Here is a 111,785-nt window from a genome sequence, read left to right as displayed (position 1 = left end):
CATCGGTGCGGTGACCCCGGTCCGGGCCCGCGACGTGCACTCGGTGCCGATCCCGCGCCTGGGTGGGGTGGGGATGTTCCTCGGCTTCGCCGCCGCCGTGGTCGTGGGCAGTCAGCTGCCCTTTCTCTCAGGCCTGTTCGCGAGCAAGGAGCTGCTCGGCGTGCTGGTCGGGGCAGCGATCATCACGCTGCTCGGGGCGATCGACGACGTCCGTGACCTGGACTGGCTGACCAAGCTGGCCGGGCAAGTGCTGGCCGGGGGGGTGATGGCCTTCTTCGGGGTGCAGCTGCTCTCGATCCCCGTTTTCGGGGTGACGGTCCTGCCCGAGCCGATCCTGGTCACGCTGACCATCCTGATCGTGGTGGTCTCCACCAACGCGGTGAACTTCGTGGATGGCCTGGACGGACTGGCCGCCGGGGTGGTCTTCATCTCCGCCGGGGCGTTCTTTGCGTGGAGCTATCTTGTCAGCCACGACTTCGACCCACCCAATGTGTTCTCGACCGCCACCTTCATCACGGCGGCGCTGATGGGGTGCTGTCTGGGCTTCCTGCCGCACAACTTCCATCCCGCCAGGCTGTTCATGGGCGACGCGGGGGCGCTGCTGCTGGGGCTGCTGCTGTCGGCGGCGACGATCTCGATGACCGGCAGCGTCGATCCGAGCTCGAGTGTCGCCGCCACCTCGGCTGCCACCGCCTTCCTGCTGCCGCTATTCCTGCCGATCGCGATCATGGCCCTGCCGATCCTGGACATGCTCCTGGCGGTGGTGCGTCGCACCCGGCGTGGTGAGCTGCCCTGGAAGCCCGATGCCCACCATCTGCACCACCAGCTGCTCAAGATCGGGCACAGCCACCGGAGGGCCGTGGGCCTGATGTACTTGTGGGCCGCACTGCTTGCCGTCGGCGCTGTGTCCTTCGCCTTCTTCCCCCCGCTGATCACCGCCACCGTGCTCGTGCTGCTCCTGGTCGTGGCCGCGGTCCTGACGTGGCAGCCGAACCGTCGTGTGGCGCCGTGAAAACTGGCGGCAATTGGGTCCTCGGCCGCGCTTGTGATAACTTTCACAAGCGCAGTTCACGTGATGCGCCCACCCGACCTCCCCGCTCGCCGTAGTTAGGAAGCCGATGCCCGCCAGCCGCACCGCCCAGCCGCGTCCGCGGCGTGCGCCCGGCTCCGTGCGGCAGCGCATGATCGGCTTCGCGCTGGTGCCCGGACTGCTGGCCGCGCTGGTGGCCGGGGTGGTCGCCTGGGCGGTCCGCGACGAGTGGGCCGGGATCTCCGCCCTGCTGGGCGGGACCATCGGAGTCGGCATCTTCCTGGCCGGTCTGGTGGGCATCACGGCGGTCGTGGCGGGACCCGCCTACGCGAGTATGGCCGGGGCCTTCGCGCTGCTAGGACTGCAGATCATCGTAGGTTTCGCAGTGCTCTACCTGCTGTCCCGGGTCAGCTGGGTGCAGATGCTGCCCCTGGGCCTGGGCTTCCTGGCCGCCGGCCTGGTCTTTCAGATCGGCACCGTCGTCGGCTATGCCGGGGCGCGACAGCTTGTTTTCGGCGCCGAGGATGCTTCGAGCCCGGGCGGGGTGCGATGATGTCGCGAGCCAACACTGGGAGCGCACCGATGACACAGGAGCCCGAGCGCTCGACCGAGCCTGAGCACACCCCGAACTACGCCGGCCAGACGCACCTGGCGACCGACGTGATCGCCTACCTGCTGGCTGGCCCGCTGCTCTTTGGTGGGGCCGGATACCTGCTCGATCACGTGCTGGACATCACACTGTTTGTCGTCATCGGCCTGCTGCTGGGGATGGCATTGGCGATGTACGTCATCTGGCTCCGGTACGGTACGTCATGACATCCCCTGCGCACCCCCTGTGGTCCTCGCGGCCGGGGACTGCCCAGAACTGCACCCGCACGACCATTGGCCCGAGCACGAACACCCGCACGAGCACGACTGAGGAGAATCTGTGAGCCCGACCGCAGCTGCGCCGCTGCCCATGGCTGAGGGGAGCCACTTCCCGCCGGACCCCTCGCTGTTCTGGCAGCCGCTGGTGAAGTTCGGCACTGTCGACCTGTTCGGCTCCGAGATGACGCTGGCGATCACCCGGCCCATGGTCATCGTGGCGCTCTCGGTCGGACTGCTCTCCTGGTGGCTGATCGCGACGACCAGGAAGGCCGCGATCGTCCCGAGCAGGGGCCAGGCCGGCACCGAGGCCGTCTACAACTTCGTGCGCAACGGTGTGGCCCGCGACATGATCGGCAGCAGGGACTTCCTGCCCTTCGTCCCCTTCCTGTTCACGATGTTCGTGCTGATCCTGTTCAACAACTGGATGGGCATCATCCCGCCGGTGCAGATGCCGGCCATGGGTCGCATCGGCTTCCCGATCGCGCTGACCCTGCTGGTCTACGTGGTCTACCACTGGATCGGCGTCAAGAAGCACGGTCTCGTCGGCTACTTCAAGTTCATGATCCCGGCCGGGCTGCCCGGCTGGATCAAGCCAGCCATCCTCCTGCTGGAGATGCTGACCTTCTTCGTGACCCGCCCGCTCACGCTGGCCCTGCGACTCTTCGGCAACATGTTTGCCGGCCACCTGCTGCTCGTGGTCTTCATCATCGGCGGCTGGGAGCTCTTCCAGCAGGGCGGGTTCCTGACCGTCGTCTCGATCCCGGCCTGGATCATGGCCTTCGCGATGACTGTCTTCGAGGCCCTGGTGCAGTTCCTGCAGGCTTACGTCTTCGTCCTCCTGGCCGCCTCCTACATCGGTGGCGCCCTGGTCGACGAGCACTGACCAACAACTGAATAGCCCTTTGCCACCGGGCGGCTGCCAGCCGCGCGGGACAACACACAGAAAGAGAATGACGTGACTGGTGACATCACTCTGCTCGGCTACGGCCTTGCTGCCATCGGCCCGGCCATCGGCGTGGGTCTGATCTTCGCGGCCTACATCAACGGCGTGGCCCGCCAGCCGGAGGCCCAGAAGATCCTCCAGCCGATCGCCATCCTGGGCTTCGCGCTCGCTGAGGCGCTCGCGATCTTCGCCCTGGTGCTCTTCTTCATCCGGCTTTGACGCTGGTTCCTCCCGCATCCACCAGACCGATCTTGGCGTTGCCTCGTTGAGGTGACTCCGTCCCAGAGGAGACCATCGTGCAGCTGACCGCTAGCACCCTGACTGCCGTTCCGGCGGTCGCGGCCGCCGGGTCCGACGACCCCGAGGCCACGGCCCTGCCGATCCTGCCCTACCTGCCCGAGCTCATCTTCGGTCTGGTCGCCTTCGGCATCCTGTATTGGGTCGTTGCGAAGTTTGTCGTGCCCAACCTGGAGAAGGCGTATGCGGATCGCACCGCTGCGATCGAGGGTGGCATGCAGCAGGCCGAGAAGGCACAGGAGGAGGCCGAGGCCGCCCTCCGTGAGTACAAGGCCCAGCTGGCCGAGGCTCGTGACGAGGCTGCTCGCATCCGTGAGGACGCCAAGCAGCAGGGCGCCACGATCATCGCGGAGCTGCGCGAGCAGGCCCAGACCGAGGCGAACCGCATCACCGAGACCGCGACCAAGCAGATTGAGGCCGAGCGCCAGCAGGCGATGGTCTCCCTCCGCGGTGACGTCGGCCGGCTCTCGACCGACCTGGCTGGTCGGATCGTCGGGGAGTCGCTGGAGGACGAGGCCCGGCAGAGCGGCATCGTCGACCGGTTCCTGGCCGAGCTCGAGGCGGGCAACATCCGTCCCGAGGTCGTGGGATCGCCGGTCGCGGGCTCCGAGGCCGGCACTGAGGGGCAGGGGTCCTGATGCAGGGCGCGTCCCGATCGGCCCTCGCCGAGTCCCGCGAGGTCCTCTCGCAGGCTCTTGGTCAGGACACCGACCGTGGCCGCCTGGGCGAGGAGCTGCTCCAGGTCGCAGGTGTCGTGTCCGGCAACGCCGTGCTGCGACGCTCGCTGGCCGACCCCTCCCGTGAGGCTCAGCCGAAGGCCGACCTGGTCACCAGGCTGTTCGCTGGCCGGGTCAGCGACGAGGCCATGCATGTCGCCTCGACCGTCGCCTCCCGGCGCTGGGCGGACGAGGGTGACCTCACGGCCACCCTGGAGTCCTTCGGTGTCGAGGCGATCCTGGCTCAGGCCGAGTCGGAGGGTCGACTGTCACAGGTGGAGGACGAGCTCTTCCGCTTTGGGCGCATCGTGGACGGCAGCGCGGAGCTGCGCTCTGCGCTCACCAACCGCCAGGCACCGGCGGCGGCCAAGACCAAGGTTGTGCGCACTCTGCTGGCGGAGCGCAGCGCCCCGGAGACGGTGCGCCTGGCCGAGCTGGCAGCCACCCACCGCAGCACCCGCTTCGACCACGCTCTCGATGGCTACCTGGCCATCGCGGCGCGGAGGCAGGAGCAGCTCACCGCGACGGTGACGACCGCCACCCCGCTGTCCGAGCAGCAGATCGGGCGGCTCACGGCAGCGCTCGGCTCGCACTACGGCCGCGCGATCCGCACCAACGTAGTCGTCGACCCACAGGTGGTCGGTGGCATCCGTGTCGACATCGGTGACGAGGTCATCGACGGCACGATCCTGAGCCGCCTCGATGAGGTGCGCCGCAGGATGACCAGCTAATCCACCAACAGACCACCGCAGACCCCACCGCACGGGCCCGGACCGGGCCGCATACGAGGAGAAGATGATGACGGAGCTGACGATCCGTCCGGACGAGATCCGGGACGCGCTGGACACTTTCGTCCAGTCCTACCAGCCCACTGCCGCCTCCACCGAGGAGATCGGTCGTGTGAGCGACGCCGGCGACGGCATCGCACACGTGGAGGGCCTGCCCTCCGCCATGACCAACGAGCTGCTCGAGTTCGAGGACGGCACGCTCGGCCTGGCGCTGAACCTCGATGTCCACAACATCGGTGTCGTGGTGCTGGGCGAGTTCGCCGGCATCGACGAGGGTCAGGAGGTCAAGCGGACCGGGGAGGTGCTCTCGGTGCCGGTCGGTGACGGCTACCTCGGACGCGTCGTGGACCCGCTGGGCAACCCGATCGACGGTCTGGGTGAGATCGCCTCCGAGGAGCGTCGCGTCCTGGAGCTGCAGGCTCCCGGCGTGATGGCCCGCAAGTCGGTGCACGAGCCCCTGCAGACCGGCATCAAGGCGATCGACGCCATGATCCCGGTCGGCCGCGGCCAGCGCCAGCTGATCATCGGTGACCGCCAGACCGGCAAGACTACGGTCGCGATCGACACCATCCTCAACCAGAAGGCCAACTGGGAGTCCGGTGACCCGGACAAGCAGGTGCTCTGCATCTATGTCGCGATCGGTCAGAAGGGCTCGACCATCGCCTCTGTGCGCAGCACCCTCGAGGAGGGCGGCGCGATGGACTACACCACCATCGTCGCGGCCCCGGCCTCCGACCCTGCCGGCTTCAAGTACCTCGCCCCCTACACCGGCTCGGCCATCGGCCAGCACTGGATGTACCAGGGCAAGCACGTCCTCATCGTCTTCGACGACCTGTCCAAGCAGGCAGAAGCCTACCGCGCCGTGTCGCTGCTGCTGCGCCGCCCGCCGGGTCGTGAGGCCTACCCGGGCGACGTCTTCTACCTGCACAGCCGGTTGCTGGAGCGTTGCGCCAAGCTCTCCGACGAGCTGGGCGCCGGCTCGATGACCGGACTGCCGATCATCGAGACCAAGGCAGGTGACGTCTCGGCATACATCCCCACCAACGTCATCTCGATCACCGACGGTCAGATCTACCTGCAGGCGGACCTGTTCAACTCCGACGTCCGCCCGGCGATCGACGTGGGTGTCTCGGTGTCCCGCGTCGGTGGTGCGGCTCAGGTCAAGGCCATGAAGTCGGTCTCCGGTCGGCTCAAGGTCGACCTGGCCCAGTTCCGCGAGATGGAGGCGTTCGCCATGTTCGCCTCTGACCTGGACGCCGCGTCGCGCGCCCAGCTGGAGCGCGGTGCCCGCATGGTCGAGCTGCTCAAGCAGCCGCAGTCCAGCCCGATCGCGATGGAGGAGCAGGTCGCCATCATCTGGGCCGGCACCACCGGTGAGCTGGACAGCGTCGCGGTCGCGGACGTGCGCCGCTTCGAGAGCGAGTTCATCGACTACCTGCGTCGGGAGAACGGCGACCTGCTCGCCGGGATCCGTGAGACGGGCAAGCTCGGCGACGACACCGAGGCATCCCTCAACGAGTCCATGAAGGCGTTCAAGGAGCAGTTCGTCGCTTCCGGTGAGGGCGGCATCCAGCCCGGCAGCGCTGAGGATGACGACAACCGCGACGCCCTCGAGGTCGAGGACGTCAACCAGGAGCAGATCAAGCGCCAGAAGCGCTGACGGTGCGCCGCGCGGCCACCCGGCCGCGCGGCATACCACCACCGACCACACCCCACCCACGGCGATAGAGAGAGGCGAGATATGGGAGCGCAGCAGCGGATCTACCGCCAGCGCAGCCGGTCCGTCCAGTCGACCAAGAAGATCACCAGGGCGATGGAGCTCATCGCCGCCTCCCGCGTCGTCAAGGCCCGCGAGCGGGTCGCGCAGACCACCCCGTATGCCCGTGCGATCACCCGCGCGGTGTCGGCCGTGGCGACGTTCTCCACAGACGTCGACCACCCCCTGACCCTGGAGCGGCAGAACCCCACGAAGGCCGGGGTGCTGATCGTCACCAGCGACCGCGGGTTGGCCGGTGCCTACTCCGCCAACGCGCTGAAGAACTACGAGGCACTGCGTGAGCTGCTCGAGGGTGAGGGCCGAGAGGTCGTCCCCTTCCTTGCCGGTCGCAAGGCCGAGGGCTACTTCCGGTTCCGGCAGCGGGACTTTGAGGAGTCGTGGACCGGGTTCTCCGACAAGCCGACCTACGAGGTTGCCAAGGAGATCGGGGACCGCCTGACGGCCGACTTCATCAAGGGTGCGGACAACGGTGGGGTCGATGAGATCCACGTCATCTACACCCAGTTCAAGTCCATGGTCACCCAGGAGGTGCAGGTCGTGCGCCTGCTGCCGCTGGAGGTCGTGGAGGAGGAGGAGCGCGCCAGCGAGGAGGAGCTCTACCCGCTCTACGACTTCGAGCCCAATGGGCCTGAGGTGCTGGATGCGCTGCTCCCGCAGTATGTCAACTCGCGGATCTACAACGCACTGCTCCAGTCGGCTGCCTCTGAGCTGGCCGCCCGGCAGGCCGCGATGAAGTCCGCGACGGATAACGCCGAGGAGCTCCTGAAGACCTACACCCGGTTGGCCAACCAGGCACGCCAGGCCGAGATCACCCAAGAGATCAGCGAAATCGTGAGTGGCGCCAGCGCCCTCGCCGACGCCAAGTGAGAAGGAAACACCCCACCATGACTGCAACCGTGAACGAGACGGACACCCAGCAGGGTCAGGGCGGCGTCGGTCGTCTTGCCCGCATCATCGGCCCCGTGGTCGACATCGAGTTCCCCCCGGGTCAGATCCCCTCGATGTACAACCTGCTCACCACCCAGGTCGAGCTCAACGGCGAGACCAAGACGCTGAACCTCGAGGTCGCCCTCGACATCGGCGACAGCATGGTCCGCGCCATCTCGCTGCAGCCGACCGACGGTCTGGTCCGCGGCGCGCAGGTGCAGGACACCGGCGGCCCGATCACCGTGCCCGTCGGCGACGTCACCCTGGGTCACGTCTTCAACGCGACCGGTGACGTGCTCGACCTCCCCGAGGGCGAGACGCTGGAGATCACCGAGCGCTGGGGCATCCACCGCAAGGCTCCGGCCTTCGACCAGCTGGAGTCCAAGACCCAGATGTTCGAGACCGGCATCAAGGTCATCGACCTGCTGACCCCCTATGTCCAGGGTGGCAAGATCGGTCTGTTCGGTGGTGCCGGTGTCGGCAAGACCGTCCTGATCCAGGAGATGATCGCCCGTGTCGCCCGCGACCACGGTGGTGTGTCGGTCTTCGCCGGTGTCGGTGAGCGCACCCGTGAGGGCAACGACCTGATCGTCGAGATGGAGGAGGCCGGCGTTCTCGGCCAGACCGCGCTCGTCTTCGGTCAGATGGACGAGCCGCCGGGCACCCGCCTGCGGGTGGCCCTGTCCGCGCTGACGATGGCGGAGTACTTCCGCGACGTGCAGAAGCAGGACGTGCTGCTGTTCATCGACAACATCTTCCGCTTCACGCAGGCCGGGTCCGAGGTCTCCACGCTGCTGGGCCGCATGCCCTCGGCCGTGGGTTACCAGCCGACGCTGGCTGACGAGATGGGTGTGCTGCAGGAGCGGATCACCTCGACGCGTGGTCACTCGATCACCTCGATGCAGGCGATCTACGTCCCCGCCGACGACTACACCGACCCGGCTCCGGCGACCACCTTCGCCCACCTGGACGCGACCACCGAGCTGTCCCGTCCGATCGCGTCGATGGGTATCTACCCGGCCGTGGACCCGCTGACCTCGACCAGCCGGATCCTGGACCGTCGTTACATCACCCCCGAGCACTACGACACCGCGGTCCGCGTTAAGTCGATCCTGCAGCGCTACAAGGAGCTCCAGGACATCATCGCCATCCTCGGCATCGACGAGCTCTCCGAGGAGGACAAGATCCTCGTCGGCCGCGCGCGCCGCATCCAGCGCTTCCTGTCCCAGAACACCTACGTCGCCAAGCAGTTCACCGGCATCGAGGGTTCGACGGTGCCGCTGGCCGACACCATCGAGGCGTTCACCAAGGTCGCCGACGGCGACTACGACCACCTCCCGGAGCAGGCCTTCTTCATGTGTGGTGGGCTGGACGACGTCGAGCGCCAGGCCGCCGAGCTCGAGAAGAACAGCTGACCGAGCTCACCCGGAGCAGCTGACCCGGTCACCGGGCAGTTCACCGGGTAGCTCACTGGGCAGCTCACCGAACACCAGACCCGCTTGCGGGTCACCGGTCCCAGGGCGGGCGGCGGCATCACGTCGCCGCCCGCCCTCGGGACTAGACTGATAACACACAGCCACGGAGAGGACACCGCACGTGAGTGCACTGCAGGTTGAGCTTGTCGCCGCCGACCGGATGGTCTGGAAGGGCGAAGCCAGTTTTGTGCGCGCTCGCAGCATCGATGGTGAGCTCGGCATCCTGCCGGACCACACGCCGCTGCTGGGCGTCCTGGTCGAGGGTGAGGTCATGATCGAGACCGGAGGGGCGCGGGAGACCGTGACCATCGACTCCGGTTTCCTGTCGGTGGACCACAACCGGGTCACCATCGTGGCGGCCCAGGTGGACGCCTCCGGACTCAGCGCGTGAGCTGACCATGGATGCCGGCGTCCTCGTGCTCATCGCGCTCGCGGTGCTCTCGGCTGCGCTGGTCATGGGCATCGGCCTGCTGGCCTTCCACCACTTCGCTGGCAGTGCCCGTTCCTTCCCCTGTGCCTACCGCTCTGGCGAGCACGAGGACTGGAGCCGCGGGCTGCTTCACTACGACACGGGCCGTCTCGACCATTATGGTCGCGGCGGCCCCTTTCGTCAGCCGCTGCACAAGTGGCAACGCTCCGCCCTGGACCTGGGCATCGCCCGCGAGGAGAACCCCGCCGCCTTCCCGTGGCTGAATGCTCCGGTGATCGCTGTGCCCTGCGAGTATGCCGACACGCGCTTTGAGCTGGCTCTCGGGCTGGAGCACTACACCGGTCTGCGTTCCTGGCTGGAGTCCGTGCCTCCGGGCTGGAACGCCAACGTCGCCTAGACCGGGTCTCTGGCTGGATTGTTGTCTGAGATAACAAATTGGTCATATTGCTTGCGCTGCAGCGATGCATGGGGCAGGCTCCACCCAGCGCCCCCGGGGGGTCAGAGGCGTCATCCCTGTGTGAAAGGACAACGATGTCGCATGCGTAGATCTCCCACACCCCATAGGTCGAGCTTTCTCAGAAGGCTCGTCATGGTGGCGGCGACCGTCAGCCTGGCGTTGACTCCGGTCGCTGCGGCCGCCTGCACCGACCACTACAAGGAAGAGTTGGAGATGGCGGCCGCCCGTCAGGCGGCGTCAGACGGCACGACCGTCGAGGCTGCCGACGCAGGCAAGGGCAATGGCAAGGGGAACGGCAAGGGCAAGGGCCACGGCAACGCCCAGACTGGCCCGAGCACCCTGGTCACCACGCCGCCGACCGGCGCTTCGAAGGACGTCGAGTTCATCGGTCAGCTGCCCGAGGCCGTCGGTGCGACCGCGATCAACTTCATCGACTACCCGGGCAAGCAGAAGGTCATGTTCGTCACCGGACGCTTCGGCCTGAAGTCCTACGACATCAGTGACCCCGAGCACCCGCTCCCGCTCGACTCCATCGACATGCCGGGCTTCTGGCAGAACGAGGACATGGATGTCGACCCCAAGCGCAAGCTGGTCTTCATGGCTCGCGACCCCCGTGCTTTCGGTCAGAACCAGGCCACCGGGGAGTCCGGTGTTTACATCGTTGACGCCAAGTTCCCGCACGACCTGAAGGTCCTGAGCTACACCGAGGTGCCTGCGGGGCACACCACGACCTGCGTCAACGACTGCCAGTTCCTCTGGTCTGGTGGGCCGCGTCCCGCCGACTGGCAGCCCGAGGACTGGGACGGCCGCCCGATCTTCGCGGTCGATATCCGCAACCCCAAGAAGCCCAAGGTCCACGAGTATGCAATCGACCTGGGACGCAATGACGGCGTGACCGACTACTCGCACGACGTGCAGGTTGACGAGGCCGGTGTTGCGTGGGTCTCGGGCGCTGGTGGCATCCGCGGCTACTGGACCAAGGGCCGACAGTGGGACCCGGTGGAGAACCGCTACCGCGTGGCCTCCGCCACGGACCCCGTGCCCTACGCCGGTGGCAAGTTCTACCAGTCCAACCAGGAGACCTGGGGTGGCTCGCTCGCGCACAACCTGGTGCGTCCGCTCGAGTCGCTGGGCGACTACGACGCCGGCAAGGTGGCGCTCGTGACCATCGAGAACTTCACCTCGTCCTGCGAGACGGACGGTCGTCTGCTCATTGTCGACCTGGCCGACAGCGAGCAGGGTCAGGCGTGGGGCTCGACCGAGGCGGACCCGTACCGCCTGCCGGTGATCTCCGAGTGGAGCCCCTACGGCAAGCCGGGCAGCCTGCCCGGTGCCGGGTGCTCGGCGCACTACTTCCAGTTGCGTGATGGGGTGCTCGCCCAGTCCTACTACGGCCAGGGCACGCACTTCATCGACGTCAGTGACCCCGCGAACCCGACGCAGATCGCCTACTACCGGGCGGACGGCGGGTCGCACTGGGCGCCCTACTGGGTCGGTGACGTGATGTACATCGCCGATGGTTCGCGTGGGGTGGACATCGTCCGTCCCACCTACGCCCAGAACGGCTGATCCATGACCCGAGCCGGAAGCTCCGTCAGGGCCTCGGCCCGGGTCGTCAGCCTTGTGCTCGCGGTGGGGGTGTCGGTGTCAGCGTGCACCGGCACCCCCACCGGGGCTGGGCCCGACGCCGGACAGCACTCCGAGGAGCACGACTCCGTGGCGGACACCGGGGGTCCCGCCGGGCACGCTGAGGACCACGGCGTCCATCACGACGAGAGCAGCGTGACCCCAGACGACCATGCCCACCATGACGAGAGCAGCGGCACGGCTGATGCTGGTGCTCACCACCATGGGGACGAGCCAGCCGACGACGCCGTGGTGACCGCAGGTCCGCCCCGCCCTGCTGACCCCTTAGTCGAGTGCGGCACGACGGTGACTGACGTCGGTGAACAGGTTGTCCGCTACTGCGACGAGGGCCAGGCCAGGTTCGTCGTCGGCGACGACAAGGACACCGAGGTCGAGGGCGCCACCTGCGAGGACCGTGGGGCGCTGTTCCTTGCGCACTTCGGCACCAACTACTCCGACGACGCGGCGGCACAGGGGGACTATCTCGGCCTGGCGCTGGAGGAGATGCCCGAGACCGACGGCCAGGCGCCGATCTACGCGCTCGAGCTGACCCTCGATGGCTACCGGCTACCGCTGACCGACGCGGTCGTCGACGTCGAGCGCGACGACCACACGCTCGGGCTCACGCTGACCGGGGAACTGTCGGACGGCCGCCCACTGCGGGTTGAGGCCAGCTGCCACGTGCACCACGACTGATCCACCGCCCAGCGACGTCTGGCCTGCGCAACAGGCCGCTCGTGCGTGACCGCTCCCGGACCCGGGAGCGGTCACGCACGCGGTCGTAGAGGAGAGATCACCAGCGGTGCGCTCGGTGGGACTCAGACGCACCAGACCTTGTGTCCGATCACAGACGGTGTCCGGTCAGGACGTGGTGGCGGAGCGGCCTCGGTCCTTCGCCGGCTGCTCGGCTCGGCCGCCCCCAGGCTGCCAGAGCACGTCCCCGCCCGCCTCGAGATTGGCGACCCTGGCCAGGATGAACAGCAGGTCGGAGAGCCGGTTGAGATACTTCGCAGTCAGCGGGTTGACGCCGCCGGTGCCCCGCTCGGCGTCGGCAGCTGCCGGCTCGGTGCCATACGCCTCCAGCGCCGCCCACGAGGACCGCTCCGCGCGTCGGGCGACGGTCCGGGCCACGTGCAGGTGGGCCGAGCCGGGGGATCCGCCGGGCAGGATGAAGGAGCGCAGCGTGCCCAGCTCGTCGTTGTAGCGGTCACAGTCCGCTTCAAGTTCATCGATCCAGACCGCCTGCACGCGCAGCGGTGGGTGCTCGTAACTCTTCCGCAGCGGTGCGCAGAGGTCGGCCCCGACATCGAACAGGTCGTTCTGGATCCGCACCAGGGTGGCGCTCACGTCCTCACGCAGGCTGCCCGTGGCGACAGCCACGCCGATCGCCGAGTTCGTCTCGTCGGTGTCGGCATAGGCCACCAGCCGCGGATCGTTCTTGCCGGTGCGACTGAAGTCGCCCAGGGAGGTGGTGCCGTCGTCGCCGGTGCGGGTGTAGATCCGGTTGAGGATGACCATGCCTGCATCATCGCATCGCGCAAAATCGTTCGTCCCGGTGGCCTGCTCCGCGTAGCGTGTGACGGACAGCATGGACGCGCCGCGGCCCGTGCCCCGGAACTCATTCTCCAGGGGGACGCGGGGAGGCGAGACCGTTGAGATCATTTTACGAAATCGTGACCGACCTGGGTGCAACCAAAGGTGGATCCACGACGTTCTAGGAATAAGACTGTGTGGCAGCGCGACAGGCGTGTGCCAAGCGCAGTGTTTCATTCGGGTGGAGGATGGCATGACCGCAGTGGTGTGGGCAGGGCCGGGTATTGAGCTGTCGATCGACTCACCGGGGCGTGAGGCGACGATCAGGGGGCAGCTGGGCGTCCGCACGGTTCCCGAGCTGCGTGCCCACCTGCAGCGACTTCTTGCGGCCGGCGAGGGTGACCTGATCCTCCACCTCAGGGAGGCCGAGGTCGCCGACGCCACCGGGCTCGGCGTCCTGGTGGGACTCCACCAACGAGCCCGCCGACAAAACCGTCGGCTGGTTATTGCCGAGGCCTCCGAGCGGCTCGAGCGACTGATGCGCATCACCCGGCTGCACCTGGTCCTGGCCCGGGTGGACACCATGCACATGGGCGGCGCGATGCCGCACCTGCCACCGATGCCACCCCTGCCGCCGCGCTGACCAGCTAGCCGACCCCCCGCTGACCAGCTAGCTGACCGCAGAGCCGACCAGCTAGCCGACCGCCGTGGCGGCGTCCCGCCTGGGGTCCGCCGCCGCGGTGAGCTCCCCCTCCGGGGTGCGTAGGGCCGCTCCCACCCCACCAAAGAACATTGCGTGCCGGGCGTGCGCGTGCAAGGGCACCAGCTCACCGGTCGACCGACCGACGATGCCGGTGAGCGCCTCCTGCAGCTCGTCCGACTCCTCATAGTCGATCCGCACCCCACCGTCCTCCAGGTGACGCACGTGCAGCCGAGGTGCGTCAACGGCATACTGCAGCGTCTCTCCATGGAGACAGAAGTGGACCAGCACCTGCAGCAGAGCCGTGGTGATGCGATCCGCCCCGGGGGTGCCGATCGACAGGACCGTGCCGTCCCGGTGCCGGGCCGTCGTCGGTGCCATGTTGGAGGCCAGGCGTGTGCCCGGGACCAGCGCGTGCAGGCCGCGGCGGTTGAGCTCCGGCTCACCGAGGGCGTTGTTGCCAAGCATGCCGGTGCCCCCGACATACATCCCTGAGCCATAACCCGAGGACGCCGTGATGGCACAGGCATTGCCGTCGTCATCGACCACCGAGACGTGCGCGGTGTCCTGGGAGGTCGGCAGCCCGACCGCACCCAGCTCGGCGATCGTCTCGAGCAGCTCGTGCCCCGCGACCTCCAGGTCGTCGGCGACATCGACCCGGTGCAGCCGCAGGTCCAGGACGTCCTTCATCACCCGCGCGGCGTGCGCCGGGGAGACCCGCTCACTGACATCGCCCAGCAGCCTCATCATCGCGGTCAACACCGCGCCACCGATCGCCGGCGGCGAGTTCGCGGCCAGGTCCCAGGCGCCGAGCGTGGTGCGCAGCGGGGTGCGCACCATGGGGCGGTACTCGGCCAGGTCCCGTGCCGTGATCAGCCCGCCCCGCTCGTCCATGTCGGCCACGATCCGCGCCGCGATGTCGCCCGAGTAGACACTGGCCGCACCCTCCTCGCCGATCTGCCGCAGCGTCGCCACCAGGTTGTCGTCGCGCAGCAGTTGGCCGGGCGCCCAGGCGCTCGCGTCGTTGGTGTAGATGCCCCGGGTGGTCGGGTCCCAGGCAAAGATGGTGTGGGCGACCAGCTCGAAGTAGCTCGCCGCGGTGTGGCTCATCTGGAAGCCGTCGGCGGTGATGGTGGCCGCCACCCCCAACAGCTCGCTCCACGGCGCGGCGCCGAAGCGCTCGTGCGCCAGCCCCATCCCGGCAAACATGCCCGGGGTCGCGACCGCGCCCGGCCCGGCATAGGTGGTCAGCCCCCCGCCGTATGTCGTCACGCACTCGATCAGGCCGCTGCCGAACCGCGCGGGGTCGGCGCCGCGACCGGGCATCTCGACGTTTCCGTCGATCACCACCGGGTCGCCATCGGTCGGCCAGACGTTGATGAACGCCCCGGCCAACGGGCTGACGATGCCCGGCTCGGTGGCCGTCGCGGTGGTCATGGCGGCGATGGCGGCGTCCACCGCGTTGCCTCCGGCCCCGAGGGCGTGAAGTCCGGCCGAGGTCGCGGCGGGATTGGGTGCGGCGATGGCGGCGCGGCGGGTCATGGGCTGATTCTGCCCCCGCTGCCCGGCGCGCGCACCCGGCGCCCCGCGGTGGTCGGCGCTCAGTCCAGGCAGAACTCGTTGCCCTCAGGGTCCTGCATCACGATGAAGCCGCCGCTGACATAGGGCTCCGGCTCGAAGCGTTGGACGCGGGTGGCGCCGAGCGCCACCAATCGCTCACACTCCGCCTCGAGTGCGGCCAGCCGTGCCTCGCCCTGGAGCCCGGGGGCTGCCCGCACGTCCAGGTGCAGGCGGTTTTTCACCTGCTTGCTCTCGGGCACGCGCTGGAAGAACAGCCGCGGACGCCGACCCTCCGGGTCCTCCAGCGCCGAGCGGTCGTTGCGCTGACCCTCGGGCACCTGGAGTCCGTCGAGGAACTCCTCCCAGGCAGCCAGTGGGTCCTCGCCGGGTGCGAACTGGACCCCCGGCGGAGGTGGGTGCACGTAGCCGAGGGCGTCGCGCCAGAACAGTGACAGGCGCTGTGGATCGGCGCAGTCGAAGGTCACCTGGAATTCGGTGCTCATGGGCAGAATCTAGGGTGCGCCGCCGCCGAGCGCCAGAGGCCCGTGCGTCCGGTCGGGACGAGGCGGAACCTCAGAACAACCGGGACTCGGCGTTGTCCATGCCGCGTAGGGCCTCGTAGTCCAGTGTCACGCAGCGGATCCCGCGGTCGGTGGCCAGCACCCGCGCCTGCGGCTTGATGACCTGCGCGGCAAAGACGCCCTGCACCGGCGCCAGGTGCGGGTCGCGGTTGAGCAGCTCCAGATAGCGGGTCAGCTGCTCCACCCCGTCGATGTCTCCGCGGCGCTTGATCTCCACCGCGACGGTGGCCCCGGAGCTGTCCTTGCACAGGATGTCCACCGGGCCGATCGCGGTCCCGAACTCCCGGCGCAGCAGCGTGTAGCCCTCGCCCAGCGTCGAGATGTGCTCGGCCAGCAGCGCCTGCAGCTGAGCCTCCACCCCGTCCTTGACCAGGCCAGGGTCCACCCCGAGGTCGTGGGAGGTGTCCGAGAGGACCTCGTGCAGCCGGATCCGCAGGGTGTCCTCCCGCTTGCCGTGGCGCACCAGCCACACCGACTCGACCCCCTGCTCGGTCTCCTCCTCGTCCGGGGTGAGTTCCGTCATACGGCACGGGGGTGCCATCCAGTTGAGCGGCTTGTAGGAGCCGCCGTCGGAGTGGATCAGGACCGAACCATCGGCCTTGACCATCAGCAGACGGGTGGCCAGGGGAAGGTGGGCCTGCAGGGCCCCCTCATAGTCCACGCTGCACCGGGCAATCACGACACGCACGTCCAACACTGTAGATGCGGGGTGAGAGGATCGGCGCATGCCACGTGAGATCTCAACTGTTGGAGTCGTCGGACTGGGCACCATGGGTGCTGGCATCGTGGAGGTGTTTGCCCGGGGCGGGCTCACCGTGATCGGGGTGGAGAGCAGCCAGGAGTATGCCGAGCGCGGCCGGTCCATCCTGCAGGCCTCCACCGACCGGGCCGTCGCCAAGGGCAAGCTGGACGAGGCGGGCCAGGCCGAGATCCTGGACCGGATCACGATCACCACGGACTATGCCGAGCTGGCGCCGGCCGACCTGGTGGTCGAGGCCGTGCCGGAGATCATGGCCCTCAAGCACGAGGTGATCGGCAAGCTCGAGGACGTGCTCGGTGACGGCGCGATCGTGGCGACCAACACCTCCAGCCTGTCGATCACCGAGATCGCCGCTCCCGCACAGGTGCCGGGTCGCATCATCGGCCTGCACTTCTTCAACCCTGCGCCGATCCTCAAGCTCGTCGAGGTCATCACCACGCCGCTGACCGACCCCGAGGTCACCGAGACGCTGCGGAGCCTGTCCGAGAGCCTGGGCAAGAAGCCGATCGTGATCGGCGACAGGGCCGGCTTCGTGGCCAACTACCTGCTCTACGGCTACTTCTGCGCCGCGATGCGGATGTATGAGAGCGGTCACGTCAGCCGGGAGGACCTGGACACCGCGGTGCACGTCGGCATCGGCCTGCCGATGGGACCGCTGACCCTGGGCGACCTCGTGGGCCTGGATGTCATGCACCACATCTCGGACGTCATCTACTCGCACAGCCGCGGACAGGAGCACGCACCCAGCACCATGCTGGAGCGGATGGTGCTGGCGGGGCGGCACGGTCGCAAGAGCGGACGGGGCTTCTACACCTTCGCCAAGCCCGGCAGCGGCCAGGTCGTCGAGGACGAGCTCACTCCGGTGGCGGTCGCGGGCCGGGACGTGCAGTCGGTCGCCGTGCTGGGCACCGGTGCGCTCGCCGAGGAGTTGCGCGGTCGCTTCGAGCAGGGGGGGTATGCCGTCACGCACCTGACCGACCCCTCAGGGGACCTCTCGTCGCTGGCCTCCGTGGGCCTGGTCCTCGAGGCCCAGGACGAGGACGTCGAGGACGAGGCGGCCGGGGAGCCGCGCGACGTCGACGACCTGTTCGCCGAGCTGGGCGAGGTCACCGCGCCGGGGACGATCCTGGCCACGGCCAACACCTACTCCGCCGTGGCGCTGGCCGCGATCAGCGGGCGGGCCTCGGACACGGTCGTGCTGCGGGTGCACGCACCGACCCCGAACGGCCAGGTGGTCGAGGTGGGCAAGACGATCAAGACCTCCGAGGAGACCATCGCCACGCTTCGCTCGGTGGTGACGGCGATCGGTGCCGCGCCGGTGGTCTGCAAGGACCGCACCGGGCTGGTCGTCGACGCGCTGCTGGTGACCCACCTCAACGACTGCGTGCGGATGCTGGACGAGGGCTATGCCAGCGCGCAGGACATCGACACGGCCCTGCAGTTCGGTCTGGGCTACCCGGTCGGTCCGTTTGCGATGATCGATCACCTGGGGGCGGACGAGGTGCTCGCCGTCGCCGAGGAGCTCTACTCCGGCACCGCCGGCTTCCAAGCCCACCTGGCGCCCTCGCCGCTGCTCGTCGAGCACGTGCTGCTGGAGGAGCCCTTCCTCGGCGGAGAGTGATGGGGCGCTCCAACCGGAAGCGACGCGGTGGCCGGGTGCCGCCGCGCCGGGGTGGGCCCCCGCCCGAGCGGGGTCCCGTGCTGGACGAGGTCGAGTTCGAGGGTCGGGCGCTGGCGGCGCGACACGTCCGGGGTAACGACTCCGGGCGCAGTTATCTGTGCCCCGGGTGCCAGCAAGATGTCTCTGCCGCGACCCCGCACACGGTGGCCTGGCCGACCTCGAGCATGCACGGGGTGGAGAACCGACGCCACTGGCACACCGCCTGTTGGAACGCGCGCGACCGGCGCCGTCCCGGGCAGGCCTGGGCGTGAGTGACACCGCAGTCCTGCTGCTCGTGCTGGGGATCCTGCTGGCCGTGGTGGCCGTCATCGCGGCGATCGGGGGCTTCATCTTCTGGTATCACGGACGACCCAGCCCGGAGCCGACGCTCACCGCCGGGGCGCAGGGGCCCGCCGCGCAGATCCCGACCCAGCAGATCTCGGTGGTCCACTCCAGCCTGCCGTGGCTGGCGCTCGGGCGGTATGCCGTGCGCGGCACCCTGTGGGTGCGTCCGGAGGGTTTTGCGTACACCCGCTTTGTGCGCGGACCCAAGCACCATCCCTATGAGAACGTAAGTTTCGTCGAGCCGCACCCCTCGCGGGCGACGGCGCTGACGATCCACCTGACCAGCGGCTGGGGCATCGTCGTGCTGACCGGCACGCCGCAGGCACGGCACCTCGCCCTGACCGAACTGTCCCGGTGGTGCCGGGTCGGTCCGCGCTGAGGCGGGGGAGCTGGCGGCGTGGGTCAGAGGCGCTGTTGGCGGGGGAGTTGGCGGCGCGGGTCAGAGGCGCTGTTGGCGGGGGATGACGACCTCGTTGTAAAGCAGCAGCAGACCGGCCGCCACGGGGATGGCGATGAGCGCGCCGAGAACGCCCATCAGGGTGCCTCCGGCAAAGACCGCCACCACGGTGACAGCACCCGGCACCGACACCGTGCGGGCCATGACGCGCGGCACGATGACGTAGTTTTCGAACTGCTGGTAGATCACGTAGTAGATGCCCACGATCAGGGCGATGACCCAGCCCTGGCTCAGGGCCACCAGAGCCACGATGACCGCGCCGAGGGTGGCGCCCACCAGGGGGATCAGCCCTAGGATCCCGACGAGGACCGCGAGCACGATGGCATAGGGCACCCCGAGGAGTTGCATCATCACCCAGGAGCAGGCGCCGTTGATGGTGGCCACCGCGACCTGGCCCAGGGCATAACCACCCACCCGGCGCATGATCTCCTCCGCCAGTCCAATGACCCGGGGGCGCCGGCTCAACGGCACCGCCTTGTAGGCCGCGTCCTTGACGGTCGGCAGGGCCGCGAGGAAGTAGAGCGTGAGCACCAGGGCGGTGAAGAAGCCGATCAGCCCACCGGCCACCGCACCGGCTGCACCGAGGACGCCGCCGAAGATGGTGGAGATGAAGCTGGTGTCCTCGAGACGGTTCTCGACCTCGGTGTTGATCCGCTCGGCCAGGTCGTAGCGCTCGTTGAGGTCGATGACCCACGGTTGGGTGTTGAGGTCAGCAAAGTAGCGCGGAGCCCGTTCGATCAGCGTGGAGGTCTCCTGCACGATGGTGGGCACCACCAACCAGCCGAACAGGCCGAGCACCGCGATCATGCCGAGGAAGACGGCGAAGACACCTGCCGGTCGGCTCAGGCCCCGGCGGGTGAGGCTCTCCACGATGGGGTTGAGCGCCAGGGTGACGAAGATCGCGATCAGGATGAAGGTGATCACCGACCCCAGTCGGCCGACGTTTTGCGCGAGCCACCAGGCGACGAGCACCCCCAGCGCGCCGAAGAAGCCGAACATGAAGGGCGAGGTGACCATCATCAGCTCGCGTCGCTTCTCAACGACCGGCTCCTCGGGGGACTCGCCCTCGGGCGTCACGGGCGGGGCCGGAGTGGTGCCGCTGTGGGAGGTGGCGTGCGTGCGCTCGATCAGCTCGCGCTGCAGCCGGTTGCTCTCGGCCAGCTCGGTGAGCTGGGTCTCGCGGTAGCGGCGCCAGGACTCCACCGCCTCGCGGCTGCGGCCGCGCACGCTGCTCCCACCTCGGCCCCTGCGAGGGAGCCGGAGTCGACGGGCGACGCGGGAGCCGGGCGCCGGGCCCGCGGGGGGCTGGTCCCTGGCCGTTGAGCTGCCGGTCGTGGGGCTGTCGGTTGTCGGGCTGTCTGCCGCCGGGTTGTCCGTCAGGGTCTCGGTCGTTGAGCGGCCCGCCGAGTGGCTCCCAGGGGTCTGTCGGCTGGGGCTCTCGTGTGCTGCGCCGCGGCTCGCTGACGACGGCTCCCGGGCCGCCGCGCGCTCGCGAGTTGCACCACGCTCGCGAGTCGCACCCCCTGGGGCCTCACCCTTGGCCGCCTCACCCTCAGTCACGGGTCCATCCTCACCCACGCGTGGACCGCTCCGTCTCCACCGCGCCGTGGGCACCGACCTCGGCGCTCGAGCTGGCGGGCTCGACCAACTCGACGAGCACCCCGCCGGCGTCCTTGGGGTGGATGAAGTTGATCCGACTCCCGGCAGTGCCACGGCGTGGAGCGTCATAGAGCAGACGGAGACCGTGCTCGCGCAGGACCGCCGAGACCGCCTCGACGTCGGCGACGCGGTAGGCGAGCTGCTGGAGCCCCGGGCCCGACCGGTCCAGGAACGTGGCGATGGTGGACTGCGGGCTGGCCGGGGCCAGGAGCTGGATCAGCGCGGAGCCCTCCGCCGCCCCCGGGATGCCGAGCATCGCCTCGCGCACGCCCTGCTCCTCGTTGGTCTCCTCGTGCAGCACCACCAGACCGAGGACGTCAGTGTGGAAGGCGATGGACGCGTCGAGATCGGGCACGGCGATCCCCACGTGGTCGATGGCGAGCAGCAGCGGGGTCACGGAGGCGGGCAGGCCGGTCATGCGGCCGAGCCTACCGACTGGGTGCGACACCTGGCATGCACGTATTCACGCGTGCTCCCGCAGGCATCCGGTCCGTTGGCTCGCGCAGTCCCGCCCACCGGACCGACCGCGGGTGGTGTCGGTCTTCGTGGGCGCCAGCCCGTGGCCTTAACGTGCAGCCATGACCGAACTGCTGGTGCGCGATGTCCGGCCCGTGGCCCTGGACCGCACCTCAACCGACCAGGCCCCGGGGACCGAGCCCGTCGACATACTCATCCAGGACGGCGTCGTGGCGGCGATCGCGCCCGACCTGCCTGCCGCGGGCGTGCCCGAGCTCGCCGGCGCGGGTCGCTGGGTGGTCCCCGGCCTGTGGGACCAGCACGTCCACATGATCCAGTGGGCCCTGGTGCGCTCCCGGCTCGACCTGTCGGGCACCGGCGGGGTGGACGAGGCGGTGGAGCGGGTGCGCCGCGCCCTGGCAGCGAGCGCAACAGGGGAGGCGTCGGCGGCTGGCTCTGGCATCGCCGCCCCACTGATCGGCTGGGGGCACCGCACGGCCGGGTGGGCACGCCAGCCCACGGTGGCCGACCTGGACGCAGTCTCCCCGGGACGCCCGATCGTGCTGATCAGCGGTGACGGGCACCACGGCTGGCTCAACTCCGCCGCCCTGCACCTCCTGGCGTGCCCACCGCGGGAGGGCGTCGTCGCCGAGAACGAGTGGTTCGACGCCTACGACCGTCTCGGTGACCTGCCCGGCGCGGCCGACCTGGCCGAGGCCGCGGTGCTGGAGGCGATCACCGCCGCCCGGGCGCAGGGTGTGGTGGGCATCGTCGACCTGGAGTTCAGCCCCGCCTGGGACCTGTGGCCCGGCCGGCTCGCCGCGCGCGGGCCGTTTCGGGTGCGCACCGGTGCCTATGCCAGTCGCCTGGAGGAGATCATCGAGCGGGGGTGGCGGACCGGCACCCCGCTGCCCGGGACCGACGGCTGGGCGCAGATGGGGCCGTTGAAGGTCATCTCCGACGGATCGCTCAACACCCGCACAGCGTGGTGCTGCGACCCCTATGCCGACTCCGCGGACCTCGCCGACGTCCACGGCCTGCCCAACTTCACCCAGGAGGAGCTGACCCGGCTGGTCGACCGGGCGCGTGAGCACGGGCTGGAGACGGCGCTGCACGCGATCGGCGACCGTGCCGTCCGCCAGGCGCTCGAGGTCTTTCGGGTCACCGGGGCCACCGGCTCGATCGAGCACGCCCAGCTCGTCAACCCGGCCGACCTGCCTCACTGGTCCGGCCTGCCGGTGCGGGCCAGCATCCAGCCGGCGCACCTGATCGACGACCGGGACGCCACCGAGCGGCTCTGGCCGGACCGCACCCGCCACGCCTTCGCCTACCGGCCGCTGCTGGAGGCAGGGATCCCGCTCGCTCTGGGCTCCGATGCCCCCGTCGCCCCGCTGGACCCGTGGCTGGCCATGGCCGCGGCGGTCTGGCGTGGCAGTCCAGAGGGCGACGCGTGGCACCCGGAGCTCTCCCTGACCCCCGCCGAGGCGCTGGCCGCCTCCGTCGACGGGCGCCGACTGACCGTCGGGCAGCCCGGTGACCTGGTGCTCCTGGACACCGACCCGTATGCCGAGGGTGGGCTGCCCGGTGCCCCTCCCGACGGCGAGCGCGCGGGTGAGCAGGCACGGGTGCTGCGCGAGATGAGCGTGGCGGCGACCGTCATCGGCGGCCACCTGGTGCACGGAAACGTGGTTGCGTGACACCCCAGGACAGGAGTCGCGGTGAGGGCCGGCACCCCGGCGCGGGGATCGATGCACGGCTGGCGCAGGTCCGCGAGGGTGTCAAGCGGGTGAGCCCGGACCAGTTGCCGGCGCTGTGGGAGGCCGGCGCCATCGTGATCGACACCCGCACCGAGGCCCAGCGGGCGGAGCAGGGCGAGCTGCCGGGGGCCATCGTGATCGACCGCACCGTCCTGGAGTGGCGCCTCGACCCGCAGTCGATCACCTGCATCCCGGAGGTGACCGACTACCAGCAGGTCATCGTGGTGGTGTGCCGCCAGGGTTGCAGCTCGAGCCTGGCTGCCGCCAGCCTGCGCTCCGTGGGCTTAACCAACGCCACCGACCTCGTCGGCGGGGTCGAGGCCTGGGTCGCGGCCGGGCACCCGGTCGACGCCGGACCAGCAGACATCCGTCGCTGACGGATCCCGGCACAGAACCCCGCCCGGGCCTCGTTACGATGGAGGTCAGATCGCTGCCCGTCGATGTCGCTGGAGGACCCTCATGACTGCGCCCACCGAACCCACCACCTCAGGTGGCCCCACCGTGTCGGTCATCGTCGGTGGTGCCCGCACCCCGATGGGACGCATGTCCGGTGGTCTCAAGGACTTCTCCGGTGCTGACCTGGGTGGCTTCGCGATCAAGGGGGCCCTGGAGCGGGCCGGTGTCACCGGCGACCAGGTGGACTACGTGATCATGGGCCAGGTCCTCACCGCCGGCGCCGGGCAGATCCCCGCCCGGCAGGCCGCAGTCAAGGGCGGCATCCCGATGGACGTGCCGGCCCTGACCGTCAACAAGGTCTGCCTGTCTGGGCTGGACGCCATCGCGCTGGCCGACCAGCTCATCCGCGCCGGGGAGTTCGACGTCATCGTCGCCGGCGGCCAGGAGTCCATGACCAACGCCCCGCACCTGCTGGAGAAGAGCCGCGCGGGCTTCAAGTACGGCGACGTCACGATGCGTGACCACATGGCCCACGACGGCCTGTGGGACGCCTTCACCGACCAGTCGATGGGCAACCTGACCGAGGACGCCAACACCGCGGACGCTGAGTTCAGCCGCGAGGAGCAGGACGCCTTCTCCGCGCGCAGCCACCAGCTGGCCGCACAGGCGTGGGAGGCCGGCGTCTTCGACGAGGAGGTCGTGAGCGTCCCGGTGCCGCAGCGCAAGGGCGACCCGATCGAGTTCCGCACCGACGAGGGCATCCGCGCCGAGACGACCACTGAGTCTCTCGGCAAGCTCCGTCCTGCCTTCTCCCAGGACGGCACGATCACCGCCGGCAGCGCCTCGCAGATCTCCGACGGTGCCGCCGCGGTCGTCGTGATGAGCAAGGCCAAGGCACAGGAGCTCGGCCTGTCCTGGATCGCCGAGATCGGCGCCCACGGCGTCGTCGCCGGCCCCGACTCCTCGCTGCAGAGCCAGCCGGGCAACGCCATCCTCGCCGCCTGCAAGAAGGAGGGCATCGAGCCCGCCGACCTCGACGTCGTCGAGATCAACGAGGCCTTCGCTGCGGTCGGCCTGGCCGCCACCAAGCAGCTGGGCCTGGACCCCGAGCGGGTCAACCCCCATGGCGGCGCGATCGCGCTGGGCCACCCGATCGGTATGTCGGGTGCGCGCCTCGTCCTGACCCTCGCCCTCGAGCTGGGTCGCCGCGGCGGCGGCACCGGCGCCGCGGCCCTGTGTGGCGGTGGCGGTCAGGGTGACGCCCTGATCGTGCGGGTGCCCACCCAGGACTGAGCTCGTCCTCAGCCGGGCGGTGGTGCCACGAGCTCGGCCGGGACGAGCTCAACCTCGAACGGGCGCTGCAGGCGCAGTCGCTCCGAGCCGTGGGCCTCGCCCGCGCTGACATAGCGGCCCGCCGCGAGGTCCAGCGCGAGCACCGAGGGCTCCTCGGGATCGACCAGCCAGTAGGACTGCACGCCAGTGTCCTCATACTTGGAGCGCTTGAGCACCAGGTCCTTGCGCCGGGTCGAGGGCGAGAGCACCTCAACGGCCAGGACGAGCGGCACGGTGATGTTCTTGACAGCGACGTCCTCAGTGCGGACAACGAGCAGGTCCGGCTGCAGTGACGTCTGCACGTCAGGGCGCCAGTCCACCGGAGAGAAGAACACCTCGAGCCCGGGCGGGCAGGCCTGACGCAGCACCAGGTGAAGGTTGCCGACGGCTCGATGGTGCAGGAGCACCGGGGCGGGGGTCACGACGAGCAACCCGTCGAGCAGTTCATACTGCAGGCCGTCGTCGGGCAGGCGGTCGAGGTCATCGACCGTCCACTCCTCGCCTGTCCGCGGCATGGCCGTCATGACACCCATCGTCCACCCCTCGACCTCTCTTGTCACGAGGAGCGTCTCGGCCATGGCCAACTGTCCGACCCTGCCGCTAGGTTAGGAACATGGCTGAGGAGGAGTCGGCATACCTGATCCGTCCCCCGAGCGCCGACGACGTCGAGGCGCTGGGTGCGCTGCACTGCCGGGTGTGGCAGGAGGCCTATGTCGGGCTGATGGACGAGGAGTCGTTCGCGGCTCTGACGCCGCACCGTTTCGCCCAGGGCTGGGGGCGCCGTCTCGTGCCCGAGGAGTCGGGCGAGGCGGGGCCCAACCTGTTGCAGGACGGGCGCAGCGCCCGGGGTGAGCAGGTCGCGGTGGCCGAGCACGGCGGGCAGCTGGTCGGCTTCATCAGTGTCGGTCCGGCCCGGGAGGACGACGGGCCGACCGACACCCAGTTGTGGGCGATCAATGTGGTCGCCGAGCACTATGGCACCGGGGTGGCGCAGGCCCTGTTGGATGAGGTCCTGGGTGACCGCCCGGCATACCTGTGGGTGGCCGACGGCAACGACCGGGCGATCCGGTTCTATCAGCGCAACGGGTTCCGGCTTGACGGCGCCACGGCGACGGACCGGGAGGACGGGCTGGTCGAGACGCGGATGGTCCGGAGCTAGGGCGACGTGGGGGAGTTCTTCGACGCGCAGGAGGGTGGGCCGCTGCGGCTTGAGCTGCGCAGCATCGACGGACGCGACTTCACGCTGCTGCGCCAGATCGGCTTCCGCAGCGACCACTATGCGGAGTGCTTCGTGGTGCCTGCTGATCTGCGGCGTTTTATGACCGATCTGGCCTCCGTCCCGGCGCTGTTCACCTGGCTGGTGCCCAAGAGCGGGGACTTCCTGCCTGCTGCGGTGCTGCACGATGCCCTGGTCCGGCCCGGTGCCTTCCTGGGTCCCGACACCGACCGCGACGGTCAGCCGTTTGCCCGGCCCGAGGCAGATCGGATCTTTCGGGAGGCGATGATCGGGCTGGGCACCGGGCGGGTCCGGGCGTGGTTGATGTGGTCGGCGGTCAGCATGAGCACCATGTGGCACTCGGGGAAGGCCTGGACCCGGGCGGTGCTGATCGGGCTGCTGGGCACGGTGACCGTGCTGGGGGTGCTGGCCACCCTGGACTTTTTCAACGTGATCGATCTGGTGCCCTGGATGGGCGGCCAGGACACACCGTGGTGGCAGAAGCTGCTGGGCGGCGCCGTGGGAGCCGTCGTGATCCCGGCTGTGCTCGGTGCGTCGTGGGGCAGGCTGTGGCGGGCCGGGGTGATCACCGGCGTGGCGCTGGCGTTCCTGCTGCACGTGACCGTCGTGCTGGCCCTGCTGGTCGGGGCCTACCGCGTCGTGGAGCGGATCGTCAGCGGACCGGCCAACCATGAGGGGGTCCGCGTCGAGGACAAGGCCAGGGCGGAGCAGCGGGTCCGGCTGGACCGGGTGCCCGCCGACGAGGAGTGAGCACTCCGCATCGGGGGCAGCCGTGAGGGGTGCGTCACACCGAATTGGTGCTCGGGGGCGGGATTACCAGCCAGAACTGGGCGTTACCTGAGTTCGGCGGATTAGGTGTTACTCACCATCAAAGGTTTACCATTTCGTTATGAAGCTGTCCCGCCCTGCCCTCGCCCTCGCCCTCTCGGCCTCGCTGCTGCTGTCTGCCTGCAGCGGCTCGGAGGACCCCGACGAGAGCACTGACCCCACCTCCAGCTCCGCCGACGACGGCGTCTCCACCGACGACTCCGCCTCGGCCACCGGCGGTGACGACGCGAGCACGACCGGCGACACCGGCGTCTCCACCGGCGACGCGGGCGAGGCCACCTCGGCTCCCGGCGACGCGGCCCAGACCACCGACGACGGCAAGATCACCGCGCCCGCCGAGGGTGCTGGCGTCATCTCCGTCGAGGAAGCCGAGGAGATCGCAGCCACCCTGATGCGGCAGGCCGGCGACTCCCAGAACGCCGACCCCGAGGAGGCGGCGGAGCTCAACGAGAAGACCTTCGTCGGCTCCGAGTTGCGGGCGGCCGAGGCCGCGACCGCGCTGCGCGAGGTCGGCATCGACCCGATCATCGACTATCACCCGACCAACCCCAACGTGCTGGCGATCAGCCGTGAGGACGGGGAGTCCCCGGCCTTCATCGTCGTGCAGTCCGTCCCCGAGTCCGGGCTCCCCGAGCTGCACCTGCTGGTCAGCGAGGACGACGGTGAGACCTGGAAGATCGGCTGGAGCGCACCCATGCTCGCCGGCACGGAGGTGCCCACCTTCGACCCCCGCTCCGAGGGGTCGCCGGTGCTGCGCGAGGGCAAGGGAGACCTGAACTGGTCCCCGAGCCAGGTCGTCGACCAGCTCTTCGTGATCCTGGACTTCCCGTTCGCCGAGGACCGGCCGGACTTCCGCACCAACGACTACGGTCCGCAGGTGCGCAAGGCCGCCGAGCAGCAGGCCGCCGAGGTCGCCGACCAGGCCACGCTGACCCAGGAGCACGACCTGCGCACGGGCACGCTGCGCACCATCGAGCTCGCCGACGGGTCCGCGATCACCTTCCCGGTCCTCCGGAGGACCAGCACGTTTGACGTGAAGTCCGGCACCTACCTGGAGGCCCCCGCGGCCTTTGCCCACCTGTCTGGTGAGGACGTGATCAACAACAGCGCCAAGATGACGACCGACGTCTTCCTGGCGGTGCACATCAAGACCGAGGGCGACCCCGTCGTGATCGCCGCCCGTGAGCAGGTCGTCCGCTCCGACGGCAGCTGATCACCACCCACTGCACCACAGGTATGCCGCACCCCCAGTCCTGACTGGCGGTGCGGCATACCTCTCTGTGTGGTCACCGAGGTGCCGCGGGGGAGTGGATTCCGTGATGACCATCTGCCGGGTGACAATAGGGACATGACACAGCCCAGCCCTCAGTCGCTCAATGCCGCCCTGCGCGGCGCCGTCGACCTCTCGGCACTGTCCCGGCCGCGTCAGCAGGCGCCAGCTGGGCGTCCGGGGGCTCAGCCGGGGGCCCCCGGTGCTCAACCAGGTGGCCCTGGTGGTGCAGCTGGCGGTGCTCCGACTGGTGGTGCTCCGACTGGTGGAGCTGCCGCCGGTGGCGACGGGGTCCTGGTCCACGCGACGGATGAGTCCTTCGCGACGGTCGTCAACGGCAGCATGGCCGTGCCGGCTGTGCTGGTCCTCTACACCGATCAGATCCCCGAGTCTGCTCAGTTCGTCCAGACGCTGGCCGATGAGGCGGTGGCCCAGGAGGGTCGCTTCCGGGTGGTCGCGGTCGAGATCGCCGGCAGCCCTGGGGTGGTGCAGGCCCTCTCCCCAGTGCTCCAGGAGGCCTTCGGCCAGGTCAGCGCCCTGCCCGTCGTGGTCGGACTCCTGCAGGGACAGCCGGTGCCGTTCTTCCTCGGCGTCCAGCCCATCGAGCAGGTGCGTGCGCTGCTGGAGCAGTTCCTCTCGGCGGCCGTGGCCAACGGTGTCACCGGACGCGTCGAGAACGTGGGCGGTGCTCCCGCTGGAGACGAGGGCGAGGAGCCGCAGATCCCCGCGCTGCACCAGGAGGCCTACGACGCGATCGACCGGGGCGACCTGGACGCCGCGGCCCAGGCCTATCAGCAGGCGCTGCAGGACAACCCCAAGGACGAGGACGCCCGACTGGGCCTCGGACAGGTCGAGCTGCTCCGACGCACCACGGGGCTCGACCTTCACGCCGTGCGGGCTGCCGCCGCCGCTGACCCCTCCGACGTGCAGGCCCAGCTCCAGGCCTCGGACCTGGACCTGGTCGGCGGGCACGTCGAGGATGCCTTCCTGCGCCTGATTGATCTGGTCAAGCGCACCGCGGGCGACGAGCGCAACACCGTCCGCCAGCACCTGCTCGGTCAGTTCGAGGTCATCGGCGGGACCGACCCGCGCGTGGTGAAGGCCCGCGGGTCGCTGATGAGCGCGCTCTTCTAGGCACGCCGGACTACCCGCGCCGCACGCACCAACTGCGCCGACGTCTGCGGCATCGTCTTAGAGCCGGATATGTCTCTTCGAGCCTGTTGCAACCGGCTCGAAGAGACACAACCGGCTGTAAGACGCCGAACCACTGGCACTGAGACGCAAGGGTGCCCAAGAACGCTCAGCTGGTGAGAGCGGTCACGAGACGTCGGATGCCTAGACCGCTCAGCTGGTGAGAGCGGTCACGAGACGTCGGATGCCTAGACCGCTCAGCTGGTGAGGGCGGCGTCCACGAGCGCCTGGGCCTCCTGCTGCACCTGCGCGAGGTGGTCGGGGCCCTGGAAGGACTCGGCATAGATCTTGTAGACGTCCTCGGTGCCGGATGGCCGTGCGGCGAACCAGGCGCTCTTGGTCTGCACCTTCAGCCCGCCGATCGCGGCGCCGTTGCCGGGGGCCTCGGTCAGGATCGCGGTGATTTCCTCGCCGGCCAGGGAGGTCGCCGTGACATCGGCCGGGCTGAGAGCCTTGAGCTTGGCCTTCTGCTCCCGGTTGGCGGGGGCGTCGATCCGGGCATAGGCCGGGTCGCCGTGCTCGGCGACCAGCTCGGCATAGCGCTGCGAGGGTGACTTGCCGGTGACGGCCTGGATCTCCGCGGCCAGCAGAGCCAGGATGATGCCGTCCTTGTCCGTGGACCACACTGAGCAGTCCCGGGTCAGGAAGGAGGCGCCGGCTGACTCCTCACCACCGAAGCCGATCGAGCCGTCCAGCAGTCCGGGCACGAACCACTTGAAGCCCACCGGCACCTCCACGAGCTCGCGTCCCACACCCTCGGCGACCCGGTCGATCATCGAGGAGGACACCAGCGTCTTGCCGATCGCGGCGGTGCTGGGCCAGTTGGGGCGACCTCCGCCATACAGGTAGTCGATGGCGACGGCCAGGTAGTGGTTGGGGTTCATCAGGCCGCCGTCGGGCGTGACGATGCCGTGGCGGTCGGCGTCCGCGTCGTTGCCGGTGCTGATCTGGAAGGCATCCTTGTTGGCGATCAGACTGGCCATCGCGTTGGGCGAGGAGCAGTCCATCCGGATCTTGCCGTCCCAGTCCAGCGTCATGAAACGCCAGGTCGGGTCCACCAGCGGGTTGATGACCGTCAGGTCCAGGTTGTGGGCCTGGGCGATCGCGCCCCAGTAGTCCACGGCCGCACCGCCCAGCGGATCGGCGCCGATCTTGATGCCGGCCTCACGGATCGCGTCGAGATCGATCACCTCCGGCAGGGCGGCGACATAGGTGCCCATGAAGTCGAACTCCTCGGCGACCTCGCGGGCCTGCGCGAAGGGCACCCGGCGCACGCCGTCGAGCCCGGCACGGAGCAGCTCGTTGGCGCGGTCGGCGATCCACCCGGTGGCGTCGGTGTCGGCAGGGCCACCGTGGGGCGGGTTGTACTTGAAGCCGCCGTCCCGCGGCGGGTTGTGCGAGGGCGTGACGACGATGCCGTCGGCCTGCGCCGCTGGGTCGCCGGCGTTGGCGCGCAGGATCGCGACGCTCACCGCCGGGGTGGGGGTGTAGCGGTCGGCGCTGTCGACCATCACGTCGACCCCGTTGGCCACCAGCACCTCCAGCGCGCTGGCCCACGCCGGCTCGGAAAGGGCATGGGTGTCCCGGCCGATGAACAGCGGCCCCTCGGTGCCCTGGGCCGCGCGGTACTCACAGATCGCTTGCGTCGTTGCCAGGATGTGCGCCTCGTTGAAGGCCGTGTCGAGCGCGCTGCCGCGGTGACCGGAGGTGCCGAAGGCGACCTGCTGGTCGATCTGCTCCGGGTCCGGCTGGCGCGTGTAGTAGGCCGTCACGAGGTGGGCGACGTCGATCAGGTCCTCGGTCTGCGCGGGTTGCCCCGCGCGGGGGTGCGTGCTCACGGCTCCTCCTGGGGAGTGTGGTTGGCGGCGATGTCGGAGTCGTCGGCGGGTTCGGTGAGTTCAGCGGCCCGGCCCTCCGGCGTCAGCCAGAGCACGCCCAGCGGCGGCAGGGTGAGGGTCACCGAGTGGGCCTGCCCCTGGTGGGGCTGGTCGGTGCTCTGGACGCTGCCCAGGTTGCCGACCCCCGAGCCGCCGTAGGTGTGCGCGTCGGTGTTGATCAGCTCGCGCCAGCTGCCCGGGCGGGGCACGCCGACCCGGACCTCCCGGGGCGAGCCGGAGAAGTTAGCTGCCGCCACGAGAACAGGACGGTCCCCCGCAGGTGACTCGCCGCCATACCGGATGAAGCTGAAGGTGTTGCCGCGGGCGTCGTCGGCGTCCAGCCACTGAAAGCCCGAGCTCTTGTGGTCCAGCTCCCACAGGGCAGGAGTGTCGCGGTAGGTCAGGTTGAGGTCGCGCACGAGGTGCTGGACCCCGACGTGCGCCGGTTGGTCCAGCAGCCACCAGTCCAGGCTGCGCCCGTCCGCCCACTCGCCGATCTGGGCGAACTCCTGGCCCATGAACAGCAGTTGCTTGCCCGGGTGGGCCCACATGAACGCCAGGTAGGCGCGCAGGCTGGCGAGCTGCTGCCAGCGGTCGTTGCCACCCATCTTGCGGACCAGCGAGCCCTTGCCGTGCACGACCTCGTCGTGGCTGATCGGCAGGACGAACTGCTCGGAGAAGGCATACATCAGCGAGAAGGTCATCTGGTGGTGGTGGTACTGGCGGTGGACCGGCTGGTGCTTGATGTAGTCCAGCGAGTCGTGCATCCAGCCCATGTTCCACTTGAAGCCGAAGCCCAGCCCACCGCTCGAGGTGGACCGGGTGACCCCGGGCCAGGACGTCGACTCCTCGGCGATGATGACGACACCGGGGCTGCGCCGGTAGGCCGTGGCGTTGGTCTCCTGCAGCAGCGCGACGGCCTCGAGGTGCTCCCGCCCGCCGTACTTGTTGGGCAACCACTCACCCTCGTTGCGCGAGTAGTCCAGGTAGAGCATGGAGGCGACCCCGTCCACGCGCAGGCCGTCGGCGTGGAACTCCTCCAGCCAGAACAGCGCGTTGGCGACCAGGAAGTTGCGCACCTGCGGGCGACCGAAGTCGAAGATGTAGGAGCCCCACTCGTTCTGCCACCCGCGGCGCGGGTCCGGGTGCTCATAGATCGGGGTCCCGTCGAAGCGGGCAAGTGCCCACGGGTCCGTCGCGAAGTGACCGGGCACCCAGTCCAGGATCACGCCGATGCCAGCCTGGTGCAGCCGGTCGATCAGATAGCGCAGGTCGTCGGGGGAGCCGAAGCGTGAGTCGGCCGCGTAGTAGCCGGTCACGTGGTAACCCCACGACGGGGCGTAGGGGTGCTGCATCACCGGCATCAGCTCCACGTGCGTGAAGCCCATCTGGCTGACGTAGCTGGTCAGCTGCTCTGCCAGGTCGCGGTAGGAGGCCCCCTGGCGCCAGGAGCCCAGGTGCACCTCATAGATGCTCATCGGGCCGGTGTGCGGGTCACGCTCGGCGCGCTGACGCATCCAGTCCGCGTCCTGCCACTCGTGCCAGCTGTGCGACACGACCGAGGCCGAGCTCGGAGGCTGCTCGGCGGCGCGGGCCATCGGGTCGGCCTTGAGGCGGCGGTGCCCGTCGGGGCCGGTGATGTCGAACTTGTAGCGGTTGCCCTCCCAGACGCCCGGCACGAAGATCTCCCAGACGCCGCTCTCGCCCAGGACACGCATCGGGTGCGCGGTGTTGTCCCACTGGTTGAAGTCGCCGACCACGTGCACCCCGCGGGCATTGGGTGCCCACACCGCAAAGCTGGTGCCGCGCACCTGACCCATCGGTCCGTCATACGTGCGCAGGTGGGCGCCCAGGACGGTCCAGAGCTGCTCGTGACGTCCCTCGCCGATCAGGTGTCGGTCCATCTCGCCCAGCGTGGGCAGGAAGCGGTAGGGGTCGTCCTGGAGGTGGCCCACGCCGTCACCCCAGGAGACCTCGAGCCGGTAGTCGGGGATGTCCGGACGCGCCAGCACCGCGGTCCAGATGCCGTGCGTCTCGTGGCGCATGGGGTGGCGCTCGCCGCCCTGCGTCACCACGGTGACCGACTCGGCCAGCGGCCGCAGGGTCCGGACCGTGATGCCGCCGTCGTGCGGGTGTGCGCCCAGCACCGAGTGCGGGTCGCGGTGCAGCCCCCGCATGAGCCGCTCCACCTCGTGCCCGTCGAGCGGTTTCTCTCCAATTTTTGGAGGGGTTTTGTCGGCCTCCCGCGTATTTTTGGAGGGGTTTTGCTCCTCGGATGACCCGGTGGTGTCGGGCTGGCCCGTGGCGACCTGGGGTTCCTGGGGGGTGTCGCTGGCACCAGCGGCCAAGCCACCGAGGGGCGCCCGGTCGTCAGACTCTGCGCTCGGGGTGCTGTTGTTGTCACCGGCGGTTGAGCCTGAGGACGCCACATCGTGCGCTCGGTCGGGGGAGGGGGAGGAGCCGATGAGGGCGCGGACGGCGGCGACCGGGATGCCGATCCAGGCGGGGCGGTTGCGGGCCTCGTAGACGACCTCGTAGAGCGCCTTGCCCAGCTCGAGGGCGGCCAGCACGGGAGCCGAGGCGTCCAGGTCGACGCCGGACTCGCCGACATAGCCCTCCAGGAAGGCGGCCCGAGTGGATCGTGCCCAGCTGGCCCGGTCCAGGTCGGCGTCCTGGGCGATCGACCCGGCGGCGTAGTCGAAGGAGCGCAGCATGCCGGCCACGTCGCGCAGTGCCAGGTCGGGCAGGGAGCGCTCGTGCAGCGGCCGCAGCGGCTCGCCCTCGAAGTCGACCAGCACCCACCCGCGGTCCGGCACGTCGAGCACCTGGCCCAGGTGATAGTCGCCGTGGATGCGTTGTAGCACAGGCCAGTCCACGTCATCGGCTGCGGACAGCACGGCGGAGATCTGCTCGTCGTCCGCGGCCAGTTCCGGGGCCGCCTCGACCGCACGCTGCTGCCACTCGCGCAGCCCGTCCACCAGAGCGCCGCGGCGCTGCGGGGTGAGCTCCTCGGTCCCGAAGGCCTCGCGGAGCGTGGCGTGCACCTGAGCCGTCGCGACACCCAGCTCACGGGCCCGGTCGGAGAAGTCGCTCTCCTCGCGGGCCGCGACCAGGACGGTGCGCCAGGCATCCTGCACCCCGGGCAGGAACTCCTGCGCATAGGCGAGGTGGCCCTGCGCCGTCGACCCGTCGGTGTCGTGCCAGGTGCCGGTGACCCAGCCGACCGGCTGCGGCACCAGGGTGCTGCCGGCCTCGGCGAGCGCGCTCTGCACCGCCACGTCGGGGTTCTCCCCGGAGTGCAGCACCCGGAAGACCTTGATGATCACCGGCGCGGACTGACCCGGCTCACCGGTCTCGACGATGATCGAGGTGTTGGACTGCTCGCCGACCAGGACGGCGCTGCGCCGCACGACCGGGCGGGGCCCGGCCGCCCGGACCGTGGTGGCGTCGCCGGTCAGGACGGTGCCGTCCTCGCCGGGGGCACTCGACCCGGAGTGCATCAGGTCGGCCAGGGCCTGCACATAGGCCGGGTCGTGGCAGCCGTCATAGATCCAGCGCTGACCCAGCTCGCTGTGCTCGGTCGTAGCCACCAGGGCGGTGTGCAGCTCGGGGGCAGCCTGCCCGCGGGAGGTGAGCGGCACGTGATAGGTGACCGGCTCGGGACCGGACTCATCGACCACCAGGTGCACCTCGACGCCGACCTCACCAGCCGGGTCCTGGAGCTGATAACCGCCGACGCGGCGCAGCAACGGGGTGCGTCCCTTGCCGGTGAACCAGCGCTGGGAGGCGACCCAGCCGGGCAGGAACTCGGAGAAGGCGGGCGACAGCGTGGTCATTCATGCTCCTTCGGGAGTCAGACCGAGCCAGAAGAAGTCCTGCGAGCCCAGTGTCAGATGGATCATGCCCTCGTCGTCGACGTCGGGGAAGCCCGTGCCGCCGAACAGGTCGACGGTGAGCGCCCCGCCCAGCTCCGGGGGCAGCTTGATGCGAGCCGCCTGCGGCTTGGCCGCCAGGTTGTTGACGCACAGGACGCCGCGCCGACCCTCGACCTCCAGCTCGGGGCGCTCCCCGTCCGGACCGGCTGGGGCCGTGGGGACCACCCGGGTGAAGGCCAGCACAGCAGGGTTGTCCGCCTCGCACAGGGTGAACTCACCGATCCCGAAGACCTCGTGCCGCGAGCGGACCTGGAGCATTCCTCGGACCCAGTGCAGCAGTGAGGAACCGGTGGCCATCTGCGCCTCCACGTTCACCGCGCCGTGGTGATAGACCAGGCTGGAGATCACCGGCAGATAGAGCTTGCCGGGGTCCGCCGTGGAGAAGCCGGCGTTGCGGTCCGGGGTCCACTGCATCGGGGTGCGGACGGCGTCGCGGTCGGTGAGCCAGATGTTGTCCCCCATGCCGATCTCGTCGCCGTAGTAGAGGCACGGTGAGCCGGGCAGGCTCAGCAGCAGGGCGTTGATCAGCTCGATCTCCTGCCGGGAGTTGTCCAGCAGTGGTGCGAGCCGGCGCCGGATGCCGATGTTGGCGCGCATCCGCGGGTCGGGGGCATACCAGCCGTACATCGCGGAGCGTTCCTCCCCGGAGACCATCTCCAGGGTCAGCTCGTCGTGGTTGCGCAGGAAGGTGCCCCACTGGGTGCCCTCCGGGATGGCGGGCGTCTCGTTCATCACCCGGATGATCGACTCGGCCTTCTCCTCCCGCAGCGCGTAGTAGAGCCGCGGCATCACCGGGAAGTGGAAGCACATGTGGCACTCGGGCGCCTCGGGGGTGCCGAAGTAGTCCACCACCTCCGAGGGCATCTGGTTGGCCTCGGCGAGCAGGACCCGACCGGGATACTCCTCGTCCACCATGGTCCGCAGCCGGGCGAGGAACTCATGGGTGCGCGGCAGGTTCTCGCAGTTGGTGCCCTCCTCCTCGAACAGGTAGGGCACGGCGTCCAGGCGGAAGCCGTCGATGCCCATGTCCATCCAGAACCGGACGACGTCGAACATCGCCTCCTGCACGGCCTCGTTCTCAAAGTTGAGGTCCGGCTGGTGGCTGAAGAAGCGGTGCCAGTAGAACTGCCGGCGGACGCTGTCGAAGGACCAGTTGGACACCTCGGTGTCGACGAAAATGATGCGCGCGTCGGCATACTTGTCGTCGGTGTCCGACCAGACGTAGAAGTCGCCGTAGGGCCCGTCCGGCTCGGCCCGGGACGCCTGGAACCAGGCGTGCTGGTCGGAGGTGTGGTTCATCACCAGGTCGGTGATGATGCGTATGCCGCGCGCGTGCGCCTGGGAGATGAGCTCCTGGAACTCCGGCAGGGTGCCGAACTCGGGAAGGACGGCGGTGTAGTCGGCCACGTCGTAGCCGCCGTCCCGCAGCGGGGAGGCATAGAACGGTGGCAGCCACAGGCAGTCGACACCGAGCCACTGCAGATAGTCCAGCCGGTTGATCAGGCCGCTGAAGTCACCCGAGCCCGACCCGGTGGAGTCGTCGAAGGCGCGCACCAGCACCTCATAGAAGACGGCCTTCTTGAACCAGTCGGGGTCGTGCTTGAGCCCCGGCTGCTGGAGGTTGAGGCCCCGCATCAGAACTTCCGCACCTGGATGATGTGGACGGGCAGCCCGCCCGGTCCCAGCTGGACGAAGTTGGCTGCGCCCCAGTGCCACTGCTGGCCGGTGAGCAGGTCGTTGGCCACGAAGCCGTCGCCCCAGCCCAGGCCGATGGAGGGCATGTTGAGGTGGATCGTGGTGCCGCGGGAGGCGTGCGGGTCCAGGTTGGCGACCACGATGATCTCGTCGGCGTCGGACCCGTCGTGGGCCCCGCCGCCGCGCTTGGAGAAGACCAGGAAGTTCTCGTCCTCAGCAGCGTGGAAGGTGATGTTGCGGATCCAGTGCAGGGCCGGGTGCTCACGCCGGATCTGGTTGAGCCGCTTCAGGAAGGGCGCCAGGTTGGGGCGGCCGTGCGCCTCGTCCCGCCCGCCGTGCTCGGTGTCCAGGTCCCAGCGCCGGTTCTTGAACTCATACTTCTCGTTGTCGATCTGCTCCTCGGCGCCGGGCCGGGCCACGTGCTCGCAGTGCTCGTAGCCGGCGTAGATCCCGTAGGTGGGGACCAGCGTGGCCGCCAGCGCCGCCCGCAGCTGGAAGACGGTCGGGCCGCCATACTGCATGTAGGGCGTGAGGATGTCGTGGGTCGTCGGCCAGAACGAGGGCCGCATGTAGGTGGCGGCCTTGCCGGACAGCTCCTGGACGTACTCGCGCAGCTCCGCAGCCTCGTTGCGCCAGGCGTAGTAGGTGTAGGACTGTTGGAAGCCGACCTTGGCCAGGGTGTGCATCATGGCCGGCTTGGTGAACGCCTCGGCGAGCCAGATCACCTCCGGGTGATCGATCGCCACGTCGGCGATCAGCCACTGCCAGAACTCCACCGGCTTGGTGTGCGGGTTGTCGACCCGGAAGAGCTTGACCCCGTGGTCGATCCACACCTGCACGACCCGGCGCACCTCGGCATAGATCGTCTCGGGGGCGTTGTCGAAGTTGATCGGATAGATGTCCTGGTACTTCTTCGGCGGGTTCTCCGCGTAGGCGATGGTGCCGTCGGCGCGGGTGGTGAAGAACTCCGGGTGCTCGCTCGCCCAGGGGTGGTCGGGGGCTGCCTGCAGTGCCAGGTCCATCGCCACCTCGAGGCCGAGCTCGCCCGCGCGGGCCACGAAGGCGTCGAAGTCGTCGAAGTCACCCAGCTCGGGGTGCAGCGCGTCGTGCCCGCCCTCCTGGGCGCCGATCGCGTAGGGCGAGCCGGGGTCGTGCTCACCGGCGGTCAGGGTGTTGTTGGGACCCTTGCGGTTGACCCGGCCGATCGGGTGCACCGGGGTGAGATAGACGACGTCAAATCCCATGTCGGCGATCGCCGGCAACCGCTCCTGGGCGGTCGCGAAGGTGCCGGACGTCCACAGCCCGGTCTCGGGATCCTGGGTGGCCCCCTCGGAGCGGGGGAAGATCTCATACCAGGCTCCGTGCAGGGCGAGGGTGCGCTCCACCCACCACGTGTAGTCCTGGCTGGGGCTGACCTTGTCTCGCAGCGGGGCGCTGGTGAGCAGCTCACGCAGGGCGGTGCCGGCACCCAGCCGCTCCGGGACCGGCCGCTGGTCGTCGCGCAGTATGCCGATCGCCTGGGTCAGCGCCTCGTGGTCACCCTCGGAGCGAGTCACCTCGTCGCGGGCCCGCTCCAGCACCCGGGCGCCCTCCTCGAGCATCAGCTCGACGTCGACCCCCGCCTCGATCTTGATGATCGCGTCGTGGTGCCACGTCGCATAGGGGTCCGACCAGCCCTCCACGCGATAGCTCCAGATGCCCTCGCGGTTGGCGAAGATGGTGGTGCCCCAGTGGTCCAGGCCCGGGTTGAGCAGGTGCATCCGCACGTGGTGTTCGACGCCGTCCGGGTCGGTCAGCACCACGGTGGCGTTGACCTTGTCGTGCCCCTCCCGGAAGACCGTGGCGGTGATCGCGAACAGTTCGTTGACGACGGACTTGGTGGGGCGCGCGCCGCCGTCGACGGCAGGACTCACCTCCTGCACGGGGATCCGCCCGATGGGGCGCTGACCCACGAGGTCGAGGACGGACGGGGTGCTCTGGCCGTTACCTGGTGTCTCGGTCACGCTGCAGACGCTACCGGTCCCGCCGGGGGAGTGCACGGCGCACTTGCCCCACGGCATACCCTGTGCTGTGTGAAGGCCATCCGCAGACTCCACGTGCGCACCGTTCTGCCCGACGCACTGTCCCCCCTGCACGATCTCGCGCTCAATCTGCGCTGGTCGTGGCACCCGCCGACCCTCGATCTGTTCGAGAGCATCGACCCGGTGAAGTGGCAGGAGTGCCGCCGCCAGCCGATGGCCATGCTGAGCTCGCTCACGCCGGCCGACCTGACCCGGCTGGAGGGTGACGCGGGCTTCGTGCAGCGGGCCCGCGAGGCCGGTGAGGGACTGCAGCGCTATCTGAGCGAGCCGCGCTGGTATCAGCGCGAGGCGCAGGCCGCCGCCGGCGATGACTTCTCGCAGGCCTTCGCCTACTTCTCCCCGGAGTTCGGCCTGACCGCCGCACTGCCGCAGTACTCCGGCGGCCTGGGCATCCTGGCCGGCGACCACCTCAAGAGCGCCTCCGACCTCGGCGTGCCGATCGTGGGCATCGGGCTGTTCTACAAGAGTGGCTACTTCCGTCAGCGGCTCAACGCCGAGGGGTGGCAGCAGGAGTCCTATCCGGTGCTGGACCCCGACGATCTGCCGCTGTCGCTGCTGCGCGAGGCCGACGGCAGCCCGGCGGTGCTCTCCCTGGCGATGCCGGGCGGGGCGCACCTGGACGCCCACGTCTGGCGTGCCCAGGTCGGGCGGGTGCCGCTGCTGCTGCTGGACTCCGACGTGGAGACCAACGACGCCAGCAGGCGCGACCTGACCGACCGTCTCTATGGCGGCGGGGGCGACCAGCGGTTGCAGCAGGAGATGCTGCTCGGCATCGGCGGGGTCCGTGCCCTGCGGCTGTGGTCCCGACTGACCGGCGCTCCGGAGCCGGACGTCTATCACATGAACGAGGGCCACGCCGGCTTCCAGGGGCTGGAGCGGATCAGCGAGCTCACCCAGGCCGCCGACCTGACCTTCGAAGAGGCGCTGCGCGCGGTGCGGGCCTCCACCGTCTTCACCACCCACACCCCGGTGCCCGCCGGCATCGACCGGTTCGGCATCAACCAGATCGGTCAGCACTTCGGTGGCGCCGCGGAGCTGCCCGGCGTGCCGCTGACCAAGCTGTTGGAGCTGGGCGCCGAGACCTATCGCGGTGGCGACACCGGCGTGTTCAACATGGCGGTGATGGGCCTGCGGCTGGGTCAGCGCGCCAACGGCGTCTCCGTGCTGCACGGTGCGGTCAGCCGCGGCATGTTCAAGGGGCTGTGGCCGGGCTTCGACGAGTCCGAGGTGCCGATCGGCTCGATCACCAACGGCGTGCACGCCGGCACCTGGGTGGACCGCAAGGTCTTTGACCTGGCAACGGAGTTCATGGGCCCGCACGCCATCCAGGACGGCACTGCCTTCTCCAGCGTCGACCAGGTCCCGACCGACCGGATCTGGTCGACCAAGCGCGAGATGCGTGAACAGCTCGTGGCCGAGACCCGCACCCGGCTGCGCAAGTCGATGCGCGACCGCGGTGCGACGTCGGCGGAACTGGGCTGGATCGATGACGTCCTGGACCCCGACGTGCTGACGATCGGCTTCGCGAGGCGAGTTCCGACATACAAGCGGTTGACCCTGATGCTGCGCGACCCGGAGCGGCTGGCCAAGATCCTGCTCGACGAGGAGCGTCCGGTGCAGCTGGTGATCGCCGGCAAGGCGCACCCGGCCGACGACACCGGCAAGCGACTCATCCAGGAGATGGTGCGCTTCACCGACGACCCGAAGCTGCGGCACCGGATCGTCTTCCTGCCCAACTACGACATCGCGATGGCGCAGCGGCTCTATCCCGGCTGCGACGTCTGGCTCAACAACCCGTTGCGCCCGTTTGAGGCGTGTGGCACCTCCGGCATGAAGGCCGCGCTCAACGGTGCCCTGAACCTGTCGATCCTGGACGGCTGGTGGGACGAGTGGTTCGACGGCGAGAACGGCTGGGCGATCCCCACGGCCGACGGTGTCGACGACGAGCGGCGTGACGAGCTCGAGGCGTCGGCGCTCTATGACCTGCTGGAGAACAACGTCGTCCCGACCTTCTACGACCGCGACGAGGCCGGTCTGCCGACCCGCTGGCTGGAGATGCTCACGCACACGCTGGGCACGCTCGGCCCCAAGGTGATGGCCGACCGGATGGTGCAGGACTACACGCAGTCGCTCTATCTGCCTGCGGCGCGTGCCGGCCGGGCCGTCGCACAGCGCAACTTTGAGGGCGCGCGCGACCTGGCTGAGCGCGTCGCGCGGCTGCGCCAGGCATGGCCGTCGGTGCGTGTGGAGCACGTCGAGGCCGAAGGGGTCAGCGACACTCCCCAGGTCGGCGAGACCGTGCGGGTGCGTGCCTATCTCGCACTGGGTGGTCTCTCGCCGGAGGAGGTCACCGTGCAGGTGGCCTTCGGCCGGGCGTCCGAGTCCGACGAGCTGACCGAGGTCGAGACCAGCGTGCTGGAGCCGGTGGAGTCCTATGAGGGCGGCAAGCACCGGTTCGACGGTGAGCTCGCGCTGACCCGCACGGGCAGCCTCGGCTGGACCGTGCGCGTGCTGCCGGCCCACCCGCTGCTGGCCAGCGACGCCGAGCTCGGGCTGGTGGCGAACGCCTGACCCCCCTCCCCCCAAAAAGATAGTGGTTTCGTAGGTGGAACCCGCATTTTGAGAGGGGTTTCGTCGGTGCACCCCGCGTTTTCGTAGTGGTTGTGCCGGTCCCGTCCACAGGGCGCTCGCGCGACCCACGTTCTCCCCAGGCCTGGCGGCAGGTCTGGAGTGTCGGCATACCTCCCGCCACCCTGTGCGCAGGAGGTGGCGCACATGACATTCCAGATCAGGCGCACGGGGGAGTTGCTGGCGGACGGTATGACGCGACACGGGGTCGACCAGCTGCCTCGGGTCGAGGGGATGACAGGTCTGCGCGTCGTGGGCCGGGAGCCGGAGGACGGCAGACTCGTCAGGATCCACGCCGCGTGGGAGAAAGCCCCCGCGGGATCGGTGCTCGCCGGGTGGGCCGCAGCCGTGGTCCACGGCGTCCCGGAGACCTTTGTCGATGGGACCGTCAACGGAGCCCGGCTGCGACCGGTCGACCTGTGCGTCCCCGACACCGCCGGGGGCTACGACACGAGGGGCTTACGGCCCCGGCGGTCGCGGATCCCGCGGCAACACCAGGTCGACATCGGCGACCTCCGGGTGACGAGCGGCCCCCGGACCGCGCTGGATCTGGCACGTTGGACCAGGTCCGGGGCGCGCCGGCTCGCCATGCTCGATCTGTCGGCGAGGTTCGGGTTGATCGAGCCCGCCGCCTTCGCGACCTTCCTGGACCCGCTCGGCGGTCTGCACGGTCTCGGCGGTGTCCGTGATCTGGTGCCGCTCGTGAGCGAACGGGCAGAGTCGGTCCCGGAGAGTGAACTGCGCTACGACTGGCTCGAGGCCGGCCTGCCGTCCCCGCTGGTCAACGAGCCGGTGCACGATCGTTTCGGTGACTTCGTGGGCCGGCCCGACCTGTTCGACTCCGCGAGCGGACTCGCAGCCGAGTACCAGGGGTTCTGGCATCACCTCGACCTGGCTCCGGAGAAGGACCGAGCGCGACGGGCGCGCTTTGAGGCGATGAACATGACGGTGGTCGAGATCTGGAACGAGGACCGCGACCACACCGAGGCGCTCCTTCGGGAGGGTTATGAGCGGGCCCGGTCCCGGGACCAGCGCCTGGACTCGTGGTCCTGTCCGCACCGTGCGGGAGTATGACGGCGAGCGGGTCAGCGAGGCCTTCTAGACACCGAAGAACTGCGTCGGGTCGTCCGCGCTGAGAGTGGCCATGTCCATGCCCAGCGCTGTGCGGTGCAGCGTCTGACCGTCGCGCCGCCACAGTCCGGTGTCCTCCAGCGCCCACAGTTGGCGCTCCACCTGGCGATCGGATGCCAGCCTGGCCTGGGCCGGCGTGAGTTCTAGTGAAGCCCAGGGGCTGGCGTCGTGCTCCCACCACCATCCCTGCACGTCAGGGAGCTCGACCCGGTCCCCCTCTGCAGCCAGGAACGGGAAGATCACCCGCAGCAGTGGGTCGACGGGCTCGAGGAAGAGACGTTCCTGGACCGCCGCGACCGCGGCCGTCAGTGCCAGATCCACCCAGTCGTCGTCGGAGCGCAGATAGTGCGCGTCCGCAGCAGGGGTGGCACAGACAGTTGTGGAGTGGATTGCGATGAGACCGCCGGCCTCGCAGGCGTACCACAGGGAACGGAGAGCGCGGTGGGCGACCAGGTGGTCCAGGCTGCCGAGTTCCGCATCGGGCTGGAGATGTCGCAGGGCGGGCGAGAGCTCACCACCAGGTTCGCGCAACGGTGAGCGTGCCAGGAACTCACGCTCCCAGTCCACGAGGCCGAACCTGCGTGAAGCCTCCTGGATCTGGGCGGGACACAGGACACCTCCGGTGACCCCCCTCCCCTCCCCGACCCACTGGGCGAAACGCAGGCACTCCAGCACGAAGGGTGCCCTTCTGGCCTCCGCTGCGGAGCTTTCGAGCGACAGATCCTGAGCCCAGTCCTCGACGCATGGGAGGAGCGCCCAGGTCTCTTCGTGTTTCAACTCGTCCTTCAGCTGGTCGAGGTAGTCCTCCCCCTCGTCGTCGAACTCTTCATCGTCCCAGTCCTCGTCTCTGACGTGGGCGGACCACTCAGTCAGGGCTTCCTCGACGGTCGTGGTGCGCGCGCACTCAGGGGGCACAGTCGCCATGGCGGGCGCAACGCGCCGGGCCTCCTTGACCAGATCCCTGGGGTCGGCCGAGCCGGAACGCATCCGGCCGGTGCTGCGCAGGAACCGCCAGAAGGTCTCCAGACTCTGAACCAGCGCCCCCGCCTCGGAGTCCTCAAGCGGCCTCTCGGCCGGGAGGTGGTGCAGCAGCAGGCTCTCGGCGGAGCCGGTCGGCCAGCGCTGGACAGACTGCGCCTCGTGCCGAGCCCACGCCTCCAGGACCGCCTCCAACAGGTGCCGGTCCAGCGGCCGCTCCTTGGCCGCCGCCCAGTTCTCGGCATGTCGTAGCAACAGTTCGTTCTCGCCCATGGCCGATCGTGACACGGGCGCGGGGAGGCTCGTTTTCGTTGTCCACAGGGCAGCGATCAGGGGCTGCCACGGGGCTGTCGCGGTCCGGGGACGTCGTGGTCCGACACCTACGAAACCCCTGCAAAAACCCGGGAACGACCGACGAAACCCCTCTCAAATTAGGGGGTCCCCTCTCACATTAGGGGGTGAGGACGACCAGGGAGCTGGGGCCCACCTCGAGGTGCTCGCCCACCTGCTCAGCGTCCTGGGGGCGCTCCCAGGTGCTGTCCCACTGCAGCAGCCACGGCTGTGAGCGGTCCGACTCAGGCAGCCGCACGGTGACCGCGTGAGGTGCGCCGTTGATCACCGCGAGCACGAAGTCGGCGTCATCCCCGACGGCCTCGCTGACTGCCCGGTCGTCGAGCACAGCGACCAGGGTGCGCAGCCCGGGGTTGGCCCACTGCCCCTCGGACAGCACGTGCCCCTCCGTGTCGAACCAGCGCAACCGCACCCGTCCGGGCACGGCGTCGAAAGTCTGGAACTCCGCCGGTCGCAGGACGGGATGCTCGCGCCGCAGGCGCAGCAGCCGCCTGGTCGTGGCCATCAGGTCCTCGTCCGCGCTGGCCCAGTCCACCCAACTCGTCTCATTGTCCTGGCAGTAGGCGTTGTTGTTGCCGCTCTGGGTCCGCCCGAGCTCGTCGCCCGCCGTGAGCATTGGCACCCCCGCCGCGAGGAGGTTGGTGGCCATCAGGTTGCGGGCCGAGCGCCGCCGCGCAGCCAGGGTCTCGGGGTCGTCGGTCGGCCCCTCCACACCGTGGTTCCAACTGCGGTTGTCCCCGTGGCCGTCCCGGTTGTCCTCACCATTGGCCTCGTTGTGCTTGTGCTCGTATGCCGTGGTGTCAGCGAGCGTGAACCCGTCGTGAGCGGTGACGAAGTTGATCGAGGCAATGGGCCCCCGGTCCCCTGCCCGGTAGAGGTCTTCCGACCCCGCGATCCGGGTCGCCAGCTCGCGGGCGCCGTGACCCTGCTCGCCGCGCAGCGCACGCGCCGTGTCCGGCAGCCAGAAGGTCCGCACAGCGTCGCGGAACCGGTCGTTCCACTCCGCGAAGGGCGGCGGGAACTGGCCGGTGCGCCAGCCGTGCACGCCCACGTCCCAGGGCTCGGCGATGAGCATGACGCGGGAGAGCACCGGGTCGGTGCGCAGCGCCACGTGGAAGGCGTGGTCCGGGTCGTAGGAGTCGTCCCGTCCGCGCGCCAGGGCAGGAGCCAGGTCGAACCGGAAGCCGTCCACGTGGAACTCGGTCACCCAGTGGCGCAGCGAGTCCAGGACCATCTTGGCCACCAGCGGCTCCCGCAGGTCGACGGTGTTGCCACAGCCGGTGACGTCGATGTCGTGACCGCGCTCGTCCAGCCGGTAGTAGGTCGCGTTGTCCAGACCCCGCCAGGACAGGGTCGCCCCATCCAGGTTGCCCTGCTCACAGGTGTGGTTGTAGACGACGTCGAGCACGACCTGGATCCCCGCCCCGTGCAGCGCCTTGATCGCGCCCTTGAGCTCGTCGACCACGCCCTGCGGGTCGGCCGCCGCGGCATAGTCCGCGTGAGGGGCGAAGAAACCCAGGGTGTTGTAGCCCCAGTAGTTGACCAGCCCGTTGCGGATCAGGTGCGGTTCATGCGTGAAGGCGTGGATCGGCAGCAGTTCCAGGGTGGTCACGCCCAAGCCGGTCAGGTGCTCGAGGACGGCCGGGTGGCCCAGTGCGGCATAGGTGCCCCGGATCTCCTCGGGGACATCGGGGTGCTGCATCGTCAGGCCCCGCACGTGGGCCTCATAGATGACCGCCTCGGTCCAGCCGGTGGTCGGGGAGCGGTCCTCGCCCCAGTCGAAGGCGGCGTGGTCCACCACCACGGAGCGCGGGACGAAGTCGGCGCTGTCCCGCCCGTCCGGGGTCTGGCCGTCGCTAGTCCAGTGCTCGTCCACGACATGACCGAAGACCTCGGGTCCCCAGGCGACCGCGCCCTCGATCGCCCCGGCATACGGGTCGAGCAGCAGCTTGGCCGGATTGTGGCGGTGACCCTGCTCCGGGGACCAAGGCCCTTCGACCCGGAAGCCGTAGCGCTGCCCGGGACGCACCCCCTCGATGACATCCCACCAGATGCCATAGGCGTTGCGGGACAGCGGGATACGCCGCTCCTGGCCGTACTCGTCAAAGAGGCACAGCGTGACGGCCTCCGCGTGGGTGGCAAGGACCGACACGTCGGCGGTCCCGTTGTGCACCGTGACGCCAAGGGGCGGGGGGACATCGGGGCGGCGTCTCGGGGCGGGCATGGTGGCAGCCTAAGGACTCAGTTACGTTGGAGTCATGACCGACCCGACCTCGTTGCCGAACTTTCCCCCGCCGCCCGACGAGCACCCGCTCCGTGGCCGCGTGCTCGACGCACTCCAGGACCTGAAGCTGCAGCCCGACCTCGATTCCGACGGTGACGTGAAGTTTGTCGCCCAGGAGCAGCAGCTGTTTGCCCGCTCGCTGACCGGTGGACAGTTGGACATCCTGCGTGTCTACGGACAGTGGAAGATCTCTGAGAACGTCCCCGAGGACCTGCTCACCCGCCTCAACGGGTGCAATGACATCACCCTGGGCGTCAACCTGGTCAAGGCCGGGATCGCTGCGGGCAACCTGGTCCTGAGCGTGGAGCAGGTCATCGCGCCTAAGGAGAACCCGAAGGCCAAGCTGCAGATCGCGGTGAGCATGATCCTGCAGGCCGTGCAGCTCTGGCACCGCAACATCGCGGCCAAGTCCAAGCGCGAGGCCGACATCGCCGCCGGTGGCACCGGTGACATCGTCAGCGAGCACCAGGACGCGGTCGCCTCCGGCGAGCAGCCCAAGGTGGGCCCGTGGCTGTCTGAGGGGCTGCGCCGTCCGCGCCCGGAGTCCGGCGGGAACGGCGAGCCCGGCGCTGGCGGCGAGTCATGACGCAGATCCGCACGGTGGAGACCTCCACCGAGCACGTGCGCGTCGAGATCGAGGACGGCATCGCCACCATCGTGATTGACCGTCCGAAGATGAACCCGCTGGACACGGCGGTGCAGGACGCCCTCGGTGAGGCCGCCGCCATCGTCACGGCCGACGCCGAGGTGCGCGCCGTGATCATCTACGGCGGGGAGAAGGTCTTCGCCGCCGGCGCGGACATCAAGGAGATGGAGACCATGTCCTACACCGACATGGTCGACCGGGCCGCCGTCATCCAGGAGCGCTTCAAGGCGGTGGCGCACATCCCCAAGCCGACCATCGCCGCGATCACCGGCTATGCCCTCGGTGCCGGCTGCGAGCTGGCCCTGTGCGCCGACTTCCGCATCGTCGGTAGCGACGCCAAGCTGGGCCAGCCCGAGATCCTGCTCGGCGTCATCCCCGGTGCCGGTGGCTCACAGCGCCTGCCGCGCCTGGTCGGCACCGCGAAGGCCAAGGACCTGGTCTTCAGCGGCCGGATGGTCGACGCCGAGGAGGCGCTCGCGATCGGTCTCGTCGATGAGGTGGTCGAGCCCGACCAGGTGTATGCCGCAGCGCGAGCCCGCGCAGCGACGTACGCCAGTGGTCCGGCCTACGCCCTACGGGCGGCCAAGGAGGCCATCGACCGCGGGATGGAGACCGACCTGGACACCGCCCTGGCGATGGAGGCGATGCTCTTCGCAGGGGTCTTCGCCACGCAGGACCGGCAGATCGGCATGACCTCGTTCGTGCAGGACGGGCCCGGCAAGGCCAAGTTCATCGCGAAGTAGGACAGAAGTAGGACAACCGCCTAGCGCGCCCTCCTCACGCCCAACCGGGCTCGTGGGGAGGGCGTGCGGCGTCCCGGCCCGTGAGGCCTGTGTGTCAGGAGGCCGCGAGGAGTTCCCGCACGCGCGGGGCGACCTGCTCGGCATACAGCCTGATGCACTCCAGGCGCTGGGCGTGGGGGAGGTGACCCATGCTGTATTTGAGTTGGAAGCGAGAGAGGCCGAGCAGGCGCGCGGTGTCAGCGATCTTGCGGGCGACGGTCTCCGGCGATCCGACATAGGCGGCGCCGTGCAGTCCGAGCTGGTCCCGCGCCCGGTCCTCGGTCATCGGTGCCCAGCCCCGCTCCTGGCCCAGGCGGTTCATGTACTCCACGAACGGACCGAGGTATTCCTCCTGGGCCTGCTCGTCCGTGGCGGCGACGTGACCCGGTGAGTGCACGCCGACCGGCAACTCGGGGAGTTCGGCCTGAGTCAGTGCCCGGCGATAGAGGTCGATGAGCGGCGCGAACTGACGTGCCGGACCGCCGATGATCGCCACCACGATCGGCAGCCCGTAGGACGCGGCACGCACCACGGACTGCGGGGTGCCCCCGACGCCCACCCAGGTGGTCAGCCGCTGGCTCTCGGTGCCGGGCAGCACCTGCTCCACCTCCAGCGGCGAACGCGTGGTGCCCTCCCAGCGCACCGGCTCCCCGGTCAGCAGGTGCGCCAGCAGATCGAGCTTCTCCGAGAAGAGGACCTCGTAGTCCTCCAGCGCATAGCCGAACAGCGGGAAGGACTCGATGAAGGACCCACGGCCGACGGTGATCTCCGCGCGGCCGCGGGAGAGCGCGTCCACCGTCGAGATGCGCTCGAACACTCGCACTGGATCCTCGGAGCTGAGCACGGTGACCGACGTCCCGAGCCGGATCCGCTCGGTGGTGGTGGCTAGGGCGGCCAGCACGGTGTCCGGCGCCGAGATGGCGTAGTCGGGACGGTGGTGCTCCCCGACCCCGAAGAAGTCCAGGCCCAGCCGGTCGGCCAGCTGTCCCTCGGCGAGCACCTCCCGGACCACCTCTGCCGGGTGCAGCGGCTCGCCGTCGGCCCCGTTCGCGATGTCACCGAAGGTGTCTAGTCCCAGTTCAAGGCTCATGGGCACATCGTGCGCTGTGGCACGTCCGGATGCAATGCTGGCGACCATAGAGTCGAGGGCAGCCCGTGGTGCAGCTGCCGCAGGCCGAGGTGCCGCGGCCGCAGGCCGAGGCGCGGCGCGGCACGGTCACGAGCTAGGGGACCACACGCCCAGTTGGTTGCCGCTGGGGTCGGCGAACTGGAACCGGTGTCCGCCCGGGAACGCGTAGGGAGGTTGGAGGACCCGTCCACCTGCGGCTTCCACGGCGGCGAGGGTCGAACCCAGGTCCTCCGAGTAGAGCAGGACCAGCGGACCGCCCGGTCCGGGTGTGCCCTCGGCGTTGAGCCCGCCGACCTCGCCCTGCCCGTCTGGTGCCTGGATGCCGGCGTAGCTGGGACCGTAGGCGGTGAACTGCCACCCAAAGGCACGGGAATAGAACTCGCGCGCCACAGTCAGGTCGTGGACGTTGATCTCGATGTAGTCGATCGCATGGTGCGTGCTTGTCATGGAGCGACGGTAGGGGGCGGCACCGACAGGCTGCGAAACCTCTCGCAAAAGGCGCGGAGGCCCTGCGAAACCTCTCGAAAATGGCGCGGAGGCCCTGCGAAGCCTCTCGCAAAATGGAGGGGCAGGCTAGTTGACGTGCCTGACTAGTTAGTGACATCATCTAGTCATGAATGCAGAACAGGAGTGGCCCAGCGAGTGGCTGCGCGGCGTGCTGAGCGTCTGCACGCTGCGGATCCTGTGCGACGGCCCGACCTATGGCTATGCCATCGCCTCACGTCTTGGCGACGCGGGGTTGGGCACCATCAAGGGGGGCACGCTCTATCCGCTGCTCGGTCGCCTCGAGGAGGCGGGCCACGTCGAGGTCGAGTGGCGGCCGGGAGAGGGCGGACCGGGCCGCAAGTTCTATCAGCTCACCGCGGTCGGGCGGGCCGAGGCGCAGCGGCAGGCAGCCGCCTGGGCCGAGTTCACTACCATCACCCGCGCACTGACCGACCAGATCGTCTCGAAGGGACGGGCCAACTCATGACCAGCACCAACAGTGACCTGCCCGCAGGCAACGACGTCGGGCGCAGCACCCCGCACATCGACCGGAGCTGGCGCGAGACCTTCGTCTTCGAGCAGCGTCTCGCCGACCGCACCGGAGTCGAGATCGGGGACGCGCTCGCGGTCGTCGACACGCACTGTGCCGAGTCGGGGGAGAGCGCCGAGCAGGCCTTCGGTGACCCGGCGGCATACTCCCGCTCCTTGGTGGAGGGGACAGCCCCGCGCACCTTCCGGCTCCGGACCAGCACCGTCATCGGGCTCCTTCTCGGCCTCGTGGGGCTGGTCGTGGTGCCGCGAGCAGTCGAGGCCTGGGTGGAGGGCGGTCTGGTCGCGGTCTCCCAGGGGGACCTGGTGGCGGTCGGCCTCGCTCTGCTGCTGACCCTCATCGTCGCCCTGCGTCCCGGGCCGGCGATGACCTGGCTGGTGCGCCACCGGTGGACGACCTTTGTCCTGCCCTTTGCCGTGCTGACTGCGCTGCTGATCCCGCAGGTGCTGCTGCGCGAGACGGTGGTCGAGGTCGGTTGGGGCACCATGGCGGTCGCCGGTGTGCTGGCGCTGGCGCTGCAGGTGGTGCTGACCTGGGCCGACCTCGCCGAGCCCGACGAGATCCTCGACCCGCGCCGCCCCGCGCCGACCCGCACGGCAGTCCAGTGGCTGACCGCCTTCATCTTTCCCTTCCTCACGGTGGTCGTGCTCGGGATGGACGTGCTTTTCCGAGCCCTGAGCTGACCCCGTTTGGTGTGGTGTGCCGGGGCAGTGCGAAGATGAGTGACAGGAACCATCCGCTCCCAACGATGAGGATCGACACGTGAACATCGTCGTGTGTGTCAAGTACGTGCCGGACGCGCAGTCCGACCGCAGTTTCGAGGCCGACAACACCACTGACCGCGAGGCCGTGGACGGTCTGCTCTCCGAGCTGGACGAGTATGCCGTGGAGGCGGCTCTGGCGATCAACGAAGCCGGGGACGGGGGTGAGGTGACGATCCTGACCATGGGTCCGGAGGACGCCGTGGACGCGATCAAGAAGAGCCTGCAGATGGGCGCCGACAAGGGCGTCCACGTCCTGGACGACGCGATCGCCGGCTCCGACGCCGTCGCCAGCTCGCTTGTGCTGGCCGAGGCGATCAAGAAGATCGGCCCGGTCGACCTGGTGCTGACCGGCCTGGCCTCCACCGACGGTTCGATGAGTGTGGTGCCGGCGATGCTGGCCGAGCGCCTGGGTCTGCCGCAGGTGACCTTCGCCTCCGAGCTGACCGTCGAGGGCGGCACCGCCCGGATCCGCCGCGACGGCGACGCCGCCTCCGAGACGATCGAGGCGTCCCTGCCGGCCGTGGTCTCGGTCACCGACCAGATCAACGAGCCGCGCTACCCCTCCTTCAAGGGGATCATGGCGGCGAAGAAGAAGCAGGTGGAGACCTGGGGTCTGGCTGACCTGGGCGTGGACGCCAGCCAGGTCGGACTCGACGCCGCCTGGACGAAGGTCGAGCAGGTCGAGGCGCGTCCGCCGCGCGCCGCGGGCGAGATCGTCACCGACGAGGGCGAGGGCGGCAAGGCCCTGGCCGAGTTCCTCGCCTCCCGCAAGTTCGTCTGACCCGACCGGAAGAGAAGGAGAACCATCATGGCTGAAGTGCTCGTTCTGGTCGACCACGTCGACGGAAACGTCCGCAAGACCACCGCTGAGATGCTGACCGCCGCGGCCCGCCTGGGTGAGCCGTCCGCCGTCTTCGTCGGCTCTGGCTTCGACAACGCCAAGCAGACCCTGGCGCAGTTCGGCGCGGCGAAGGTCTACCGCGTCGAGGACCCTGCGGTCACCGACCACCTAGTGGCCCCAACCGCTGAGGTCCTGGCCCAACTGGTGGCTCAGACCAGCCCGGTTGCGGTGCTGGTTCCCTCGACCTCGGAGGGCAAGGAGATCGCCGGCCGTCTGGCGATCAAGACCGAGTCTGGCCTGGTCACCGACGCCGTGGACGTCCAGCCGGGCGAGGGTGGCGGGGTGCGCACCGTGCAGTCCGTCTTCGCCGGCAGCTACACCGTGACCACCTCGGTCACCAAGGGCTCCCCGATCGTGACGGTCAAGCCCAACTCGATCCCGGCTCAGGAGGCCCAGGGCGCGGCGGCCGAGGAGACCGTGACGGTGTCCCTGTCCGAGCAGGCCACCGCCGCCAAGATCGTGGACCGCAAGGAGAAGGCCGCCTCCGGGCGTCCGCAGCTGACCGAGGCCGCGATCGTGGTCTCCGGCGGCCGCGGCACCGCGGGCGACTTCAGCCCCGTCGAGGCGTTCGCGGACTCCCTCGGTGCCGCCGTGGGTGCCTCCCGCGCCGCGGTCGACGCCGGGTGGTACCCCCACGCATCCCAGGTCGGCCAGACCGGTGTGCAGGTCTCCCCGCAGCTCTATATCGCGGCCGGGATCTCCGGAGCGATCCAGCACCGTGCGGGCATGCAGACCTCCAAGACCATCGTCGCGATCAACAAGGACCCCGAGGCTCCGATCTTCGAACTGGTCGACTTCGGCGTCGTCGGCGACCTGTTCAAGGTCCTGCCCCAGGCGACCCAGGAGGTCCAGACCCGCAAGGGCTGACCCCGCCACACGGCATACAGCACCGGCTCCGACGCTCACCCGAGCATCGGAGCCGGTCTGTCTCTGTGTGGATGCCGGGGAGCCGGGTCCGCGGTGAGCCGCACCTACGAAACCCCTCTCAAAATGCGGGGTGGGCCTACGAAACCCCTCTCAAATTTGGTGGCTACGGCACCGGTGGGATGATGGGTCGGTGCCCGACGCTCCCACCTACCTCGACCACGCGGCGACCACGGCTGTCCTGCCGGAGGTCATCGAGACCATCGCCGATCACATGCACCGGGTCGGCAACCCGAGCTCGCTGCACGGAGCGGGACGCGACGCGCGGCGGATTGTCGAGGAGTCCCGGGAGTCGATCGCCAGCGACCTGGGGGTGCGGCCCTCGGAGGTCATCTTCACTTCCGGCGGCACCGAGTCCGACAACATGGCCGTCAAGGGCACCTGGCTGCAGAACCACGAGAACGACACCGGGCGCAACCTGCTGATCGTCAGCGCCATCGAGCACCACGCCGTCCTGGACTCCGTCGAGCACCTGGTCACCGAGCACGGCGCCGACATCGTCTGGCTCGAGCCGGACGTCGAAGGCCGGGTCGACCCGGCCGTGCTCGCGCAGGTCCTGAGGGAGCGGTCCGGCGAGGCAGCCCTGGTGAGCGTGATGTGGGCCAACAACGAGACCGGAGCGGTGCAGCCGGTCGCCGAGTTGGCAGCGCTGTCGCGCGAGCACGGCGTGCCCTTCCACACCGACGCGGTCCAGGCCCTGGGACAGGTGCCACTGCCGCTGGGCGAGGTCGGCGCCGACCTGGTCGCCCTCACCGGGCACAAGATCGGTGGGCCCGTCGGTGTCGGCCTGCTGGTGGCAGGTCGTGACCAGAGCCCGGTCCCGCTGACCCACGGCGGCGGCCAGGAGCGGCAGATCCGCAGCGGCACCCTGGACACGGCGGGCATCGCCGGCCTGGCGATCGCTGTGCGCCGAGCCGTGGCCGACCAGGAGCTGCACGCCAAGACGATGATCGGCCTGCGCGACCGGCTGATCGAGGGAGCCCTCGCCCTGGACCCGACGATCCAGGTGAGTGGCTTCTGGGAGCCGGGCGACGGCAGCCGACGTCTGCCGGCCAACGCCCACCTGCGGGTCCCTGGCTGCGACGGCGACTCCCTCCTCTATCTGCTCGACGCCGCTGGCGTGCAGTGCTCGACCGGGTCGGCGTGCCGGGCCGGGGTGCCGCAGCCCAGCCACGTGCTGCTCGCCATGGGCATCGAGGAGGAGGACGCCCGCGGGTCGCTGCGGCTGACTCTGGGACGCACCTCCACCGACGCCGACGTGGACGCCTTCCTGGCCGCGCTGCCCGGGGCGATCGACCGGGGCCGCCGGGCACGGGGCGCCGCCAGGGCCACCTGATGCGGGTCGTCGCTGCCATGAGCGGCGGGGTCGACTCCGCCGTCGCCGCCTCCCGGATGCTGGAGGCCGGGCACGAGGTCGTCGGGGTGCACCTCGCGCTGAGCCAGTCCGCAGCCACGCTGCGCGAGAGCGCCCGCGGCTGCTGCACGATCGAGGACGCCGGGGACGCGCGACGGGTCGCCGACCGGCTCGGCATCCCCTTCTATGTCTGGGACATGGCGGCACGCTTCCGCGAGGATGTGGTCGAGGACTTCATCGCGGAGTATGCCGCAGGACGCACCCCCAACCCGTGCCTGCGCTGCAACGAGAAGATCAAGTTCGCCGCGCTGCTGGACAAGGCGCTCGCGCTGGGCTTCGACGCGGTCGCCACCGGCCACTACGCGCAGATCCGGGAGGCCCCTGACGACGCCGGTCAGGTCCGACGCGAGTTGCACCGTGCCGTCGACATGGCCAAGGACCAGTCCTACGTGCTCGGGGTGCTCGACGCCGAGCAGCTCGCGCGCGCGTTCTTCCCGCTGGGCGACACGACCAAGCCGGACGTCCGGGCCGAGGCGGCCGCGCGCGGCTTCTCGATCGCCAAGAAGCCGGACAGTCACGACATCTGCTTCATCGCCGACGGCGACACCCGCGGCTGGCTCGCGCAGCGCCTGGGGGAGCAGCCCGGCGAGATCGTTGACACCGAGGGCACCGTGCTGGGGGAGCACGGCGGGAGCTTCGGATACACCGTCGGGCAGCGCAAGGGCCTGGGGCTGCGCGTTCCCGCGGCCGACGGTGCGCCGCGCTATGTCCTGGAGACCCGCCCCGCGACCAACACCGTCGTCGTGGGCACTGCCGAGCTGCTCGGGGTGGACGAGATCACCGGCGACCACGCCCGCTGGTGCGGCCCCGCGCCCGAGGGCATCGTGTCGGTCGGGGCTCAGGTGCGCGCGCACGGCGAGGAGATTCCGGCGACGGCCTGGGCCGATGGCGACACGGTGGAGGTCCGGTTGGAGCGGCGGATCCGCGGCGTGGCCCCAGGCCAGTCCGTGGTCCTCTATGAGGGGACCCGCGTGGTGGGGTCGGCGACCATCGCCGCGACCGCCACGAGCCAGCGACGGTGAGTATGCCGGGGGGCTGGCTGCAGGAGGGCAGGCGCAGCTATGCGTCGATGGCAGTGGGCCTGATCGTCGGTGTCACCGGCGCGCTGGTGCTGCAAGCCCGCGGCGAGGACCTCGGGGAACAGCTGCCCGTGGTGTTCCTGCTGCTGCTGGCCAGCTATCTGGTGACCTACGTGCTATTGACCGCCCTCGTCTTCGCGAGGACTCCCGCTGAGCACTATCTGCAGTGGGCGCAGGGGTCACGGTCGGGCAACTGGTACGACCACTACATCGTGGCAACCCACCCGGGCCCGGGCACGGCGCAGGGCGTGAGCGTGATCGCACTGCTCCTGGGCGTCTTCTGGTATCCGCGGGCCCTGTCCGAGGGCGTCCTGCCCCCGCAGGTCGCCGGACCGATCGTGGCGGTGCTGGTGGTCGGCGCCTGGTTCACGGTGGTGCTGACCTACAGCGTGGCCTATCTGATGCAGGACGCCCGATCCGGACATCGGGAACTAAGCTTCCCCGGGGAGTCCGAACGTCGCAGCTGGACCGACTATCTCTATCTCAGCGCCGGGATCTCGACGAGCTTCGCCGCCACCGATGTCAGTGTCCTGACCCCACGGATGCGCCGCACCGTCACCGGTCACAGCATCCTGGCCTTCGGCTTCAACACGGTGGTCCTGGCCGCGGTCGTCAGTCTGCTCCTGCGCTGACCCGGTCGTCCCCCCCTCGAAGATGAACACCAAGAACGGACTTGTGCAGGGGGTATGCCGCGTGCACAAGTCCGTTCTCGTCGCACAGGTTGAAGGGGTCGGGCAGGGGCTGCGCACTCGGGGCGCGACTCAGGCTGGCTGGTGATGCCGAGGGGCAGTAGGCACGGCGGGGGTGTGGGCCCGACGGTGTGCCAGGACCGCCGCTCCGAGGACGAGGACCGCGACGACCCAGAGGTTGATCTCGCCCCAGACCCACGAGGCGTCCATGGGTTGCACCCGCTCGATGACGAGCTGGAAGACGGTGACGAAACCAAAGACAAGGACGGCCCCGCCGAAGAGGGCGCCGAGGCGCACCGCGAGCGGTCGGGACTCGGTCAGCGCAAGCGCGACGGCGACAAAGGCGACAAGCTGAGCGGCAAGACCGACAAAGAAGAACGTGTCCTCCCACATGGTGCGACCCGGTCCACCGGCGGCGCCGGTGGCCACGGCCTTGGCGATCCAGGCGACGAGACTTGTCGTGGCGGCGATGAGAGCTAGGCGTGAAGTAGTCATGGATCAAGGCTGACGCGGCGGCGGACCTCAGGTCGTCACCCTCCGGAGGGATGCCGGATGACCTGCAGTGGCCCTAACCTCAGAGAGTGGCTCGAGACGCGCGCACGACCGTGCTGCGGAGGTGGTCCGCCGTGGGGCTGGCCGGTGCGATCGCCGTGGCGTCCGTCCTGGACGGCGCGGTGGGTTCGGGGCTGATCGTCGACAGCCCCATGGCGCTGCTGGCCGCCGTCGTTGCCGGCTGCCTGCTCGGCGCCTGGACCCATCACGCGACCGCGGCGACCGGCGTGCTGACAGTCGCGGCTGCCCTCACCTTCGCCAACCAGCGCCACTTCGGGCACGAGTTTGCGGCCGTCGACGACCTCGCCTTCTTCCTGATCCTCGTCGGTGCGCCCGCGCTCCTGGGTGCGGTGCTGGTGGCGCGCATCGGCCAGGTGCGCGAGCTCGCTGCCCTGTCCGAGCACCTTGCCGAGCAGCGCCGGGACGAGATCGCCGTCGCGCGCCTCGACGAGCAGCACCGCATCGAGCTCGCGGTGCACCACGGACTCGCCGAGCGGATGGGCGCGATCGCGCTGCGCGCCGAGGGGGCTCGGGACCAGGGGGACGTGTCGGCCCGGGGCATACTCGCGGAGATCGAGGTGAGCGCGCGGGCAGGGCTGGACGACCTAAGGGACGCCCTCGGCGTGCTGCGTGAGGAATCTGCGTTGCCGGCTGCCGACGAGGCTGGCCCCACAGAGACGGTCCATCGGCCCCGCCCCACCGAGACCCCACCGGGCAGGGCCGACGTCCTGCTGGTGGCCGGCCTGGGCGCGGCGATGGCCGTCGAATCGGTGGTCAGCAGCGCCTCCCGCGGCCCGGACTGGGCCAACGTCCTCCTCGCTCTCGCGGTGGCCAGCCCTCTGCTGGTGCGTCGCCAGGTCCCCCTGGTCGCCCTCGCCGCGGTGCTCGCTCTCGGCACGGCATCCAGCAGTGTGCTGACCCCGCTCCCCGCGATGGTGACACCGATCGGGCTCCTCCTCGTGACGGCGTATGCCGTGGGCGCCGGTGCGCGCGGTTGGTGGCGTGCGGTGGGCGTCGCGGTGCTGTGGCTCGGGCTCCCCGTCCTCGCCCTCGTCAGCACGCCGGATGCCACGGGCCCAGGCGGGCTGGTGCCGACCATGACGTGGTCCGCGCTCGCGGTGGGTGCAGGCATGACTGCTGCCTCCTGGTCCTCGCGTGCGGAGCAGATGCGGCAGGTGGTGGTCGAGCTGGAACGGCTCCGCGACACCGACATCCGGATGGCGGTGGCGCGACAGCGGCAGCTGATCGCGCGCGACCTGCACGACACGGTGGCGCACACGCTGAGCGTCGTCTGCCTCAATGCTGGTGCGGTCCAGCACGACTGCGCCGCACTGTCCGCGGACGCACTGGCCACCATCGCCGACGCGACGCGCAGCGGGATGACCGAGCTGCGTCGTGGCCTGCACACCCTGGAGCCTGGCGACGGCCTGAGAGCGCCGGCGTTGCGGCTGCTGGCCCACCGACTGGGGCTGGAGCTGCACCTCGTCACCCCGGATCCGGCTGAGCTCGACAGTGTTGACACAGCGCTGGCGCACCGGGTCCTGCGGGAGGCGCTGGTCAATGCCGGGCGTCACGCTCCCGGTGCCCGCGTCGACGCCGTGGTCAGCCGCGCTGCGAGCGGGGTCTGTGTCGAGGTGGTCGACGGCGGGCCGGGGACCGCCCACGGACCAGGTCACGACGCTCCGGCGGGAGACGCCACCTGGTCCAGTCTCGGCTCGGGGGCGGGGCTGACGGGCCTCGCGGGTCTGGTCCGCGAACGCGGTGGTGCACTGGAGTTCGGGCCCCTCCCGACGGGTGGATTCAAGGTGGCGGCGACAATCCCGTCATCCTTGCCGTCAGCACGCTCGACGGTGCAGAGACCATCCACCCCGGCGATGTCCCCATGACGTCCGTACTGCTGGTCGACGACCAGGAACTCGTGCGCACCGGTCTGCGGATGATCCTCGGCGCCGAGGCCGACCTCGACGTGGTGGGGGAGGCGGGCGACGGCATACAGGCGGTCAATGCCGCTCATGAACTCAGGCCGGACGTGGTCCTGATGGACATCAGGATGCCGGGGATGGATGGCATCACCGCCACCCAGCGGATCGTCGGGACCCTGCCCGGGACCCACGTGCTGGTCCTGACCTCCTTCGACCGTTCGCAGCTCGTCTATGACGCGCTGGTCGCCGGTGCCAGCGGCTTCCTCCTCAAGGACCAACCCCGGGACCAGATCGTTGCTGGTGTCCGGGCTGCCGCTCGAGGGGACGAACTGCTTGCTCCGTCCATCACCAGACGGTTGATCGAGGACTTCACGCGGGCTGGGCAGCTCGGTCCTCCGGCAGGCTACGGCCAGCTGACCGAGCGGGAGCAGGAGGTGCTCGTGCTGGTGGCCAGGGGCCGATCCAACGCCGAGATCGCAGCGGACCTCTTCGTCAGCGTCCAGACGGTCAAGACCCACGTGGCTCGCGTGTTGGCCAAGCTCGGGCTGCGCGATCGGGTGCAGGTCGTCGTGGCGGCCTACGAGTCAGGAATCGTCCGGCCCGGGGAGTAGCCGTCAGGCCGGGTGCCTCTGCCGCCGGGGGTGACTACGGTGTGGAGAGAGCGGACCATCACAGATCCGCCGCACGAGGAGGCCGACATGTCACTGCTCACCCGCTCCAGCACCGTCGACGGCGTCCTACGGCGCAGCGCCGCCCGCTACTCCGACACGACCGCACTCATCTTCGGAGAGCGGACGCTCCGGTGCCGACCTCGTGGTTCACGCTCCGGTGCTGACCCCTGGTTCACGCCTGCGGAGCTACAGCCGCTCCAGCAGGTGGAACGGGCTGACGATGCGACGGGTGTAGTCGCCGAAGTCGACGGTGACCGCCGCGCTCTCCTGGCCGATCACCCGCCCGAGACCGTGCGACTGGTGCGAGACCCGGTCGTCAATCTCGAATTGCTCGATCTCCGGCTCGACTCGTGGCTTGAAGGGACTGGTCTCCAGATGTCTGCGGGGTGACCCGGATCGAGTTGTCATCACCTCTCCAGTATGGCCCTTCCCGGAAGGTTGTGCTCGCGCAGTCCCACAACGGGCTCCTGTTCCGCCTCTGCACGCACTTTCTGCCCGGCGGCGCGCGCTCCCGCCACCACCCTGCCCGGGCCGGGGGAAGGGATGTCGTGGGCCGGGGGAAGGGATGTCGTGGGCCGGGGGAAGCGATGTCGTGGGCGCAGTGTTGACTACGGACATGGTGCATGCAACCGGGATCGGATCCTGGCCCGGAACTGACGTTCGTGAGGCACTGCGGACGGTGCGTGACCTCCTCACCGAGTCCCCCGAGGGCGTGACCACCGTGCCCTACCTGCCGGAGCTGCCCGAGCGCGGGCCCGGCTCGGACATGATCGGGAGGGCCACCGGACTGCTGGTGGACCTGCCGGTCGACCTGCAGCCGCAGGGGTGGCGTCTGGTCGACCGCCCCGGACGCGATGCCGAGCGCACCTCGTCCTGGTGGCGCCAGGACCTCGACGAGCTCGCGGAGGCCCTCGACGGGTGGACCGGGCCGCTGAAGTTGCAGGTCGCCGGTCCGTGGACGCTCGCCGCAGCGCTCTGGCTGCCGCTGGGTGACCGGGTCCTCTCCGACGCCGGCGCCACCCGTGACCTCGCCGAGTCACTGGCCGAGGGAGTCGGGCTGCACCTGGCGGATGTGGCCCGCCTCGTGCCCGGTGCCGAGCTCACCCTGCAGATCGACGAGCCGTCGCTGCCCACGGTCCTGCTCGGCCGGGTGCGGTCCGACTCCGGCTACCGGGTGCTGCCCACGCCCGATGCCAGCCAGGCCGAGCACGTGCTCGGGTCCGTCGTGTCCGCCGCCCGCGGGGCCGGCGCCACCACGGTGATCCACTGCTGCGGCGACGAGCCACCCGTGGACCTGCTGCGCGGCGCAGGCCCCGACGTGATCGCGTTGGACGTCACCACGCTGCGCACCCGCGACTGGGACTCTGTGGCCACCGCCGTCGAGTCCGGGGTCCGGTTCTGGGCGGGGGCGATGTCGCCGACCCGTCCCACGGCATACGACACCGTCCGGCAGCGTCTGGCCACCCGGTGGCACGAGCTCGGGCTGCCGCCGACGAGCCTGGCCGACCTCGGTGTGACCCCCGCGTGCGGACTCGCCGGGACAGCCCCCGACACGGCAGCAGCGATCACCCGCGCCACCGTCGAGGCGGCCCGCGCGCTCGCCGAAGAAGCCCAGGGATGACTCCCGCGCCGCCGGCTGCTCCCACGACGGCCGGCAGGCCCTGGCAGGCGAAGTATGCCGCCATCGCCCTGATCTGGGGCTCCAGCTATCTGCTGATGAAGGTCGGCGTCGAGGCCCTGTCGGGCGTGCAGGTGGCGACCCTGCGAGTGCTGTGCGGGATCGCTGTGCTGCTCCTCCTGCTGCGCCTCACCGGCGGGCGGCTGCCACGCGGTCGACGGACCTGGGGGCACCTGTTGGTGACCGGCACCCTGCTGTGCACCATCCCGTGGACCCTGTTCGCGGTCGGGGAGGAGCGGGTCGACTCCGCGATCGCCGGGATGTCCAACGCGGTCACCCCGGTCGCGACCGTCCTGTGCTCCATGCTGCTGCTGCGCTCCGAGCCGGTCGGTCGGCGCCGCATGGTCGGCGTGGCCATCGGTTTCGTCGGCGTCATGCTCATCTTTCAGCCGTGGTCGGTGGAGCGGGGACCGGACCCGGTCGGTTTCGCGATGGTGCTGGCGGCGTCGGCGAGCTATGGCGTGGGCTGGACCTACGTGCGACGGTTCCTGCGCAGCGTCGATCCCGGCGGGTTGTCGATGCCGACCGCTCAGGTGCTGGTCGCGACGGTCCAGATGCCGATCGTCCTGCTGCTCTGGTGGTGGCTCGGCTCGGGGGAGGAGATCAGCACCCCGTGGTCGTTGCACGGCACCGACTGGGTGGTGCCGGTCCTGGCCGTGGTGGTGCTGGGCGTCGTCGGGACCGGCTTGGCCCAGTGGCTGCAGTTTGACGTCGTGCGTGCCGCCGGTCCCACGGTCGCGACGAGCGTGACCTACCCGATCACCGTGGTCGCGGTGCTGCTCGGTGTCCTCGTGCTGGGTGAGCAGCTCGGGCCGGTGGTCCTGCTGGGCGGGGTGACGGTCCTGGCTGCCTCGGTCCTGATCGGCCGCGCGCCGAGGCCACCGGGCACACCGACGGATCCCTCACCCCCGCCGGTCGACGCGCCGAGCCCGCCTGAGGCCCTGCTGCCCCCGGGGCCAGCGGATCGCGCGCCGACCTCAGCGCGCCCGGCGAACCCACCGGATGTCGTGGGTCAGTCCAGCGCGCTCTAGCGACACCAGACTGATCCACGAGCGGGTCGAGTCCCACCGACTGGCCCACGAGCGGGTCGGGCCCCCCGGCTCGGTCACCTCCTGGTGAGGCGCCCCGTCAGGGAGTCATCGCGGGCGTGGAGCTGGTGTGCACGAACGGATCGTCCTCGGCCACCCAGCTGGCGGTGACCACGTGGAGCCCGTCGGACAGGGCGCTTTCGGACAGGTCAAACATCACCGCGCCGCCGGTCGGCCGCTCGGTCAGCTGCTGGGAGACCTCGTCGCCGTCGTCGATGCTCGCGGTCACCGCCACGTTGGGGCCGGAGGACTTCAGCAGCGCGAAGCTGATCGGGGAGTCCGGGTTGACCTCCCACCACTCGACACCCTCCTGGATGCCCGGGTTGAGCCAGTTCAGGCGCGGCTCGCCCGTGGACGGGGCGATGTCCTGGTCAACCACCCAGCTCATGCCGTCCAGCTTGCGGACCGCAAACGAGTGCGCGAACGGCTCCCCGTCACCGCCCTCACCCCACAGGCTCACCACCTGGGCGGAGTCGTGGGTCTCCTCATAGGCCGAGCGGATCGCCCACTGCGGCTCCCCGGAGGCGTCGGCCAGGTCCGCGGAGAGCTCGCCGATGCCGTTGTCCTCAAAGACCGACACGTCAGGGTAGTAGACCAGCGCCTCCGGGCTGAGCATCCCGTAGGCCGCCTCGGTGTCGCCCGAGGCGACGGCGTCGACATACTGCTCGGCGAAGGTCATGGCGTCCCCGGCGCCCTCCTCCGGGCTATCGCTGGTGGGCTCCTCGCTGGGTTGCTCGGTGCTGGTTGGCTCGGTGCTGGGCTCGTCCGTGGTGGGTGCCGGTGGCGCGACGGTGGGCTCCTGCGTCGTCTCGACGGGGTCAGAGGTCGCCGCCGGCGCGCTCGTGCTCGGGGCCGCGTCGGTGGCGGTGTCCTCGACCGTGCCCCCGGGATCAGCCACCTCCGGCTCCTCCTCGGTGCCGCAGGCGGTCATCAGCACGAGCGCCGTGATCGGCAGGGCCCCCATCGCCAGCCGTCGTGTCCCCCGACGCTGTCCTGCTCGAGATCCAGTCTGCGTGCGCATCTTTCCTCCTCGTGCGGGCCCCTGCCCGCTTCGCGTGGGACGCACCCGTGCGGATGGCGTCCTCCCTCCACCCAACGCTCTGGGACCCTTCACGGTTGCACGGAGTTGAGGATCGCGCATCCAGGAGTATGCCGTGGGGCAGGATCAGGAGCGAGCGCCCGAGGAGTGGTCCACCGGCTCGAAACGCTCCCAGACCCAGGCACCGTCGGTGGCGTGCGCGAAGATGGTCCGGTGACTGAGACGGCATCAGAGGACGTGCGGCACGAGTGGACCGAGCTGGCCGAGGAGATTCGGGGACACCAGTTCGCCTACTACGTCAAGGACTCGCCGACGATCAGCGACGGGGAGTTCGACGCGCTGCTGAAGCGGCTGGAGGCGATCGAGGAGCAGTGGCCCGAGTTGCGGGTGCCGGACTCACCGACCCAGTTGGTGGGTGGCGCCTTCTCCACCGAGTTCGCCGCCGTCGACCACGTCGAGCGCATGCTGAGCCTGGACAACGCGTTCTCCATGGAGGAGGTCCAGGCGTGGGCCGTCCGGGTGGAGAACGAGGCCGGTGGCGCGCAGGTGCACTACCTGTGCGAGCTCAAGATCGACGGGTTGGCCGTCAACCTGCTCTATGAGCGGGGACGGCTCGTGCGGGCTGCCACCCGCGGCGACGGCCGCACCGGGGAGGACGTCACCCTCAACGTCCGCACCATCGACGGCATCCCACACACCCTGACACCGCCGGAGCACCAGGAGGGCGAGGCCGTCCCGATCCCGGACCTGCTCGAGGTCCGTGGGGAGGTCTACTTCCCGGTCGAGGCCTTCGAGGAGCTCAATGCCTCCCTGGTGGAGGCCGGCAAGACGCCTTTTGCCAACCCGCGCAACACCGCGGCGGGCTCGTTGCGGCAGAAGGACCCACGGGTCACCGCGTCGCGCAGGTTGCGCATGCTGGTGCACGGCATCGGCGCCCGCACCGGCTTTGAGATGACCCGGCAGTCGCAGGCCTATGAGCTGCTGTCCGCGTGGGGGTTGCCGGTGTCCTCCCACGCGAAGGTCGTCGACGACCTCGCAGCGGTGCAGGAGTTCATCGAGCACTTTGGCGAGCACCGCCACGACGCGGCCGAGCACGAGCTGGACGGGGTGGTCGTCAAGGTCGATGAGGTGAGTGTCCAGCGACGGCTGGGATCGACCTCCCGGGCGCCCCGGTGGGCGATCGCCTACAAGTACCCGCCCGAGGAGGTCACCACCAAGCTGCTCGACATCCGGGTCAACGTGGGCCGCACGGGGCGGGTCACGCCCTACGCCGTGATGGAGCCGGTCAAGGTCGCCGGGTCCACCGTCGAGCAGGCGACCTTGCACAACGGCTATGAGGTGGAGCGCAAGGGTGTGCTGATCGGTGACACGGTGGTGCTGCGCAAGGCCGGTGATGTGATCCCCGAGGTCGTAGGGCCGGTCGCCGACCTGCGCGACGGCTCCGAGGTCGCCTTCGTGATGCCCACGCAGTGCCCGTCCTGCGGCACCACCCTGGCCGAGCAGAAGGAGGGCGACAAGGACATCCGCTGCCCCAACGCCCAGACCTGCCCGGCCCAGCTGCGCGAGCGGCTGTTCTCACTGGCCAGCCGGGGGGCCTTCGACATCGAGGCCCTCGGCGGGGAGGGCGTCAACGCGCTGTTGGACGCGGGGGTGATCAGCGATGAGTCGACCCTGTTCCGGCTCACGGCCGAGGACATCGCGCGGGTCCCGCTCTACACCCGCGCGGCGAAGAAGACGGACCCTGAGGAGGAGGTCGTCGACGGGCGGGTGCTCTCGGCCAACGGGCTCAAGCTCGCCGACAACCTGCAGGAGGCCAAGAAGCAACCGCTGTGGCGGGTCCTGGTGGCACTGTCGATCCGCCACGTCGGGCCGACCGCAGCGCGTGCGCTGTCCACCGAGTTTGGGTCCGTGAACGCGATCCGCGAGGCCTCGCTCGAGCAGCTGGCCGCGACCGAGGGCGTGGGTCCGACGATTGCGCAGTCCGTGGTGGACTGGTTCGAGGTCGACTGGCACCGGCAGATCGTGGAGGACTGGGAGGCCGATGGGGTGCGGATGGCCGACGAGCGGGACGACTCCGTCGAGCGCACGCTCGAGGGGCTGACGGTCGTGGTCACCGGATCGCTCGAGGGGTTCAGCCGCGATGAGTCCAAGGAAGCGATCGTCTCCCGCGGTGGCAGGGCAGCAGGGTCGGTGTCCAAGAAGACCGACTATGTGGTCGTGGGGGACAACGCCGGTTCCAAGGCCGACAAGGCCGAGGAACTCGGGGTGCCGATCCTGGACGAGGCCGGGTTCCGCAGGCTGTTGGAGAGCGGGTCGCCCGACTGATCAGATCGGAGGGGGGTGGTGATCGGGATCGCGACCACAGCGACGCACGAGCTCAGTTCCGCGCCACCGCAGTCCCACTCAGCCGCCAACCGCCAACCGCAGCCGCCAACCGCCAGGAATCAAATGCGTGCAGGTCAGCGTTGCTGCCTGATGGTGAGAGGGGAGCAGTCGGTGCGCGCGCAGGGTGACTCGGGTCAGGTCGACTATGTCCCCGACCCCGCGCGCTGGCGGATCCTGCTGGTGCTCCTCGCGGCGATCTTCATGTCCCTGATCTCCGTGAGCATCGTCAACGTCGCCCTCCCGGCGATCCAGGGGGGAGTGGGGGCCACCGACTCCCAACTGCAGTGGGTGCTTTCCGGCTACGCCCTGACCTTCGGGGTGGTGCTCGTGGCCGCCGGGCGCGCGGGCGACGTGATGGGCCGCGGCGGCATCTTCTTAGTCGGGGTGCTGACCTTCACCCTCTCCTCGATCGCCGCCAGCTTCGCGCCAACAGCAGAGTGGCTGATCGTCGCCCGTTTCGCGCAGGGGGTGGGCTCCGGGCTGCTGAACCCCCAGGGCGTCGGCATGATCCAGCAGTACTTCCGTGGCGCCGAGCGCGGCCGTGCGTTCGGCTACTTCGGCAGCACCGTCGGCGTCTCGGTCGCCATCGGGCCGGTGCTCGGCGGGCTGCTCATCGACCTGGGTGGTCCCGACCTGGGCTGGCGGCTGACCTTCCTGGTGAACGTGCCGGTCGGGATCCTCACCATCGTCCTGGCGCTGCTGTGGTTCCCGAAGCCGTTGATCCAGCGCACCGCCCAGGCCGGCTCGGTGCTGGGCACCCTGCGCTCGCTGGACCCGATCGGGTCGTTGCTCCTCGGCGTGGCCGTCCTGGCGATCCTGTGGCCGTTTATGGAGGCACGCAGCTCGGCGGTGACCTGGCTGCTGCTCCCGTTCGGGGTGCTGCTGGTCTACGGGTGGGTGCGGTGGGAACGCCGCTATGCCCTTCGCGGAGGTAGCCCAATGGTGGACCTGCACATCTTCCGCACCCGCAGCTTCAGCAACGGCGCGCTCATCGTCACCCTGTACTTCCTCGGCATGACCAGCATCTGGGTGCTGGTGGCGCTCTACATGCAGGAAGGCGCCGGTCGGTCCGCCCTCGAGGCGGGCATGGTGGGACTGCCGTCCGCCGTGCTGTCCGCGCTCGCAGCCAACTGGGCAGGGCGGCGGGTCCTGCGCCTCGGGCGCCGGCTCGTCATCGGCGGGCTCTACCTCGCGCTGATCGGGCTCGGTCTGAGCGCCGCAGTCGTGCTCCTCAACGAGGCCGTCGGCCTGAGCGTCTGGTGGCTGCTGCTGACCCTGTCCTTCATCGGCATCGCCCAGGGCACCGTGATCAGCCCCAACCAGACGCTCACCCTCGCGGAGGTGCCGCTGCAGTATGCCGGCAGCTCCGGGGCGATCATGCAGACCGGCCAGCGGATGGGCACCTCGATCGGCATCGCCGTGATCACCGCGGCGGTCTTCACCTCGCTGCAGACCACGAGCTGGTCGACCGCGGCTGTGCTCGGGTTCGGCCTGATCGCGCTGGTGATCCTCTCTGCGCTGGCCGTGGCCTACAAGGACCTGCACGACCGGCGTCGCCGGCCCACACCGCAGGCCTGACCGCAAAGGTCTCCGTCCCACGGATGACCCGCGTGACCTCCTGGCTCAGCCCGTGGCAGGGTGGGAGGAGTCTGCGACTGGAGGAGGTTCTCGCCATGCCCGAGAGCGAGCGCGAGGTGGTCATCTACTGGCGGCCCGGCTGCGGATACTGCCTGCAGCTCAGGACCTCGCTCGGCGCCCTCGGCGAGCAGGCCCAGTGGATCAACATCTGGCAGGACGACGCCGCCGCCGCCTTTGTGCGCAGTGTCAACGACGGCAACGAGACCGTGCCCACCGTGGTGATGGACGGCATACCGCACACCAACCCTGACCCCGACACGGTCCGTGAGCGGCTGGAGGCAGTGGCATGACCGAGATCTCGATCCGGAGGGCCTATGACGGGGCCCCTCCCGGGTGGCACGCCATCCTGGTGGACCGTCTGTGGCCGCGCGGCATCGCCAAGGAGGACCTGAGCGCCACCTGGCTCAAGGAGGTCGGCCCGTCCACCGAACTGCGCCAGTGGTTCGGCCACGACCCGGACAAGTTCGAGGAATTCGCCGAGCGCTATCGGGCCGAGTTGAAGGGGGCCGACGCGTTCGAGAAACTGCTCCAGGAGGCGCGGGGCAGCAAGCGCGTCGTCCTGCTCTATGGCGCCAAGGACGAGGAGCACAACCAGGCCGTCGTGCTCGCTGACCTGCTGCGCGATCGGCTGTAACCCACCGCTGATCAATCCGGTCAGCCCAACCCGCCAACCTCGTGGACCTGGTTGGTGAAGGCGGCGTGGGCGCGGTCGCCGTCCTGGGGCTCGACGTCGACGACCACGCCGGTCTCCACGTCCAGGGAGACCCAGTATGCAGAGGGGTAACCGGCGACCTCCTCCGGCGAGGGCGCCCTGGTGGCACCTGCCCCGAACTCCAGCGCCTGGCTCACCGCGCCGAACAGCAGTGGGCAGCAGGAGCACCGTGGGTCGTAGCCGTCGCCGGCGTCCTCCGCCGACTCCGGGAGGGCTCGCGCGCTCGCGGTCCAGGTGAGCCGCCCGAAGCGCTCACGGGCATGCACGTCACTGATCTCGACCCCGCGGGAGAGTTCCACCGGGTCGAGCATCGCCACCCACCGGTAGTTCTGCCACATCGGGTCGTCGTACTCGATGTCGAGAGCGTCCGGCCGCTCCACCACCAGCCCGTCAGGGCGCCGCGCCGGCTCGACAGACTGGGGCGCCACGCCCGAGCTGCTGCCTTCACGGGAGCCCTCGGTGAGCTCCGGCGGTGCCAGCCCCGGCTCCGCGTCCAGGGACGCCAGGCCAGGCGCTGCGTCAGCCGCCGGGACCGGGCCGGGATCCGACCAGCCGAACGAAACGCGGGTGTAGGGCACGCCGGTCTCCACGTGCCGCTCCCCGCGGGCCACCACCTCCAGGTGCCCGGGTCGGGTCAACCACGCCTCGACCGGCTCCTCGCCCTCGGGCCGGTGCGTGAAGTGCAGCGTGCCGAAGCGCCACGGCGAGGACCGCGCCAGGGCCCGGAAATCGTCGGGCCCCGGTGCGTCGGGGAGAGGCGACGTGCTCGGCATACGAGCGATTGTGTCGCCTCCGACCTCCCTGGGCACGCCTGCTGCCCCGGTGTCACGGATATATCCCGCTCACCGGCGGGATAACCGTGCACAGGTTGCTTGCGGGAGCACGGTTCGGAGCGTGACCGGCGGGAACCTAGACTGACCCCCATGTCCGCACTGTCCCGCGACGATGTCGCGCACGTCGCCATGCTGGCCCGCATCCAGCTCACCGATGCCGAGCTCGACCGCCTCGCCGGCCAGCTCGACCAGATCGTCGGCTGGGTCGGCCAGGTCAACGAGGTCGCTGCCGACGACGTGCCGCCGATGAGTCACCCGCTGCCGCTGACCAACGTGACCCGCCTCGACGAGGCGCGCCCGAGCCTGACCGCCGAGCAGGCGCTGTCCGGTGCGCCCGAGTCCGAGCTGGACCGGTTCAGCGTTCCCCGCATCCTGGACGAGGAGTGAGCACGAGTATGCCGACGCACCCCCACCTCACCCACCTCACGGCCGCGCAGATGGCCGACGGCCTGGCGGCCGGCGAGTTCACCTCCGTGGAGCTGACCCAGGCCCACCTGGACCGGATCGCCGCGCTCAACCCGGTGCTCAACGCCTTCCTGCAGGTGGACACCGAGGGTGCTCTCGCCACGGCCGCGGACGTCGACGCCCGGCGTGCCGCCGGCGAGGACCTGCCGCGCCTGGCCGGCGTGCCGATCGCGGTCAAGGACATCGCCTGCACGATGGGCATCCCGACCACGGCCGGCTCGAAGACCCTCGAGGGCTGGATCCCGCCCTACGACGCGACGATCGTCACCCGCCTCAAGGACGCGCGGATGCCGATCCTCGGCAAGACCAACATGGACGAGTTCGCGATGGGCTCCTCCACCGAGCACTCCGCCTTCGGCCCGACCCGCAACCCGTGGGACCTGGACCGCATCCCGGGCGGCTCCGGCGGTGGCAGCTCGGCTGCGGTCGCCGCCTTCCTCGCGCCGCTGGCCATCGGCTCGGACACCGGCGGTTCGATCCGCCAGCCCGCGGCCGTGACCGGCACGGTCGGCGCCAAGCCGACCTACGGCGGCGTCTCCCGCTACGGCGTGATCGCGCTGGCCTCCAGCCTGGACCAGATCGGTCCCTGCGCGCGCACCATCACCGACGCGGCGCTGCTGCACGAGGTCATCGGTGGCCACGACCCGATGGACTCCACCAGCATCGACGCCCCGGTCCCAGACCTCGTCGCAGCCGTCGAGTCCGGTCGTTCAGGTGACCTGACCGGCCTGCGCGTCGGCATCGTCAAGGAGCTGACCGGCGAGGGCTACCAGGCCGGCGTGCAGGCGCGCTTCGAGGAGTCCGTCGAACTGCTGCGCCAGGCCGGCGCCGAGATCGTCGAGGTCTCCTGCCCGCACTTCCAATACGCCATGGCGGCCTACTACCTGATCCTGCCGAGTGAGGCCTCCTCCAACCTGGCCCGCTTTGACGCGATGCGCTACGGCCTGCGGGTCGCCCCCGAGGGGGTCGAGGCCCCCAGCGCCGAGCAGGTGATGGCCGCCAGCCGCGACGCCGGCTTCGGCGACGAGGTCAAGCGCCGCATCATCCTGGGCACCTATGCGCTGTCCTCGGGCTACTACGACGCCTACTACGGCCAGGCGCAGAAGGTCCGCACGCTGATCGCCCGCGACTTCGAGGCAGCGTTCGAGCAGGCCGACGTGCTGATCAGCCCGACGGCGCCGACGACGGCGTTCAAGATCGGGGACAAGCTGGAGGACCCGATGGCGATGTATCTCAACGACATCGCCACCATCCCCGCCAACCTGGCCGGCATCCCCGGGCTCTCGCTCCCCTCCGGGGTGGCGGACGAGGACGGCCTGCCCGTCGGCATACAGATCCTGGCGCCGGCGACCCAGGACCAGCGGATGTATGCCGTGGGCGCGGCTCTCGAAGCCCTCCTCGCGCAGCAGTGGGGCGGGTCGGGCAGTGTGCTGGACAGGGCTCCTGAGGTGACCACCGGAGCAGTGAGCGAGGAGGCGAAGTGAGCACGCAGATCGAGGACGTCGTCGCCTATGACGAGCTCCTGACCAGGTATGACCCGGTGCTGGGCCTGGAGGTCCACGTCGAGCTGAACACCGCGACCAAGATGTTCTGCGGGTGCGCGCTGGGCTTCGGCGCCGACCCCAACACGCAGGTCTGCCCGGTGTGCCTCGGCCTGCCCGGGGCGCTGCCCGTGGTCAACGCGACCGCCGTGGAGTCGGCGATCCGGATCGGCCTGGCGCTGAACTGCTCCATCGCGCAGTGGTGCCGGTTCGCCCGGAAGAACTACTTCTATCCTGACATGCCCAAGAACTTCCAGACCAGTCAGTATGACGAGCCGATCGCCTTCGAGGGCTACCTGGACGTGGAGCTGGATGACGGCTCGACCTTCCGGGTCGAGATCGAGCGCGCGCACATGGAGGAGGACACCGGCAAGTCCACCCACGTCGGTGGGGCGACCGGCCGCATCCACGGTGCGGAGTACTCCCTGGTCGACTTCAACCGGGCCGGCATCCCGCTCATCGAGATCGTCACGAAGCCGATCACGGGGGCGGGGGAGCGGGCTCCCGAGGTGGCGCGGGCCTATGTCTCCGCGCTGCGCGACCTGCTCAAGGCGCTGGACGTCTCCGAGGTCAAGATGGAGCAGGGCAACGTGCGCTGCGACGCCAACGTCTCGCTGCGCGCGAAGGCCGGTGACGGCGCGACCTCGCCCGAGCAGCTCGCGGTCCCGCTGGGCACCCGCACCGAGACCAAGAACGTCAACTCCCTGCGCTCGGTCGAGCGTGCTGTGCGCTATGAGATGTGCCGCCACGCGGCGGTGCTCGACTCCGGCGAGAAGATCCTGCAGGAGACCCGGCACTGGCACGAGGACACCGGGGTGACCACCTCGGGGCGCCCGAAGTCCGATGCCGACGACTACCGCTACTTCCCCGAGCCGGACCTGGTGCCGGTCGCGCCGACCCGTGAGCGGGTCGAAGAGCTGCGCGCGACCCTCCCGGAGCCCCCGGCCGAGCGACGCAAGCGGCTGCAGGGCGACTGGGGCTTCTCGGACCTGGAGATGCGCGACGTGCTCAACGCCGGTGCCGTCGAGGTCATCGGGGAGACCGTCGCCGCGGGTGCGACGCCCGCTGCTGCCCGCAAGTGGTGGATGGGTGACCTGGCCCGCCGTGCCAACGACGCCGGCACCGCCGTGACCGAGCTGGGCGTCACCCCGGCGCACATCGCCGAGCTTGACGGGCTGGTACGCGACGGACGTCTCAACGACTCGATGGCCCGCCAGGTCATGGAGGGTGTGCTCGCCGGTGAGGGCGGCCCGACCCAGGTCGCCGACGCCCGCGGGCTCGAGCTGGTCCAGGACGACGGTGCCCTCGAGGCGGCGGTCGACAAGGTCATCGAGGCCAACCCGGACGTCGCGGACAAGATCCGCGACGGCAAGGTGCAGGCCGCTGGGGCCCTGATCGGTCAGGTCATGAAGGAGATGCGTGGTCAGGCCGACGCGGCCAAGGCGCGCGAGATCATCCTGTCCAAGCTCACCTGATCTTGGGGAGGATCGGTACGCCCCACGCACATTCTTGGGGAGGATCGGTACGCCCCGCCCAAGGGCCGGCGACGTACATCTTCAATACACTCTGTATTGAAGAAGCGTATGCCGTTCTTCATGGGAGTGCTGGTGCAGATCCGAGATGTTGATGAGGCGGTCCGTGAGCAATTGAAGGCTCGGGCTGCTGCTGAAGGTGTGTCGTTCAACAGTTACCTGCGGGGTCTGCTGGCTGACGAGGCTGCTCGGCCGACACGCGCCGAGGTGCTGCAGCGGATCCGCGAGCGCACGGAGCGGGCCACCGTGGGCTCTGCAGGTGTCGTGCGCGCGGGACGTGAGGAGCGGGCGGGACAGGTGCTCGCGTGACGGTTGTCGTTGACTGCTCGGCCCTCGTCGATCTGCTCGTAGCGCCCGATCTGGAGGCGGTGCACGTGGCCATTGCCGACCAGGTGCTGCACGCCCCGGCACACGTCGATGTCGAGGTGGTCAGTGCACTGCGCGGCCTGGTCCACCCTAAATCCAGCGAGCCTCTTGACGGTCCGCGGCGGGTGTGGAAGGGTCGTTGTCAGGCGGAACACTGAGGTGCTGGCAGGGCCACCGGGAGGTTGCGGGTCGTGCGAATCAAGAGTTTGACAGCGGCAATATGTGGTGTCGCGATGGTCGGGGCGTTGGCCCTACCTGCGTTGGCGGCCGACGCGGAGACGGGCTACCGGTACGCCAGCGCATGCACCGTGGGATCCGAGACACGGCCGGCCGTGACGTGGAGGGCTATGGGCGAGATGGAGATCACCCCGCCCGGAGCGGGCTACACCGTCGACTACAACTCGCCCCTCCAGTACATCACGCGGACTACCGGCGGCACTCTTGCTGGTGGTTACTGGGTCGTGTACAGCACCAACGATGTGCTCCAGCCGAACACCTATGGTTCCTGCACCAACCCTTAAGGCGGCGCTCGCGGCTCTGCTGCTTGTTGGAGTGGCAGCGTGCTCCGGCTCGCCGACCCCGGAGGGCCCCACCGCGGTGAACGCGGGCGTCGCAGCCACAGACTGGGCGACACCAACTGATCCGGCGACCTCGACAAGGCCAGATCGCGAGGCGTTTGCCGAGGACGTGTTGAGTTTTCAGCAACGCAAGGCCGAGTGTCTGAGGGAACGCGGTTGGGATGTCTCAGATCCCGACCCCAATGCCCTTGGCAATCCGATGGTGATCCAGCATGGCGGCCGTCCCGAGGAGTTGCGGGCAGCGCGCGAGGAGTGTGCCGAGGAGTTGGGCGGCGAGCCGACTGCGCCGCTTGCTGACGATGCCGAACTGAGCAAGTTCTATGACCTCCAGGTCGAGGCCTATGAGTGCCTGGTCGCGAACGGCTACTCCCCAGCGCCTCCCTCGACCCGTGAAGCCTTCGTCGCGAGCTACTACGCCGGCGAGTCCTGGTTCGCCCACCAGCCGGCGGTCCCCGAGGGGGCACCGATCCCGGACACCGTGTGCCCGCAGCCGATGTTGGCCGATATCGAGTGGTGAACCGCGCCGGATCTGCCGCCGCGGGTCTCACTCCGGCGCAGGCACCGGGCCGACCAGAAAATTCGCCCAGGCGCCGTGCACCGACTCGTCGTCGCTGGGGTGGAAGATCCCAGCCAGCACGTCGCGGTAGAGGCGGGACAGCTCGTTGCTGTTGAAGTAGGAGGACCCGCCACTGGCCCGGATGGCCTTGGTCACCACCGACAGCGCGGTCTCGGTTGCGCGGGACTTCACCGCCGACAGTTGTGGCATCCAGAGCGGGCCGCGGTCCACGCCGTTGTCGACGTCGTGGGCCAGCGCCGCGATCTGCGGGTGGATGGCGTCCAGCTCGATCGCCGCGTCAGCCAGCCGCCAACGGATGTCCGGGTCATGCGCATAGGGCGCACCCTTGTTCTTCATCGAGGTGCGCTTCTGCACGGTCGCGACGGCTAGGTCCAGGGCCCGCTGGGCGATGCCGGTGTAGACCGAGGCCAGCAGCAACTCGAAGCTGGCGAAGATCCCGAAGACGAAAGGGTCGGCCGCCGGCCCGGGCGGGATCCGCCGGATCACCCGGTCCGCGGGGGCGTGTGCTCCGTCGAGCACGGTGGTGCGGGACTGGCTGCCGCGCATGCCCATGGTGTCCCAGTCGTCCTTGATCTCGAAGCCACCGCCGTCGCGGGTGATGAAGCCGAAGACCGACATCGGCTCCTCGTCAGTGCTGTCCGTGCCGAAGGTGCCCAGCCGCGTCCAGGCCGGCGACAGCGAGGTGAAGATCTTGGTGCCGTGGAAGCTGAAGCCGCCCTCCCCGTCGGGCCGGGCCTCGGTGCGGGAGCCGAAGAGCACCAGATCGTTGCCCGCCTCGGAGATGCCGAAGCCGAAGACCTCACCGGCCACCGCGTCGGCGAAGACCCAGTCCATCGAGTCGTCGCCGGTCGCGTGCACCACCCGGGCGACCCCCAGCCACACCTGGTGCATGTTGACCGACAGCGCTGTCGCCGGGGCGGCCCCGGCCAGCCGCATCTGCTCGCGGGTCATCTCCTCCAGGGTCAGGCCCAGGCCGCCGAACTCGGTCGGCACCATCGCCCGCAGGTAGCCGGCCTCGGTCAGGTCGGCCAGGTCCTCGTGCGGAAAGCCGTTGTCGCGGTCGACCTGGGCGGCGCGGCCGCGGATCCGCTCGAGCAGTTCGTCGGTGAGCAGGGCACGGGTGCCGGGCATCGGCATACTCCTTGGTTGGTGGCGATCGGTCGGGGTCGGTCAGGGGACCCGGTGGGTCCACTCGGGGGTCAGGAACTTGGTCTCGGTCAACTCGCGGGCGGCGTCCAGCTCGGCCTGGGTGTAGGCGCCCTCGACGGTGTCGTAACGCTGCCGGAAGTGGGCCAGCAGGGCCTCGATGACGGCGTCCCGGGCCAGACCGGTCTGCGAACGCATCGGGTCGACCCGCTTGTTGGCGCTCTTGGTGCCCTTGTCGGACAACTTTTCCCGGCCGGTGCGCAGGACGTCGAGCATCTTGTCGGCGTCGATGTCGTAGGCCATCGTCACGTGGTGCAGAACGGCCCCGGCTGCGAACCGCTTCTGGGCCGCGCCGCCGATCTTGCCCGCGTCAGAGGCGATGTCGTTGAGCGGGACGTAGCGCGCCGCGATCCCCACGTCGGCCAGCGCACCCAGCACCCAGTCGTCGAGGAAGGCGTAGGACTGCTCGAAGGTCAGCCCCTCCACCAGGGAGGTCGGCACGACCAGGGAGTAGGTGATGCAGTTGCCCGGCTCCATGAACATCGCCCCGCCGCCGGAGATGCGCCGCGCGATGCGTATGCCGTGTCGCTGCGCCCCTTCCTGGTCCACCTCGTTGCGCACCGACTGGAAGGACCCGATCACGACCAGCGAGGCGTCCCAGTCCCAGATCCGCAGCAGCGGGTTGCGGCGGCCGGCGGCGACCTCCTGGGGGAGCACCTCGTCCAGGGCCATGTGCATGACGGGGTCCAGGACAGTTGGCCCGATGACGTCGAAGGTGTGGTCGGCCCATCCGGTGGCCCGGCCCAGGGCGCGCCGCACGGCGATGCCGACGGCCTGGGGGGAGAAGCCGATGAGGGCGACCGAGTCGTCCAGCGCACCCTCGATCGCGGCGGCCAGCCCGTCCGCCTTGGTGTCGGCGGGCATGCCGGTCAGTGCGGCGTCGATGTCCTCCAGCGCCGAGTCCGGCTCGAGGAAGAAGTCGCCCGAGACGTGGACGTCGGCCAGGCGGTCGTCCACCACCTCGAGGTCGACCACGACGAGCTTGCCACCGGGGACCTTGTACTCACCACGCACGGCACCAACCTACGCCGGATCGGCCGCCGGACCTCAGCAGGCCAGCATGTCCACGTGGACGCATCCTTCACGCTGAAACCTGAGCCCGCCGACAGAGCCCGTGAAGGATCCATCCATATGCACACGACCTTCACGCGAAGGCCGAGAGAGCCCGTGAAGGATCCATCCACATGCACACGTGGTTGCGGGGCTCCGCGGTCGTCCTGTGGTGGGGCGGTGCGGTGGGGTCCTGTGGTGGGGCCGCTGCGGAGAGGCGCGGCAAGGCGTCCAGGGCGGCGAGGCGACTCCCGCTCGGATAGCGTGGCGGGGTGCGTGTGATCAGTGTGCCCTCAGTCGTTGCAGACCTCGTGGAGCCCGTGGAGGGTGCGCAGGTCGTGACCTGGGACATGCGGGACGACCCGCCCCGTCCCGACCTCGAGCTCGTCATCGTCCCGCAGTTCAACGCACCGCGGGTCAAGCGCCTGGGCGAGCTGGCTGACCTGCGGGCCGTGATCACCCTCACCGCGGGCTATGAGCACGTCACCCCGCACCTGCCGGCCGGGGTCGCGCTGGCCAACGCGGTCGGCGTCCACGACTCGGCCACCGCCGAGATGGCACTGGCCCTGATGCTCGCCGCTCAGCGCGACATCCCCACCTTCGTCCGCGCGCAGGACGCCGGTCGTTGGGAGAAGCAGCAGGTCACCCGTTCGTTGGCGGACTCGCGGGTGCTGATCGTCGGCTATGGCGGCATAGGCCTGGCGCTCGCCGCCCGCGTGGTCGCCTGCGAGGCGACCGTCACCGCCGTCGCCAGCCGGGCCCGCGACGGGGATGAGTATGCCGACACGGTCCACCCCATCGACGACCTGTCAGCGCTCCTCCCGGACGCCGACATCGTGGTTCTGGCCGTCCCGCTGCTGGACAGCACCCGTGGACTGCTGGGCGCCGAGCAACTGGCGCTGCTGCCGGATGACGCCCTGGTCGTCAACGTCGGCCGGGGCGGGCTGATCGACACCGACGCGCTGCGGGCCGAGTGCGCGTCCGGCCGGCTGCGCGCGGCCCTCGACGTCACGGACCCTGAGCCGCTGCCCGAGGGACACCCACTGTGGAGCACCCCGGGCGTCCTGATCAGTCCGCACCGTGGGGGCGCCAGCACCGCATTCCCGCGCCGGGGCGCCCGTTATGTCACAGAGCAGATCGCAACCTTCGTGCGCACCCACGAGATTGAGCACGTCGTCGCCACAGGTGAGGAGTCGTCATGACCGAGGACAGCAAGCGTCTGCTGCTGGTGCGCCACGCCAAGACCGAGCAGGTGCCGGGCAAGGTCGACCACGACCGTGAGCTGCTGCCCCGCGGCGTCGCGGACGCCCGCGCGGGTGGCGCCTGGATCGTTGAGCACGAGTTGGTGCCGCACCTGGTGCTCTGCTCGACCGCCACCAGGGCGCAGCAGACCTGGCAGGAGATGGCCGAGGGTGGCCGTCTGCGCGACGTCGAGGTCTGGAGCGACCGGCGGATCTATAACGCCTATCCGGAGGAGATCCTGGACCCCATCCGCGAGGTTCCCGAGGACACCCAGGTCCTGATGGTCGTCGGGCACGCCCCCTCGATCCCTGCACTGGGGGAGGTGCTGGCTGACGAGACGACCAGTGACACCGCCGTGCTGGCCACCCTGAGGGAGAGTATGCCGACCGGCGTGGGTCTGGAGCTCGAGGTCACCGGCTCGTGGAGTGACCTCGGTGCCGGATCCGCACGGCTGGTCGGCTTCCACCGCTGGCGCGGACCCGAGGGACGGTCGTGAGCCGGCAGGCGCAGCGGCTGGACCCGAACTCAGCCGATCTGACCCTGCTGCAGGACCGGCAGGTGGCGGTGCTGGGCTTCGGGCCGGTCGGCTCCGGCCACGCCCTCAACCTGCGAGACAGCGGGGTCGACGTGCGCGTCGGCGTCCCAGCGGACAGCCGCGCCGCCGCCCGGGCCGAGATCGAGGGCATCCTCGTCGTCGAGGCGGCCGACGCCGTGCGGCAGGCGGATATCGTCGTGCTCCCGGCGGACGAGGCACTCGACGTCGCCACCGTCGCTCCGTTGCTGGGCGCCCTCGAACCGGGGGACCTGGTGCTCGTCACCGGACCCGAGCTGGTCCGGGACGGACTGACTGTCCCCGAGGGCGTGGACCTCGTTCTCCTGCAGGGGATCGGCGGTGCTCACCGGCTCCGGGACGAATACCTGGACGGTCGCGGAGTGCCCGCCCTGGTGGCGGTGGAGACCGATGCGAGCGGCTTCGCCTGGCCGGTGCTCACGGCATACAGCCAGGCGGTGGGTGCGCTGCGCTCTGGTGCCCTGGTCACCTCGGTCACCGAACTGGCCGCTGCCACAACGTATGCCGAGAGCTCCGTGCACGAGCCGGTGCAGGCGCTGGTGCGCGAGGGGTTCGACGCCCTGATCGTGCAGGGGGTCAGTGAGGAGGTGGCCTACCTGGTGACGCTGCACGAGCTGAGGGCGCGGGTCGACACCGCACTGGTCGCCGGCTTCGGCCCGACCCAGGTGAGCGACCGACAGGCTGCGGCGCTGCCCAGCCGTCGGGCGGCCGCGGCCGTGGCCCACCCGATCGAGGCCGTGGGGCGGCGAGTGCGGGCGCTGATGAGCTGGATCCGCTGAACGGGTATTTTGGACACGACGCAATGACGCTGGCCCAGGAGGATGCATGACCACCGAGACCACCCCCACCTTCGCGCTCGAGCAGCGCCCCGACCCGGCCAGCGACGAGCAGGTGGCGGAGCTGCTGGCCAACCCGGCCTTCGGTGCGAAGTTCACCGACCACATGGTGGTGGTGGACTGGAGCAAGGAGGGTGGTTGGGCCGACCCGCGTGTCACCGCCTACGGCCCCTTCCAGCTGGAGCCGGCGGCGTCGGTCTTCCACTACGGCCAGGAGATCTTCGAGGGGATGAAGGCCTACCGGCACGCGGACGGGTCGATCTGGACGTTCCGGCCCGAGCAGAACGCCGACCGCTTTGCCCGTTCGGCGCGCCGCCTGGCGCTGCCGGAGCTGCCGAAGGGCCTGTTCCTGGAGTCGCTGCGCGCGCTCGTCGAGCTGGACCAGCGGTGGGTGCCGGACCAGTCCCTCGGGGAGGTCAGCCTCTATCTGCGCCCGTTCATGATCGCGACCGAGCAGGCGCTGGGGGTGCGTCCGGCCAACCGCGCTCTCTACAGCGTGATCGCCTCTCCGGCTGGCGCCTACTTCCCCGGTGGGCTGAAGCCGGTCAACATCTGGCTGTCCGAGGACTTTGTGCGCGCCGCCCCCGGCGGCACCGGCACGGCCAAGTGCGGCGGCAACTATGCCGCCTCGCTCGCGGCACAGGCGGAGGGAATCGACAACGGCTGCGACCAGGTGGCCTTCCTGGACGCCATCGAGCAGAAGTGGGTCGAGGAGCTCGGTGGCATGAACCTGTTCTTCGCCTACCGGGACGGCACGATCGTCACCCCAGAGCTGAGCGGCACGATCCTGGAGGGCGTCACCCGCGGATCGTTGATCGAGCTCGCCCGGGAGAAGGGCCACGAGGTCATCGAGCGGAAGTACTCGATCGATGAGTGGCGCGCCGATGCTGCCAGCGGTGACCTCGTCGAGGTGTTCGCCTGTGGCACTGCTGCGGTCATCGTGCCGGTCGGCACGCTGAAGTGGCGCGGCGGCGAGGTGTCGATGACCGGCGGCGACATCGCGGGCGACCTGCGCAACGCCCTGCTAGACATCCAGTACGGCCGCGTCGAGGACACCCACGGCTGGATGCACCAGCTGGTCTGAGCATGGGCACATTCCTGCTCGTCCTGGCCGCGGTCTTCCTTCTCGTGGGAGCCGCCGCAGCGTTCCTGGCTGCGAGGCTGTCCTCCAAGGCGGGTGATCCGCGGGTGGCTGAGCGCCGGCGCCGGCTGGTGGCGCGGCTCGCGGTCCCCTCGTTCCTGATCGGCTTCGTGCTGATCGTGCTGAGCTGCTTCGTCTGATCAGCGCGAGGGTCGGGCTATGAGCAACCGATCGGTGTGCATTCAGACCGGCAATGTCGCGCTGTCCACTGCGTCAGTGCAGGTCAGCGCGATGCGCTCTAGCGGACGGCGGCATTTTGCCGGTTTTGGTGCACGGTGTAGGGCTCTGAGCACTCGCAGCCCGCGAGGCCCTGAAAGATCCCATGAAGTGCGCAGTACGTGTCAGGCGTCGCGGACGAAGATCAGCCCCTCGTGGGTGACCGTGTAGAAGAACAACCGCCCACGGGCGTCGTAGATCGCCACGTCGACGGTGTCCAGGCCGGTCAGCTCGACCCGGTCACCTCGCGGGTGAATCACCCAACTGAACAGCCCACCGAGGTCTCGCAGGGCGGCGATGATGCTGCGGTCGTAGCCGTACCGGTGGAGCACGGCGCGGGGCTCGGCCCGCTGGTAGCCCGGGCGGGCGCCGACCCCCTGGACGCGCTCGGGAGCCAGCCCACTGAGTTGTTCGACCAACGGGTGCCCCGCATGGCCGTCGTGGAAGACGAACTCGAGTGTCGACATACGCGGGCGCAGCCTCTGCAGCAGCGCCAACTGCTCCTTCGGGGTGTGCAGGATCAGGTCGTCGAACTCCGCTTCAGCCACAGCCGGAGCCTACTTCCCCGGTGGACTCAAGCCGGTGAACATCTGGCTGTCGGAGGACTTTGCCCGCGCCGCCCCGGGTGGGACCGGGACGGCCAAGTGCGGCGGCAACTATGGCGCCTCGCTTGCGGCCCAGGCCGAGGGCATCGCAATGGCTGCGACCAGGTGGCCTTCCTCGATGCGATCGAGAAGAAGTGGGTTGAGGAGCTGGGCGGGATGAACCTGTTCTTCGCCTACAAGGACGGCACCATCGTCACCCCGGAGCTCAGCGGCACGATCCTGGAGGGCGTCACCCGCTGCTGGCTGATCGAGCTGGCGAAGTGGCGCGGTGGCGAGGTCTCCATGACTGGCGGTGACATCGCCGGGACCTGCGCAACGCCTTGTTGGACATCCAGTACGGCCGCGCCGAGGACACCCACGGCTGGCTGCACCGGCTGGTCTGAGTGTGCCTGCCGTCACCGCGAGGGCGGCGTTGGCGTGGCCGTCGGTACCGGCGAAATGATGTGGCGCCCGCGCTCGCCGTGATGGTGAACCGTCCGTGCACGCCGGGTCAGGCGACGTCAAGGTCGACCGAGACGCCCCACTTCCACACCCCGACCACGCCGTGCAGGTCGGTGATCTCCGCGGTGGGGTCGCCCTCGATGAGCACGACGTCTCCCCGCAGACCCTCGGCGATGCGACCGCGATCGGCCAGCCCGAAGGTGTCGGCGGGCAGCGAGGTCGCCGAGGCCATCGCCTCCACGGGCGTCATCCCTGCTTCGACCAGGATGGCCAGTTCGACCAGCATGCCGGCACCGGAGATCGTGCCGGGGTTGCTGTTGTCGGTGCCCGCGAGCAAGGACACACCAGCGCTGTGGAGTGCCTGCAGGTTGGGCAGCATCGCGGCCCACGTGGCGTCAGTGGCATAACTCGCGCGTCGGAAGGAGCTCAGCAGCCCCGGGTCAATCCGGTCCATCACTCGGTCGTCGTCGAGGGCCGGCTTGTGCCGGGTGGGTTGCGCCAACCCCGCGGTCGTGACCACGAAGATCCCCATCTCGGCGATCCTCGCGACGAGGTCGGGCGGCAGCTCGTCCCACGGGGCGTGAGCCAGTCCGTCCAGTGGCGCGGACAGAGCGATGGTGGTGTCCTCCAGGGACTGGGCGTGGATGATGGCGCGCAGGGAGTGCTCGTGCGCCGCCTCGACGAGAGCCGCCACAGTGTCCTGCTCGAGTGACGCCCACCCGAAGCCGGACTCGACCACGATCTTGATGTATGCCGCGCCCTCGGCCACGCGTTCCTCGACCCATCCCACGGCCTGGGAGGGGTCGGTCAGGGTGTCGATGGGCACGCGAAACTGCGTGCCGTGCCCGTCCGGTGCGGTGGCCATGGACGTCGCACTGAAGACATCCGCCCGGTCGGTCGCCCCGGTGGTGCGCTGCTCATCGACCTGGGTGCTCAGGCCCTCCACGCTGAAAAGATCCAACTCGGTCAGCACGCCGAAACGTGCCGCGAGGGCCTGTGCCTGGGGGAAGGCGTGCACGTGGGAGTCGATCATGCCGGGGACCAGGGTATGCCCCGCACCGTCGACGACCTCGACGCCGTCCGGCTCGTCCAGCCCGGCTCCGACCGCCGCTACCAGGCCGCCCTGGAGTATGACGTCAGCCGCCTCCGTGACCTCCTCGCCATCGAAGAGGCGGACTCCCCGGAACAGCGTCGGCGCCGTCACGGGCAGGTCGGGTGGCACCGTCACGCCCTCGACGAGGGGAGCCAGCTTACCTGTGAACTCGGGAACCGGACCGAGTCCGCCTCCGGCTGCCTCGGGGCCGCTCGTCGTAGTCGTCGGGTCGTTGTTCGTCGAGGAACAGGCCGCCAGCACCCCTACTGCGCCGAGTGCAAAAGCCCGCCGCGACACTGTGCGGTGGGCTTCCATGCAGCCACCGTAACGGATCATGTCAACCGGGATCGCGGCTCGGGAGCGGGGCAGCGACCTCGCAGAAGCACTGGGAACGGAGGTGCGAGATCACTCGGTGGGCCCTGACCGTGCCGGCGTCGGGGTGAAGGCGATCGGGAAGCTGATCGCCCCGGTGTTGCCGGACATAGGCAGCCACTGGCCGGGGCCGTCGGCGCGAGCGTCGGGCATCCGAGCGGCCAGGATCGGCAGGGCGACGGCCATGTCCATCCGGGCGACCCAGTGACCCAGGCAGTGGTGCACGCCACCGCCGAAGCCCATGTGCATCGGGTGCTCGACCCGGATGTCGAAGGTCGGGTCGGGCTGGGCGCGCGGATCGGTGCCGGCGCTGTGGGAGAGGACCTGGACGATGTCTCCGGCGCGCAGCTGCAGCTCGTCATGGAGGACGACGTCCTCGATCGCCTCCCGGGTGATCCAGGTGACGGTCGGGTTGACCCGCATGACCTCCTCGACGGCATTGCGTCCGAGGTCGGGGTCGGCGGCGAGCAGCTCCCACTGGCCGGGGTGGGCGAAGAGCGTCCGCAGCGCCAAGCCGAGCTGGTTGCGGGTGGTCTCCATGCCCGCGAAGATCAGAAAGACCAGGGCGACCGACAGCTCCTCGGGGGAGAGCTTGCCCTCCTGCTGGTGGCGCACCAGGTCGGAGACCAGGTCGTCGCGCGGCTGGGCGGCGCGGTCCCGGACCACCTCGTCGCAGTAGCCGTAGAGTCCCTCCAGCGCCGCCTCGATCCGCGGCAGGTCCTCCTTGATACGCACGCCGAAGCTCTTGCCCAGGTCATCGGCCCAGTGCGCGACCTGCTCCCACTCGGACTCCGGCAGACCGACCAGGCGGCACAGGATCCGCGAGGCATAGGGCTCGGCGAACTCCGTGATGAACTCCACCGACCCGCGCTCGCTGAACCCGTCGACCAGCTCGTGTGCGAGCTGGCTGAACGAGGGCACCATGGCGGCGATGGCACCCTGCTTGAAGGCCGGGTTCAGCAGCCGGCGCATCCGCAGGTGGTCCTCACCCTCCAGCGAGAGCAGCACCTTGTGCCACCAGTCGCTGAACATCCCGGAGTGGATGCCGTTCTGTGAGGGCCACTTGGCGTTGCCCTGCCGGAAGCGGCGGTCCTTGAGCAGGGCGGTGACCTCGGCGTGGCGGAGCACGGCATGGCCATAGCTGCTGCGCGCCCACCAGGACTCCCCGCGGGCGTCGATCACGTCGGGGCCGGTGACGTCAAAGGTGGGGTCCGCGAGGTCGAGGAAACGGCTGCTCATGACCAGATGCTAGGAGGCTGCACACCGCCGCGGACAGCGGGTCCCCACGCCCGCCTCGCAACGGGCGGCGGCCAACCTGGGACCGTGCAGCGCCTCATCACCTCCCGGGACTGACGGCTACTTCGGTGGCAGCGTCCGGGCGTAACGCACGCCGCGCTGCACGATCTCGCGCAACGCCTCCTCCGTCGCCACCCCCTCGGCGTCCACATGCAGCCACCCCGACATCACCCGCTCACCCATCACCTGCGGGCGGATGTGCTCCCCGACCGGGTCCGCCCGGGCAGGATCACGCCGAAACATCAGCGCCCCGTCATTGCCCGCCGCGACCGCCATGTTGCCGTCGACCAGGAACGACAGCCCACCGAACATCTTCTTCTCGCTGACCCCAGGCTCCCCGTCGAGCAGGTGACGGATGCGCTCGGCCAGCCCCTCGTCATACGCCATGGCTGTCAGTATGCCGAGGTGCACCGACAGTGCCCGCCCTCACGTGATCTGGTCAAGCCCGGGCGCGGAGGAACTCCAGGCGCTCGGCGGTGTCGGCGACGATCGTCAGCTCGCCCGGGCCGTCGGGGCGTTGCACGACCAGGCCCGCCTCCTCGGCGATGAGAGCCCCAGCAGCCCAGTCATAGACGCCCAGGTCGCGCTCGTAGTAGGCGTTGACCCTCCCCTCGGCGGCCGCGCACAGATCCAGCGCAGCCGACCCGCCCCGCCGCAGGTCGTCGAAGCCCTCCATCACCAGGGGGAGCGCCGCGAGCTGGATGGCACGCAGTGCGGGGGAGTAGCCGAACCCGGTGGCCACCACCCGGCCGCGACGCCCAGCCGGCGTCCCCGCCAACCGCACGAACATGTGCTCGTGTGGTGGCGGTGGGCTCGTGTCGTCGCCCCGTCCGGCCCCAGGGATGGCGCCGGGCAGCGCCCCGGTCCGCCACGCGCCCTGGCCCGCGCGCGCGAACCACACGGTGCGCAGCGCCGGAGCGGCGACCAGCCCGACGAGCCACTGACCGGTGGCCAGGTCCTTGGCACCGATCGAGAAGCAGTGCTGCTCGAGGCCGCGGACGAAGTTGACGGTGCCGTCGATCGGGTCGACGTGCCACTCGATGCGCGCGCTGTCACCGGCACCCGGCCCACAGAGCCCCGCAGCGAGCTCGGCGCCGCCGGGCAGGTCCTCGAGCGACAGGGCGGCGACCCCCTCCTCGCCGATCACCACATCATCCGGGCGGTGCCGGTGGAGGTAGCCGGTGACGAGCGCCTCAATCTCCTGGTCGGCGACCGTCAGCAGGTCATTGGGGTTGTCCTTGACGCTGACGGCCGCCTCGTCCAGCCGGGTCCGCCAGTGCGTCATCCGCGCGACGGCGATGTGGGCAGCGTCCCGCGCCGCAGCGAGGACGGGGTCGGCGAGGAAGGTCTCGGTCGTCAAGGGGGCGGCCATACAAGGCAGTATGCCGAGCCGCGCCGACCCGCTGCGAACCTACACATGCTGTCGGCGAGCGTGGTGCCCGCCATGGACACGGAGGTGCTCGACCGTGGCCTCGACCTCATGGACGCCGACCTACGGGGGTCGGGACGCCATGATCGCCGCGACGGCACTCCTTGCAGGCTTCACTGAGATCGTCAGCATGGAGGCCGACTTTGACCGGGCACCCGGCCTCCGACGGCTTGACCCGGCACTGTGCGCCCTGACCGGTCGGAGGTTCCCAAGGGCTTGCGGTCACCCGGCAGGCAGGACGTCCAGCAGTCGTCGGCGCAGCTCATTAGAGCGCTCGCTGAAGGCGCGCTGGGCCGCGGCATACTCTGCGCGGCCCTCGGCCGTCTCGATCCGGATGGGCTCAAAGCCCAGGTCAGCGAGGTCATAGGGTGCCGCCCGCATGTCGAGCTCGCGGATCTCACGGGCCAGCCGGAACGCGTCGAGCGTCAGGTCGCTGGGCACCAGCGGCGTGAGCTTGAAGCACCACTTGTAGATGTCCATGCCGGCGTGCAGGCAGCCTGGCTGCTCCATCGCCAGCTGCGTCTCGCGGGTCGGCGACAGCGTGTTGAGCGGCTCCGCGTCCGGGGTGAAGAAGCGGTAGGCGTCGAAGTGCGAGCAGCTGATCGTGGCTTGCTCGACGACCTGGTCGGTGCCCGACGAGCCGAGCCGCAGCGGCCAGCCGCCGTGGCGGATCGCCTCGTCGTCGGCGCGATAGACCATCGCCCACTCGTGCAGGCCGAAGCAGCCGAAGCGACCCGGCCTGGACAGCGTCGCGCTCAACAGCCGGCGCACGAACAGCAGCGCCGACTCACGCTTCGCGGCGAACGAGGCGACGTCGAGGGAAGCCCGCCCCCCGGCATACGAGTAGAAGGGCCAGTCGGCCCGCTCCGCCGCGCCCTCGAGGGCGACGCCGGCCCCGGGATGCCAGCGGCGCAGCTGGGCGGGGCGGAAGTTGTAGTACTCGAACAGGAAGTCCTCCACCGGGTGCTTGCGCCCGTCCGCGCGCCGCTCGAGGCGGGCCGAGGTCAGCGCGTCCACGGCTGCCGCGTGCTCCTCGGCCCGCGAGCGCCAGTCGCTCGCGGGCAGCACCTGGGTCGTCACGGTTGAACAGGGTATGCCGTGCCTCCGGTGGGGAGGAAAATCGCACGGGTGCACGCAAACCAGACCGTGCGCCACAGACCGATCAGTCGATCTTGTGCAGCGCGTCGCCCTTGTGCATCGCGACGTGGTCGGTCTTGTCGCTCTTGATCTCATATTGCGGATCCTCCGGCGAGCAGCGCCGGGTGTGGCCCTTGTAGTCGGTGTCGCTGGTGTGCTTTTTGGTGATGACGCCGGTGACGTGCCCAGCCTCGGAGTTCCAGCGCACGTGGTCACCGACGGAGAAGTCCTTGCTCATCAGGTGCCTCCTAGGTCGTCACTTCTCTTTCGACAGGCCGCTGTCACAGCAGCCGATCGACCCAGGTGAAGTCGTAGTCGGTGAAGTGCTCGACGTCCTCGACTCCCGGGTTCGCCGCGAACGGCCCGTCGGAGGTCCACACGTGCGGACTGCCCTGGATCTGACCCGTCCCGGCGGCCTCGAAGTCGGCGAAGACGGTGGCCTGGCCAGCGCCTGAGTGCAGTGCCTCGAGCAGCGCGTCGGCGTCGACCTGGGCACAGTCCCGGGCGATGTCCTCGATCACCGGGATCAGGCTGATGCACCGCTGGTCGACGAAGAACGCACGGCGCAGGGCGGTGTCGAGCGCGTCCGCGGCCTCGAACCCTTGCTGCTTGGCGGCCTGGACGGCGGCCAGGGCAGGCAGGGTCGTGGCTGGGAAGGTCCAGTCGTCGACCTCCCAGGGCGACCAGTCGAGGTCGGTGCGCACGGCGGTGATCGTCGCGACCTCCTCGTCGTGCTCCGGCCGCGACCCGGGCCGGCGGTTCAGCAGCTCCAGCGGGAAGACGCGGTGGTCGATGGTCAGGCGAGCTCCGCGCTCGGCTGCCACGTGGTGCAACGTGTGCAGCGCGAGGGTCGCCCAGGGGCACGAGATGTCGGACCAGACGGTGATGACCCCTGCTTGTGGGTTGTTCAGTTGCATGATGCGTCCGCCCTTCGTGGTCTCTTGTGACGCTACCGGTCCGGGGCGCAGGTGTCAGCCGCGGGGGCCAGGGGCTGCAGCATGTCCTGGCCCCAGCACGCATCCAGCAACCCGCACAGAGCCGTGGGCAGTGGCCGCACGTCATCCGCAGGTAGCCGCGTGAGATCTGTCGACATTGTGGACAGCGACTGTCCGGGATCCGTTCTACGCTGGACCATGGGCACTGACACAGCTGTCGACGCGACCTTCGAGGTGCGGCCGCTCACAACCGAGACCTGGCCGGCGTTCGACGCCATGGTGGTGCGCCACAACGGGATCTTCGGGGGCTGCTGGTGCACCTGGTTCCACCCTGAGGACCCCGAGCGCGGTCCGGGGGCCGAGGGCAGCCGCGAGGTGAAGAGGCGGTGCGTCGAGGGTGGCATCGCCCACGCCGCTCTGGTCATGGACGGTGAGGAGGCGATCGCCTGGGCTGAGTACGGCACGCCGGCCGAGCTGCCCAACATCCACCATCGCAAGCAGTATGACGCCGAGAAGGAGGGCGACCCGGACTACCGGATCACCTGCGTCTTCGTCGACAAGAGATACCGCCGCAAGGGGCTGACCGAGACCGCGATCAGGGGCGCGCTCGAGCTCATTGCCAAGGATGGGGGCGGCGTGGTGGAGGCCTATCCGCACGACCTGACGGAGCAGACCAAGATGATGTCCTCCTCGTTCCTCTACAACGGCACCCGCCGACTCTATGAACGACTGGGCTTCACCTATGTGCGCCCCAAGGGTCTGAATAACTGCGTGATGTCGCTCGAGGTGCCGCCGGCGTCGTGACCGGCGGCGACGCCAGGATCAGGTGAACGCGCTCATCCCGGTCACCGCGCGGGCCACGAGCAGCGACTGGACGGTCCGGCTGCCCTCATAGGTGTAGACCGCCTCGAGGTCCGCGAAGTGTCGTCCGACGTGGTGATCAAGCAGGATCCCGTTGCCGCCCAACATGTCCCGCGCGATCGCGACGACCTCGCGGGCGCCGACCGTGCAGTGCAACTTGGCCATCGCCGCCTGCTCGAGGGTGCACGTGCCGCGCTCTTGGAGCTGCGACATCCGGGTGCACATCAGCTGCATCGAGGTGATCAGGGTGACCATCCTGGCCAGGTCGTCCTGGATGAGCTGGTTCTTGGCCAGCGGGCGGCCGAACTGCTCCCGGTCCAGGGCATAGGTCAGCGCCCCCTCATAGGCGGCGACCGCATGACCGACCGCCTCCCAGGCCACGGTCTGCCGCGAGCGCATCAGCACCCGGTTGGTGTCGGCGAAGGTCCGGGCCTCCGCGAGCCGGTTGTCGGCCGGCACCCGCACCCCGTCGAGGAGGATATGGGCCTGCCACACACCGCGGTTGCTGATCTTGCCGGTGATGACCTGTGCGTCCCACCCGTCGGTCTCCTGGGCCCCCTCGACCACGAAGCCCCCCACGTCACCGTCCTCATCCCGCGCCCAGACCACCACCAGGTCGGCGACCGAGCCGTTGCCGATCCACCGCTTGGCCCCGTCGAGGACCCAGTGGTCACCGTCGCGGCGTGCCCTCGTCTCCAGGCTGACCACGTCCGACCCGTGCGTCGGCTCGGTCAGCGCGACCGCGCCGAGCAGCTCGACCCGCGCCATCGCCGGCAGCCAGCGCTCCCGCTGCTCGTCCGAGCCCAGCTCGTGCACCGCCGTCATCGCCAGGCCGGAGTGCACCGCGTTGAGGGTGGCCACCGATCCGTCGCCGCGCGCCAGCTCCAGACACATCATCCCCTCGGCCAGCGGGGTCACCCCTGCGCACCCGAAGCCCTGGATCGCGGCCCCGGCGACGCGCGTGGCGGCATACCCCGGCACCAGGTCCCGCGGGAACTGCGCGGTCTCCCAGAACTCCGCCGCCCGCGGCACCACCTCCTGGTCGCACCACCGCCGGACTCCGTCGCGCAGCTCGCGCTCGGCGTCGGTGAGCAGGTCGTCCAGGCCGTAGAAGTCGGTGCCCAGGGCGCGACCGAGGTCGGCGCCGTCGGGGACTGCTCGTGCGGACTCGGGCATCGGGCCGGGCTGATCACTCATGGATTGAGCGTATGCCGTTCCCCGCCGCACGCACCCGCACGCACCCCTAGCCATGAGACCAATTGCGCGCCATGCGACGTCCAGGACGTCAATCGGGCGCCCATCGTGTCGCATGGCAGGCCGGGCACCGAGCCATGCGACCAATCGGGCGCCATGCGACGTCCATGACGTCAATCCGCGCCCATCGTGTCGCCTGGTTCAAACCGCCCACCGAGCCATGAGACCAATTGCGCGCCATGCGACGTCCATGACGTCAATCGGCGCCCATCGTGTCGCATGGCCGACGGTGGATGAGCGTTGACACTTCATCCCGAGTGCGTGGACGGTTCCATTCGTCGGTCGCGTGCGACGGGCTCAGCTGAAGGGCGGGCGCCCGTCTAGCCGCGTCGAGCCCTTGCCGGCCAGGCGCCACAGGCGCGCAGCGGCGTCGCGGTCCTCCTCGGTGATCAGGTTGCCCATCCAGCGCAGCGCCAGGCGCATCATCCACGGGGAGCGCATGCCGATCGGCCCGAGCTTGGGCAGCACCCACGGCACCGTCACCATGCCGGCCAGCCGTCGGGCGATGGAGAACGCCTCGCCGTAGTGGTCGATCAGCAGAGCGGGCCATGCCGCCGAGAAGTCGGTTTCGTCGGTCAGCATTTGCGCGGCCAGCCGTCCGGTCTCCAGCCCGTAGTCGATGCCCTCGCCGTTGAGCGGGTTCACGCAGGCCGCGGCGTCACCGATCAGCATCCAGTTGGGACCGGCTACCCCCGACACGGCGCCGCCCATCGGCAGCAGCGCGGAGGTCGGCATCCGCAGGTCACCGCTGACGCCGAAGTCGTCCTGGCGCTGCTCGGCATACCACTGCATCAGCGGGCGCAGCTGGATGTCGGCGGGGCGCTTGGAGGTCGCCAGGGTCCCGACACCAAGGTTCACCTGACCCCCGCCGAGCGGGAAGATCCAGCCGTAGCCCGAGACCATCTCACCGTCCCGGTCGCGCAGTTCGAGGTGGGAGCTGATCCACTCGTCGTCGCTGTGGGTGGAGTCGACATAGGAGCGGGCCGCGATCGCATAGACCGTGTCGCGGTGCCACTCCCGGCCCAGCATCTTGCCCACCGGCGAACGGACCCCGTCGGCCACGATCAGCCGGTCGCACCCGATCTCGAAGGTGCCGCCTGCCCCCTTGAACGTCACGCCCCGCACCCGTCCGGCCTCCTGGCGCACCGAGATTGCGCGGGCACCGTCGATGCCGAGAGCCCCGGACTTCAGGGCCACGGTGCGCAGGTGATCGTCCAACTCAGTCCGTGCCACTGCCGAGCCGTATGCCGGGAGGTTGCCGGCGGCCTTCTTGCCGCGGCCCTCGGTCCACTCCAGGTGCAGGGTCTGCCCGAACCCGTGCGCCCGCAGGCCACGGCTGCGCGGGTGGGTGCTCAGCCAGTCGGCCAGGCCGAGCAGCTCCAGCTCGGCGATCGCGCGCGGGGTCAGGCCGTCGCCGCAGGTCTTGTCCCGGGGGAAGGTGGCCGCGTCAGCGAGCACCACGTCCAGTCCGGCGCGAGCTGCCCAGGCCGCTGCCGCGGAGCCGGCCGGGCCGGCGCCAACGACGAGGACGTCGGTGCGTTGAGGAGGGGAAGCAACAGTCACGTGCCCCATTCTCTCAGCCCCGCGGAACTGCTCTGGCCGGTGGCGTCCGTCAGTCACCCAGGTCGCGGCGGCGGCGCAGGGTGCGGGTGAGGTCTCGGCTCCGTCGGGCGTCCCACCCGATGGCACCGGCCGCTCTGTCGTCGACGATGTCGGCGGTGCGCGTGGCGTGGCAGAAGAATCGGCACGTTCGTGCCGGTGAGTGATGCGGAGCGCCCGTTGCCGGGCTTCCCAAGGGTCGACCGGCACGATCGTGCCGGTGCAGGGAGGGTCAGCGCGCGGCATACCCTTGCCCCATGCGCATCTGCAGGTTCACCACTGGAGAAGACCCCGAGTTCGGCCTGGTCGACGGGGAGGGCAAGCGGATCGTCTCGATCACCGGCGACCCGCTCTACACCAAGATCGAGCTCACGGGGCAGACCTACAACGTCGATGAGGTGCGCCTGCTCGCCCCGGTCATCCCGCGGTCCAAGATCGTCGCGGTGCAGCGCAACTATGTCGACCACGCCCAGGAGATGGGCGGCGAGGTCGCCGAGGTGCCGGGCATGTTCTTCATCCCCAACACGGCCGTGGCCGGACCGGACGACCCCGTGGTGATGCCCCCCATCACCCAGGAGGTCAGTTATGAGGCCGAGCTCGCAGTGGTCATCGGCCGGATGTGCAAGGACGTGCGCGCCGAGGACGCGGCGAGCGTGATCTTCGGCTACACCGTGGCCAACGACGTCACCGCCCGCGACCTGCAGCGCAGCGACGGGCAGTGGTCGCGCGCCAAGGGCATGGACACCTTCTGCCCGCTGGGGCCGTGGATCGAGACCGAGCTGGACATCTCGGACCTGCGGGTGATCAGCCGGGTCGACGGTGAGGTGCGCCAGGACGGCAGCACCGCCGACATGGTCCACGGCGTGGGCCGCCTCATCGAGATCGCCTCCGCGGCGTTCACCCTGCTGCCTGGGGACGTGCTGCTGACCGGCACCCCGGCCGGCGTCGGGCTGGTCGAGCCGGGGCAGCGGGTGGAGGTCGAGGTGGAGCGGATCGGCGCCTTCAGCAACCCGTTTGTCCGCGCCGAGCCGTAGTCTTTGCCGGTGCAGGATTCTCCGGTCGGCGTTTTTGACTCGGGCTTCGGTGGGCTCACCGTGGCCCGAGCCGTCATGGACCAGATGCCGCACGAGTCGGTGCTCTACCTCGGAGACACCGCCCGCGCGCCCTATGGGCCTCGTCCCATCGCCGAGGTGCGCCAGTATGCGCTGGAGTGCCTCGACCGCCTCGTCGACCACGGTGTCAAGGCCCTCGTCATCGCGTGCAACTCGGCCTCCGCGGCGATGCTCGCCGACGCCCGGGAGCGCTATGACGTGCCGGTGATCGAGGTGATCCGCCCGGCCGTGCGGCGCGCGATGGCGGCCACCCACAGCGGGCGGGTCGGGGTCATCTCGACCGCGGCCACCCACCAGAGCAGGGCCTACCTGGACGCCTTCGCTGCGGCGCCACCGAGCGTGCAGGTGATCAGCCAGCCCTGCCCGCGCTTCGTGGAGTTCGTCGAGGCCGGCATCACCAGCGGACCGGAGGTCCTGGAGACGGCGCGGGAGTATCTGGACCCGCTCATCGAGGCCAACGTCGACACCCTGATCCTGGGGTGCACGCACTATCCGCTGCTGTGGTCGGCGCTGTCCTACGTCCTCGGTGACGCGGTGACCTTGGTGTCGTCGGCGGAGGCGACCGCGGCAGACCTCTACCGGGTGCTCACCGACACGGACACGCTGCGCCCCGACAGCCAGGGAGAGCCGACCCACCAGTTCCTGACCACCGGCGACCCGCACGGGTTCACCCCGTTGGCGCGACGCTTCCTCGGCCCTGAGGTCGAGCACGTCGGGCGGGCGTTCGTCGGGCGGGAGGGTGAATGACCCTGCGCCTGACCGTCGTCGGCTGCTCCGGGTCGTTTCCCGGCCCTGATAGCCCCGCGTCCTGCTATCTGCTCCAGACGGAGCATGCCGGCCGCACCTGGAGCCTGCTGCTCGACCTGGGTAGTGGTGCCCTCGGGGCCCTGCAGCGGCACACCGACCCGCTGGCCCTGGACGCGGTGGTCCTGTCCCACCTACACCCTGACCACTGCCTCGACCTCACCGGACTGCACGTCATGCGCAGCCACCACCCGCAGGGCGCGTCCACCGACCGGCTGCCGGTGCACGGCCCGGCCGGCACGGCCGAGCGGATCGCCCGCGCGCACGGGGTCGAGGCGCCCAGTGCGGTGACCGACGTCTTTGACTTCGTGACCGTGCGCGACCGCCGTGACGTCCTGATCGGGCCGTTCCGGATCGTCCCGATCGCCGTCAACCACCCGGTGGAGGCCTATGGCTTCCGGGTCTCGGTCGGTGCCGTCACCATCGCCTACACCGGAGACACCGACGCCTGCGAGGCCCTGTCCCCGCTGATGGCCGATGCCGACCTGGTGCTGGCCGACAGCGCCTTTGTCGACGGCCGGGACACCGGCACCGGCATCCACCTCTCCGGTCGCCGGGCCGCCGAGGCAGCGGTCGCCGCCGGTGGGGTGCAACGCCTGATGCTCACCCATCTGCCCGCCTGGAACGACCCGGAGGTATGCCGGGCGCAGGCTGCCGAGGTCTGGCCCGGTGAGGTGGAGCTCGCCGAGCCCGGACGCACCTACCAGCTCTGAGGTCCGCGGTGCGCAGCGCACCACGGGCACCCGGGAGCGCATCGAGGTGACCGACGGACCACGGGCACCCGGGAGCGCATCGAGGTGCGCAGCGCACCACGGGCACCCGGGAGCGCATCGAGGTGACCGACGGACCACGGGCACCCGGTAGCGTGCGGTCATGAGCGAGCAGACCCCTGACATCTCCTCCCTGCGCGTCCCCGGACGGGAGGACGTCCCCGAGGGCGTCACCCGGCTGTGGGACAAGTCGGCCGAGGCCATGGGCTTCGTGCCCAACGTCTTCCGTGCCCAGGCACTCAACGGCGACCAGTTCCTGGCGTGGTGGAACTACTTCAACCTCCTGGTCAACAAGGAGGGGCACCTGAGCAACGCCGAGCGCGAGCTCATCGCGGTCGTGGTCAGCGGCATCAACCGGTGCACCTACTGCACCGTCTCCCACGGCGCGGCTCTGCGACAGTTCACCGGCGACACGGTCACCTCCGACCTGGTGGCGGTGAACTGGCGGCAAGCGGACCTGCCTACGCGGGAGCGGGCCATCGCCGAGTATGCCGAGCTCCTCACCCGTGCGCCGGACGAGGTCACCCCGGCGGACCTGGAGCCGCTGCGTGAGGTCGGCATGGACGACCACCAGATCATGGAGCTGGTGCAGGTGATCGGAATGTTCAACATGACCAACCGGGTCTCCACCGCCATTGGCCTGGTGCCCAACGAGCAGTACCACTCCCACGCCCGGTCCTGACCCGCGCTGTCCGGTCGGCCGGCCCGGTCCTGACCCCGCTGTCCGGTGGTCTTCCTTGCTTCTGGGGTGCAGAGACGGTCATCCGTGACCGGTTCTGCACCCCACTCGAGTGCCACCCCCCACTTGAGTGCCACACCCCACTTGAGTGCCACACCCCACTCGAGCAGGGCGGCACGGGTCGCGGGCGGGACCAGCCGCAGATAGCGCTTTCTGGGCTCGCTCCCAGCCACGGGTGAGATGATCCGACGATGAGCAGTCGGCTCGCGGGTGCAGTCACCGGGGTGGGGGCAGGGGCCATCACGCTCGCGGTGGCGGAGATCGGCGCCGCACTGCTCGCGCGCTCCGGAACCCAGGGCGGCACCGCCTCACCGCTGCAGGCCGTCGCCGGAGCCTTCGTCGACCGGACGCCACCGTGGTTGAAGGACTTCGCGATCGCCACCTTCGGCACGGCGGACAAGCTCGTCCTGCTGACCGGGATGGCCGTGGTCCTCACCGGGATCTGTGCACTGATCGGCATCATCGGGGCACCCAGCCCGCACCGTCCGGCAGGGCGGGTCGGGGTAGGTCTCGCCCTGTTTGCGGCGGTCGGAGCGGTCGGTGTCCTGGCCGTCACGACCCGGCCCCAGTTCAGCGCGGTCGACACCCTGCCAACCATCGTTGGCACCCTGGTCGGGCTGTTCGCCCTCGACCAGTTGTGGCGCCGGCTCACGCTGGCCAGCCCGGCCTCCCAGGGCACCTCGGCCTCCCAGGGCACCTCGGCCTCCCACGGCACCTCGGCCTTCCACGATGTCTCAACTCCCCACGGTGCCGGGGCCGCGAGCCGGCGCGCGGTGCTGGCCTGGGGAGGCGGCCTGACCGTCCTCGGCGCCATCGGCATCCTGGCGGGCCAGACGCTGAGCCGGGCCGCCGAGGTGGTGATGGAGGCGCGTGAGCGTCTGGGCATCCTGCGGGTGGCCGACCCGGTGACCGTCCCCGCGGCCGCGTCGCAGGGCGTGCCCGGCCAGGCGGCATACATCACGCCCGGGGATGAGTTCTATCGGATCGACACCGCGATCACCGTCCCGCAGGTCGACCCCGACACCTGGCGGCTGCGGGTGACCGGGATGGTCGATGAGGAGATCGAGCTGACCTTCCAGGACCTGCTCGACGCCGACCTGGTCGAGGCCCTGGTCACGCTCACCTGTGTGTCCAACACCGTCGGTGGTCACCTCGTCGGCAACAGCGTCTGGACCGGGCTGCCGATCCGCGACGTGCTGGCCCGTGCCGGGGTGCAGGACGGGGCGGACATGGTGCTGTCCACCAGCGTCGACGGGTTCACCGCCGGCACGCCGCTGGAGGCGATGACTGACGACCGCAACGCCCTGATCGTGATCGCGCAGAACGGGGAGCCGCTGCTGCCCGAGCACGGATTCCCGGTGCGCCTGGTCGTGCCCGGGCTCTATGGCTATGTCTCGGCGACCAAGTGGGTGACCGAGCTCAAGGTGACCCGTTTTGACCAGGACGAGGGCTACTGGACCCCGCGGGGCTGGTCGGCACTCGGGCCGATCAAGACCGCCTCACGCATCGACGTCCCGCGTGCCGGTGAGCCGGTCAACGCAGGTGAGGTCGTGATCGCCGGGGTGGCGTGGGCCCAGCACCGCGGCATCGAGCGGGTCGAGGTGCGCATCGGAGACGGTGACTGGCAGGAGGCCACCCTGGCGCAGGAGCCAACGATCGACTCCTGGCGCCAGTGGAAGCTGGTCTGGCAGGCCGAGCCGGGGGAGTCTGCCGTGTCCGTCCGGGCCACTGACGCCACCGGTGAGGTGCAGACCGACGAGCTCGCCCGCCCCGCGCCCAACGGTGCCAGCGGGTGGCACACCATCGACGTCAGGGTCGAGGGGAGCTGAGCCACGGGCCACGATGAGCGCTGTCGCTGTCGTCGCGATCTGGGTCGCCTACCTCGCCGGGTGGACCGCCCTGCGGGGCGCCCTCACCGCGCTGCCGACACCGCCCTGGTGGGCGATCCTGCTCTGGTGCGTGGTGGCGGTGCCGTCCCTGGTGCAGCTGCTCTGGGCGCCCGGGCTGCTCGCGTGGGGTCAGCGGGACAACGCGGCCGTCAGTGAGGGGCAGTGGCGGCGCCTGGCGACCTCGATTGTCCTGCAGGACGGCGGGTGGGGCGGCACGGTCTTCAACCTGGTCATGCTGGCCGTGACCCTGCTGCTGGTCGCGCAGGTGTGGCGTCCCGGGGCGACCGTGGCCGTCTTCGTCATCGGCGGCGTGGCGTGCAATGTCCTCACCGTCCTGCTCTCCGGTGAGCCCGGGGCGGGCAACTCAATGGCGACAATGTGCCTGCTGAGTGCTGCGGCGGTGACCGTCGTGCGGGGAAGCCCGCCTGCGCGGCGCACCCTCGTCCCGGTCATCCTCGTGGCGGTGGCTGCCGTCGTGCTGCTGGTCGGTGCTGACGAGCACGGGCCGGCGCTCGCCCTCGGACTGCTCGTGGGGCTCCTGGTGTCGCCCCGGATCGTGCGGTCCTAGCCCGGTCAGGGCGCGTCCGGCGCAGCGACCGGGAGGTCGGGCTGGTCGCTGACCACCGGCTGGTCACTGACCACGGACTCGTCACTCTCCAGCGGCTGGTCACTCACCACGGGCCCGTCACTGTCGCACGGCCCGGTGGTGCCGATGCTGGAGCGGACGCCAGCCAGAGCGGTCTGCATGCGCGTGACCTGGCCGTGGGTGAACATCGTCATCGTGTCGTCGTCGACATAGTCCATGTAGTTCATGAACAGGTCCCCGTCGGGGGCGTTGTCGCAGGACAGCGTGGGAAAGCTCGGCTTGCCGGCGTTGGGCCCGCCCTGGTTGGGGGTGTCCTCGACGAAGTCGCTGCCGTGGCACCCGCTGCCGTCATCGCCCCAGATGTGCCGCAGGTTGAGCCAGTGCCCGACCTCGTGGGTCGCGGTCCGCCCGAGGTCGAACGGGGCGCTCGCCGTGCCGGTGCTGCCGCAGGCCGTGTGCGTGATGACCACGCCGTCCGTCTCGTCCGGTCCACCCGGGAACTGGGCGTATCCCAGCAGCCCGCCGGCCAGCCGGCAGACCCACAGGTTGAGGTACTGACCGCTCGGCCAGGGGTCGGCGCCACCGGTGGCCGAGGACTTCACGGCGTCGTCAGCGCCGAAGCCGTTGACACTCGTGCGGGTGCGGGTGATGCCGCTGGTCGCAGCCCCGTCGGGGTCGGTGCCGGCCAGCTCGAACGTGATCCGGGCATCGGCGCGCAGGAGGGCGAACGGCTCCGGGACGGTGCCGCCGTCGGCGTTGAGGTTGCGGAAGTCAGCATTGAGGGTCTCGATCTGGGAGGCGATCTGCTCCTCAGAGATGTCCTCGGCATCGCTGTGGTGCACGACATGGACCACGACGGGGATCGTGGTGCACCCGGTGCGCTGGACGGTCCCGCCGCTGCGCTGTGCCTGCCAGGCCTCGTTCTCACACCGGGCGCGACGCTCGGCATAACCCGGCACCTCGCGCAGCAGGCGCTCATGGACCCGGTCGGTGGCGCAGGTGCGGGTGACTGGCAGAGAAGGCCCCTCACTCTCCGGCGTGCTGGTCATGCTCGTGTCCTTCCGCTCGTCCCGCCCTCATCACCAGTGCAGCCTGCCCCGTGCCACCGACAGTGAGGTGCAGGGTGCGACCGTCGCCGGCCTCCACCACGACCTCATCGCCCACCAGATGCCAGGTGCCAGTGGTCGTCTCGGGCCGGTCAACGGGACCGGGCCGACCCACCGCGGCGTCCCCACCGGCACCGAGGACGATGCTCTCCCGCGGCATCCGCGCAGGCGGAAACGCAAAGGAGTCCGGCCGATAGATCTCCAGCCCGGGGGAGTCCTCCTCGTGGGAGTGGAACCACTGCCCCACCAGGTGCGCGTCCGCGGCCGGTATGTCGGAACTCATGTCATCCCCTCTCCTCCCGATCAGTGTCGCGGAACTCGCACCCTGCCGCGACCCTTGCCGCGGGAAGGGGCTCGGGCCTAGGTTCAGGCCATGGCACCCACGCGCGCGGTTCCCGCCGGAGCGGACGACCCCCCGATCCAGCCCACGGAACGCGACCCCTCGACATACACCAAGAGAGGTCGGGTGAAGCGGGATCTCTATGACGCTGAGCTGGCCCGCCTCCAGGAGCAACTGGTGATGCTGCAGTACTGGATCCAGTCCCAGGGGTTGAAGGTCCTGGTGATCTTCGAGGGGCGTGGGTCGGCAGGCAAGGGTGGGGTGATCAAGCGGATCACCGAGCGGACCAGCCCGCGGATCGTGCGCGTCGTGGCGCTGCCCAAACCGACCTCCCGGGAGCGCTCGCAGTGGTACTTCCAGCGCTATGTCGAGCACCTGCCCGCCGCGGGGGAGATGGTGCTCTTCGACCGGTCCTGGTACAACCGCTCCAACGTTGAGCGGGTCATGGGCTACTGCACCGACGACGAATACCAGGAGTTCCTGCGCAGCTGCCCCGAGTTTGAGCGGATGCTGGTGCGCTCGGGGATCGTGGTCATCAAGTACTGGTTCTCGGTGAGTTTTGAGGAGCAGCGCCGCCGCTTTGAGTCACGCAACGCCGAGCCGTTGAAGCGGTGGAAGCTCTCCGACATGGACCTGGCCGAGCACGAACTCTATGTCGAGTACTCCATGGCCAAGGACACGACCTTCCAGTTCACCGACACCAAGCAGGCGCCCTGGCACGTCGTCCCCTCCGACGACAAGCGGGCCGCCCACCTCAACTGCATCAGCCACCTGCTGGCCCAGTTCGACTACGAGGACGTGGCACCCGACGCGGTCACCCTGCCGCAGATGAAGGATGTGCCCTACGTCCGTCCGCCGATGCATGAGCAGACTTTTGTGCCCCAGCTCTGGTGAGGGACTGTATGACGCCCGGCCGGTAACGCGGGGTTTAGGTTGACGTTATGGAGATGGCGCTGGAGGAGGCACGCGAGGTGATGGAGCAGGCCACGGCCCGTGCCGGGGTGAGAGTGCGCCCGCTGACCGAGACCGAGGACCTGGTCGAGATGGAGGCCCTCTTCACGGCCGTCTGGGAGCATCCGCCCGGCTCCGTGGAGCTCGACATCTCGCTCCTGGCGGCCCTGGCGCGCTCCGGCAACTATGTCGTCGGAGCCTTTCGGGAGGACAGCCTCGTCGGTGCGACCGCAGGCTTCCTGTGCGAGCCGTTCCCGGTCACCCTCTACTCCCATGTCACGGGTGTGGACCGGCAGCGCGCGGCCCGCGGCACCGGTACGGCGCTGAAGGCCTATCAGCGTGTGTGGTGTCTCGAGCGGGGCATCACCGGGGTGCGCTGGACCTTTGATGCGCTGCAGGCCCGCAACGCCCGGCTCAACATGGGCCGGCTCGGTGCGGGCTGGGCCAGTTTCCACGTCGACTACTACGGGGTGCTTCGGGACGGGCTCAACCGCGACACCGGCTCCGACCGGCTGCTGCTCCACTGGGACCTGAGCAGGACGGCGGCCGACCGGGACGCCCAGCGCCCCGCGGACGTGACCCACACCCTGCTGTCTGTGGGGTCCGCTGGTGAGCCGGTCCTGGGGGCCGCGCCCACGGCACCCACCCGTCTGCAGATCCCGACCGACATCGACGCGCTCCGCGCGAGCGACCCGGCCCTCGCCCAGCGGTGGCGTGACACCCTGCGCGAGGTGCTGCCGGGACTGATCGCGACCGGCTGGCAGGTGGTCGACTTTGACGACCGCGGTGCCTATGTGATCGTGCCGCCACAGCAGGAGGAGTCGCTATGAGAGTCACCGGTGCCACGATCCATCCCATCCACCTGCCGCTGCGCGACCCGTTCGTGGTGGCCTATGCCCGGTGGGAGTCGATGCCCTCGATCATCGTCGAGCTGCACACCGACACCGGCCTGACCGGCTGGGGCGAGTCGGTGCCCGATGAGACGGTGACGGGGGAGTCGCACAGCGCGGCCGTGGCGATGCTGCGCGACGTGCTGCTGCCCGCGATCCGGGGGCGTGAGGTGGCCGACATCGACGGCGCCCACGCCGCCATGGCACGGGCCGTCGGGGGCAACCCGTCGGTCAAGGCCGCGATCGACCTCGCCCTGCACGACCTGCTGGGTCAAGCAGCGAGTATGCCGGTGCACCAGCTCCTAGGCGGCCACACCGACCGACCGCTCACCTATCCGCGAGTGATCAGCGTCGGGACACCGGAGGCAATGGCCAGCGGCGCGGAGGTAGCGCTGGCGCAGGGGTTCACGGAGATCAAGATCAAGGTCGGGGCCGGCGAGCCGCGGGAGGACATCGCGCGGGTGCGCGCCGTCTGCGAGGCCGTGGGGGAGCGGGCCCAGGTGCGGGTCGATGTGAATCAGCACTGGCGGACACCGGCGGTCGCGGTCCCGGCGATCCGTCAGCTCGAGGGGCTCGGGCTGCGGTGGATCGAGCAGCCGGTCGCTGCTGCGGACATCACCGGTCTAGCCGAGGTGCGCTCGGTGACGTCCGTGCCGATCATGGCCGATGAGTCGGTGCACGGCATGGCCTCGCTGCTGCAGATCATCCGCGAGCGGGCAGCCGACGCGGTCAATCTCAAGCTGATGAAGACCGGCGGACTCCAGCCCGCGCTGGCGATGGTCGCGGCCGCCCAGGCGGCCGGGCTGTGGGTGCAGGTGGGGTCGATGGTCGAGTCCTCGATCGGGTCGGCGGCTGGCTATCACCTGGCCGCGGCACGGCGCCACGTCACCTCCACCGAGCTGACCGGTCCGCTGCTGTTCAGCCGCGACGTGGGCGACCTGACCTATGAGCCACCGACCGTGCACCTGTCTGACAGCGCTGGGTTGGGCGTGCGGGTCGACCGTGATGCGCTGGAGGCGCTGCTGGTCGCAGAGCCGATCGCGCTCTGACGGATCCGCGCTGATTGCGCCCGGGGGCATTCTCCGGAGACGGGTGTCTGAGTCACCTGGCGACTCAGACACCCGTCTCGCACACGTGCCCATGGCCCCGGAGCAGGGCCGTCGCCCGTCGCGGTCGTGACCCGCCGCCTCCACAGCGTGACCCGCACCCTCCACAGCGTGCCGGGCGCGCTCCTGCGGTCCACAGTTGCTCTGGGCGACGTCGGTGCACAAGCGTGGCGAGTGATGCTGTGGACATGACCAACCAGGACGTAAGGAACTTGACGCTGACCGCGCAGGTTGCCCTGGCGGTTCGTGCGGCGCGTCGCAGGGACGGCCACAGTCAGCGCGACCTGGCACACCTACTCGGCTGGAGCCAGTCCCGGGTGCGCCGGCTGGAGACTGACGCCAGCTCGGTCCCTTTGTCTGTGGTCGCGGAGGCTGTTGCGCTCGGAGGCTTTGAACTGGCCGTCGTCGACCCCTTCGTGACCCACGAAACTCCGGCCTGGGAGCAGACGGATCTCGTTGCCAGGGATCGTGCGGGCAGGCGCTTCCCAGCCCATCTTGAGGTGGTGCCGTGCCCCGGAGGCCCCGCGTGGTGGTGGGACCAGGAATACATCCGACTCAGACGTCCTCTGGGGGCCACGCCGACGTGGACAACTGTTGCCCGCGATCCGCTGAGAGGCCTTCGACTTCCGGGCACCTGATCCAGCGCCACTGGGCCTGACGAGAGCGCTGTACCGACTGGGGCACCCCACGCCGTCGAGTGGCAAAGGCGCTCAGGGCACGGTCTGGGCCTGGGAGAGTCGAGCCACTCCAGATGCCGCCATAGGGTAGGGCCTCGTGGGTGAGGTGTTCGCGGGCCGCTACGAGCTGGTTGACCCCCTCGGCGAGGGCGGCGCCGGGGTCGTCTGGCGCGTCTGGGACCAGCGCGAGGACTGCTATCTGGCGGCCAAGGTGCTGCGCCAGGTCGATGCCGCGTCGTTGCTGCGCTTCATCCGCGAGCAGGCCGTGCGCATCGAGCACCCACACGTGCTGGCTCCGCTGGGCTGGGCCGGCGAGGACGACAGGGTGCTGTTCACCATGCCGATCATGCGTGGCGGCTCGGTGGCGACCTTGGTCGGTGACTTCGGCCCGCTCCCGCCCCGGCTGACCGCGATGCTGCTCGACCAGCTGCTCGTGGCCCTCGACCGGATCCACGGCCAGGGCGTGATCCACCGCGACGTCAAGCCCGCCAACCTGTTGCTCGACGCCACGGGGCGGGAGCTGCCGCACCTGAGGCTGAGTGACTTCGGTGTCGCCGCGGCCATCGACGAGCCGCGCCTGACCCACGGTCCGGTCACGCTGGGCACACAGGGCTATCTGGCCCCCGAGTGTCACCAGCCGGGCTGGGAGCCGGACCCGCGGGCCGACCTCTATGCCGCGGGCATGAGTGCCCTGGAGATGGTGACCGGGCAACGCCCCGCCGTGACGCGACCGCTCGAGGCACTGGAGGGCGCGGACGTGCCAGAGGACCTGGCGCAGGTGATCCGATGGCTCGGGGAGTTCGACCCGGACCGGCGCACTGCGACGGCCGCGCTGGCTCGCGAGCAGCTCGCCGCCACCGGGCTGCTCGCCGGCGCTGCGGCGGAGGTGCTCGGCGAGATCGAGGTCTTCGACCAGGTCCCGGAGCTGCCCGAGGGATGGATGCCTGACGGCCCGAGCCACGCGCTCCCGGGAGCCACCGCGAGGCACGCGCACCCGGCAGCGCAGGCATCGACCTCACACGAGACAACACGCGCCCAGCCCTCGCCGGTCAAGGACCGCCGAGGGCTGGGGGTGGCCCTGCTGCTGCTTCTGGCGGGTGCCGTCGCCCTGCTGCTGGCGGCCTATCTGACCTGGGGCTGAACAGGCACGACGCGTCACGGGGAGGGGCGGCTCCCCGGGCGCAGCCTGCACCAGCTCGGAGCCCCGGGGCCGCGAGGCTCAGGTGCGCATCACCTTGGCCAGCAGGGCGCCGCCGGCTCCCAGCAGCCCGAGGCCGCCCACCACCAGGGCGATGATCAGCCCGTTGGGCGCGCCGTCGTCCGGGGACTCGACCGGCGGGGCGGCCGCGACGTCCTCGCCGGTGGCCTCCGCCTGGTCGTTCGGGGCCGTCTGCTCCGGCGCGTCGGTGGACGCGGCGTCCTCGGCGGCATCGCCGCCTCCCGCGGTGGCGGTCTCCTCGGTGAGGTCACCGACAGCGGAGGGGTCGGCATACTCCGGGAAGCCGGACGGCTGCCCGACGGCCTCGGTGGTGAGGGTGAAGGGCACCGGGAGCAGCTGCTCCTTGCTGGAGGTAAGACTCACGGCGACGTAGTAGTCACCAGCCAGGCTGGACGCACCCAGGGCGGTCCCACTGCCCCGGTTGGCCCAGCGGACCTCGTGGGTCGTCGCTGCCACCTGCGAGGCACCCTCGTCGTCAAGGATCTCGCGGCTGGACAGATCACCCATCCGGGCCAGGCCATCGTCGGCCTCGCCCCGGGTGGGGCCGACGATCTCGATGTCCACGACGTCGCTCACATAGCCGATGGAGTCGGCCAGGGCGCCTTGCGGTGCCGGGAACTCCGCCAGTGCCTGCAGCCGCTGCCCGTAGTCGACGGGCACCTTGAAGAACACGATCTCGCCGCGCGTCAGCTCCGAGGAGACGGTCTGCCCCGGCTCGATCCGAGGTGCGTCGTTGAGGGAGGAGCCAGCCACGACCTCGGCTGCGGGCTCGCCCGGCTGCATCTCCACCCACTCTGCCCGGTCGGCCCGACCGGGCAGCTCCTCGCGGTTGGTGATCGGGTTGTCCTCCGCCACGACGATTTCCGCCGGGGTGCCGTAGAGCTGCTCCGACCCGCCGCCGAGCTTGACCCGCAGCATCAGCTCGTCCGCCTCCTCACACGCCGTGGCGAAGTTGGTCCCTGTCGACCGCACGGACGCCGTGCCGAAGGTGTTGCTCATGCCGGCACCCCAGGGTGTGCCGACGGTGCTGTCGCATCCGCGCCCTTCCGGAGTCTCGAGATAGAGCTGGTAGGAGGAGGTGCCACCGTGCTCGGGACGCATGGTCAGGCCGATGTGCAACGTCGAGCCCGGGACGGTCCGCCTGACCCGGTACCACGTGGTGACCTCCTCGTTGATCGCGGCGTGATCGGTGAACTGCCCCGCGACCAGGGTCGGTGCTGATTCCGGGTCGGTGGTGCCCACAACCGGCTCGCCCATGATCGTGAACGGCCGGAACGCGCGCGTGGAGACCTGGGTCAGTGCACTGGTGAGGGTGTCGGTGTCGGTGGCATCGATGTAGGTGCCGTTGCCGGCCGCGGCGATGCACTGCAGCTGCTCGCGCGCCTGGCTGTCGACGTCCAGACCGACCACGTGGATCGCTAGGTCGATGCCGTCCTCGGTCAGGCCCTCGGCGACCTCGCACGGGTCGGGGTCGCAGGTGGAGATCCCGTCCGAGACCAGCAGGATGGAGCGCTGCCCCTCCGAGCCGAGGTCCGCGGCGCCCTCCTGGAGTGCATAACCGATCGGGGTCTCCCCGCCGAACGGCTCGTAGTCCTGGACGGCCGTCCGCAGGTCAGCCCGGTTGTGGGCGCCGACGGGCACGACGAGCTCGGAGTCGTTGCAGGCCGCCGTGGTGTTGGACTCGCTCTCGGTCGAGGCGAACAGTCGCAGCCCGACCCGCTGGTCAGCATCGAGGTCGTCGACCACGGAGTCCAGGGCGGTCCGCGCGGTATCGATCTTGGGGTGGCCCGCGCCGTCGTTGTCACGCATCGAGCCGGAGGCGTCGAGCACCAGGAGCAGCTGGCCGTCGGTGGAGTCCGGGGAGTCCTGGGCATCCGGCGTGGTGATCAGCGGAGTCATGCCGAGCGCCGGTGCCGCCAGGAACCCCGTGGTGATCAGCGGTGTCACGCCGAGCGCCGGTGCCGCCAGGAAGGCCGTGGTGATCAGCGTCGTGAGAGCCATCGCAGCACGGCGGGTGGTGAGCCTGGTCATGATGTCGTCCCCTTGAGGTCGTGAGCCTTTGCGAAAGCAAACGTAGAAGTTTGCAAGTGCAAAGTCAAGCCTCACGTGTGAAGCAAAGGTCACCGCAGTTTACCGCCGGTGTGCGAGCGAATTGCCTGGCGATGCCCGCGGCTTCCGCCGTCGGCACGTTAGGCTGATGTTCGCAGACGCAAACTCTTGTGGGAGAGGTGATGTGGGTGACCGACGCTGTCGAACTCAACCGGCAGGCGCAGCGGGAAGCGTATGGCGCACCCCTGGCCGAGACCTTCCGCGCCCTCATGGGGGACTTTGCGCTGACGCAGGCCGGACTGGCTCAGGTGCTCGGGATCTCACCGCCCATGCTGTCGCAACTGATCGGTGCCCGGCGCGTCAAGATCGGCAATCCAGCCGTCCTGCACCGGCTGCAGGCGCTGCGGGAACTGGCCGAGGCGGTGCGCACGGGTGGCGTCTCCACCGACGAGGTGCCGGACCGGCTCAACGAGATCCAGGCGTCCACCGGCCAGTGGACCCGCACCGATGCGCACGTCGCACCGAACGGGGATGAGTTGGCCGTCGACGGACTGCGCAGCCTGTTGCGAGCGGTGGCATCGGGGCAGGAACTCAAGTCGGCCGCAGCCGCGCTCGAGGGAGCCCACCCGACCCTCGCTGAGGTGCTGCGGGTCTATGGCATGGGCCCGGTCGGTCCGGCGCGGGAACACTACGCGCGGCACCGCGACCTGTTCTGAGGGTCTGTCGGCCTGCCCTGAGGGTTATAGCCGAGTGCCCGACCTGCAGAACAACCGGAGGTCAGCCGGCGTCGGTGGTGCCCTCATAGAGGCCGATGTGGTTGCCGTCGGGGTCCTCGAAGGCAGCCCACCAGCTGGTCTCGCTGATCGGGCTCTTGTCCATGGTGACCGTGCCGCCCTGCTCGGTGACCAGGGCCAGCGTGTCCTCGATCGAGTCGACCTCGACATAGGAGCGGGGCTGGGTGAATCCCTCGCCGCGCGGTGCGAGACCGCCGCCGCTGATCTTGTTGGGTGCCTGCCACATCGGGTAGCCCTCAAAGCCGGGGATCTCCGCGATCTGCCAGCCGAAGAGGGTCTGATAGAAGCTCGTCGCCCGCTTGCTGTCGCTGACCGGGATGTCGATGTGGGTGATGTCGCCGTGGGGCATGACTGCCTCCTCGCGTCGGTGCGTCCGGTGATCGGCCGCCGTGTTTCGAGTGTGTCACCGACGTCCGACAGTCGCAGCGGCACGGCACGGCACGGCACGGCACGGCACGGCACGGCACGGACTAGTGTCAGCGCTCATGGCCCCTGTCAGTGACGTGCACCCGCCGACTGCCTTCTCCCAGCTGCTCGGGATCGAGGAGGTCGTCGCGGGGCCGTCCCGCGCGGTCTATCGCATGACGATCTCCCCGCAGTTCGCCAACCGCAACGGGGTGTTGCACGGCGGGGCCCTGATGTCGCTGGTCGACCATTGTGCCGGGACCATCGCATTTGCGAACTGCCCTCCCGGCACGACCAACGTCACGCTCGAGGCCAAGACCAACTTCTTCCGCGCCGCGCGGATCGGCGACACCGTGATCGCCGAGGGGCACCCTCTGCACGTGGGCCGCACCTCCGTCGTGGTCCAGGTGATGACCACGCGCGGTGACGGCAAGGAGGTCTCTGCCACGACCCAGACGCAGCTCTATCTGGAGTGGGCGGACTAGACCCTTCTGCGGACCAGCGGACCGGACCGGCGACCAGATCGGCGGACCGGCGGACCGGACCGGACCGCTGGCTGAGTGTGGACGTGACGTGCGTGAGCCCTAACGGACCCGGATCGGGGTGCTGAGCAGTCCCGGTTGCCCGTCGACGAGCTGGCGCAGCGTGTAGGTGCCGGAGACGACACCCGGGATCGTGACCTTGCCCTTCGGGTTCGCCTTGCGCTCGATGACGACCTCACCGCCCAGCCGGAGCTGGACCGTGGCCCCGGGAGTGGCCAGGACGTGCATGGCCTTGCCGGTGATCTTGTCCAGCGTCGGCGCAGCAGACACCGACGCGGTCGGGTCGCCCTGGCTCGGCAGCCCGTAGTCGCAGACGCCCTCGGGGAAGATCTCCTGCAGACGCGAGACCTGAGCACCGCTGGGCTCCCAGTCCCCATAGAGGTCCTCGGCCACGGCGGTCTGGACCGGCATCAGGTTGCACTTGTAGATGTCACCGGTGATCGGTCCGCCGGCCTCGATCCGCGAAGTGGTGTGCAGCTCGAAGCTCTGCGTGCAGGCGCCCTCAGGCCCGTCGTCGAGGATGCCGGACCAGACCCCGTCGCCGCGGGCGATCTCATCGCCGTCGCTGGTGACACAGCGGTCGGCCGCCAGCGCCGGGGCCGCCTCCGTCACGGTTAGGCTCGGGTCGGCAGCCAGGTTGGCCATCCACTCATCGATGGTGTCCAGAGCCTGATGCGTGAACTCCGCCTCGGGCCCGTCGCCGTTGGCGTCGGTGCCCATGAACCAGATGACCTGGCCGTCGTGGTCGCCCTGGCCGTCCAGCAGCCGCTGACGCACCGCGAACGACTGGTGGGAGTTGTGCATGTCGAGCACGTGCTCGAGATAGGGCCGCGCGTCGATGATCGGGATCTCCCGCGGGAGGGAGCCGCGGAAGACCAGGCCCGAGTCATAGACGTTGGAGATCGCGGTCAGGTCGCCGGTCGTGCGCGGGGCGGGAGTCACTCCCTCGTCGGGGGAGAGGTTGGCGTTGCGCAGGGACCACGGGTCGAAGAGCTCGGTCCAGGGGATGTCACCTGTGGCCAGGCCCACCCGCACTGCTCCGATTGGTATGCCGCGGCCCTGGGCTATGCGCGCCAGGACGGTGTTGAGGGACTCGAACGGGACGCCCTCCTGGACCATGTCGGGGGTGTCCTTCCACCCGCCCACCTCGGCGTTGACCTCGAGGAACTGCTCCGGGGTGATCACGCCGGAGGAGACCGAGCTCAGGCCGTACTGCACCCCGACGTTGTCCCATGTGGAGCGGGCGAAGCCGGTCTCCGGATCGGTGCCGTAGGCCTCGCGGGCGTCGTCCCAGTGGGTCCGCTCGATCTGGTCCACCTGGTCACCGAGCAGCTCCCAGTTGGTCTCGGAGCCATAGAGCGGGTTCATGGCCAGGGGCAGCAGCCCGAGCCAGCCTTCCAGGCACTCGCTGGAGCCGCTCTGCTGAGGCAGTTGTATGCCGAGCGCCGCCAGTCCCTCCTTGGCCTCGTTGAGGGCCTCCGCGTTGTCGCCGAGGTAGCCCTCGATGGAGTTCAGGCCCTGCAGCAACTTTCGGTTGTCCCAGTCCTGCCAGTAGCCCGCATCCTCGGCCTCCAGGTCCATCCACCGGTCCAGCAGGGCGCAGTCCCCGACGTGGATGGTCTGGGTCGTCATGTCCGGGTAGGGGACCTGAGGCACCAGGGCGTCGAGAAGGTCGGGGTGGTTCTGGGCGTAGACGTATTGCTGGATGCCGCCGCCGGAGCCGCCGAGCCCGACGGTGTAGTCCGGCTCCCCGTGGGTGGCCACGAAGTGGTCCTTGACCATGACCGCGGTGCGGCCACCGACGAGCAGGTTGTAGTGGTCCGCGGTGATGGTGCCGGTCGAATACATGACGGCGTAGCCCATCCCCAGCCGGTCCGGGTCGCCCTTGACCGCCCGCGCACGGGTGCCACGATCGTCATACCGACCCTGGGTGTGCCCGATGCCGACGCCGCCCTGGAACTGGAAGAGCAGGCGCCCGTTCCACAGGCTGTCGTCGCCGTCCTGCGGGTCGCCGCTGGTCACCTCGTCCTCGGTGGCCAGCATCGAGATCGAATAGATGAACCGGTTGAGGACTCCGCGCTCGTGCCGGACGAGGTAGGGCACCTCGGTGCCGTCCATCAGGGTGGTCGTCGCCAGCGTGGTCCCGGCCGGCATGGCTGCTGCGATGTCGGCGACCGGGTCGGCCCCGTCGCCCCGCACGACGTGCGGTAGGCCGGTGGTGTCCACCGCGTAGTACCAGGTCTTGGTCTCGGCGAAGCAGTCCTTGCTGAAGCCGATCACGTCCCCGTCCGCGTCGAGCACGGGTGTGCCGATGCCGTCCTGGTTGTCCACGACAAGGTCCAGCCCGTGGTCCTGGGCCGTGCACGCAAAGGGGTACTGCACCGGCGGATCGGCCGCCAGCTGCGGCACGTCACCGACTGCGACCGGGGCTCCGGCCAGCATGGTGAACCCCAGGGAGGTGGCCCCGAGGAGAGAGACAAGACGGGAGCGGAGTCCAGTTGCCATGGTGCACTTCCTTGTGCCAGCAGGTCCCGAGTGATTGGACCATACCGCTGGACGCACGCTCCGTAAAGACCCTGGTCAAGGGGCGTGCTAGCCCGTCGGTGGACCCGTCGTTCAAGGGTGCGCCGGCCGGGCCGCCACCGATGGCGGCCCGGCCGGGGTGGTCAGGCGCCGTAGCGGTCGACCAGTGCCTCGAGGTCCTCGAGGGACAATTCGTCGCTCATCCCCATCATGGGCACCTTGATGACTGGCATCGAGGTCATGAAGGCCGCCATGGCCGGGTCCTCGCTGTCCGGCCCGAACAGCGTGCCGAAGTCGCCGAGCGCGTCGGTGAGAGCGGCGCCGGCCTCGGGCTGTTCCAGCCACTCACCGATGGTCGAGTGCATCGTGAGCGGCCCACTGATCGCGGGTGCCACCAGCTCCACCGTGGTCTCCAGCGGCAGATCGCGCGAGAACTGCGAGCGGTTCTCCCGCCCGCGGTCGAGGACCAGGTCGATGCTCGCGCCGCGACTCACGCAAGAACGGACGGGGACCTGCTCGACGATCTCGGGCTCGGCCGGCCAGCCGACGGCCCGATGGCAATAGACCGTGCCGGTGCGCGAGGTCTCCTTGGCCTTCAGCACGATCCCGTCCGGTCCCAGCGGGATCCGCAGAAGGTAGGGCAGGGTCGTGCCCTCCTCCGGGCTACGGGCGATGACGAAGTCCTCAGGCACAGGACCAGCGTAGGCCGCTACAACCGTCGGCGACCGGCACGCACTGCGAAGTCATCCACTGCGTCGGTGATCTCAGGGCTCCACCAGTAGGTGGCTCGGGATGCGTAGTGGGTGCCGCTGCTGACCACTCCGGACTCGAGCAGCGGAGCCATGATGCGCGGGGCGTTGGTCGGTGACGCGCCGAGCTGGTCGTGCAGCGTTCTGGCCGTGATGAGGGGGAAGCGCAAGAGTAGGTCGGCGACCTGCCAGGCCGTCGAACCCCGGCGTGAGCGGATGCGGTCATCCCAGGATGCGCGGATGTCTCGGACCTCGGTCACCAGAGCGGTGGCGTTGGTCACCGCTTTCAGCGAGCTCGCCGTGAAGAGCCGCACGATCGACTCCGGATCTCCGTCGCGATAGCTGTCCAGCGCCTCGTGGTAGCCGCGGGTGTCGGTCAGCAAACCAGCGGAGACTGGAACCACGCCGTGCTGCACGAGCCCGCTCTGGCGGAGCATGACATGCATCAGCGCTCGGCCAGTGCGACCGTTGCCGTCGGTGAACGGGTGAATGGTCGCGAACTGGGCATGGGTGAGGGCCAGTTGACTCATCCGCGGCAGGTCGGTCCGTTGGGCGAAGAGCGCGAGGTCGCTCATGGCGGCAGCGATCTGCTCGTGGTGGGGCGGGATGAAGTGCGCCCCCACGGGAGTGGAGGCATGCCCGCCGATCCACACCTGTTCGGCGCGGAAGATCCCAGCCTGGTGGCGAGGATCAGTGCGCATCAACTCTTCGTGCAACGCCAAGACCCCGGCCACGTCCGGCGCGGTTGCGACATCGATGGCTCGGCGCAGAGTCCGTGCATTCGCGGCAACGAGGCTCGCGTTGCTTGTGCCCTCGTCGTGGGTCGCCTCGGCCAGGGCGATATTGCGCGCCGAAGAGGTGATGTGCTCGATGTCGGATGATGCGATTGACTCACCCCGCAGCAGCACGGCCGAGTGGGGAACGACGTCCCGGCCCATCCGCTCGTCGAACCTCGCGATCTCGGCGACGGCATCCTCGGCTTCGGCCGTGATGATCGCGGGCAGGGCCGGTGTGATCCTGGCGATCTGGGGGACCACGGCCGACTCGTAGGAAGACTTCGAGGCGGCCAGTCGCTCACGTCGTGTGTGACCGACTGCGTTGTGGACCGCTGTCCACGGACGCGTCTCGTGAGTGACCGCCGGCCACGCCTGTTCCACCACGCACTGATGTAATCGCTAATTGCTATAAGTGATAACACATGCAGGATGACCTGCACGTATCATCATCAGAGACTGAGGCGCGCGACCGCCTCGCCGTCGTCCATCTCGCCCGTCAGCACGAAAACCGGCCTTGAGATAGAACGGCTCGGGACCGCCCTTTTCCTGCACCCAGCTGGTCTCCACCGCCGTGTGCCCCGCAGCCCGCAGCTGGTCAGTCCACATCGCCAGCGCGCGGGCGCCGATGCCGCGACCCTGGTGACGGCGGTCGATGAGATACCGCCACAGATAGGGGTCCGGGGTGCCCTCGTTGATGGCGTCGGCCCACATCAGGAAGCCGACCGGCTCGCCGTCCCCCTCGATGCCGCGCAGCACTGCCACGACCGGGTGTCCGTCCTCGGGCTCCGGGAAGAGCGCGTCGACGAAGGACATGTCCATCGGTGCGACGAAGGTCTCCTGCGAGCGGTGCGTGCGCAGCCGGCGATAGCTCGAGACGTTGTCGTGGCTCAGCTCGACCAGCCGCACCTCCTCCGGTGGCGTGAGCGGCCGGTCCCGCCAGTCGCGCCGCTGCTCGGCGGTCATCGAGTAGTGCAGGTTGTCGTCCCAGGCGCCCCGCCACCAGAACGACTTCTCCGCGAAGGACTCAAAACTCATCCCGAGCCGCTCCAGCAGCCGGGCAGAAGCGTGATTGTCCGGGGACAGCTCACCGACGATCCGATGCACCCCCAGCCGGTCGACCAGGTCGTCGACGACCGCCGACGCCGCCTCGCCGGCATACCCGTTGCCCTGGTGTCCCGCCGCCAGGGAGAACCCGATCTCGGCGATGCCGCAGTGCTCGTCCAGCCCGACATAGAGGTCGCCGATCAGCGCCCCGTCCAGCTCGATCGCCAGCTGGGTCCCCGTGCCCGGCTGCACGTCGTCGCGGTCGGCGTGCGCCGCCACCAGCCGTTCGGCGCGCTCCCGTGGATAGGGCAGGTCCCAGTCCTGGAGCGCGGAGACCTGCGGGTCGTTGCGATAGGCAGTGAGGGCATCGATGTCGTCCTCCCGCAGCATGCGCAGGGTCAGCCGGTCGGTGTGCAGGGGGTATGCCGTGTCGCTCACCTGATCATCGTGGAGCGGTCGCTCAGCGGGGCAACG

The 111,785-nt window shown here is 69.7% G+C and carries 110 protein-coding genes and 1 pseudogene (1 of these 111 only partly in view); 71 read left to right on the top strand and 40 right to left on the bottom strand.

Translation table 11 applies throughout. From position 1 onward, the window contains the following. The 13 genes from FNH13_RS16145 to FNH13_RS16085 form a co-directional block, all read left to right on the top strand. Window positions 1-1,012: the 3' portion of a glycosyltransferase family 4 protein gene (locus tag FNH13_RS16145; RefSeq protein ID WP_143784398.1), read on the top strand. The gene continues 83 nt to the left of window position 1, outside the view; 1,012 of the gene's 1,095 nt are visible here — the last part of the coding sequence; its start codon lies beyond the left edge, outside the window; the stop codon is at window positions 1,010-1,012. Between the two features lie 106 nt (window positions 1,013-1,118). Beyond that, entirely contained in the window at window positions 1,119-1,583 is a 465-nt protein-coding gene (locus FNH13_RS16140) for a hypothetical protein (RefSeq protein WP_143784397.1), read from the top strand. A gap of 29 nt (window positions 1,584-1,612) precedes the next feature. After that, window positions 1,613-1,846 carry an AtpZ/AtpI family protein gene (locus FNH13_RS16135; protein ID WP_143784396.1) on the top strand — a complete coding sequence of 78 codons (234 nt, stop codon included), beginning with the start codon at window positions 1,613-1,615 and terminating at the stop codon, window positions 1,844-1,846. A 112-nt stretch (window positions 1,847-1,958) separates the two neighbouring features. Beyond that, entirely contained in the window at window positions 1,959-2,780 is an 822-nt protein-coding gene (gene atpB, locus FNH13_RS16130; RefSeq protein WP_228266447.1) for a F0F1 ATP synthase subunit A, read from the top strand. A 72-nt stretch (window positions 2,781-2,852) separates the two neighbouring features. Next, window positions 2,853-3,059 carry an ATP synthase F0 subunit C gene (gene atpE / locus FNH13_RS16125; protein WP_109473824.1) on the top strand — a complete coding sequence of 69 codons (207 nt, stop codon included), beginning with the start codon at window positions 2,853-2,855 and terminating at the stop codon, window positions 3,057-3,059. 77 nt (window positions 3,060-3,136) lie between these two features. Next, window positions 3,137-3,775 (top strand): F0F1 ATP synthase subunit B, encoded by a 639-nt coding sequence (locus FNH13_RS16120; protein WP_143784395.1) that lies wholly within the window; start codon window positions 3,137-3,139, stop codon window positions 3,773-3,775. Further along, complete coding sequence (locus FNH13_RS16115) at window positions 3,775-4,584, top strand: F0F1 ATP synthase subunit delta (protein ID WP_143784394.1); 810 nt, start codon at window positions 3,775-3,777, stop codon at window positions 4,582-4,584. Before FNH13_RS16120 ends, FNH13_RS16115 begins: the two co-directional genes overlap by 1 nt. A 67-nt stretch (window positions 4,585-4,651) precedes the next feature. Next, window positions 4,652-6,301: a F0F1 ATP synthase subunit alpha gene (atpA, locus tag FNH13_RS16110; RefSeq protein ID WP_143784393.1), complete on the top strand. Its 1,650-nt coding sequence runs from the start codon at window positions 4,652-4,654 to the stop codon at window positions 6,299-6,301. An 81-nt stretch (window positions 6,302-6,382) separates the two neighbouring features. Next, window positions 6,383-7,285, top strand: coding sequence for a F0F1 ATP synthase subunit gamma (locus FNH13_RS16105; RefSeq protein ID WP_143784392.1), 903 nt, complete (start codon window positions 6,383-6,385; stop codon window positions 7,283-7,285). A gap of 17 nt (window positions 7,286-7,302) precedes the next feature. Continuing rightward, on the top strand, window positions 7,303-8,760 hold the full coding sequence (atpD, locus tag FNH13_RS16100; RefSeq protein ID WP_143784391.1) for a F0F1 ATP synthase subunit beta: 1,458 nt from the start codon (window positions 7,303-7,305) through the stop codon (window positions 8,758-8,760). 181 nt (window positions 8,761-8,941) lie between these two features. Beyond that, a complete protein-coding gene (locus FNH13_RS16095) occupies window positions 8,942-9,211 on the top strand; it encodes a F0F1 ATP synthase subunit epsilon (RefSeq protein WP_143784390.1) in 270 nt (89 codons plus the stop codon). 7 nt (window positions 9,212-9,218) lie between these two features. Beyond that, entirely contained in the window at window positions 9,219-9,647 is a 429-nt protein-coding gene (locus FNH13_RS16090; protein WP_143784389.1) for a DUF2550 family protein, read from the top strand. Window positions 9,648-9,839: 192 nt separating this feature from the next. Continuing rightward, window positions 9,840-11,276: an LVIVD repeat-containing protein gene (locus tag FNH13_RS16085; RefSeq protein ID WP_143784388.1), complete on the top strand. Its 1,437-nt coding sequence runs from the start codon at window positions 9,840-9,842 to the stop codon at window positions 11,274-11,276. Between the two features lie 78 nt (window positions 11,277-11,354). Here FNH13_RS16085 and FNH13_RS16080 read toward each other — a convergent pair whose 3' ends face one another. Then, a complete protein-coding gene (locus tag FNH13_RS16080; RefSeq protein WP_143784387.1) occupies window positions 11,355-11,552 on the bottom strand; it encodes a hypothetical protein in 198 nt (65 codons plus the stop codon). A gap of 87 nt (window positions 11,553-11,639) precedes the next feature. On the opposite strand from FNH13_RS16080, the gene FNH13_RS16075 reads away from it, so the two are divergent. After that, window positions 11,640-12,029 (top strand): hypothetical protein, encoded by a 390-nt coding sequence (locus tag FNH13_RS16075; RefSeq protein WP_143784386.1) that lies wholly within the window; start codon window positions 11,640-11,642, stop codon window positions 12,027-12,029. A 165-nt stretch (window positions 12,030-12,194) separates the two neighbouring features. Here FNH13_RS16075 and FNH13_RS16070 read toward each other — a convergent pair whose 3' ends face one another. Continuing rightward, window positions 12,195-12,851, bottom strand: coding sequence for a cob(I)yrinic acid a,c-diamide adenosyltransferase (locus FNH13_RS16070; RefSeq protein WP_143784385.1), 657 nt, complete (start codon window positions 12,849-12,851; stop codon window positions 12,195-12,197). 268 nt (window positions 12,852-13,119) lie between these two features. Between FNH13_RS16070 and FNH13_RS16065 the strand changes: the two genes are divergently transcribed. Next, the gene (locus FNH13_RS16065; protein WP_143784384.1) at window positions 13,120-13,509 is read left to right on the top strand and encodes an STAS domain-containing protein; all 390 of its coding nucleotides are present in this window, start codon (window positions 13,120-13,122) and stop codon (window positions 13,507-13,509) included. Between the two features lie 51 nt (window positions 13,510-13,560). Here FNH13_RS16065 and FNH13_RS16060 read toward each other — a convergent pair whose 3' ends face one another. The 3 genes from FNH13_RS16060 to nucS all read right to left on the bottom strand — a co-directional run bounded on the left by FNH13_RS16060 (window position 13,561) and on the right by nucS (window position 16,395). Next, window positions 13,561-15,108: a gamma-glutamyltransferase gene (locus tag FNH13_RS16060; protein WP_143784383.1), complete on the bottom strand. Its 1,548-nt coding sequence runs from the start codon at window positions 15,106-15,108 to the stop codon at window positions 13,561-13,563. A gap of 59 nt (window positions 15,109-15,167) precedes the next feature. Further along, window positions 15,168-15,629 (bottom strand): VOC family protein, encoded by a 462-nt coding sequence (locus FNH13_RS16055; RefSeq protein WP_143784382.1) that lies wholly within the window; start codon window positions 15,627-15,629, stop codon window positions 15,168-15,170. A gap of 70 nt (window positions 15,630-15,699) precedes the next feature. Next, window positions 15,700-16,395 (bottom strand): endonuclease NucS, encoded by a 696-nt coding sequence (gene nucS, locus FNH13_RS16050; RefSeq protein WP_143784381.1) that lies wholly within the window; start codon window positions 16,393-16,395, stop codon window positions 15,700-15,702. A 37-nt stretch (window positions 16,396-16,432) separates the two neighbouring features. Here nucS and FNH13_RS16045 point away from each other — a divergent pair, with 37 nt between their 5' ends. Genes FNH13_RS16045 through FNH13_RS16035 form a run of 3 tightly spaced genes read left to right on the top strand, consistent with a single transcriptional unit; the run spans window position 16,433 to window position 18,851 of the window. Further along, window positions 16,433-18,088, top strand: coding sequence for a 3-hydroxyacyl-CoA dehydrogenase family protein (locus tag FNH13_RS16045; protein WP_143784380.1), 1,656 nt, complete (start codon window positions 16,433-16,435; stop codon window positions 18,086-18,088). Between the two features lie 35 nt (window positions 18,089-18,123). After that, complete coding sequence (locus tag FNH13_RS16040) at window positions 18,124-18,399, top strand: hypothetical protein (RefSeq protein ID WP_143784379.1); 276 nt, start codon at window positions 18,124-18,126, stop codon at window positions 18,397-18,399. After that, on the top strand, window positions 18,396-18,851 hold the full coding sequence (locus FNH13_RS16035) for a hypothetical protein (protein WP_143784378.1): 456 nt from the start codon (window positions 18,396-18,398) through the stop codon (window positions 18,849-18,851). The genes FNH13_RS16040 and FNH13_RS16035 overlap by 4 nt, the downstream gene beginning before the upstream one ends. A gap of 60 nt (window positions 18,852-18,911) precedes the next feature. On the opposite strand, the gene FNH13_RS16030 is transcribed toward FNH13_RS16035, so the two are convergent. Further along, the gene (locus FNH13_RS16030; protein ID WP_143784377.1) at window positions 18,912-20,156 is read right to left on the bottom strand and encodes an AI-2E family transporter; all 1,245 of its coding nucleotides are present in this window, start codon (window positions 20,154-20,156) and stop codon (window positions 18,912-18,914) included. 343 nt (window positions 20,157-20,499) lie between these two features. After that, window positions 20,500-21,006, bottom strand: coding sequence for a methylmalonyl-CoA epimerase (gene mce, locus FNH13_RS16025; RefSeq protein ID WP_143784376.1), 507 nt, complete (start codon window positions 21,004-21,006; stop codon window positions 20,500-20,502). A gap of 160 nt (window positions 21,007-21,166) precedes the next feature. On the opposite strand from mce, the gene FNH13_RS16020 reads away from it, so the two are divergent. The 3 genes from FNH13_RS16020 to FNH13_RS16010 all read left to right on the top strand — a co-directional run bounded on the left by FNH13_RS16020 (window position 21,167) and on the right by FNH13_RS16010 (window position 24,490). Further along, window positions 21,167-22,741 (top strand): amidohydrolase, encoded by a 1,575-nt coding sequence (locus tag FNH13_RS16020; RefSeq protein WP_143784375.1) that lies wholly within the window; start codon window positions 21,167-21,169, stop codon window positions 22,739-22,741. Continuing rightward, window positions 22,738-23,178 (top strand): rhodanese-like domain-containing protein, encoded by a 441-nt coding sequence (locus tag FNH13_RS16015; RefSeq protein ID WP_143784374.1) that lies wholly within the window; start codon window positions 22,738-22,740, stop codon window positions 23,176-23,178. Before FNH13_RS16020 ends, FNH13_RS16015 begins: the two co-directional genes overlap by 4 nt. 82 nt (window positions 23,179-23,260) lie before the next feature. Beyond that, window positions 23,261-24,490 carry an acetyl-CoA C-acetyltransferase gene (locus FNH13_RS16010; RefSeq protein ID WP_143784373.1) on the top strand — a complete coding sequence of 410 codons (1,230 nt, stop codon included), beginning with the start codon at window positions 23,261-23,263 and terminating at the stop codon, window positions 24,488-24,490. Window positions 24,491-24,498: 8 nt separating this feature from the next. Here the strand turns inward: FNH13_RS16010 and FNH13_RS16005 are convergent, their stop codons facing one another. Then, window positions 24,499-25,107, bottom strand: a complete 609-nt coding sequence (locus tag FNH13_RS16005) for a Uma2 family endonuclease (RefSeq protein ID WP_143784372.1) — start codon at window positions 25,105-25,107, stop codon at window positions 24,499-24,501. Between the two features lie 35 nt (window positions 25,108-25,142). Between FNH13_RS16005 and FNH13_RS16000 the strand changes: the two genes are divergently transcribed. From FNH13_RS16000 to FNH13_RS15985, 4 genes are all read left to right on the top strand, one after another. Continuing rightward, the gene (locus tag FNH13_RS16000; protein ID WP_143784371.1) at window positions 25,143-25,688 is read left to right on the top strand and encodes a GNAT family N-acetyltransferase; all 546 of its coding nucleotides are present in this window, start codon (window positions 25,143-25,145) and stop codon (window positions 25,686-25,688) included. Window positions 25,689-25,694: 6 nt separating this feature from the next. Then, window positions 25,695-26,516 (top strand): DUF1353 domain-containing protein, encoded by an 822-nt coding sequence (locus FNH13_RS15995; protein WP_143784370.1) that lies wholly within the window; start codon window positions 25,695-25,697, stop codon window positions 26,514-26,516. A gap of 139 nt (window positions 26,517-26,655) precedes the next feature. Next, entirely contained in the window at window positions 26,656-27,807 is a 1,152-nt protein-coding gene (locus FNH13_RS15990; protein ID WP_143784369.1) for a hypothetical protein, read from the top strand. A 135-nt stretch (window positions 27,808-27,942) separates the two neighbouring features. Next, complete coding sequence (locus FNH13_RS15985; protein ID WP_143784368.1) at window positions 27,943-28,998, top strand: co-chaperone YbbN; 1,056 nt, start codon at window positions 27,943-27,945, stop codon at window positions 28,996-28,998. A gap of 254 nt (window positions 28,999-29,252) precedes the next feature. Here the strand turns inward: FNH13_RS15985 and pgm are convergent, their stop codons facing one another. From pgm to FNH13_RS15965, 4 genes are read right to left on the bottom strand one after another with little or no spacing between them, the layout of a single operon-like run. Next, window positions 29,253-30,893 carry a phosphoglucomutase (alpha-D-glucose-1,6-bisphosphate-dependent) gene (gene pgm, locus FNH13_RS15980; protein WP_143784367.1) on the bottom strand — a complete coding sequence of 547 codons (1,641 nt, stop codon included), beginning with the start codon at window positions 30,891-30,893 and terminating at the stop codon, window positions 29,253-29,255. Next, entirely contained in the window at window positions 30,890-34,768 is a 3,879-nt protein-coding gene (gene glgB / locus FNH13_RS15975) for a 1,4-alpha-glucan branching protein GlgB (RefSeq protein ID WP_143784366.1), read from the bottom strand. The genes pgm and glgB overlap by 4 nt, the downstream gene beginning before the upstream one ends. Further along, window positions 34,769-36,502, bottom strand: a complete 1,734-nt coding sequence (gene treS / locus FNH13_RS15970; RefSeq protein WP_143784365.1) for a maltose alpha-D-glucosyltransferase — start codon at window positions 36,500-36,502, stop codon at window positions 34,769-34,771. Then, on the bottom strand, window positions 36,502-38,565 hold the full coding sequence (locus FNH13_RS15965; protein ID WP_228266446.1) for an alpha-1,4-glucan--maltose-1-phosphate maltosyltransferase: 2,064 nt from the start codon (window positions 38,563-38,565) through the stop codon (window positions 36,502-36,504). The genes treS and FNH13_RS15965 overlap by 1 nt, the downstream gene beginning before the upstream one ends. Window positions 38,566-38,634: 69 nt before the next feature. Here FNH13_RS15965 and glgP point away from each other — a divergent pair, with 69 nt between their 5' ends. Further along, window positions 38,635-41,214: an alpha-glucan family phosphorylase gene (gene glgP, locus FNH13_RS15960; RefSeq protein ID WP_143784364.1), complete on the top strand. Its 2,580-nt coding sequence runs from the start codon at window positions 38,635-38,637 to the stop codon at window positions 41,212-41,214. 204 nt (window positions 41,215-41,418) lie between these two features. Next, the gene (locus tag FNH13_RS15955) at window positions 41,419-42,345 is read left to right on the top strand and encodes a hypothetical protein (RefSeq protein ID WP_143784363.1); all 927 of its coding nucleotides are present in this window, start codon (window positions 41,419-41,421) and stop codon (window positions 42,343-42,345) included. A 24-nt stretch (window positions 42,346-42,369) separates the two neighbouring features. Here FNH13_RS15955 and FNH13_RS15950 read toward each other — a convergent pair whose 3' ends face one another. Together FNH13_RS15950 and glgX are read right to left on the bottom strand one after the other, a co-directional pair. Further along, the gene (locus tag FNH13_RS15950) at window positions 42,370-43,653 is read right to left on the bottom strand and encodes a hypothetical protein (RefSeq protein WP_143784362.1); all 1,284 of its coding nucleotides are present in this window, start codon (window positions 43,651-43,653) and stop codon (window positions 42,370-42,372) included. A gap of 178 nt (window positions 43,654-43,831) precedes the next feature. Further along, entirely contained in the window at window positions 43,832-45,955 is a 2,124-nt protein-coding gene (gene glgX, locus FNH13_RS15945; RefSeq protein WP_143784361.1) for a glycogen debranching protein GlgX, read from the bottom strand. 34 nt (window positions 45,956-45,989) lie between these two features. Between glgX and FNH13_RS15940 the strand changes: the two genes are divergently transcribed. Together FNH13_RS15940 and FNH13_RS15935 are read left to right on the top strand one after the other, a co-directional pair. Beyond that, the gene (locus FNH13_RS15940; protein WP_202878809.1) at window positions 45,990-46,601 is read left to right on the top strand and encodes a hypothetical protein; all 612 of its coding nucleotides are present in this window, start codon (window positions 45,990-45,992) and stop codon (window positions 46,599-46,601) included. Continuing rightward, a complete protein-coding gene (locus FNH13_RS15935) occupies window positions 46,598-47,404 on the top strand; it encodes an enoyl-CoA hydratase/isomerase family protein (RefSeq protein ID WP_143784360.1) in 807 nt (268 codons plus the stop codon). Before FNH13_RS15940 ends, FNH13_RS15935 begins: the two co-directional genes overlap by 4 nt. 94 nt (window positions 47,405-47,498) lie before the next feature. On the opposite strand, the gene FNH13_RS15930 is transcribed toward FNH13_RS15935, so the two are convergent. After that, entirely contained in the window at window positions 47,499-48,533 is a 1,035-nt protein-coding gene (locus tag FNH13_RS15930; RefSeq protein ID WP_143784359.1) for an LLM class flavin-dependent oxidoreductase, read from the bottom strand. Between the two features lie 126 nt (window positions 48,534-48,659). Continuing rightward, entirely contained in the window at window positions 48,660-49,019 is a 360-nt protein-coding gene (locus tag FNH13_RS15925) for a VOC family protein (RefSeq protein ID WP_143784358.1), read from the bottom strand. 166 nt (window positions 49,020-49,185) lie between these two features. On the opposite strand from FNH13_RS15925, the gene FNH13_RS15920 reads away from it, so the two are divergent. From FNH13_RS15920 to FNH13_RS15890, 7 genes are all read left to right on the top strand, one after another. Beyond that, window positions 49,186-49,545, top strand: a complete 360-nt coding sequence (locus FNH13_RS15920) for a PadR family transcriptional regulator (protein ID WP_143784357.1) — start codon at window positions 49,186-49,188, stop codon at window positions 49,543-49,545. Continuing rightward, window positions 49,542-50,291: a hypothetical protein gene (locus FNH13_RS15915; RefSeq protein WP_143784356.1), complete on the top strand. Its 750-nt coding sequence runs from the start codon at window positions 49,542-49,544 to the stop codon at window positions 50,289-50,291. The genes FNH13_RS15920 and FNH13_RS15915 overlap by 4 nt, the downstream gene beginning before the upstream one ends. A 79-nt stretch (window positions 50,292-50,370) precedes the next feature. Beyond that, window positions 50,371-51,153, top strand: a complete 783-nt coding sequence (locus tag FNH13_RS15910) for an electron transfer flavoprotein subunit beta/FixA family protein (protein WP_143784355.1) — start codon at window positions 50,371-50,373, stop codon at window positions 51,151-51,153. Window positions 51,154-51,180: 27 nt separating this feature from the next. Next, on the top strand, window positions 51,181-52,140 hold the full coding sequence (locus FNH13_RS15905; protein ID WP_143784354.1) for an electron transfer flavoprotein subunit alpha/FixB family protein: 960 nt from the start codon (window positions 51,181-51,183) through the stop codon (window positions 52,138-52,140). Window positions 52,141-52,330: 190 nt separating this feature from the next. Beyond that, window positions 52,331-53,533 carry a cysteine desulfurase family protein gene (locus FNH13_RS15900; protein WP_143784353.1) on the top strand — a complete coding sequence of 401 codons (1,203 nt, stop codon included), beginning with the start codon at window positions 52,331-52,333 and terminating at the stop codon, window positions 53,531-53,533. Next, window positions 53,533-54,633: a tRNA 2-thiouridine(34) synthase MnmA gene (gene mnmA, locus FNH13_RS15895; protein ID WP_143784352.1), complete on the top strand. Its 1,101-nt coding sequence runs from the start codon at window positions 53,533-53,535 to the stop codon at window positions 54,631-54,633. The genes FNH13_RS15900 and mnmA overlap by 1 nt, the downstream gene beginning before the upstream one ends. Window positions 54,634-54,635: 2 nt before the next feature. After that, complete coding sequence (locus FNH13_RS15890) at window positions 54,636-55,322, top strand: DUF1345 domain-containing protein (protein ID WP_228266730.1); 687 nt, start codon at window positions 54,636-54,638, stop codon at window positions 55,320-55,322. A 129-nt stretch (window positions 55,323-55,451) separates the two neighbouring features. Here FNH13_RS15890 and FNH13_RS15885 read toward each other — a convergent pair whose 3' ends face one another. Further along, window positions 55,452-55,874: a hypothetical protein gene (locus FNH13_RS15885; protein ID WP_143784350.1), complete on the bottom strand. Its 423-nt coding sequence runs from the start codon at window positions 55,872-55,874 to the stop codon at window positions 55,452-55,454. A gap of 86 nt (window positions 55,875-55,960) precedes the next feature. Between FNH13_RS15885 and FNH13_RS15880 the strand changes: the two genes are divergently transcribed. Both FNH13_RS15880 and FNH13_RS15875 read left to right on the top strand, forming a co-directional pair. Continuing rightward, window positions 55,961-57,817 (top strand): sensor histidine kinase, encoded by a 1,857-nt coding sequence (locus FNH13_RS15880; protein WP_143784349.1) that lies wholly within the window; start codon window positions 55,961-55,963, stop codon window positions 57,815-57,817. Next, window positions 57,814-58,464 (top strand): response regulator, encoded by a 651-nt coding sequence (locus FNH13_RS15875; protein WP_143784348.1) that lies wholly within the window; start codon window positions 57,814-57,816, stop codon window positions 58,462-58,464. Before FNH13_RS15880 ends, FNH13_RS15875 begins: the two co-directional genes overlap by 4 nt. Window positions 58,465-58,710: 246 nt before the next feature. Here the strand turns inward: FNH13_RS15875 and FNH13_RS15870 are convergent, their stop codons facing one another. After that, a complete protein-coding gene (locus tag FNH13_RS15870) occupies window positions 58,711-58,932 on the bottom strand; it encodes a hypothetical protein (protein WP_143784344.1) in 222 nt (73 codons plus the stop codon). A 208-nt stretch (window positions 58,933-59,140) separates the two neighbouring features. Between FNH13_RS15870 and FNH13_RS15865 the strand changes: the two genes are divergently transcribed. Continuing rightward, window positions 59,141-60,145, top strand: coding sequence for a uroporphyrinogen decarboxylase/cobalamine-independent methonine synthase family protein (locus FNH13_RS15865; protein WP_143784343.1), 1,005 nt, complete (start codon window positions 59,141-59,143; stop codon window positions 60,143-60,145). Next, window positions 60,142-61,233, top strand: a complete 1,092-nt coding sequence (locus FNH13_RS15860) for a DMT family transporter (protein WP_143784342.1) — start codon at window positions 60,142-60,144, stop codon at window positions 61,231-61,233. Before FNH13_RS15865 ends, FNH13_RS15860 begins: the two co-directional genes overlap by 4 nt. A 97-nt stretch (window positions 61,234-61,330) precedes the next feature. Here FNH13_RS15860 and FNH13_RS19145 read toward each other — a convergent pair whose 3' ends face one another. Continuing rightward, window positions 61,331-62,311: a hypothetical protein gene (locus FNH13_RS19145; RefSeq protein ID WP_165700153.1), complete on the bottom strand. Its 981-nt coding sequence runs from the start codon at window positions 62,309-62,311 to the stop codon at window positions 61,331-61,333. Between the two features lie 231 nt (window positions 62,312-62,542). Between FNH13_RS19145 and ligA the strand changes: the two genes are divergently transcribed. The 4 genes from ligA to FNH13_RS15835 all read left to right on the top strand — a co-directional run bounded on the left by ligA (window position 62,543) and on the right by FNH13_RS15835 (window position 66,986). Continuing rightward, window positions 62,543-64,654, top strand: a complete 2,112-nt coding sequence (gene ligA, locus FNH13_RS15850; RefSeq protein WP_228266445.1) for an NAD-dependent DNA ligase LigA — start codon at window positions 62,543-62,545, stop codon at window positions 64,652-64,654. A 171-nt stretch (window positions 64,655-64,825) separates the two neighbouring features. Then, entirely contained in the window at window positions 64,826-66,292 is a 1,467-nt protein-coding gene (locus FNH13_RS15845; RefSeq protein WP_228266444.1) for an MFS transporter, read from the top strand. A 23-nt stretch (window positions 66,293-66,315) separates the two neighbouring features. Further along, entirely contained in the window at window positions 66,316-66,642 is a 327-nt protein-coding gene (locus FNH13_RS15840) for a glutaredoxin domain-containing protein (protein ID WP_143784337.1), read from the top strand. Next, on the top strand, window positions 66,639-66,986 hold the full coding sequence (locus FNH13_RS15835) for a DUF488 domain-containing protein (RefSeq protein WP_143784336.1): 348 nt from the start codon (window positions 66,639-66,641) through the stop codon (window positions 66,984-66,986). Before FNH13_RS15840 ends, FNH13_RS15835 begins: the two co-directional genes overlap by 4 nt. A 20-nt stretch (window positions 66,987-67,006) precedes the next feature. Here FNH13_RS15835 and FNH13_RS15830 read toward each other — a convergent pair whose 3' ends face one another. Beyond that, a complete protein-coding gene (locus tag FNH13_RS15830; protein ID WP_143784335.1) occupies window positions 67,007-67,837 on the bottom strand; it encodes a hypothetical protein in 831 nt (276 codons plus the stop codon). Window positions 67,838-67,987: 150 nt separating this feature from the next. Between FNH13_RS15830 and gatC the strand changes: the two genes are divergently transcribed. From gatC to FNH13_RS15795, 7 genes are all read left to right on the top strand, one after another. Beyond that, window positions 67,988-68,284 (top strand): Asp-tRNA(Asn)/Glu-tRNA(Gln) amidotransferase subunit GatC, encoded by a 297-nt coding sequence (gatC, locus tag FNH13_RS15825; RefSeq protein WP_143784334.1) that lies wholly within the window; start codon window positions 67,988-67,990, stop codon window positions 68,282-68,284. 8 nt (window positions 68,285-68,292) lie between these two features. After that, a complete protein-coding gene (gene gatA, locus FNH13_RS15820; RefSeq protein ID WP_143784333.1) occupies window positions 68,293-69,846 on the top strand; it encodes an Asp-tRNA(Asn)/Glu-tRNA(Gln) amidotransferase subunit GatA in 1,554 nt (517 codons plus the stop codon). After that, window positions 69,843-71,378, top strand: coding sequence for an Asp-tRNA(Asn)/Glu-tRNA(Gln) amidotransferase subunit GatB (gatB, locus tag FNH13_RS15815; protein WP_228266443.1), 1,536 nt, complete (start codon window positions 69,843-69,845; stop codon window positions 71,376-71,378). The genes gatA and gatB overlap by 4 nt, the downstream gene beginning before the upstream one ends. Before the next feature lie 96 nt (window positions 71,379-71,474). After that, entirely contained in the window at window positions 71,475-71,744 is a 270-nt protein-coding gene (locus FNH13_RS15810) for a FitA-like ribbon-helix-helix domain-containing protein (protein WP_202878808.1), read from the top strand. Then, complete coding sequence (locus tag FNH13_RS15805; protein ID WP_143784331.1) at window positions 71,741-71,959, top strand: type II toxin-antitoxin system VapC family toxin; 219 nt, start codon at window positions 71,741-71,743, stop codon at window positions 71,957-71,959. The genes FNH13_RS15810 and FNH13_RS15805 overlap by 4 nt, the downstream gene beginning before the upstream one ends. Before the next feature lie 174 nt (window positions 71,960-72,133). Further along, complete coding sequence (locus FNH13_RS15800; RefSeq protein ID WP_143784330.1) at window positions 72,134-72,322, top strand: hypothetical protein; 189 nt, start codon at window positions 72,134-72,136, stop codon at window positions 72,320-72,322. A gap of 256 nt (window positions 72,323-72,578) precedes the next feature. Beyond that, window positions 72,579-72,896: a hypothetical protein gene (locus FNH13_RS15795; RefSeq protein ID WP_143784329.1), complete on the top strand. Its 318-nt coding sequence runs from the start codon at window positions 72,579-72,581 to the stop codon at window positions 72,894-72,896. Window positions 72,897-72,923: 27 nt separating this feature from the next. Here FNH13_RS15795 and FNH13_RS15790 read toward each other — a convergent pair whose 3' ends face one another. Then, window positions 72,924-74,087 (bottom strand): acyl-CoA dehydrogenase family protein, encoded by a 1,164-nt coding sequence (locus FNH13_RS15790; protein WP_143784327.1) that lies wholly within the window; start codon window positions 74,085-74,087, stop codon window positions 72,924-72,926. A 39-nt stretch (window positions 74,088-74,126) separates the two neighbouring features. Further along, window positions 74,127-75,176, bottom strand: a complete 1,050-nt coding sequence (locus tag FNH13_RS15785; RefSeq protein ID WP_143784326.1) for a lipoate--protein ligase family protein — start codon at window positions 75,174-75,176, stop codon at window positions 74,127-74,129. Window positions 75,177-75,484: 308 nt separating this feature from the next. On the opposite strand from FNH13_RS15785, the gene FNH13_RS15780 reads away from it, so the two are divergent. The 5 genes from FNH13_RS15780 to FNH13_RS15760 are packed head-to-tail and all read left to right on the top strand — an operon-like array spanning window position 75,485 to window position 79,142. Then, complete coding sequence (locus tag FNH13_RS15780; protein ID WP_228266442.1) at window positions 75,485-76,414, top strand: 2-hydroxyacid dehydrogenase; 930 nt, start codon at window positions 75,485-75,487, stop codon at window positions 76,412-76,414. Then, on the top strand, window positions 76,411-76,950 hold the full coding sequence (locus FNH13_RS15775; protein WP_143784325.1) for a SixA phosphatase family protein: 540 nt from the start codon (window positions 76,411-76,413) through the stop codon (window positions 76,948-76,950). The genes FNH13_RS15780 and FNH13_RS15775 overlap by 4 nt, the downstream gene beginning before the upstream one ends. After that, window positions 76,947-77,804 carry an NAD(P)-binding domain-containing protein gene (locus FNH13_RS15770; protein ID WP_165700151.1) on the top strand — a complete coding sequence of 286 codons (858 nt, stop codon included), beginning with the start codon at window positions 76,947-76,949 and terminating at the stop codon, window positions 77,802-77,804. Before FNH13_RS15775 ends, FNH13_RS15770 begins: the two co-directional genes overlap by 4 nt. Before the next feature lie 46 nt (window positions 77,805-77,850). Continuing rightward, window positions 77,851-78,945, top strand: a complete 1,095-nt coding sequence (locus tag FNH13_RS15765) for a branched-chain amino acid aminotransferase (RefSeq protein ID WP_143784322.1) — start codon at window positions 77,851-77,853, stop codon at window positions 78,943-78,945. Between the two features lie 2 nt (window positions 78,946-78,947). Next, window positions 78,948-79,142 carry a hypothetical protein gene (locus FNH13_RS15760; RefSeq protein ID WP_143784320.1) on the top strand — a complete coding sequence of 65 codons (195 nt, stop codon included), beginning with the start codon at window positions 78,948-78,950 and terminating at the stop codon, window positions 79,140-79,142. A 201-nt stretch (window positions 79,143-79,343) separates the two neighbouring features. Here FNH13_RS15760 and FNH13_RS19625 read toward each other — a convergent pair whose 3' ends face one another. Beyond that, a complete protein-coding gene (locus tag FNH13_RS19625) occupies window positions 79,344-79,766 on the bottom strand; it encodes a hypothetical protein (RefSeq protein ID WP_228266441.1) in 423 nt (140 codons plus the stop codon). Between FNH13_RS19625 and FNH13_RS15755 the strand changes: the two are divergent. Then, a pseudogene (locus FNH13_RS15755) lies at window positions 79,759-80,206 on the top strand (aminotransferase class IV); the annotation flags it as partial. The gene FNH13_RS19625 and the pseudogene FNH13_RS15755 sit on opposite strands and share 8 nt — an antisense overlap. A 107-nt stretch (window positions 80,207-80,313) precedes the next feature. Here the strand turns inward: FNH13_RS15755 and FNH13_RS15750 are convergent. From FNH13_RS15750 to FNH13_RS15715, 7 genes are all read right to left on the bottom strand, one after another. Then, a complete protein-coding gene (locus tag FNH13_RS15750) occupies window positions 80,314-81,672 on the bottom strand; it encodes an amidohydrolase family protein (protein ID WP_165700150.1) in 1,359 nt (452 codons plus the stop codon). A 90-nt stretch (window positions 81,673-81,762) separates the two neighbouring features. Next, on the bottom strand, window positions 81,763-82,968 hold the full coding sequence (locus FNH13_RS15745; RefSeq protein WP_143784317.1) for a cytochrome P450: 1,206 nt from the start codon (window positions 82,966-82,968) through the stop codon (window positions 81,763-81,765). Between the two features lie 117 nt (window positions 82,969-83,085). Beyond that, window positions 83,086-83,412, bottom strand: coding sequence for a TfoX/Sxy family protein (locus FNH13_RS15740; RefSeq protein ID WP_143784316.1), 327 nt, complete (start codon window positions 83,410-83,412; stop codon window positions 83,086-83,088). Window positions 83,413-83,464: 52 nt separating this feature from the next. Next, on the bottom strand, window positions 83,465-84,397 hold the full coding sequence (locus FNH13_RS15735; RefSeq protein WP_143784314.1) for an inositol monophosphatase family protein: 933 nt from the start codon (window positions 84,395-84,397) through the stop codon (window positions 83,465-83,467). A gap of 279 nt (window positions 84,398-84,676) precedes the next feature. Next, window positions 84,677-85,534 (bottom strand): 3-methyladenine DNA glycosylase, encoded by an 858-nt coding sequence (locus FNH13_RS15725; RefSeq protein ID WP_143784313.1) that lies wholly within the window; start codon window positions 85,532-85,534, stop codon window positions 84,677-84,679. A gap of 82 nt (window positions 85,535-85,616) precedes the next feature. After that, window positions 85,617-85,829 carry a hypervirulence associated TUDOR domain-containing protein gene (locus FNH13_RS15720; RefSeq protein ID WP_143784311.1) on the bottom strand — a complete coding sequence of 71 codons (213 nt, stop codon included), beginning with the start codon at window positions 85,827-85,829 and terminating at the stop codon, window positions 85,617-85,619. A 43-nt stretch (window positions 85,830-85,872) separates the two neighbouring features. After that, window positions 85,873-86,508: a DsbA family oxidoreductase gene (locus FNH13_RS15715; RefSeq protein WP_143784310.1), complete on the bottom strand. Its 636-nt coding sequence runs from the start codon at window positions 86,506-86,508 to the stop codon at window positions 85,873-85,875. A gap of 216 nt (window positions 86,509-86,724) precedes the next feature. Here FNH13_RS15715 and FNH13_RS15710 point away from each other — a divergent pair, with 216 nt between their 5' ends. Further along, window positions 86,725-87,330 (top strand): GNAT family protein, encoded by a 606-nt coding sequence (locus tag FNH13_RS15710; protein WP_143784309.1) that lies wholly within the window; start codon window positions 86,725-86,727, stop codon window positions 87,328-87,330. Between the two features lie 18 nt (window positions 87,331-87,348). Here FNH13_RS15710 and FNH13_RS15705 read toward each other — a convergent pair whose 3' ends face one another. Together FNH13_RS15705 and FNH13_RS15700 are read right to left on the bottom strand one after the other, a co-directional pair. Further along, window positions 87,349-88,584, bottom strand: coding sequence for an acyl-CoA dehydrogenase family protein (locus tag FNH13_RS15705; RefSeq protein WP_228266440.1), 1,236 nt, complete (start codon window positions 88,582-88,584; stop codon window positions 87,349-87,351). A 354-nt stretch (window positions 88,585-88,938) separates the two neighbouring features. After that, the gene (locus FNH13_RS15700) at window positions 88,939-90,204 is read right to left on the bottom strand and encodes a geranylgeranyl reductase family protein (RefSeq protein WP_228266439.1); all 1,266 of its coding nucleotides are present in this window, start codon (window positions 90,202-90,204) and stop codon (window positions 88,939-88,941) included. A gap of 293 nt (window positions 90,205-90,497) precedes the next feature. On the opposite strand from FNH13_RS15700, the gene FNH13_RS15695 reads away from it, so the two are divergent. The 6 genes from FNH13_RS15695 (at window position 90,498) to FNH13_RS15670 (ending at window position 96,122) form a co-directional block, all read left to right on the top strand. Next, complete coding sequence (locus FNH13_RS15695; RefSeq protein WP_143784307.1) at window positions 90,498-91,274, top strand: fumarylacetoacetate hydrolase family protein; 777 nt, start codon at window positions 90,498-90,500, stop codon at window positions 91,272-91,274. Window positions 91,275-91,283: 9 nt separating this feature from the next. After that, window positions 91,284-92,099, top strand: coding sequence for a glutamate racemase (gene murI, locus FNH13_RS15690; RefSeq protein WP_143784305.1), 816 nt, complete (start codon window positions 91,284-91,286; stop codon window positions 92,097-92,099). A gap of 2 nt (window positions 92,100-92,101) precedes the next feature. Then, window positions 92,102-92,869, top strand: a complete 768-nt coding sequence (locus FNH13_RS15685; RefSeq protein WP_143785176.1) for an MBL fold metallo-hydrolase — start codon at window positions 92,102-92,104, stop codon at window positions 92,867-92,869. 160 nt (window positions 92,870-93,029) lie between these two features. Continuing rightward, the gene (locus FNH13_RS15680) at window positions 93,030-93,608 is read left to right on the top strand and encodes a peroxidase-related enzyme (protein ID WP_143784303.1); all 579 of its coding nucleotides are present in this window, start codon (window positions 93,030-93,032) and stop codon (window positions 93,606-93,608) included. Between the two features lie 248 nt (window positions 93,609-93,856). Further along, a complete protein-coding gene (locus FNH13_RS15675; protein ID WP_143784302.1) occupies window positions 93,857-95,494 on the top strand; it encodes a molybdopterin-dependent oxidoreductase in 1,638 nt (545 codons plus the stop codon). A 13-nt stretch (window positions 95,495-95,507) separates the two neighbouring features. Further along, the gene (locus FNH13_RS15670; protein ID WP_143784301.1) at window positions 95,508-96,122 is read left to right on the top strand and encodes a rhomboid family intramembrane serine protease; all 615 of its coding nucleotides are present in this window, start codon (window positions 95,508-95,510) and stop codon (window positions 96,120-96,122) included. 5 nt (window positions 96,123-96,127) lie between these two features. On the opposite strand, the gene FNH13_RS15665 is transcribed toward FNH13_RS15670, so the two are convergent. Continuing rightward, window positions 96,128-97,189 carry a zinc metalloprotease gene (locus tag FNH13_RS15665; protein WP_143784300.1) on the bottom strand — a complete coding sequence of 354 codons (1,062 nt, stop codon included), beginning with the start codon at window positions 97,187-97,189 and terminating at the stop codon, window positions 96,128-96,130. Further along, entirely contained in the window at window positions 97,167-97,529 is a 363-nt protein-coding gene (locus tag FNH13_RS15660) for a hypothetical protein (protein WP_143784299.1), read from the bottom strand. Before FNH13_RS15660 ends, FNH13_RS15665 begins: the two co-directional genes overlap by 23 nt. Window positions 97,530-97,619: 90 nt before the next feature. On the opposite strand from FNH13_RS15660, the gene ppk2 reads away from it, so the two are divergent. From ppk2 to FNH13_RS15635, 5 genes are all read left to right on the top strand, one after another. Next, the gene (gene ppk2, locus FNH13_RS15655) at window positions 97,620-98,480 is read left to right on the top strand and encodes a polyphosphate kinase 2 (RefSeq protein WP_143784298.1); all 861 of its coding nucleotides are present in this window, start codon (window positions 97,620-97,622) and stop codon (window positions 98,478-98,480) included. A 47-nt stretch (window positions 98,481-98,527) separates the two neighbouring features. Then, window positions 98,528-99,367, top strand: coding sequence for a GNAT family N-acetyltransferase (locus FNH13_RS15650; RefSeq protein ID WP_143784296.1), 840 nt, complete (start codon window positions 98,528-98,530; stop codon window positions 99,365-99,367). Further along, window positions 99,364-100,476: a mandelate racemase/muconate lactonizing enzyme family protein gene (locus FNH13_RS15645; protein WP_143784295.1), complete on the top strand. Its 1,113-nt coding sequence runs from the start codon at window positions 99,364-99,366 to the stop codon at window positions 100,474-100,476. Before FNH13_RS15650 ends, FNH13_RS15645 begins: the two co-directional genes overlap by 4 nt. 245 nt (window positions 100,477-100,721) lie before the next feature. After that, window positions 100,722-101,171, top strand: coding sequence for a helix-turn-helix domain-containing protein (locus tag FNH13_RS20005; protein ID WP_143784294.1), 450 nt, complete (start codon window positions 100,722-100,724; stop codon window positions 101,169-101,171). A 136-nt stretch (window positions 101,172-101,307) separates the two neighbouring features. Further along, window positions 101,308-102,351 carry a serine/threonine-protein kinase gene (locus FNH13_RS15635; RefSeq protein ID WP_143784293.1) on the top strand — a complete coding sequence of 348 codons (1,044 nt, stop codon included), beginning with the start codon at window positions 101,308-101,310 and terminating at the stop codon, window positions 102,349-102,351. A gap of 78 nt (window positions 102,352-102,429) precedes the next feature. On the opposite strand, the gene FNH13_RS15630 is transcribed toward FNH13_RS15635, so the two are convergent. Continuing rightward, window positions 102,430-104,460: a vWA domain-containing protein gene (locus FNH13_RS15630; protein ID WP_143784292.1), complete on the bottom strand. Its 2,031-nt coding sequence runs from the start codon at window positions 104,458-104,460 to the stop codon at window positions 102,430-102,432. A 206-nt stretch (window positions 104,461-104,666) separates the two neighbouring features. Between FNH13_RS15630 and FNH13_RS15625 the strand changes: the two genes are divergently transcribed. Further along, window positions 104,667-105,194: a DNA-binding protein gene (locus FNH13_RS15625; RefSeq protein ID WP_143784290.1), complete on the top strand. Its 528-nt coding sequence runs from the start codon at window positions 104,667-104,669 to the stop codon at window positions 105,192-105,194. Between the two features lie 61 nt (window positions 105,195-105,255). Here FNH13_RS15625 and FNH13_RS15620 read toward each other — a convergent pair whose 3' ends face one another. Further along, window positions 105,256-105,621 (bottom strand): VOC family protein, encoded by a 366-nt coding sequence (locus FNH13_RS15620; RefSeq protein ID WP_143784289.1) that lies wholly within the window; start codon window positions 105,619-105,621, stop codon window positions 105,256-105,258. A gap of 136 nt (window positions 105,622-105,757) precedes the next feature. Here FNH13_RS15620 and FNH13_RS15615 point away from each other — a divergent pair, with 136 nt between their 5' ends. Further along, a complete protein-coding gene (locus FNH13_RS15615) occupies window positions 105,758-106,162 on the top strand; it encodes a PaaI family thioesterase (protein ID WP_143784288.1) in 405 nt (134 codons plus the stop codon). Between the two features lie 99 nt (window positions 106,163-106,261). On the opposite strand, the gene FNH13_RS15610 is transcribed toward FNH13_RS15615, so the two are convergent. From FNH13_RS15610 to FNH13_RS15595, 4 genes are all read right to left on the bottom strand, one after another. Next, window positions 106,262-108,724: a DUF6351 family protein gene (locus FNH13_RS15610; protein ID WP_143784286.1), complete on the bottom strand. Its 2,463-nt coding sequence runs from the start codon at window positions 108,722-108,724 to the stop codon at window positions 106,262-106,264. A gap of 161 nt (window positions 108,725-108,885) precedes the next feature. After that, window positions 108,886-109,434, bottom strand: a complete 549-nt coding sequence (locus FNH13_RS19350; RefSeq protein WP_202878807.1) for a hypothetical protein — start codon at window positions 109,432-109,434, stop codon at window positions 108,886-108,888. A gap of 17 nt (window positions 109,435-109,451) precedes the next feature. Next, window positions 109,452-110,528, bottom strand: a complete 1,077-nt coding sequence (locus FNH13_RS15600; RefSeq protein WP_202878806.1) for a Fic family protein — start codon at window positions 110,526-110,528, stop codon at window positions 109,452-109,454. Between the two features lie 138 nt (window positions 110,529-110,666). Next, window positions 110,667-111,749: a GNAT family N-acetyltransferase gene (locus tag FNH13_RS15595; RefSeq protein ID WP_143784285.1), complete on the bottom strand. Its 1,083-nt coding sequence runs from the start codon at window positions 111,747-111,749 to the stop codon at window positions 110,667-110,669. Window positions 111,750-111,785: the final 36 nt, after the last annotated feature.

The organism is Ornithinimicrobium ciconiae (genome assembly GCF_007197575.1).
GTDB classification, from domain to species: Bacteria; Actinomycetota; Actinomycetes; order Actinomycetales; family Dermatophilaceae; genus Ornithinicoccus; species Ornithinicoccus ciconiae.
Note: the sequence above shows the minus strand (reverse complement) of the source record. Positions and strands in the feature narration are given on the sequence as shown.

What these genes read in the sequence shown, in the direction of transcription:
- FNH13_RS15615 (WP_143784288.1), top strand. Translation starts at nt 105,758, where the DNA reads ATGGCCCCTGTCAGTGACGTGCACCCGCCGACTGCCTTCTCCCAGCTG.
- FNH13_RS15950 (WP_143784362.1), bottom strand. Translation starts at nt 43,653, where the DNA reads ATGGGCGAGAACGAACTGTTGCTACGACATGCCGAGAACTGGGCGGCG.
- FNH13_RS20005 (WP_143784294.1), top strand. Translation starts at nt 100,722, where the DNA reads ATGACCAACCAGGACGTAAGGAACTTGACGCTGACCGCGCAGGTTGCC.
- FNH13_RS15775 (WP_143784325.1), top strand. Translation starts at nt 76,411, where the DNA reads ATGACCGAGGACAGCAAGCGTCTGCTGCTGGTGCGCCACGCCAAGACC.
- FNH13_RS15610 (WP_143784286.1), bottom strand. Translation starts at nt 108,724, where the DNA reads ATGGCAACTGGACTCCGCTCCCGTCTTGTCTCTCTCCTCGGGGCCACC.
- ppk2 (WP_143784298.1), top strand. Translation starts at nt 97,620, where the DNA reads ATGGCACCCACGCGCGCGGTTCCCGCCGGAGCGGACGACCCCCCGATC.
- gatC (WP_143784334.1), top strand. Translation starts at nt 67,988, where the DNA reads ATGTCCGCACTGTCCCGCGACGATGTCGCGCACGTCGCCATGCTGGCC.
- FNH13_RS16000 (WP_143784371.1), top strand. Translation starts at nt 25,143, where the DNA reads ATGGCTGAGGAGGAGTCGGCATACCTGATCCGTCCCCCGAGCGCCGAC.
- FNH13_RS15720 (WP_143784311.1), bottom strand. Translation starts at nt 85,829, where the DNA reads ATGAGCAAGGACTTCTCCGTCGGTGACCACGTGCGCTGGAACTCCGAG.
- FNH13_RS16065 (WP_143784384.1), top strand. Translation starts at nt 13,120, where the DNA reads ATGACCGCAGTGGTGTGGGCAGGGCCGGGTATTGAGCTGTCGATCGAC.
- FNH13_RS15865 (WP_143784343.1), top strand. Translation starts at nt 59,141, where the DNA reads ATGGTGCATGCAACCGGGATCGGATCCTGGCCCGGAACTGACGTTCGT.
- FNH13_RS15920 (WP_143784357.1), top strand. Translation starts at nt 49,186, where the DNA reads ATGAATGCAGAACAGGAGTGGCCCAGCGAGTGGCTGCGCGGCGTGCTG.
- FNH13_RS15695 (WP_143784307.1), top strand. Translation starts at nt 90,498, where the DNA reads ATGCGCATCTGCAGGTTCACCACTGGAGAAGACCCCGAGTTCGGCCTG.
- FNH13_RS15740 (WP_143784316.1), bottom strand. Translation starts at nt 83,412, where the DNA reads ATGGCGTATGACGAGGGGCTGGCCGAGCGCATCCGTCACCTGCTCGAC.
- FNH13_RS15765 (WP_143784322.1), top strand. Translation starts at nt 77,851, where the DNA reads ATGACCACCGAGACCACCCCCACCTTCGCGCTCGAGCAGCGCCCCGAC.
- FNH13_RS15835 (WP_143784336.1), top strand. Translation starts at nt 66,639, where the DNA reads ATGACCGAGATCTCGATCCGGAGGGCCTATGACGGGGCCCCTCCCGGG.
- FNH13_RS15905 (WP_143784354.1), top strand. Translation starts at nt 51,181, where the DNA reads ATGGCTGAAGTGCTCGTTCTGGTCGACCACGTCGACGGAAACGTCCGC.
- mnmA (WP_143784352.1), top strand. Translation starts at nt 53,533, where the DNA reads ATGCGGGTCGTCGCTGCCATGAGCGGCGGGGTCGACTCCGCCGTCGCC.
- FNH13_RS15670 (WP_143784301.1), top strand. Translation starts at nt 95,508, where the DNA reads ATGAGCGCTGTCGCTGTCGTCGCGATCTGGGTCGCCTACCTCGCCGGG.
- FNH13_RS15645 (WP_143784295.1), top strand. Translation starts at nt 99,364, where the DNA reads ATGAGAGTCACCGGTGCCACGATCCATCCCATCCACCTGCCGCTGCGC.
- FNH13_RS16020 (WP_143784375.1), top strand. Translation starts at nt 21,167, where the DNA reads ATGACCGAACTGCTGGTGCGCGATGTCCGGCCCGTGGCCCTGGACCGC.
- treS (WP_143784365.1), bottom strand. Translation starts at nt 36,502, where the DNA reads ATGCGGGGCCTCAACCTCCAGCAGCCGGGGCTCAAGCACGACCCCGAC.
- FNH13_RS15620 (WP_143784289.1), bottom strand. Translation starts at nt 105,621, where the DNA reads ATGCCCCACGGCGACATCACCCACATCGACATCCCGGTCAGCGACAGC.
- FNH13_RS15930 (WP_143784359.1), bottom strand. Translation starts at nt 48,533, where the DNA reads ATGAGCCTTGAACTGGGACTAGACACCTTCGGTGACATCGCGAACGGG.
- FNH13_RS15790 (WP_143784327.1), bottom strand. Translation starts at nt 74,087, where the DNA reads ATGCCCGGCACCCGTGCCCTGCTCACCGACGAACTGCTCGAGCGGATC.
- gatA (WP_143784333.1), top strand. Translation starts at nt 68,293, where the DNA reads ATGCCGACGCACCCCCACCTCACCCACCTCACGGCCGCGCAGATGGCC.
- FNH13_RS15885 (WP_143784350.1), bottom strand. Translation starts at nt 55,874, where the DNA reads ATGACTACTTCACGCCTAGCTCTCATCGCCGCCACGACAAGTCTCGTC.
- FNH13_RS15665 (WP_143784300.1), bottom strand. Translation starts at nt 97,189, where the DNA reads ATGACCAGCACGCCGGAGAGTGAGGGGCCTTCTCTGCCAGTCACCCGC.
- FNH13_RS16005 (WP_143784372.1), bottom strand. Translation starts at nt 25,107, where the DNA reads ATGGCCGAGACGCTCCTCGTGACAAGAGAGGTCGAGGGGTGGACGATG.
- atpD (WP_143784391.1), top strand. Translation starts at nt 7,303, where the DNA reads ATGACTGCAACCGTGAACGAGACGGACACCCAGCAGGGTCAGGGCGGC.
- FNH13_RS15710 (WP_143784309.1), top strand. Translation starts at nt 86,725, where the DNA reads ATGGGCACTGACACAGCTGTCGACGCGACCTTCGAGGTGCGGCCGCTC.
- FNH13_RS15650 (WP_143784296.1), top strand. Translation starts at nt 98,528, where the DNA reads ATGGAGATGGCGCTGGAGGAGGCACGCGAGGTGATGGAGCAGGCCACG.
- FNH13_RS15840 (WP_143784337.1), top strand. Translation starts at nt 66,316, where the DNA reads ATGACCCGCGTGACCTCCTGGCTCAGCCCGTGGCAGGGTGGGAGGAGT.
- glgX (WP_143784361.1), bottom strand. Translation starts at nt 45,955, where the DNA reads ATGCCCGCCCCGAGACGCCGCCCCGATGTCCCCCCGCCCCTTGGCGTC.
- FNH13_RS15870 (WP_143784344.1), bottom strand. Translation starts at nt 58,932, where the DNA reads ATGACAACTCGATCCGGGTCACCCCGCAGACATCTGGAGACCAGTCCC.
- FNH13_RS15795 (WP_143784329.1), top strand. Translation starts at nt 72,579, where the DNA reads ATGGTGATCCAGCATGGCGGCCGTCCCGAGGAGTTGCGGGCAGCGCGC.
- FNH13_RS15985 (WP_143784368.1), top strand. Translation starts at nt 27,943, where the DNA reads ATGACACAGCCCAGCCCTCAGTCGCTCAATGCCGCCCTGCGCGGCGCC.
- FNH13_RS16140 (WP_143784397.1), top strand. Translation starts at nt 1,119, where the DNA reads ATGCCCGCCAGCCGCACCGCCCAGCCGCGTCCGCGGCGTGCGCCCGGC.
- FNH13_RS16070 (WP_143784385.1), bottom strand. Translation starts at nt 12,851, where the DNA reads ATGGTCATCCTCAACCGGATCTACACCCGCACCGGCGACGACGGCACC.
- mce (WP_143784376.1), bottom strand. Translation starts at nt 21,006, where the DNA reads ATGACCGGCCTGCCCGCCTCCGTGACCCCGCTGCTGCTCGCCATCGAC.
- FNH13_RS15940 (WP_202878809.1), top strand. Translation starts at nt 45,990, where the DNA reads ATGACCGACCCGACCTCGTTGCCGAACTTTCCCCCGCCGCCCGACGAG.
- FNH13_RS16085 (WP_143784388.1), top strand. Translation starts at nt 9,840, where the DNA reads ATGGTGGCGGCGACCGTCAGCCTGGCGTTGACTCCGGTCGCTGCGGCC.
- FNH13_RS15935 (WP_143784360.1), top strand. Translation starts at nt 46,598, where the DNA reads ATGACGCAGATCCGCACGGTGGAGACCTCCACCGAGCACGTGCGCGTC.
- FNH13_RS15760 (WP_143784320.1), top strand. Translation starts at nt 78,948, where the DNA reads ATGGGCACATTCCTGCTCGTCCTGGCCGCGGTCTTCCTTCTCGTGGGA.
- FNH13_RS15705 (WP_228266440.1), bottom strand. Translation starts at nt 88,584, where the DNA reads ATGAGTGATCAGCCCGGCCCGATGCCCGAGTCCGCACGAGCAGTCCCC.
- FNH13_RS15860 (WP_143784342.1), top strand. Translation starts at nt 60,142, where the DNA reads ATGACTCCCGCGCCGCCGGCTGCTCCCACGACGGCCGGCAGGCCCTGG.
- FNH13_RS16010 (WP_143784373.1), top strand. Translation starts at nt 23,261, where the DNA reads ATGACTGCGCCCACCGAACCCACCACCTCAGGTGGCCCCACCGTGTCG.
- FNH13_RS15675 (WP_143784302.1), top strand. Translation starts at nt 93,857, where the DNA reads ATGAGCAGTCGGCTCGCGGGTGCAGTCACCGGGGTGGGGGCAGGGGCC.
- FNH13_RS15830 (WP_143784335.1), bottom strand. Translation starts at nt 67,837, where the DNA reads ATGCCGAGCACGTCGCCTCTCCCCGACGCACCGGGGCCCGACGATTTC.
- FNH13_RS16045 (WP_143784380.1), top strand. Translation starts at nt 16,433, where the DNA reads ATGCCACGTGAGATCTCAACTGTTGGAGTCGTCGGACTGGGCACCATG.
- FNH13_RS16090 (WP_143784389.1), top strand. Translation starts at nt 9,219, where the DNA reads ATGGATGCCGGCGTCCTCGTGCTCATCGCGCTCGCGGTGCTCTCGGCT.
- FNH13_RS15925 (WP_143784358.1), bottom strand. Translation starts at nt 49,019, where the DNA reads ATGACAAGCACGCACCATGCGATCGACTACATCGAGATCAACGTCCAC.
- glgB (WP_143784366.1), bottom strand. Translation starts at nt 34,768, where the DNA reads ATGACCACGCTGTCGCCCGCCTTCTCCGAGTTCCTGCCCGGCTGGGTC.
- FNH13_RS15875 (WP_143784348.1), top strand. Translation starts at nt 57,814, where the DNA reads ATGACGTCCGTACTGCTGGTCGACGACCAGGAACTCGTGCGCACCGGT.
- FNH13_RS16105 (WP_143784392.1), top strand. Translation starts at nt 6,383, where the DNA reads ATGGGAGCGCAGCAGCGGATCTACCGCCAGCGCAGCCGGTCCGTCCAG.
- FNH13_RS15890 (WP_228266730.1), top strand. Translation starts at nt 54,636, where the DNA reads ATGCCGGGGGGCTGGCTGCAGGAGGGCAGGCGCAGCTATGCGTCGATG.
- FNH13_RS16135 (WP_143784396.1), top strand. Translation starts at nt 1,613, where the DNA reads ATGACACAGGAGCCCGAGCGCTCGACCGAGCCTGAGCACACCCCGAAC.
- FNH13_RS15660 (WP_143784299.1), bottom strand. Translation starts at nt 97,529, where the DNA reads ATGAGTTCCGACATACCGGCCGCGGACGCGCACCTGGTGGGGCAGTGG.
- FNH13_RS16055 (WP_143784382.1), bottom strand. Translation starts at nt 15,629, where the DNA reads ATGAGCACCGAATTCCAGGTGACCTTCGACTGCGCCGATCCACAGCGC.
- FNH13_RS15680 (WP_143784303.1), top strand. Translation starts at nt 93,030, where the DNA reads ATGAGCGAGCAGACCCCTGACATCTCCTCCCTGCGCGTCCCCGGACGG.
- FNH13_RS15735 (WP_143784314.1), bottom strand. Translation starts at nt 84,397, where the DNA reads ATGGCCGCCCCCTTGACGACCGAGACCTTCCTCGCCGACCCCGTCCTC.
- atpA (WP_143784393.1), top strand. Translation starts at nt 4,652, where the DNA reads ATGACGGAGCTGACGATCCGTCCGGACGAGATCCGGGACGCGCTGGAC.
- FNH13_RS16115 (WP_143784394.1), top strand. Translation starts at nt 3,775, where the DNA reads ATGCAGGGCGCGTCCCGATCGGCCCTCGCCGAGTCCCGCGAGGTCCTC.
- FNH13_RS15630 (WP_143784292.1), bottom strand. Translation starts at nt 104,460, where the DNA reads ATGACCAGGCTCACCACCCGCCGTGCTGCGATGGCTCTCACGACGCTG.
- FNH13_RS15745 (WP_143784317.1), bottom strand. Translation starts at nt 82,968, where the DNA reads ATGAGCAGCCGTTTCCTCGACCTCGCGGACCCCACCTTTGACGTCACC.
- FNH13_RS16060 (WP_143784383.1), bottom strand. Translation starts at nt 15,108, where the DNA reads ATGACCCGCCGCGCCGCCATCGCCGCACCCAATCCCGCCGCGACCTCG.
- FNH13_RS15955 (WP_143784363.1), top strand. Translation starts at nt 41,419, where the DNA reads ATGACATTCCAGATCAGGCGCACGGGGGAGTTGCTGGCGGACGGTATG.
- FNH13_RS19145 (WP_165700153.1), bottom strand. Translation starts at nt 62,311, where the DNA reads ATGCGCACGCAGACTGGATCTCGAGCAGGACAGCGTCGGGGGACACGA.
- FNH13_RS15715 (WP_143784310.1), bottom strand. Translation starts at nt 86,508, where the DNA reads ATGCAACTGAACAACCCACAAGCAGGGGTCATCACCGTCTGGTCCGAC.
- FNH13_RS15750 (WP_165700150.1), bottom strand. Translation starts at nt 81,672, where the DNA reads ATGGAAGCCCACCGCACAGTGTCGCGGCGGGCTTTTGCACTCGGCGCA.
- FNH13_RS15990 (WP_143784369.1), top strand. Translation starts at nt 26,656, where the DNA reads ATGAAGCTGTCCCGCCCTGCCCTCGCCCTCGCCCTCTCGGCCTCGCTG.
- FNH13_RS15915 (WP_143784356.1), top strand. Translation starts at nt 49,542, where the DNA reads ATGACCAGCACCAACAGTGACCTGCCCGCAGGCAACGACGTCGGGCGC.